This window comes from Streptomyces sp. 2114.4 (genome assembly GCF_900187385.1).
GTDB lineage: Bacteria > Actinomycetota > Actinomycetes > Streptomycetales > Streptomycetaceae > Streptomyces > Streptomyces mooreae.
In genome coordinates this window covers 5962929-6078271 of record NZ_FYEY01000001.1, presented here as the reverse complement: position 1 = coordinate 6078271, position 115343 = coordinate 5962929, and the positions used below count along the sequence as shown (strand labels likewise).

Here is a 115343-nt window from a genome sequence, read left to right as displayed (position 1 = left end):
TCCACGGGCGCCCCGGAGCCCTGGCCGCCGACCTCGCCATGGGCGGCGAGGAGCTGGCGCATCGCTGATTCGGCCGCCGTGGCGTCGCCCGAGCCGATGGCGTCGACGACCCGCATGTGCTGGCCCACGGAGGTCTCGACCGGCCGCTCGCAGCCACCACCGGGGCCGCCGGAGACGTGCAGGGCGGCGGAGACGATGCCCGAGAGGTGTTCGAGCATGCGGTTGCCGGCGAGCTGCAGCAGCAGCGAGTGGAACTCGGCGTCGGCGCGGGAGAAGGTCATGGTGTCGCCCTGGGCCGCGGAGTGCCCCATGATCTCGACCATGTCGGCCAGCCGCTGCTGGATGTCCTCACGGCCGTGGCCGGCGGCGAGCCGGGCGGCGAGGGGCTCAATCGTCCAGCGCAGCTCGCAGAGCTCACGCCGCTGGTCGTCACGCTGAGGTCCGTAGGCCCGCCATTCGATGATGTCGGGGTCGAGGAGGTTCCAGTCGCTGACCGGGCGCACCCGGGTGCCCACGTTCGGGCGGGCGCTGACGAGGCCCTTGGCCTCGAGGACTCGCAGCGACTCACGGACGACGGTGCGGGAGACCTCGAAGCGCTGGCCGATCTCCTCGGGGACGAGCGGGCGGTCCGCGCCGAGATCCCCGGAGACGATCATCTGGCCGAGCTGCTGGACGAGTTGGCCGTGCAGGCCGCGGCCGCGGCTGCCGGCGGCGCGACGGCCGACCCGGCCGATGTCGGCCTCGGAGCCGTCCCAGACCTGCGAAACGCGCTCGGCACGGTCGTGGCCGGCTGCGTTGTTGGCGTTCGCGGCGTTGGCGGCGTTCGCGTAGGGGTAGCGGTCAAGCTCGCCCGGGCCTGCGAGGCCGGTGTCGCCGGGGCGAGCCGCGGTCATCATGGTGTGCGCAAGGGTACTCACGCATCTTTTGTCGGCGACACCCTGAACACCCTTGAGGTCTTTGGTGAAAAGCACACGAAAGGGTGATCGCCCCCCACCCCCGAATTGACGCTTTATCGGAAAGAAATGCGCGCTGCATGGCGAGTTGTGGACAGCGGTCGCAACAACAGGGCGTCAAAATATATGCCTTACTCGATCAGCGACAGAAGCCGCACAGCAGCGCGAGCGCATACCCGCAGGCCAGACCCGTTGCCGACAACATCGGTGTGCCGCCTGCGGGTTGGGGCGTGAGTCGCATCACGAACAGGTGCGTCTTGGTCAATTGCGAAGGGGTGCTTGACGCGGCCGCCGACCGCCGGCCAAACCCTCTGTTGAGGGCCGGACCAGCCCCTGCCGGCAATCCCCGTTGCGACGGAACGGAATACATCGAAGGTCAATAATCCAGCCTGGATCCAGCCGTTCGGTGACCCCGTTCAACTGGCAGCAGGAACAGGGCATTCGACACGATGCCCTCCATAAACGCAATCGCGGAACCCTCGGACGACGCATCGAAGTCGAGAGGGGGCGGAGGGGGCACCGGGTTGCGCGGCGAGCGGACCGTCACGGACCGGCCCGGACAGCCGCCGCCCCCGTCGGCGAGACGCTAGCGGGAGGGCTCCGCGCGCGGACGGCATCGCGCGGGCAGATGCGCCGACCGTGGCCGGATGTGGGTCACGAAGTCCGCCGGACGACCCGGTGGCGCGAGGCGCCACACCACTGACGGGGCGTGAGGCCGGCAGGGGACTTCTGGGGGCGCGAAGGGACTCACCCGGCCACAGTACCGCCATATGTCCTATTTTCCCGCAATTGAGCAATTGTGACGGACCATCGTGTCACTGCGGGTGAACTTCAGCCCCGCGGTGCCGTGAAGGCTGTCCGGGCTCAGACCTCGGGGCGCAGCATCGGCGGATTGAGCAGCGTCGCCCCACCGGCTCGGAACAACTGTGCGGGACGGCCGCCCTGACGCGTCGTCGTGCCGCCTGTGGGTACCAGGAATCCGGGGGTGCCGGTCACTTTGCGGTGGAAATTACGGGGATCCAGGGCGACGGCCCAGACCGCCTCGTACACCCGGCGCAGCTCACCCACGGTGAACTCCGGCGGGCAGAAGGCGGTGGCGAGCGAGGAGTATTCGATCTTCGATCGGGCGCGCTCCACGCCGTCGGCGAGGATCCGGGCGTGATCGAAGGCCAGCGGAGCCGCAAGCTCGCCCTCGCGGGTGAGGGCGTCGTCCTGTTCCAGCAGAGTCTCCACGGGCGCCCATCGCGCGCTGTGGGCGTCGCCACCGGCGGTGGGCGCGGGCAGGTCGGGGGCGAGTACCAGGTGCGCGACACTGACGACCCGCATCCGGGGGTCCCGCTTGGGGTCGCCGTAGGTGGCGAGCTGTTCGAGGTGTGCGCCGTAGACGGGGGACGGGCCGGCCGGGGACTGGGCGTGCAGACCGGTCTCCTCGGCCAGCTCCCGGGCGGCCGCGGCCTCGAGGTCCTCGTCGCCCCGGACGAATCCGCCGGGCAGGGCCCAGCGGCCCTGGAACGGCGGCTCACCGCGGCGCACGGCCAGCGCGCACAGAGCATGGCGGCGCACGGTGAGCACGACCAGATCGACGGTGACGGCGAAGGGCGGGAAGGCCGACGGGTCGTAGGGAGGCATGGGCGTGATCATAGTCGTCCGCTTGACGATAAACAGGCCCCGGAGCACGTCACGACACCAGTTGCAGGCCTTCCGCCGCCGTCTCCACCATGCCCATGCCGAGTCTGCTGATCCGCATGCCGAACGGCTGCTCGGCGACGCACAGACCCGTGAGCTGCATCGCGCCGAGCGGGGCGGTCCCGAGCGGCCGTACGGACACCGTTTGGGCAGGGATATCCGGGCGCAGGCCGGCGAGCGTGACGAGTATATGGACCGCGCCGCCTGCCGCCACGGCAGCGGGACGACAGGCCGCCGGATGCGGTACGGGGACGCCGCCCGCGGTGCGCTGCTCGCCCGCGTACATCTCGGGGAGGCGGTACCCGAAGCTCTCCGCGGCATCGAGCACTCCTTTGATCAGGCTGCCGGCTGCCTGCTCGTGTCCGGCTGCGGCCAGGCCGGCGGCGGCGACCGCCGTCTCGTGCACACGGACCGCGCCGGTGCGGTGGCCGAAGGGGTTGTAGCCGCTCTCCTTGGTGCTCAGCCCGCGCAGGCCCCACCCCGAGTCCATGGCCGGGCCGGCCAGCAGTCCGGCCAGCTGGTCGGTCTGTGACGCGTCCAGCAGGCCATGGGCCGAAGTCCCGCCATCGAGCAGTCCGGTGTCGAGGAGATGGGCGGTGGTGGAGCCGAAGTGCGGGACGGGTCGGCCGTCTGCGGTGAGCAGGGCGGCGGGTCGGCCGCCGGCCGGGTCCTCCAGCCAGAAGTCCCTGCGGAAGCGGGTGCGCAGGCCGGCTGCCCAGTCTCGCAGGGCCACCGCGTCGGAGGGCCGGGAGGCATCGAGGAGATCGGCGCCCAGGAGAGCCGCGCGATGGGCATGGGCCTGGGTTTCGCAGCGGTACGGCCCGCCGGGCCCGGGATCGGGGACGTAGCCGCTGCGGCCCCCGCCCGGTGGGTCGGTGATCCTCCTCAGCCATGTCAGGCAGTGCTCCGCGGCGGGCAGCAGCCGCTCCATCTCGTGCGGCGGCAGGCCCCAGCGGCAGGCCTCCGCGAGAACGGCGGGGAACAGAAGGGTCGCCTCGATGCCGGTGCAGCTCGGTGGGGAGTGCGGCCCGGTGTCCCGCAGAGCGCCGGGAATTCGGCCGAAATCCGCTCCTGGCGCGACTTGTTGGCTACGGGCGAGCGCCCGCAGCGTTCCCGCGGCGAGCCGTGTGCCCAGGGGCAGCAGCATCCGGGCGGTCCACAGTGCCTCGGCCGGTGCAAGGCCACAACGCCACGGGAATCCGCCGGCGACATACCTGTCCGCGGCGGCGACCGAGTCCCGCATCACCAGGCCGTGGAGATCGTCGAGGCTGCTCGCCATGAGCGCGTCGGCCCGGCGGTCGTCGCACTCCAGCCTGGCTGCCGTCCAGGGGCGCGGTGGCCTGTCGTTGCGCGTTCGCCGCGCGACCGTTCCCGTGCGTGGTGCGGGGATGCGGGCGTCGGCCGCACGCCCGTGGTGGTCCAAGGGTCCGCCCGGCTCGTACTCCAGTGAGGTGCGCAGTTCGATACTGCGGTGGCCGCCGGGCGGCAGCTCGAGTGCCCAGCGCAGCAGGCCCGCCGAGGCGAGCGCGTCCTCGGGCGAGGGCGTCGCGGACGCCACCGCGTGCACACCGGTCGCGGACCAGCAGAGTCCGGCACCGTGAACGGTGGCCTGCAGTTCGGGGCCCGGGAGGCCGACGGCGATGGCTCCGAGCTCCGCGAGGTCCGTGCCCAGCCGGATCTCGACCGCCAGCCGGACGGGCCGGGTGGCACTGCTGCGGAACGTGATCTGCTCGGTGCCGTCGGCGGATCGCAGCCGCTCCACGCGGATCTCGGGGTCCGGCCCCCGCTCTCCGGCGCCGCGGATCGTCCCGATGAAGCGGGCCCGGCCCGCGCTGGTCAACCGCCCTTGGACGACGAGCGGTTCGTCGCCCGCGACCCGCAGTTCGCAGCGGGACAGAACCCGTCGGCCGTCGCGGTAGAAGCCGTCCATGCCGCGGCCGGTCAGCTGCCCCGACGCCGGGGACACGGCGAGAGTTGGGAGGGCCACACAGACGAGGGAGGAGTGGACGGGCTGGGGTTGCGGGGCCCGGGGCGACGGCGGGCGCCGCGCTCCGGGGAGCCGGTGGGCCGGCCGGGTAGCGGGGACGATGCCTGGCACGTGGTGCTCCCTGATGAGGTCGGGGCTTTGTATGGGTTGCTCCACTCGGGTGAACGGCCCGGCCGGCGCGCAGGTCACGCCGGCCGGGCCACGACGGCACGGTCACCGCCGGCTCCGGTCGCCGTCCCGGCCGGCCCGGCGCCTGCCGCGCCCGTCGGTCGTACGGGCGCCGGGGCCCGTACCGCCGCGCGGGCCGCGGGGGCGGCCGCCCGGTCCGGGCCGACTCGGCCCGGGGCGCTTCGTGGACCGCGGCGTCTTCTTGGCGGCGGGCGCCGGGGCGGCGGGGGCGGCTGCGCTCACCGCCTCTCGGTGCTGCTCGCGCAGGCAGCGGCGCAGTGGCTCCGGATCGAGGCCTTCGTTGATGGCACGGTGCAGCAGCTGGGCGAAGGTGTAGTCGGGGTCGAGGGCCAAGGCGCAGCTGAGGGCGACGCGCGCCGAGGGCCCGTCCTCGGTGGACCAGCAGACCCAGCCGGCGAGGGTCAGGGGTGCCACCGCGTGTTCGACATAGCCGCCGGCGCAGCGGCGGGCGAGGGCACGCCAGAGCCGAAGGGCCGGCGCGGCGGCGGAGCCGTCCATCCACTCCGCTGCCCGGTCGCGGGTGACCCGGTCCTGGAGACCGAGGATGAGATCGGCTGCCTCGGCATCGGTGATCAGCGCGTCGTCACAGGCGTCCCTGGCCCGGTTGCTGCCCGAAGGGGTGTCCTGACGGAAGCGGTGGATCATGGCGCCGGCCAGGTCGAGGGTGTCCCGGCGGACGGCCGCTGCACCGTCCCGCAGGAGCATGCGCGGAACCAGCGCGCCGGCGGCCGCGTCCAGCGCCTTCTCCTGTTCCACGGCCCGCGGCCCGGTGCGGGGCGTGAGCCTGGCCTCCATCTCCTTGAGAGAGCCGCGCACCTGCATTCCCGCGTAGGCGGCGGCCGCGGCCATCACGGACGTGCCCGGCATGACCATGGGTGTGCCGTCCGCGGGACAGCACCGGAAGTCCGGGCAGCAGTACGACCAGAATCGGCCGCTGGAGAGGCACAGGGCTTCGAGAACCGGTACGTCGAGCGTGCCGCAGGCAGTGCGCAGCCGCTGGGCGAGCGGGCGGAGGCGGTCTTTGACGTCCTTGCCGCTCTCCCCCGCCACCGGCTCCTGGCAGAGGTAGACGATGATCGCCGCGGGACGGGTGTCCCGCTCCTGGCCTGCGGAGATCAGGCATTCGGCGAGCTGGTCGGCGACGTCCGGCCACTGCGCGGTGTCGGTCGGGATGCCGATCCTGACCCGGCCGCCGAAGCGTCCCCGTTCGCCGTTCAGCGCGACCATCACGATGCTGTCGTCCGGGTAAAACCCCATCAAATACGACAGAGCGTCGGCGAGCTCGGCCGGGCCGCGCAGGGTGACCTGGGCATCGGCGGACGGAGCCTTGGGTGCGTCGGAAGGGGCGGAGGCGTGGGAGGGGCTGGACGGGATGGGCGGGATGGACGGGGCCGTGGAGTCGGTGAGGTGGGACGGGGGCGAAAAGACGACGGGGACGGAGGGGTCGGAGGGGGTGGAAGGGCTGGTGGATTCCGCGGGGGCCGACGGGACGGCGGATTCGGTGGGGGCGACCGGGTCGGTGGGCGTCGTGGGGCCGGATGCTGCGGATGCGCTGGGCGGGTCGGCGGGAGGCTGTGGCTCCGGCGTGCGGGGAGGACGAGGAGAGTTCGAGGGGCTGGGGGCGGCGGGGTCGGCGGCCGCGGGGGTCGAGTGGCTGTCGCCGAGGCGCTTGCTCGGTTCGCTGTGCGGATTCATGGCTCGAAGATCCCGCGGCCGGCCGCTGCGCCGCGACCCCTGTGGATAACTCTCGGGCGGCGAGGTTATCCACAGCTTCGGGCGGGCGTTCGCGCGTTGTCAGTGGCATCGGGTTGCATGGGGGCATGAGCAACGAAGATCTGCGTGCCGCAGCCGACGCCGTCCTGACCCGCCTCGTCGGGGATCCCGGCGGGGAGGCCAGGCTGCGCGAGGATCAGTGGCGAGCCATCGAGGCGCTGGTCGCCGACCATCGCCGCGCGCTGGTCGTCCAGCGCACGGGCTGGGGCAAGTCCGCGGTCTACTTCGTCGCGACGGCGCTGCTGCGCGAGCGCGGCAGCGGACCGACCGTGATCGTCTCCCCGCTGCTCGCGCTGATGCGCAATCAGGTCGAGGCAGCCGCGCGGGCAGGAATCCGTGCCCGCACGATCAACTCCGCCAACACCGAGGAGTGGGACACCGTCCAGGCCGAGGTGGCGGCGGGCGACGTGGACGTCCTGCTGGTCAGCCCGGAGCGGCTCAACAACCCCGACTTCCGCGATCAGGTGCTGCCCAAGCTCGCGGCTGCCACCGGTTTGCTGGTGGTCGACGAGGCGCACTGCATCTCCGATTGGGGCCATGATTTCCGGCCGGACTACCGGCGGCTGCGCACCATGCTCGCCGATCTCCCGCCCGGCGTGCCCGTGCTCGCCACCACCGCGACGGCCAACGCGCGGGTGACCGCCGATGTCGCCGAACAGCTCGGCACGGGCGAGGGCTCCACCGAGGCACTGGTGCTGCGCGGGCCGCTGGACCGGGAGAGCCTGAGCCTGGGTGTCCTCCCGCTGCCGGACGCCGCGCACCGGCTCGCCTGGCTTGCCGATCATCTGCACGAGCTGCCGGGCTCGGGGATCATCTATACGCTCACCGTTGCCGCCGCCGAGGAAGTCACGGCCTTCCTGCGCCAGCGGGGGCACACGGTCTCCTCGTACACCGGCAAGACGGAGAACGCCGACCGCCAGCAGGCCGAGGACGATCTGCTCGCCAACCGTGTCAAGGCGCTGGTGGCGACCTCGGCACTGGGCATGGGCTTCGACAAGCCCGACCTGGGTTTCGTGGTGCACATGGGCTCGCCGTCGTCCCCCATCGCCTACTACCAGCAGGTGGGCCGGGCAGGCCGCGGGGTCAAGCACGCCGAGGTGCTGCTGCTGCCCGGGCGGGAGGACGAGGCCATCTGGAAGTACTTCGCCTCGCTGGCCTTTCCGCCCGAGGAGCAGGTGCGGCGGACCCTGGACGTCCTGGCGGCCGCCGGCCGTCCGGTGTCGCTGCCGGCTCTGGAACCACAGGTCGAACTGCGCCGCTCGCGCCTGGAGATCATGCTCAAGGTGCTCGATGTGGACGGCGCCGTGCAGCGCGTCAAGGGCGGCTGGACCTCCACCGGCAGGCCGTGGTCGTACGACGCCGAGCGCTATGCGTGGGTGTCCCGCCAGCGCGAGGCCGAACAACAGGCCATGCGGGAGTACGCCACCACGACGGGCTGCCGGATGGAGTTCCTGCGGCGGCAGTTGGACGACGAGGCGGCCGTGGCGTGCGGCCGCTGCGACAACTGCGCGGGGGCACGGTTCACCGCCGAGGTGTCCGCCGCTGCGCTGGACGCGGCGCGCGGTGAGCTGGGGCGGCCCGGGGTGGAGGTGGAGCCGCGGCGGATGTGGCCGACGGGACTGCCGGCCGTCGGCGTCGATCTCAAGGGGCGTATCCCGGCAGGTGAGCTGGCGGCGACCGGCCGGGCCCTGGGCCGGCTCTCCGACATCGGGTGGGGCAACCGCCTCCGGCCGATGCTCGCGGCGCAGGCGCCGGACGGCCCGGTCCCCGACGACGTGGCGGCCGCGGTGGTCACCGTGCTCGCCGACTGGGCCAAGGGGCCCGGTGGTTGGGCCTCGGGGGCGGCGGATGCCCCGGCCCGCCCGGTGGGTGTCGTCGCGCTCTCCTCGCGCAGCCGCCCGCAGCTGATCCGGTCCCTGGCCGAGCGGATCGCCACGGTCGGCCGCATGCCGTTCCTGGGCACCGTGACCTCGGTGGACGACGGTGCGGACGGCAGGATTTTGCGCAGCAACAGCGCCCAGCGACTGCGGGCACTGCACGGTTCACTGGGCGTTCCGCCGGAGCTGGCGCAGGCGCTGGCTTCGGCGGCCGGCCCCGTGCTGTTGGTGGACGACTACGCCGATACCGGCTGGACGCTGGCCGTTGCCGCCCGGCTGCTGCGCCGGGCGGGGGCGGCAGAGGTGTTTCCGCTGGTCCTGGCCGTGCAGGGGTAGCAGCGCACGGCCTGCACGATCCCGACGCGGCGACGGGCAGGGACATTTGCCCTTCCCCGGTCGATTTTGGCCGGGGGCGGGAATTGCTCGTTGCCGCATGCCGGTGCGGCCGCGAGAATTGGAGTTGCTTCCCCGTACCGGCCGTCCGTGGTCAGGCAGGGCCATGCCGTGGTGCGTAGCCGCGCGCGGCCACCGCCCGAGACGCGGACGCGTAGACGATGGGAGGAACGTGTCCTTCGGCTTCGCCCCGCACCCGCAGGTGTCCCCGCCTCCGTCCGCCGACTCCGCCGCCCGACTGAGCCGGATGCTGGAACCCGCCGAATGGGCCTCGGCCGGTATCCCGTTGCTGCGCAACCCGCGTGAGGTCGTCACCGGCCTGCACGACCGTCATCGGCCGGTGCCGTCGACGGCCATCGTCGCGGTGCTCGACGGCCGTGAGCGCGTGACGGCCAGCGCCTCCTTCACGGAGCTCACGACCGCTCCCGACGGCTGGGAGTTCCGCAATGTTCTGCTGACGCATCTGCGCCGGGTCATCCCGCACGACCTGCGGCTGCGCGCCCCGGTCCGGACCGCCGTGCTGCTCTACTGCCGTGAGGGCGAGCCTCTGTGGACGGAGACGGACGGGGCCTGGATGTGGGGGCTGCGTGACGCCTGCACCCTGCACGGGCTCCGCTGCGGGGCGTACATCACGCTGACCCCGGACCGCTGGCAGGTCCTGGGGGAGGGCCGGGGCGGGCGCCGCCCCAGGGTCTCGTCCTCGAACGAGCCGGTCACGGAATCACGCCGTACAGCAGCCGGGGCCCGGGAGAACCGCCGCACGACGGCGCCTGCGGAGGTGCCGCACCCGGCTGCGGATCTTCCCGTCGCCCGCGGCCGGCCGGTGGCGCGGCGCACGACAGGCGGCGCCCCGGAAGCCCATCGGCACGCGGCAGCACGCTGAGCGGACCAGCGGACACACGTCCGGCGTCCGGCTTCCGTCAGGTGGCGCAGGCAGGGCATCCGCCACCTGGCGCTCCGGCACCTGTCGGGAGCCGGAGACCTCACCGGGCACCTCGGCACACACGTCAGGGCGCACCCGCTCAGCGTGCCGGTCCCCAGCAGACAGACGGACCGCCTCGCCCCGTACCGCCGCGCTCCTCCCCCGCCGAAGCGCCGGCCATCCGGACCTGGTCCAGACCTCGTCCGGCAGGGACGCAAGCGAGCCCGACGGCCTTGAGGGCCGACGGGCTGTTGCGAACCGGCAGCGGTCAGGCAGGGGTGCCGAGAACGGTGTTGATCCGCTGCGGGTCCCCGCAGACGATCAGCAGTGTCCCGGCACGGGCCATCGCCGCGGGCAGTGCCTGCGCGGTGACCTCGTCCGTACCGCCGTTGATGGCGACGACCACGACGGGCCGTCCGGTGGCACGCCCGGCCCCGGCATCCGCGTAGAACACATCGTCCGCGGCGTCGTGTTGAGCCCAGTAGGACGCTTCGCCGAAGGACAGTTCATGCGCGGCCCACGGGTGCGTTTCGCCGGTGGTCAGCACCAGGATCTCGCCCGGCGCACGCCCGGAGTCCAGCAGCAGGTCGACGGCCTCGTCGGCGGCGTCGACAGCGCCGGCGGGAGGTGCCGGGATCAGCTGGAGCTGTGCTCCCGCGGCGGTGCCGGTCTTGCCGGCGGACGGCTGCGGGGAGCTGGTGCGCTGCGCCGGCGGTGCGGCGACAGGCCCACGCGGCGGGGCAGCAGGTCCGGGCTTGCCCGGACGGACACTGGCCGCGGGAGCGCCACGCGGCGGCGCGGGGCGGGGACCGGGGCCAGGAACAGGACGGGGGGTCGGCGCGGTGCGGCCGGCGGCCGCAGTTGCGCGGGGACCCGGGACACTCTCGTGAATCTGAGGCTCCTCGGGGATGAGAGGCATAAAGGGATGTCTATCAAACGTAAGTGCGGAACACGTCATCGGGTACCGAATTGATGTCCGTACCGCTCAGAAATCGAAGCCGAGTTGGCCACCGGCTTCCAGAGCGGCTGCTTCGGGGGTGATGCGCACCTTCTTCAGATGCCGCCAGCGGGGCAGGGCATCCATGTAGGACCACGACACTCGGTGGTGCGGCGTAGGACCGTACTCCTCCAGGGCAATGCGATGGGTCGGCGAGGGGTAGCCTGCGTTGGCCGCGAAGTCGAAGTCCGCGTACACCAGGCCCAGTTCGGCCATCATCGCGTCGCGTCGCACCTTGGCGATCACGGACGCGGCGGCGACCGCGATACAGGACTGGTCGCCCTTGATGACCGTGCGGACCCGCCATGGCGCGCCCAGGTAGTCGTGCTTGCCGTCGAGAATGATCGCGTCCGGCCGGACCGGCAGCGCCTCCAGGGCGCGTACGGCCGCGAGCCTCAGGGCTGCGGTCATGCCCAGTTCGTCGATCTCCTCCGGCGAGGAGTGCCCCAGGGCGTACGACGTGACCCACGAGCCGAGCACATCACACAGTTCGGTGCGGCGCTTGGGGGTCAGAAGCTTGGAATCGGTGAGTCCGTCGGGCGGCCGGCGCAGGCCGGTGATGGCTGCGCAGACGCTGACCGGACCGGCCCACGCTCCGCGCCCGACCTCGTCGATACCTGCAACGATCTTGGCGCCCGTCGTGGCGCGCAATGATCGCTCGACGGAATGGGTGGGGGGCTCGTACGGCATGGCGCCAGCAAGGTTACGCCTATTCGGCCGAGCCGTCCGCACCGGATCCCCACCTGGCGGCAAACGGTGCGGCAACGCCGTGAGCAGCACAAGAACGGGACCCTTCGGTTCCGTTACCGAGGGGTATACGCAAGCAGACAGAGGCGCGGCGCGGCCGCCGCGGGACGCCGCCGCCCTCTCGGCCCGAGCCCGGCCGCGTGGGGCGAAGTGGCCGCCCGTCACCGCCTGTTGGAGAACATCGACAAGAGGGGGGCAGCGGACGGACGCGGACTGGGTCACAGCCGACCGGGGAGAGGAGCGGGCGAGACACAGTGAGGCGAGGAGGGCAGCGGACGAGTCGCAGCGGGCCGGGGCGGCCGGCGGCGGGACGGAGCGATGCGATCAGCCGGCGAGGGCGGGCGTCCAGGACGGGAGTGGTTCGGTGCCGTCCAGCCACGCCTTTGGCGGGTTGCCGTCGCGGCCGGCGGCGACGATGCCGCCGACGATGGCGCAGGTGGTGTCCACATCGCCGCCCGCCTGAGCGGTGGTCCAGAACGCCCGCTCGTAGTTGCCCAGATGCCGGGCCGCGGCCCAGAGGGTGAACGGCACGGTGTCGTGGGCACTGGTGCGCCGCCCGCAGCCCAGAACGGCGGCGACGGTGCCGGGGTCGGCGTAGTCGAGCATGTCCCGGGCGCGGCGCAGCCCGGCTTGTACGGCGCTGCGCGGGATCAGCTCCAGCACACCGTCCAGCAGCTGTTCGGGACCGGTGTCACGGCTCGGGTCGGCCACCAGGGCGGCAGCGGCGGCGACGGCCATGGCGCCGACGACGGCCTCACGGTGCTGGTGGGTGGTGTAGGCGGAGATCTCCGCCTGGTGGGTGGCCTGCTCGGGGTCGTCGGCGTACCAGGCGCCGAGGGGAGCGATGCGCATGGCCGCTCCGTTGCCCCACGAGCCCTGGCCGTTGAAGAGCTCCGACGCCAGCTCGCGCCAGTCGCCGCCCTCGCGGATCAGCCGCAGCATGCGGTTGACGGCCGGACCGTAGCCACGGTCGAAGTCATGGTGGTCGGCGAAGGAGCGCGCGAGTGCGTCCTGGTCGACCCGGCCATGGGCGGTGAGCACGGCCAGGACGGAACAGGCCATCTCGGTGTCGTCGGTCCACTGCCAGGGAGAAGGGGGCAGCGCGCGGCGCTTGAGCGAGGGGTAATGGGCGGGGACGAAGAACTGGGATCCGAGCGCATCACCCACGGAAAGGCCGCGCAGGCTCGCCAGAGCTCGCGCACAGCGGTCTGCGTCACGGTGGTCGGGGTTCATCGCTGTGCACTCTAACCGGTGACGCCATAAGGCTCGGGTACACACCAGCGCGCGAACGGCCGGTCGAGGGTGTAGCGGCCGTCCGGGCCGAGCAACAGGGTGCGCCATTCCGCGTTGTCCGGATTGGACAGCGACTCGAAGTCGGCCACGGTCCAGTGGAACCAGCGCATACAGAACAGCCGCATGGTGAGACCGTGCGTGACGATGAGGACGTTCGGCGGATGGTCCGGGGCCTCGAAACTGCGCCAGAGGCTCTCCAGGAACGCCCCGACCCGGTCGTAGACATCCGCACCGGACTCGCCCTGGGCGAAGCGGTAGAAGAAGTGGCCGTAGGCGTCGCGGTAGGCCTTCTGCCGTCGTACGTCGTCGCGGTCCTGCCAGTTTCCCCAGTCCTGCTCGCGCAGCCGGGGCTCCTCGCGCACCCGGACCCTGGCCGGGTCGAGGCCGAGCGCCCGGAAGGTCTGGTGAGTGCGGCGGTAGGGCGAGACATAGCCGGAGATCCGTTCCTCACCGAACATCTCGCGCAGCGGGCCACCGGCCTCCTTCGCCTGCCGCAGCCCGCTCTCGGTGAGGGCGAGCGCATGATCGGGCTCCCTCTCGTACACGGTGTCGTCGACGTTCCCCGCCGACTCTCCGTGGCGGATGAGAACGATGCGTCGGGGCCGAGCCATGCCGCCAGCCTAAATCTCCTGCTTTGCACCTGCCGCACACGGCAGGACGGCGACAGCAGGGCGGTCAGCTCCAGCACCACCCCGGCAAGGCCGCGGCGGCACGCAGCGAGCAAGCGCCGCCCACAGGACCTGGCGGTGTCGCGCAACGAAATCCGAGCGGACATACTCCCCCCAAGCAAACGCAACCTTCGTCGCATTACGATGAGAGTGGCACACCGATCCAGCTAACGCAAGAGGAGTTGCAATTGCCTGACGAGACGGAGCACGGAAACCGGCGCGAGTCCGGCGATCCCCCGCCCACCCCCGGCACTCGCCGCCCCGGCGGCCGCACGGCCCGCACCCGCGCCGCCGTCCGCGACGCCGTGCTGGCCGGGCTCACCGAGCACGGCTATCCCGGCTTGACCGTCGAATACGTCGCGGAGCACTCCGGCGTGCACAAAACGACGCTCTACCGGCGCTGGAAGGACGTCGAGGGCCTGGTGGCGGACGCCCTCGACCTTGCGGGCGAGGACAGCTGGGTCCCGCCCGACACCGGCTCCCTGGAAGGCGATCTGCGTGCTCTGGCACGCGAGGTCGTCACTTCCTTCACCGATCCGGCGGTGGCCGCATCGGGCAGCGCGATGATCGCCGCCGCCTTCCAGTCGGAGCGGGCGGCCGTGGCGCTGCGTGACTACTACGCCGAGCGGTTCACGCGCTGCGAGGTCCTCATCGAACGCGCCGTCCGACGCGGCGAATTGCCGGCGGCCCCGGGCGCCGTGCCGGCCCCGCCGGACGCCACACCGTCGGCCACCGCGCCGGCCACCCCCGACACCGCCCCGTCGGACACCGCCCCGCCCGATCCCGCCTCGCCCGCCGCCCCGGAGAGCGCCATCGACGCCGGCGCGCTCGTCCGTTCCGTCTCCGCTCCGCTCTTCTTCCGCCTGTTCATCACCCGGGAGCCGGTGGACGACTCCCTCGCCGACCAGGCCGTGGCAGCCACACTGGCCGCCGCCCGCGCCGGGGCGTTCACCACCGGCACCACGCTCGGCACGCCCCCCGGCGCGACCCCCTGACCGCGCCGTCCCTCACACCGTCCAGGACGGTTCGAGCTGCACCACATCGCCCGCGATCGCCCGGACATCCGCGGCTATCTGGGCCCGCAGTGCCAGCCGCTCCACCCGTTCAGGCCGGTACTTCCCCCGCTCGGCCGCCGACTGCCACAGCGACAGCACCAAGAACTCCTCCCCCGGAGCCCGCCCCAGCATCCCCCGCAGCATTCCCGGCGAACCCGCCATCGCGGGGTTCCAGACCTTCTCCTGCATCAGCATGAAGTGCTCCACCCGGTCCTGGCGCACCTGGCAGTGCGCCAGCCGCAGCACATCCACATCGCCGAACGACGGGCGGAATCCCACCTTGACGTCAAACTCGTGCTCGAACAGTCGCACTTGGGCGTCCTTGTACGTGCCGGCCTGGGCGGCCGCCAACCGGTCGTGCGAGCGCGCCATGAAGGAGTCGTAAAAGGCCCGGCTCTCCCAGAAGGCCACCAGATGCGCGACGCCCTGCCGCCCCCGGCTCCACCCACCGCCCTGCCCTCGAAATCCCGGCTCACCCAGCAGCCCCGCCCATTTCCGCTGCCCCCGTTCGAACCCTCGACGGTCCACAACGGTGAGGCGAATCCACTTGACCAGCACCGCGCCATCGTACGGCCCAAGAGGGGGGCCAGATCACTGCGCGTCACGTTCCGACCGGCCCGAACTTCCTTACGGGCGCGGGCCGATCGCCGTCAGCACGGCACCGCCACCGCTCCACCGCCTCGTCCGCCCCGGCCGCCTGGGACGCCTGCCTTCCCGGTGGGAGCGCACGGAGCAGGGCGCTTTCCGGCCACCCGAACCCAACGCAAAGCACGGGTGACCAGGGTCAGTTCACTCCGCGCGGGGCCCTCCGGGCGTGGCACGATGGTCAGTCGACGGGAAGTCCCGGGAAGGGGGCCGCGGGCCCGCGTGGGCCTGCGCCGCGTCCCCGGGAGATGACGGGAGGGAAGTCCGGTGAACACGTTCAACAAAGGGATTGAGAAGGTCGAGGTAACACTCCAGTGGGACCCCAGCCCCCTCGGAACGCCGGACAATGACCTCGACATCGTCGCGGCGACCTATACGGCGGACGCGCCGCACGGCGAGCCGGCCTATCTGGTGCACTTCGACAGCCGGTCGCCCGACGGGACCATCACCCTCAACCGGGACAGCAGGACCGGCCAGGGCTTCGGCTCCGACGAGATCATGACCCTGGAGCTGGACCGGCTGTCCGAGACCTACACCCGGGTGATCGTGGGGGTCGCCATCCAGCAGGGCGAGGGCCGCAAGGTCTTCGGCGACATTCCGAACACGGTCGTACGGATCCGCGAGGGCTACACCGATCTGGCCGAGAACGACTTCGCCGAGGTCGCGGGTGCCACCGCGGCGACGGTGGCCGAATTCACCCGGGACGGGACGGGACAGTGGCGCCTTCGCCCGGCGCTCCGGGGATTCGACACCGACCCGGCCGGGTTTGCCTCACTGATGGGCCGCTAACGGGAGCGGGCGCAGAGGCCGGAGCCAGGACGCGGGCAAGAACCGCGGCAACGCACGGGAGCACGCACCGCAGCACGAAGGGGAGGGACCGGCGCCGGCCGGTCCCTCCCCTTCCCCCACGGCCTGTCTCAGTCCGAGTTCCGCCTCGGCCCGTCTTCTCAGCCCGAGGCGCGGGCCCGCGCGGAGGGGAAAACCTCCCGCGCGGGCCCGTCACGCTCAGCTGCAGCCGCTGGTCGACCCGCAGCCCTCGCACAGGTAGCAGCTGCCGGCCCGCTGCATCTTCGTCCCGCAGGAGAAGCACAGCGGCGCGTCCGCATTGATGCCCAGCTGCATCTCGACGAGTTCGGCGTTGGTGTGCGCCTGCTTGGGCGCGGGAACTGCGGCCTCCTCGACGACCTGCACCGCCGGGGTGGACTCGGTCACCGGCTCCGTCCGGCGGGGCGCGGACTGGGCCAGGCCCTCGACGTCCACCTCGTCCTCGGAGGGCTCGTACGAACCGGTCTCCAAGTGGCGCTGGCGCTCCTCGACGGAGTGGATGCCGAGCGCCGAACGGGTCTCGAAGGGCAGGAAGTCCAGCGCCAGGCGGCGGAAGATGTAGTCGACGATCGACTGCGCCATCCGCACGTCCGGGTCGTCCGTCATGCCGGCCGGCTCGAAGCGCATGTTGGTGAACTTCGAGACGTAGGTCTCCAGCGGCACGCCGTACTGGAGGCCCACGGACACCGCGATGGAGAAGGCGTCCATCATGCCCGCGAGGGTCGAGCCCTGCTTGGACATCTTCAGGAAGACCTCACCGAGACCGTCGTCCGGGTAGGAGTTGGCGGTCATGTAGCCCTCGGCACCGCCGACCGTGAAGGAGGTGGTGATGCCGGGACGGCCCTTGGGGAGGCGCTTGCGCACCGGGCGGTACTCGACGACCTTCTTCTCGGCGACCGGCTCGGCCTTCTTCTCCTCCTCCTTCTTCTTGGCGGAGAGCGGCTGGCCGACCTTGCAGTTGTCGCGGTAGATCGCGAGCGCCTTCAGGCCGAGCTTCCAGCCCTGGAAGTAGACCTCCTCGATCTCCTCGACGGTGGCCGTCTCCGGGACGTTGACCGTCTTGGAGATCGCACCGGAGAGGAAGGGCTGCGCGGCCGCCATCATGCGCACATGGCCCATGGCGGAGATCGAACGCACGCCCATGGCGCAGTCGAAGACCTCGTAGTGCTCGTGCTTGAGGGCGGGAGCGTCGACGACATTGCCGTGCTCGGCGATGTGGGCGACGATCGCCTCGACCTGCTCGGGCAGGTAGCCGAGCCGCTTGAGCGCCTTGGGGACCGTGTTGTTCACGATCTGCATGGAGCCGCCGCCGACCAGCTTCTTGAACTTGACCAGGGCCAGGTCCGGCTCGACGCCCGTGGTGTCGCAGTCCATCATCAGGCCGATGGTGCCGGTCGGGGCCAGCACGGAGGCCTGCGCGTTGCGGAAGCCGTTCTTCTCGCCGAGGCGCAGCACGTCCTGCCAGGCCTCGGTGGCCGCCGCCCACACCGGGGTGTCCAGGTCGTCCATCCGCACCGCGGTGCCGTTGGCGTCGGAGTGCTGCTTCATGACGCGCTTGTGGGCGTCCGCGTTACGGGCGTAGCCGTCGTACGGGCCGACGACCGCGGCCAGCTCGGCGGAGCGCTTGTACGAGGTGCCCGTCATCAGCGAGGTGATGGCACCGGCCAGCGCGCGGCCGCCGTCGGAGTCGTAGGCGTGGCCGGTGGCCATCAGCAGGGCGCCGAGGTTGGCGTAGCCGATGCCCAGCTGGCGGTAGGCGCGGGTGGTCTCGCCGATCTTCTGGGTGGGGAAGTCGGCGAAGCAGATGGAGATGTCCATCGCGGTGATGACCAGCTCGACGACCTTGGCGAAGCGCTCGGCGTCGAAGGACTGGTTGCCCAGGTCGTCGTCGCGCAGGAACTTCAGGAGGTTGAGCGAGGCGAGGTTGCACGAGGAGTTGTCCAGGTGCATGTACTCGCTGCAGGGGTTGGACGCGGTGATCCGGCCCGACTCCGGCGAGGTGTGCCAGTGGTTGATGGTGTCGTCGTACTGGATGCCGGGGTCGGCGCAGGCCCAGGCGGCCTCCGCCATCTTGCGGAAGAGCCCCTTGGCGTCGACCTCCTCGATGACCTCACCGGTCATCCGGCCGCGCAGCCCGAACTTCGAGCCGGACTCGACGGCCTTCATGAACTCGTCGTTGACCCGGACCGAGTTGTTGGCGTTCTGGTACTGGACGGACGTGATGTCGTCGCCGCCCAGGTCCATGTCGAAGCCCGCGTCGCGCAGCGCGCGGACCTTCTCCTCCTCCTTCACCTTGGTCTCGATGAAGGCCTCGACGTCCGGGTGGTCCACGTCCAGGACGACCATCTTGGCCGCGCGGCGGGTGGCGCCGCCCGACTTGATCGTTCCGGCGGACGCGTCGGCGCCGCGCATGAAGGAGACCGGGCCGGAGGCGTTGCCGCCGGAGGAGAGCAGCTCCTTGGAGGAGCGGATGCGGGAGAGGTTCAGGCCGGCGCCGGAGCCGCCCTTGAAGATCATCCCCTCTTCCTTGTACCAGTCGAGGATCGACTCCATGGAGTCGTCGACGGAGAGGATGAAGCAGGCGCTGACCTGCTGCGGCTGCTGGGTGCCGACGTTGAACCACACCGGCGAGTTGAAGCTGAAGACCTGGTGGAGCAGGGCGTACGCCAGCTCGTGCTCAAAGATCTCGGCGTCCGCCGGGGAGGCGAAGTAACCGTTCTCCTCGCCGCTCTTGCGGTACGTCTTGACCACGCGGTCGATCAGCTGCTTGAGGCTCGCCTCACGGGTCGGGGACCCCACCGCACCACGGAAGTACTTGCTCGTGACGATATTGACCGCGTTCACCGACCAGAATTCGGGGAACTCGACGCCACGCTGCTCGAAGTTGACCGAGCCGTCGCGCCAGTTGGTCATGACGACGTCACGAGACGCCCACTCCACCTCGTCGTACGGATGCACGCCGGGTGTGGTGTGAATGCGCTCGATACGCAGACCCTTGCTCGCCTTGCTGCCCTTGGCGCGGGAGCCTCGTGCCGGGCCGCTCGTCGTCTCTGTCATGCCGCCTCCCTGTATACGGGCAAACGCCCATATGTGCGCACTCATTCCGTGGCACGGTGTATGTCTTTCCGTACCGGGACGCCCTGCTCTCGCCCCGGTAGAGGTCCTGGATGCGCGCCGAGCTCAGTCGGCGGCGGTGGCGGGCACGGGAACGGCCGGGCCGCCGGCCTCCCCGTCGGTCCCGCATTCCTGCCCGGGCGGCCCCTGCTCGCGCTGCTCACGCAGCTCGGCGATGGCCGCCTCGAAATCCTCGAGTGAATCGAAGGCCCGGTAAACGGACGCGAAGCGCAGGTACGCGACGAGGTCGAGTTCCTGCAGCGGGCCCAGTATGGCGAGCCCGACGTCATGGGTGGAGAGCTCGGCGCTGCCGGTGGCGCGCACCGCCTCCTCGACCCGCTGGCCCAGCTTGGCGAGGGCGTCCTCGGTGACCGGGCGCCCCTGGCACGCCTTGCGCACGCCCGCGATGACCTTGTTGCGGCTGAAGGGCTCGGTGACCCCGCTCCGCTTGATCACCATCAGCGACGCCGTCTCGATGGTCGTGAAACGGCGGGAGCAGTCGGGGCACTGACGGCGCCGGCGGATCGCTGTTCCGTCATCGGTGGTGCGGCTGTCGACGACCCGGCTGTCCGGGTGCCTGCAGAAGGGGCAGTGCATGGCTCCACCCTCCTCACCCTCGATATACGGACGTACGTACGCCAACGATCCCGGCGTACGCCAACAACCTCCGACGGTCCGCACGGGCCCTTCGGAGCAGCCTCCAGCATAGGCGATTCCCGACCCCCGGAGGGACCAGGGCACCACAACTTCTGGGTGACCGATCGCATGCAACCACTAGATGTGGTGTCGGGGCGCTTACATCTGCCTACCGCGTGTCGTGGCGGCGACGGGCCGGACGGTCGCCCATGAGAGTACGGGAAGCCACCCGGCCGGCGGCGCGGCGGGGCGGAGATGACAGAATCGGCCGGGTCGCGACGACCGGCTGCCGACCCCCTTCGCGCAACCCCTTCACGCCCCCCGCGACCCCTTCGCGCGTAGACGGCCCCACGCCCCGGACGGCCGGGATATCCGGGCGCCGGCGCCCTGCCGGGCCGGAATCGCCGCTCGGCCATACACCCAGCCGCTCGATCCGGGCAGCCATTCGCCGAATATTTCACTCGAACGTGTGTTTGGCGCAACCTTTCGAAAGCAACTACCGTTGGCTAACTAGGGAGAACATTTCGAGAGGGGCCGACGTGACCACCACCGCAGACAGCGCGACCATCACCGCACAGAGCCACTCCCAGAGCCGGTTCGATCCGCAACAGGCACAGCGGCCGCCGATGGACGACGCCACGTCGGACTCCGAAGAGCAGAAGCCGGCCCGTTCGCTGCCCGGCCGGCCCCCAGGGATCCGGGCCGACAGTTCCGGACTCACCGACCGGCAGCGCAGGGTGATCGAGGTGATCCGGGATTCGGTGCAGCGGCGTGGCTACCCACCGTCCATGCGCGAGATCGGCCAGGCCGTCGGGCTGTCCAGCACCTCGTCCGTCGCCCACCAGCTCATGGCTCTGGAGCGCAAGGGCTTCCTGCGGCGCGACCCGCACCGCCCCCGGGCGTACGAGGTCCGCGGGTCGGACCAGACCACCGCCGCCGCGACGGAGACCGCCGGAAAGCCCGCCGCTTCCTACGTCCCGCTGGTCGGCCGGATCGCCGCCGGTGGCCCGATCCTCGCGGAGGAATCGGTCGAGGATGTTTTCCCGCTCCCCCGCCAGCTCGTCGGCGACGGCGAACTGTTCGTCCTGAAGGTCGTCGGCGACTCCATGATCGAGGCCGCGATCTGCGACGGCGACTGGGTCACGGTCCGCCGCCAGCCGGTTGCCGAGAACGGCGACATCGTGGCCGCCATGCTGGACGGCGAGGCCACCGTCAAGCGCTTCAAGCGCGAGGACGGCCATGTGTGGCTGCTGCCGCACAACTCCGCGTACCAGCCGATCCCCGGCGACGAGGCAACCATTCTCGGCAAGGTGGTGGCGGTGCTGCGCCGCGTCTGACCCGCCCCTCACGACCGGGCCCCGGAACCACTGCGCCGGTTCCGGGGCTTGGTTTTGCCGTCTCCGGTCAGGGAGTGTCCGCTGCCGGCTGTGCCGCTTCGGGTGCGGGCGCCGCCTTTGCCGCCGCGTCGATGGCGGCGAGGGAGCGGCGGACCTGGTTGCGGTCGGTGGTGTACCAGAAGTCGGGCATCGACTTGCGGAGGAAGGAGCCGTACCGGGCCCGCTCCACCCGGGGGTCGAGGACGGCGACCACACCACGGTCGCCGGTGGCGCGGACCAGACGGCCGGCGCCCTGCGCCATCAGCAGCGCGGCATGGGTGGCGGCGACCGCCATGAAGCCATTGCCGCCGGCCTCCTCCACGGCCTTCTGGCGAGCGCTCATCAACGGGTCGTCCGGGCGCGGGAACGGCACCCGGTCCATCACCACCAGCTGGCAGTTCGCACCGGGCACATCGACGCCCTGCCACAGGGACAGCGTGCCGAACAGGCAGGTACGGGCGTCGGAGGCGAAGGCCCGGATCAGCTCGCCCAGCGTCTCCTCGCCCTGGAGCAGGATCGGCACGTCCAGCCGGCCGCGCAGCTCCTCGGCCGCGGCCTGGGCTGCGCGCATGGAGGAGAAGAGGCCGAGGGTGCGGCCGCCGGCGGCCTCGATCAGCTCGGTGAGTTCGTCGAGCATGTCGGTGCGGCTGCCCTCGCGGCCCGGCTGGGCGAGGTGCTTGGCGACGTAGAGGATGCCCTGCTTCGAATAGTCGAATGGGGAGCCGACGTCCAGGCCCTTCCACGGCGGGACGTCCTCGCCTGCCGTGCCCTCGGGGGCCAGGCCCAGGGAGGCCGCGACCCCGTTGAAGTCGCCGCCCAGCTTGAGGGTGGCGGAGGTGAGGGTCACCGAGCGGTCGTCGAAAAGCTTCTCGCGCAGCAGGCCCGAGACGGACAGCGGGGCCACTCGGAGGGACGCGCCGAAGCGGTCGTGGCGTTCGTACCAGACCACGTCGTACTCGGAGCCGTTGGCGATGCGCTCGGCGACGGCGTGGACGTTCTCCAGCGAGGCGAGGGCCTGCTTGCGGACGGCGTCCTCGTCCTGGACCGACTTGTCACGCGTCGAGCCGAGGGCCGAGATGACCGTACGGGCCGCGTCCCGCAGTGCCATCAGGCAGTAGCCGAGATCTTCGGGGATCTCTTCGAGGCGGCCGGGCAGAGCCAGCTCCATCAGGCGCTCGAAGGTCTCCGACGCGGTCTGGAGCTGGTCGGCGGCCTTTTCGTTGACGAGCTTGGCGGCCCGGCGGACGGCACGGTTGACCTGGCCGGGGGTGAGCTCGCCGGTGGCGACGCCGGTGACCCGGGAGACCAGCTCATGGGCCTCGTCGATGATCAGGACCTCGTGCTGCGGGAGGACCGGGGCGCCCTCGATCGCGTCGATGGCAAGCAGCGCGTGGTTGGTGACGACGACATCGGCGAGCTTGGCGCGTTCCCGGGCGGCCTCGGCGAAGCACTCCGCGCCGTAGGCGCACTTCGAGGCGCCCAGGCACTCCCGGGAGGAGACCGAGACCTGGCCCCAGGCCCGGTCGGAGACGCCGGGGGTCAGCGCGTCACGGTCGCCGGTCTCGGTCTCGTCCGCCCAGTCACGCAGCCGCAGCAGGTCCTTGCCGAGCTTGCTGGTCGGCGTCGCCTGCTCGAAGACGTCGAAGAGCCCGTCCTCCTCTTCCTGGGGGACGCCCTCGTGGAGACGGTGCAGGCACAGGTAATTGGAGCGGCCCTTGAGCATGGCGAACTCGGGACGACGGCGCAGCAGCGGATGCAGCGCCTCGACCGTGCGCGGCAGATCACGCTCGACGAGCTGGCGCTGCAGCGCCAGGGTGGCCGTGGCGACCACCACTCTCTCGCCGTGTGCGAGCGCCGGCACCAGATAGCCGAGCGACTTTCCGGTGCCGGTGCCGGCCTGCACCAGCAGATGGGCCTGTTCGTCCACGGCCTCGGCGACGGCCTCGGCCATCGCCACCTGGCCGGGGCGCTCGGTGCCGCCGACGGCGGTGACGGCGGCGTGGAGCAGATCGGGGAGAGAGGGCTTCGTCATAGCGTGGCAAGCCTACGCGGGACCACTGACAACCGGTCCGGTCACGGGTGGTGGAGCGGATTGGGGACGGTGCCGTGCACGGCCGCGTGCGGGCGGTCACGGCGGTCCCGGTAGCCGTCCACATGCAGACGGTTGCGGTTCAGGCACAGCCGCTCGATGCGCGGGGTGAGCAGGTCGAAGGTCTCGTACCGCTCCTTGAGGGCCGGGAAGCGCTCGTGGTGGCGCAGGATCTCTGCCCGTACGAGTGACCAGAACGCGGCCTCGGGGACGTCCAGTTGGTCCGCGCACAGCGGTGCGAGGTAACGGAAGACGCCGACGAACAGGCCGGAGTGGATGAACTGGGTGAGGAAGGAGGGCGGTTCGGTCAGCAGCACCGCCCGTACGTCGTCCGGCATGGAGTCGTGTTCGGGGAGCGGCCGGGAGCTGGTGTTGACGTCGTCGACGAAGTCCTTGACCGCGAGGCGGGTGGGGACGTCGTGCTCGTCGAAGACGACGATGGCGTTCTCGCCGTGCGGGGAGAAGACGGTGCCGTACCGGTAGAGGAAGTGCAGCAGGGGCGGCAGCAGGGCGGCGAACAGCCGGGCCAGCCAGTCGCTCGGGGCCAGCCCCGAGCGGTGCACCAGCTCGGCGGTCAGGGCGCGCCCCTGGGGATCGGTCTGCAGCAGCGCGGCCAGGGTGCGGGCGCGTTCACCGGGGTCCAGATGGCAGCTGACCGGCTCGCGCCAGATGCAGCCCAGCAGCTCCTTGAACTGGTACGGGACGCCGGGGAGCCGGTCGTAGAGGGGGTGCTCGACGGTGACCGAGGCGTTCTCGCCGAGCAGGATGACCCGGGTCTCGTCGCGGAGATAGGGGTCGGCGTCGCGCAGGCCGTGGACCCAGCGGGTGACGGCGGGGGCGGCGAGCGTGCGCTCGGTGGGCAGCCCGCGCCAGACGAGGGTGTTGAGGATGGACAGCGGCAGTTTGACCGTACGGGCCCGGGGGCGGCTGAGGTTGAGGAAGGTACGGATCGACTGCTGCGGCAGGCGGAGGTCGTTGTCAGTGGGCAGCGCGATGATGGATCTGTCGGCGAGCTGCGGGGCGAAGAGCGGGGCGATGGTCTCGTCCCACTGCCAGGGGTGGACGGGGAGGTAGAGGTAGTCGGCGGGGTCGTGGCCCTCGTCGGCGATGGTGCGGGCGAAGGCGTGCCGGGTGGCGGGGGCCAGCTCCTCGCCGTAGAGACGGTCGGGGGTGGCCAGGGTGGGGATACCGCGGTAGTGGGCGATGCTGTGGTGCGCGGCGAGCCAGGGCAGGCGCTGGGGTGTGCGGGCTTCGGGGGCCCAGGTCGCCGCGTCGTGCGCGGAGAAGCCGAGCCGGCCCTTGTTCGCGACGAGCCAGGGGTGGCCGGTCTGGTGGCCTTCGAGGGTGGCGTAGTCCAGATCGGCGAGGTCGGCGGCGCTGACGGCGGTGGCGTCGAGCCGGGTGTCGGCGGCGAGGGTGGCGGTCAGCTCGCGGACGAGGTGGCCGGTGGTGTCGCCGGACAGGCCCAGCACGGTGTCGTGCGCGTGGGTGAGGAAGCGGAAGAGGTCGGCGTCGGGGGTGATCGAATCGGGGTCGACGCGCCAGTGGCCGTAGGCGCCGCGGCGGGCTCTGAAGCGGTAGACCAGGCCGTCGGTGACCGGCAGGCGGTATTGCGGGGTCCCGTCGGGTGCGGTGCCGTCGGCCTCGGGGGTCAGGACTTCCTCGTACGCGAACTCCGCCAGGGTCTTGGCGAACAGTCGGCGCGCGGCGTGCTGCCAGGCGCTGTGCGAAGGCTGGGGCTCGGGCGACAAGGCGGGCTCCTCGAAGCGGGACCGCCCCGGCACGTACGGGGGACAACCGGGGCAGCGGGGGTGGACGGCGGACCGGAACGGGGCCGTCGGCGGACGGCGCCGGGGTCACAGCAGGTGGCGGTGGGCGCGGTCGCGGACCATCAAGGCGGCGCGTTTTCCGGGCAGTTCGATCTCGTCGCCGTAGCGGAATCCGGCGCTCAGAAAGGCAGCGACGGAGGCGGTGTTGCGCAGGTCGGGCTCGGCGAGGACCCGTGCGCACCGCGGCCGGTGGTCGAGTACGAGGTCGGCGACGGCGCGCAGCAGCGTGCCGCCCAGCCCGCGTCCCCGGTCGCCGGCGCCGCCGATGAGCAGATGGATTCCGGTGTCCTCGGGCCGCGCCGGATAGCAGCGGGCGAGGGGGTCCAGATCCGCGCGGTAGATCTCCCAGTAGCTCATCGGGACGCCGGCCAGCACCCCCAGGCAGGGCACGCTGCGGCCGTCGCCGGCGAGCTGGGCGCGCAGATGGGCCGCGGTGGTCTCCGGCGGACCCGCCAGTTCCCAGAAGGCCGCCACCGCCGGATCGTTCATCCAGCCGGTGATCCGGTCGAGATCGCGGGCGAGCCGGACGGGGACGAGTGCGAACGGCCCCGCGGGGGTGTCGGCCGCCCCCCAGCCCGCCAGGTTGTCGAGCAGCGGCCCGGCGGCCGGAGCGTCCGGCGGCGCCTGCGGCCCGCGTCCCCCGGCGAACAGCGCACCGAACTCGAGCGGGAGCTGCAGGTCGAGGGTGTCATCGGAGCTGGAGCCGAGGCCGGAATCGGTGGGTGGCACGGCGACTCTCCTCTCGTGGCCGCGTGCCGCGTGGCCTGGTGGGTCGCGAGGCGCCGGGGACGGGGGCTGAAGGCTGCTGTCGGAGGGTGCGGTGGGCGGCTAGGGGGCGAGGGGGTTGGGCAGGGTGACGTAGACGGACTGGGTTTCGACCGGGCCGACGAGTTCGTCCAGGCCGTGCAGGCGGGTCGCCAGGTTGGCCTTGCAGCGCAGCGTGCGGGCGGCGAGCAGCTGTTCCGGGAGCGGCGAGCGGTGCGCGCGGGGGGCCGCGGCGGCATCGGCGAGGAACCGCCGGAAGGCGGCGAGCAGGATCTCCTCGCGGACCAGGCGCTGGGAGCCGAAGGCGCCGATCAGGCCGAGGACGTTGTTGATGCCGAGGTAGTAGGCGAAGCGTTCGTCGGTGACGTCGTCGGCGACGAAGCTGTCGCCGGCCACGCCGATACCGGGCAGCCGCCGCTCCAGCTCGGCGCGGCGCGAGGTGCGGAAGTAGTAGCCCTGGTTGTCGCGGTAGCGGCCGCCGACCGGCCAGCCGTCGGGGTCCAGCAGCACCACGGTGTTCTGCTGGTGGGCTTCGAGCACGATGCCGGCCGTGCCGTCGAGCCACAGCACGGGCCGTACGACTGCTTCCAGGTAGCGCAGGAACCACTCGGTGGCCACGGCTCCCAGGGGGCGGCCGGTGCGCGCGCTGAGCGTGCCGACGAGGTCTTCGAGCCGGGAGCGCACGCCCGAGCGGCCGGGCCAGGGCCGCGGGGAGGTGAGGCCGGCGATGCACACGGCGTCGTCGGTGGTGCTGAAGGGGTTGTGCCGGATGACGGCGTCGAGGCCCTGGACGGGTGCGCCCTCGAAGCCGTCGACGGCGAGGTAGGCCGGGTCGCGGACGATGTCGAAGCCGGGGTGGACGGTCTGCCACTGCTCGCCGAGGCCGGTGCGCAGCAGCCGGTGCACCTCGACGCCGCGGGCCAGTTCCTTGCGGAGGTTTTCCCGGCGGGAGTTGGTGATGCGCAGCCCGAGGGAGAGCTTCAGCATGGCGTTCGCCTCGGGGCGGTAGACCGTGCGGACGGAGGAGGTGGGGTGCCAGAGCGGGCCGTGGGCGCCGAGGTCGTACAGCAGGCCGGCCTCGCGGAGGGCGGCGATGTCGGGACGGTCGGCGAGCTCCCTGGCCTGCCAGGGGTGCACCGGCAGGGGCACGGTGTCGTCGGGGAGCCGGAGGCCGTCCCCGGCGAGGCCCCTGGCCAGCTGCTCGGCCGGTACGGGCTTGCCGCGTTCGGTCCAGGCGGAGTCGGTGGCCAGCACGGAGCGGTGCACGGCCGTCCAGTGGAGCGGGAAGGCGCCGCGGAGTTCGGGCGAATAGGCGCGGGTCTCGGCCTCCGAGAGCCCTTCGCGGCTCTTGGGGGTGGGGTGCAGCGGGTGGCCGAGGAGAAGGGACTGTTCGGCTTCGAGGAAGAGGGCGCCGTGGTCGTCGGCGGGCCGGGCACGCCGGTCGGTGAGGAAGAGGGCGACGTTGCGTACGGAGTTGGCGACCCGGCCGATGAGTTCGGCGCCGCCGCCGTCCGGTGCCGGCCGGCGCATACCGTCCGGGTCCGGCCGCTCGTCCGTGTCCGCCACCCGGTGCTCGCCGCCGTCGGAGGCCCGGCGGTCCCTGTATGCGGCCTCCCGGCGCAGCAGCGCGGCGAGGGTGACGGCGTCCAGCGGGGCGGCACCGGCCGGGGCGCCGTCGAGGGTGGGGGCGCCCAGGCGGTGCCAGCCCGTGGGCGACCAGTAGCGGACGGGAATGTGCAGGGCGCCCGCGGCGGCGCGCAGGGGGATCACCACCTCGCTCTCGGCGGGGTGATGAGGGGTGCCGCTCTCCCGGAGCCAGCAGCGCAGCAGGTGCTCGATGCCCGCGGCGTCGGCGGCGACCGCCGGGTCCGGGTGGTCGAGGGGGTCGTGGTCACCGGACACCCGCACGCGGTCGTAGGGGCCGGGGGCGGCCCGGTCCGGTGCCTCGTGGGTCTGCTGGTGGCAGGCGGTGTCGGGGGCGCGCCGTTGCTGGCGGGGTAGCGACTCGATGGTGCCCGCGCCCTGGTGGGCGGGGATGCGCTCGGCGGGCTGGCCGCCGTCGGGGCCGGGGCGTTCGTTCATGGGGAGGTGCCTCGCATTGTCGTGGGGGACGAGCCCGTCGGCCCGGGGGTGGTGCGGACCGCCGCCGTGAGGGCGTCGGCGAGGCGGTCGAGGATGGCGTCCGCCTGTTCGTCGGTGATGGTCAGGGGTGGCAGCAGCCGGACGACGGCGGACTGCCTGCCGCCCAGTTCGACAATCAGGCCGCGGTCCAGGCAGGCGTGCTGGACGGCCGCCGCGAGCTGCGGGTCGGCGGGGCGGGCGCCCGTGGCGTCGGCGTCGGCGGTGCGGTCGACGAGCTCGATGCCGAGCATCAGTCCGCGGCCGCGGACGTCGCCGATGCAGTCATGGGCGGCGGCGAGGGAGGTGAGGCGGTCGAGCATCCGGGCACCGAGCTCCGCGGCGCGCCGGTCGAGGCCGTTCGTGCGGACGTAGGCGAGGGTGGCGGCGCCGGCGGCCATGGCGAGCTGGTTGCCACGGAAGGTGCCGGCGTGCGCGCCGGGCTGCCAGGCGTCGAGTTCCTCGCGGTAGACGATCACGGCGAGCGGCAGGCTGCCGCCGATCGCCTTCGACAGCACGATCACATCGGGCACGATGCCGCTGTGGTCGACCGCCCAGAAGGCGCCGGTGCGGCCGACGCCGGTCTGGACCTCGTCCACGATCAGCGGGATCCGCCGGGCGGCGGTGATCTCCCGCATCCGCCGCAGCCAGCCGTCCGGCGCGGGGATCACGCCGCCCTCACCCTGGACGGGTTCCAGGATCATCCCGGCCGGCCGGGACACCCCGCTCTTGGGGTCGTCGAGCAGGCTCTGGGTCCAGCGCGCGGCGAGCTCGGCGCCGCGCTCGCCGCCGGCCTGGAAGGGACAGCGGTAGTCGTACGGGTAGGGCAGCCGGACCACGCTGGTGTGCTGCGCTCCCCCGGAAGCGGCGAGCGCTTGTGCGGTCATGCCGTGATAGGCACCGGAGAACGCCATCAGGCCGTCCCGGCCGGTCGCGGTGCGGACGAGTTTGAAGGCGGCCTCCACGGCGTCCGTGCCGGCCGGGCCGCAGAACTGGATGCGCCCCTTTTCGGCCAACTCCCCTGGCAGGGTGGCGAAGAGCTCGGTGGTGAAGGCGTCCTTGACGGGGGTGGCCAGGTCGAGGACGTGCAGCGGCGCGCCGGAGTCGAGGACCGTCCGGATCGCTTCGAGCACCACCGGGTGATTGTGGCCGAGCGCCAGTGTGCCGGCGCCGGAGAGGCAGTCGAGATAGCGCCTGCCGTCGGCGCCCTCGATGGTCAGTCCACGGGCGCGCACCGGGACGATGGGCAGCGAGCGCGCGTAGGTACGGGCGGCGGACTCGCGCAGGGACTGCCGCCGCAGGATCCCCTCATGGGCCGGCGGCGCCGCCGCCGGCACGGTTTCGGTCAACACCACGGCAGTTGTGTCCTCCTGCTGGTGAGCTGCGGAATGCCGCGCGGGCTGGGGGCAGCCCGGCCGTCCCCCGTACGTACCAACGACGGCGGCGACCCGGGATCACGGCTGTCGGCAAGATCCTTGATGGCGTGGAACCGGGGACCCGAGTACCGCCGTCCCCATCGTCACCGGCATAGTGGGGTGTTGCGCCGGGATCTTGAGGTTCATGACAAAGACCGGACCGGTGCCCACCGAACGAGCCACACCGGCTCAGTCCGAATTCATCAGGGGGAGCTCACCCATGCGATCCATACGTCGGCCAGTCCTGGCCGCCGCCGCCCTCACCGCTGTCGTGGCGCTCACCGCCACCGGCTGCGGGCCCGAGAGCGACAACGCGGACGCCAAGCCCGACCAGTCCGCGGCGCAGGACTCCACGGGCGGGGGTGACTTCAAGATTCCTCAGGACATCCAGGACAAGCTCAAGGAGCACGGCTTCGACCTGGACAAGTGGAAGAACGGCGAGTGGAAGAACTGGAACCGCGACAAGTGGCTCCGGGAGGCCGGGGAGTTCATCAACCCGATCATCAAGGACTTCTGGGACAAGGACAAGATCGACAAGGTCAAGCCGCCCCAGGACCCCAGCAAGCCCGAGGACATCTCGGAGGACCAGGGCAAGACCGACCCCGAGCCCGCCGCCGTTCCGGCCCAGGCCGTCAAGACCCCGTACACCTCGACCGCTCCCGGTGTGGGCCTGCTGCTGTTCAGCACCCCCGAGGGCGGGTCGCGCTGCTCGGCCACCGTGGTCAAGGACCCGGCGCACCCCGGTAAGTCCAACCTCGTGTGGACCGCGGCGCACTGTGTGCACGCCGGCAAGAACGGCGGCTGGTACCGCAACATGATGTTCGTGCCGAACTTCAACAGGACCGGCGGCAGCGCCGCGCAGTTGAAGGGCAAGCCCTACGAGGACCGCGTCCCGTCGGGCAAGTGGTGGGCGGACGACATGGCGACGTCGCAGCAGTGGATCAAGGCCGGCGGCGCCGTTCCGGGCGTGCCGATGGCTCCGTACGACTTCGCGCTGATGCATGTGAAGCCCGAGGAGAGCACGGGCGGCAAGTCGCTGGAGGAGGTCGCCGGCGGTGCGTACGCGGTGGACTTCAACGCACCCGCGATGGCCAAGATCCCGAGCCTGACCGCGCAGGGCTACCCCGCCGAGCCGCCGTTCGACGGTGCGGCGCAGCAGCAGTGCACCGACAAGCCGTCCCGTCTGTCGATGGACGCCCAGAAGCCGACCATGTACCGGATCGGCTGCACCATGACCGGCGGTTCCTCCGGCGGTCCCTGGTTCGCCAAGGGCAAGGACGGCAAGCCGGAGCTGATCTCCAACATGTCGATGGGGCCGCGACCGGCCCGCTGGTCCGCCGGTCCCCACCTGGGTCCCGAGGCCAAGAGCATCTTCGACGCCATGAGCAAGAAGTGGGCCACCAAGCAGTAGGCGGGTGAGGCGGGTGGTGCCGGGGACGGCGCCGCCCGCACCTCGCGCAGGAGCATGACGAAGGCCTGCCCCCGGTTTCCCCGGGGGCAGGCCTTCGTGCGTGGTGTGGCGCGCGGCCGCTACGCCGCGGGGACGAAGCGCTGGAGTTCGGCGGCCAGCTCCTCGTGGACCCGCGCCTTGAGGACGGTGCCCTCCGCGGTGTGTTCCTCGGAGATGACCTCGCCCTCGGCGTGCGCCCGCGAGACCAGGGCGCCGTGGGTGTACGGCACCAGCACCTCGATCTCGACGCGCGGCCGGGGAAGCTCCTCGTCCAGCAGGGCCAGCAGTTCGTCCAGGCCCTGGCCGGTCCGGGCCGAGACCGCGAGGGCGTGCTTCTCCCGGCGCAGCAGTCGCTGCAGCACCAGCGGGTCGGCCGCGTCGGCCTTGTTGACGACCACGATCTCGGGCACGTCCGTCGCGCCCACGTCGCGGATCACCTCGCGGACCGCGGCCAGCTGCTCCTCGGGCACCGGGTGCGAGCCGTCGACCACGTGCAGGATGAGGTCGGACTCGCCGACCTCCTCCATCGTGGAGCGGAACGCCTCCACGAGGTGGTGCGGCAGATGCCGGACGAAGCCGACGGTGTCGGCGAGGGTGTAGAGCCGCCCGCTGGGCGTCTCGGCCCGCCGGACGGTGGGGTCCAGGGTGGCGAACAGGGCGTTCTCCACCAGGACACCGGCGCCGGTGAGGCGGTTGAGCAGGGAGGACTTGCCGGCGTTGGTGTAGCCGGCGATGGCGACCGAGGGGACCTTGTGGCGCCGGCGTTCCTGGCGCTTGATGTCCCGGCCGGTCTTCATCTCCGCGATCTCCCGGCGCATCTTCGCCATCTTCTCGCGGATCCGCCGCCGGTCCGTCTCGATCTTGGTCTCACCGGGACCACGGGTGGCCATACCGCCGCCCGCCGAACCGGAGCCACCGCCACCCATCTGCCGGGACAGCGACTGGCCCCAGCCGCGGAGCCGGGGAAGCATGTACTGCATCTGCGCCAGCGAGACCTGCGCCTTGCCCTCCCGGGACTTGGCGTGCTGGGCGAAGATGTCGAGGATCAGGGCGGTCCGGTCGACCACCTTGACCTTGACGACGTCCTCGAGGTGGATCAGCTGGCCCGGGGAGAGCTCACCGTCACACACCACGGTGTCCGCCCCGGATTCCAGCACGATGTCGCGCAGCTCCAGCGCCTTGCCCGAGCCGATGTACGTGGCGGGATCGGGCTTGTCGCGGCGCTGGATGACGCCGTCGAGCACCATGGCGCCCGCGGTCTCGGCGAGGGCGGCGAGCTCGGCGAGGGAGTTCTCGGCCTCCTGGACCGTGCCCGAGGTCCAGACGCCGACGAGCACCACGCGCTCCAGGCGGAGCTGCCGGTACTCGACCTCGGTGACGTCCTCGAGCTCGGTGGAGAGACCCGCCACACGGCGTAGCGCGGCACGGGCCGAACGGTCGTACTGGTCGCCGTCACGCTCCCCGTCGATCTTGTGGCTCCAGGCGACGTCCTCTTCCATCAGGGCGTTGGCCCGAAGGCTCTCGGGGAGGCGCTGCCGGTCCTGCGGAAGGGAAGAAGAGGAGGTCATTTGATCCTTTGTGTCGTCGGTGAGCCCTCGCGGGGACCTGGTGTTCCCGCCGGGACTGTCGGTGGTGCGGCGACCGCCGCGGCGCTGCCGCGGCCGTCGCTGGTGACAACGTCCGAGCGGTCCCGGAGATTCCCGGGCCGGCCGGTGCCGTCCCGACGATGGTCCCACGCCACGGGAAGGCCGTCACACGGGTTTCCCGGGGTGTGCGGCGGCTGCCCTGGGCGCGGGGGTCTTGGCGGGCGCCCCGGTGGAGCCGGGGCCGGCGGCGGCCCCCTTGGGCCCGAGGCCGGCGCCCGCCCCCTTGGGATGCCCGACCTTTGCGACGGCCTTGGGGTGCCCGGGCTTGGCCGCGGCCCCCTTGCGCTGCCACTCCGGATGCCCCGGCATCGGCGGGGTCCGGTCGCCGTAGAGCCAGTCCTGGAAGAAGCCGGTGAGGTCCTGCCCGGCGACCTGGGAGGACAGCTGCACGAAGTCGGCGGTGTCCGCCACGCCGTCGCGGTGCCGCGCGACCCAGGTGCGCTCCAGGCGGTCGAAGGCGGCGGTGCCGATCTTCTGCCGCAGGGCGTACAGGACCAGCGCGCTGCCGTCGTAGACGACGGGGCGGAAGATGCCGATCTTCTGTCCCGGGCTCGGGGCCTTGGGCGCGGCGGGCGGCCCGCCCTCGGCGCGCCAGCCGTCGGACTCCTGGTACGCATGGCGCATACGGGCTTCCAGGGTGGCCAGGCCGTTGCTCCTCTCCTGGGCGTACAGGGCCTCGTACCAGGTGGCATGGGCCTCGTTGAGCCAGACGTCGGACCAGCGGCGCGGGCTGACGCTGTCGCCGAACCACTGGTGGGCCAGCTCGTGCAGCATCACCGACTCCACGTACCAGGCGGGCAGCCGGTCGGTGGTGAACATGGCCTTCTCGAAGAGCGAGAGGGTCTGGGTCTCCAGCTCGAAGCCGGTCCTGGCGCTGGCGATCAGCACCCCGTACGCCTCGAAGGGGAACGGGCCGACCTTGCGCTCCATCCAGGCGATCTGGGCCGGGGTCTTCGCCAGCCAGGGTGCCAGGGCCCGGCGGTGTGCGGTGGGCACCACATCGCGGACGGGCAGGCCGTGCGGTCCGTGCCGCAGCACCACGCTGGACTTCCCGATGGAGACCTGCGCCAGTTCGGTGGCCATGGGGTGGGTGGTGCGATAGGTCCAGGTGCGGCGCCCCGCGCGGGCACCGGGGCTCAGAGGCAGTCCGTTGGCGACGGCGGTCAGTTCCTGCGGCGCGGTGATGTGGAAGGTGAAGAGCGCCTTGTCGGAGGGGTGGTCGTTGCAGGGGAAGACGCGGTGCGCGGCGTCCGCCTGGTTGGCCATCGCCAGGCCGTCGGAGGTACGGAGCCAGCCGCCGTCCCCCTTGCCCCGGGGTTCGCTGGTGTGCTCGATGGAGATCTTCACCTCCTGGCCGCTCGAGATGTGGAAGGCGGGGGTGAGCACCAGGTCCTCGTCGTGCTGCTGGTGCGCGGCGGGCAGGCCGCCGATCTGCACGGAGCGTACGGTGCCGCGGGCGAAGTCGAGGTTGACGTGGTCGAGCTCGGTGGTGGCGCGGGCGGTGATCACGGTGGTGGCGTTCAGCGGCCGGTCGTTGTGGCCGGAGTAGTCCAGGGAGACGTCGTAGGAGGTGACGTCGTAGCCGGTGTTGCCGAGCAGGGGGAAGAGCCGGTCGCCGAGGCCCTGGGGCCCCAGGGACGACGGTTCGGCCGTGCCGAGGGTGGCGAGCGCGGCCAGTCCGAGGGCGGCGGCCCGGCGGCCGGTCCAACGGAGCCGCCCGCTCGGGTCGCGGGGCAGGGCGGGGACGGAGCGAACGGGGTCGCGTGAAGGGCGGCGCAGGGGAAGGGGCATGCACTACGGCTACCAACGCCGCCCCCTCCCCCGCGGGTGACGGGGCAAACGGCACCCGAACGGGCGGCGGATCGTGCGTCCGTCTTACGCCGCCGGACGGAGCGGCTTCCGACGGGCCGTCACCCTGTGGTCGTGTCGGCCCCGTTCAGGGACGCAGTGCCGCGGGGCGGGACCGGCCGGCCCGCAACACGTCGAATACTCCCGGCACTTGGCGCATGGCCCGCATCAGGGACGGCAGCCCGGCGGCGTTCGGCAGATGCAGGGTGTAGGTGTGACGGACCCGCTGTTCGCGCGGGGGTTCGACGGCGGCGGACACCACGGCGGCGCCCTGGGAGGCGATGGCTTCGGTGAGGTCGGCCAGGAGCTGCGGCCGGCTGAAGGCCTCGGCCAGGAGGGTGACCCGGCAGCCGTGGCCCCCCTGTCCCGCGCCCCGCCAGCGCACCCCGACCGGCTGCCGGCCGGTGGCCGCCATCCGCGCCACGGCGGGGCACAGGGCGCGGTGGACGGTGACCGTGCCGCCCCGTACGGCAAATCCGGTGACGGTGTCCGGCGGCACCGGGGTGCAGCAGCCCGCCAGGCGGACCGCGGCGCCCGGCAGATCCGCCACCACGAGGACCGACGCCGCGACCGGGGCCGCTCCGGGCCGGTCGTCGTCCGCGGCCCGGCGGTCGGCCGGGGGCGCCGCGACGGGCCCCTCACCGGCACCGGCCGGACGGGCCCCGGGCTCCTGCGGGCCGGCCAGCCAGCGGGCGATGGCGAGCCGGGCGGCGGGCGTACGGGCGTGGTCGAGCCATTCGGGCGAGGGGCCGGCCGCGGAGTCCGGGGCCATCAGCAGCTGCAGGCTGTCGCCGTCGTGCAGGACGGTGGAGAGGGTGGCGAGCCGTCCGTTGACGCGGGCGCCGATACAGCAGTGCGCCACCTCGCCGTGCCGTTCGTAGGCGGCGTCCACACAACTCGCCCCGGCGGGCAGACCGATGGCACCGCCCGGGAGAGCCGGCGAGCCGCCCGACGGGGCGTCGGTGCAGAAAACGGTGATCTCCCGGTCCTGGGCGAGGTCGTCGCGCAGCGAGGTCCAGAACGTGTCCGGGTCGGGGGTGATGCGCTGCCACTCCAGCAGCCGGGAGAGCCATCCGGGGCGGGTCGGGTCGGCCCGCTCGCCCTCGGGGGCGTCCACTCCGTCCGTGGGGGCGTACGGGTTGCCCAGGGCGATCACCCCGGCCTCGGCGACCCGGTGCATCTGGTGCGTACGGATCAGGGTCTCGGCGATCTCCCCGGAGGGGCCGGCGACCGCCGTGTGCAGCGACTGGTAGAGGTTGAACTTGGGGGCCGCGATGAAGTCCTTGAACTCGGAGACGACCGGGGTGAAGCAGGTGTGCAGCTCGCCGAGGACGGCATAGCAGTCGGCGTCCTCCGCCACCAGCACCAGCAGCCGCCCGAGGTCCGCGCCGGTCAGCTCGCGGCGGGCGAGGCGTACGCGGTGCACCGAGACGAAGTGCCGGGGCCTCACGAGGACTTCGGCGTCGATGCCCGCCTCGGCCAGGACGGTGCGCACCCGCTGCGCGAGTGCGGTGAGCGGGTCGGGCCGGGTGGCGTACTCCATGACCAGGGCCCGGGTGGTGGCGTACTCCTCGGGGTGCAGGATCGCGAAGACGAGGTCCTCCAGCTCGGCCTTGAGCGCCTGCACGCCGAGGCGTTCGGCGAGCGGGATCAGCACATCGCGGGTCACCTTGGCGATCCGGGCCTGCTTCTCGGGGCGCATCACGCCGAGGGTGCGCATGTTGTGCAGCCGGTCGGCGAGCTTGATGGACATCACCCGGACGTCGTTGCCGGTCGCCACCAGCATCTTGCGGAAGGTCTCCGGCTCGGCGGCCGCGCCGTAGTCGACCTTCTCCAGCTTGGTGACGCCGTCGACCAGGTAGCAGACCTCCGCGCCGAACCGCTCCCGCACCTGATCCAGCGTCACCTCCGTGTCCTCGACGGTGTCGTGGAGCAGGGAGGCGGTCAACGTCGTGGTTTCCGCGCCGAGTTCGGCGAGGATGAGGGTCACCGCGAGCGGATGGGTGATGTACGGCTCGCCGCTCTTGCGCAGTTGGCCGCGGTGCGAGGACTCGGCGAGCAGATAGGCCCGGGTGAGGGTGTCCAGGTCGGCGTCCGGGTGGTGCCCGCGGTGCACCTTGGCGACGTGCTCCAGGGCGTGCGGGAGGCCGTCGCGCGGGGCGGGTCCGAGCAGGGCGGCCCGGCCGATCCGGCGCAGATCTCTGAGCTCCAGCCGGCGGCGGCCGCGCTTGCGGCCCGCTGCTCCAGGGTTACCAGGGTTCGTGGCCTCTGCGCTCATGGGCACCTCCGGCAGCGTCGACCGGCGGTGGGACGCGTCAGTTGGGGCGTCCGGGCCGGTGCTTGATGCTATCGACCCCATCACGCAGCGCTGTCCGCCTCTCGCTCAGAGTGATACGGATCACCCGTTCGAGCGAACCTTTCGGTCGTAGCCGTTCCTCGTGAAAGGCCCGGGCCCGGGACGTCGCAGGGGTCGCGTCAGGCGAGCGCGGCGGTCAGCCAGGCGGGGTCGAAGGTGCCCTCGGCGACGATCTCGGCCGGCCCGGTCATCTCGACCGTGCCGTCGGGCAGCTCGGTGATGGACAGGCTGCCGCCGAGCACGTCCACCGTGTAGGTGGCGGGTGTGCCGGTCTCCGCGGGGGCCGGGCCGTCCCTGCGGGCGGTGGCGACGGCGACCGCACAGGCGCCGGTGCCGCAGGAGCGGGTCTCGCCCGAGCCGCGCTCGTGGACCCGCATCGCCACATGGTGCGGCCCGCGGTCGGCGACGAACTCGATGTTCACGCCGTCGGGATAAACCGACGCCGGGCTGAACGGCGGTACGGCCAGCAGGTCGCCGGCGTGGGCCAGGTCCTCGACGAAGACGACGGCGTGCGGATTGCCCATGCTCACGTTCCGGGCCGGCCAGCTCCGGCCGCCGACGGTGACGACGACGCTCTCCTCGAAGAGCTCGGCGCGGCCCATCGAGACCGTGACGTCGCCGGTCTTGGCGACGTGGACGCGGCGTACGCCGGCGCGGGTGGCGATGGCGAGGTCACCGGCCTCGACCAGGCCGGCGTGCAGCAGATAGCGCGCGAAGACGCGGACGCCGTTGCCGCACATCTCGGCGATCGAGCCGTCGCCGTTGCGGTAGTCCATGAACCACTCGGCCTCGTCGGCCTGGCCTTGCGCCTCCGGGTGCGCGGCGGACCGGACGACGCGCAGCACGCCGTCGCCGCCGAGTCCGGCCCGTCGGTCGCAGATCCTGGCGACGGCGGTCGCGGGCAGGTCGAGGCGGCCGTCCGGGTCCGGGACGATCACGAAGTCGTTCTCGGTACCGTGGCCCTTGAGGTAGGCGAGGCGCTGCGTACTGGTCACCCCTGCATCGTACGGGGCCACCGGGGGGTCGGCCTTACGGGGCCGGGTGCGCGCCCCTGCACGGCGCGCGGGCCGTCCCTGGAGACCCCGCCCCGGTTCAGCGCAGCCGGGCCACGCGCCAGATGGCCAGTGAGGCCGGGACCGCCACCACGAGGGCGTAGAGCAGCACCACGCGCCAGTCGGCGCGGCGGCCGGAACCGGGTACCGGGAGGCCGGGCCAGGTGTGGCCGACGCGGCGGGCGGCCATCATGCCCCAGCCGGCCGCGCAGCAGCACAGCAGCAGGCCGAGCATCGCGATCATCGCACCGCCGTCGCCGCCGAGCTCGAAGGCGAGGGGGAAGGCGAACATCAGCGAGCCGAGGACCGCGAGCGCGACGATCGGCGCCAGCTGCCACAGCCGCAGCCGGCGTGGCGGGCGCAGCTCCCGGAAGGACTCGCCGCCCTCGCCGGGGCCGTCGGCGCCGGAGTCCGGGGCGTCGGAGTCGTCCAGGGTGCCCGGGTCGGGTGCGGCACCGGGCAGGCCGTCCTCGGCGTCCGGACCGTCGTCGGTCAGGGGTGCCGGGTCGGTGCCGCCGTCCGGTTGCTGCGCTCGGTTGCGAGGGCCGGCCTCCATTGCCACGCGCCCTCCCCACTGCAGACTGCACGCCTCGATCGAAGGTCGATGATGACACGCCCTCAGGGGCCCGGATGACGGCCGGAGCGTCCCGATGCCATGACGTGATCAGGCTGTGACCGGTCGTTCGAGCAACGCCAGGGCCTGCCCGGGAAGTTCCGCGCGGTGCTCGGCGGCGCCGCTGAGCCAGTGGACCCGCGGGTCCCGGCGGAACCACGAGTCCTGGCGGCGCGCGAAGCGCTTGGTGGCGCGCACCGTCTCGTCGCGCGCCTCCTGCTCGGTGCACTCCCCCGCGAGCTGGGCCAGCACCTGCTGATAGCCGAGCGCCCGCGAGGCCGTACGGCCCTCCCGCAGCCCCTGGCCCTCCAGCCGGCGCACCTCGTCGACCAGGCCCGCCTCCCACATGCGGTCGACCCGGCGGGCGATCCGTTCGTCGAGCTCGGGGCGCGCGACGTCGACACCGATCTGCAGGGTGTCGTAGACCGCTTCGTGGCCGGGAAGGTTCGCGGTGAAGGGGCGGCCGGTGATCTCGATGACCTCCAGGGCACGCACGATGCGACGGCCGTTGCTCGCCAGGATCGCGCGGCCCGCCTCGGGGTCGGCGGCGGCGAGCCGGGCGTGGAGGGGGCCGCTGCCCCGTGCGGCCAGTTCGGCCTCCAGGCGGGCGCGCACGTCCGGGTCGGTGCCGGGGAAGTCCAGGGCGTCGATCGCACCGCGCACATACAGGCCGGAGCCGCCGACGAGGACCGGGGTGCGGCCCTCGGCGAGCAGCCGGTCGATCTCGGCGCGGGCCAGCCGCTGGTACTCGGCGACGCTGGCGGCGCAGGTCACGTCCCAGATGTCCAGGAGGCGGTGCGGGACACCCTGCTGCTCCTCGGGCGTGAGTTTGGCGGTGCCGATGTCCATGCCGCGGTAGAGCTGCATGGAGTCGGCATTGATGACCTCGCCCCCCACGTGCTGTGCGAGCGCGACGCCCAGATCGGACTTTCCGGCCGCGGTGGGACCGACGACGGCGATGACCCGCGGAGCGGGAACGACGGTGTTCACCCCGCCAGTCTCGCAAACATCGCACCCCCGTCCCGAACGAGCGACGTGACGGGCAACCGATGGGGTCGTTGCCTGTTGCGAGGTCCCGAGTGGCCGGTGCGCCTCACCGGCGCCCGCGGGCGGCGCAAGGGACCGTTCCCCAGCGGCACGCGATGTCGCCATCTGAAGAGCGTAGGAGCAGTTATGGGCGTGTTTTCGCGGTTTCGCCGCCGTAAGTCCGAAGCGTCGACGGAGGAGCCCGCCGCCGCGGCGGTGACGGCCGGGGCGGAGGTGGAGGAGCCGGCGGAGAAGCCGGCGGAGCCGGTCGTTCCGGCGGCCGCGGAGGCTGCCGGTGCCGCCGGGGAGGCCGCAGCCTCCCGCGCGGAGGACTCCCGCGCGGACGAGGGCGCCGCCGGCGACGCCGCGGCACCCGGATCGACGGCCACGGAAGCGTCCGGAGGGGCTGCGGCCGGAACGGCAGCCGACGAGGGGCCGCAGGCGGAGAAGGCCGGGGAGAAGGCCGGGGAGAGCGCCGGAATCCCCCGGCAGCAGTCGGCCGAGGCCGCCGCGGACAGCGAGAGCGCACGGCAGTAGTAGCCCGCCGTGCGCACCGTGCTCTCCGTACGGGGCTCGACGGCCGCGGGGCGAAGCGCCTCGCGGCCGTCGCCGTACCCGCCGTCGGTGCCGCGCTACGACCAGGACGCCACGAAGTAGCCCACGCCATACGGGGCCTGGTCGCCCAGCAGCCGGCCGCTCAGACCGGCGTCCTCGGCCGCGCCCGCCAGCACCTGCCAGCAGGCCCGTCCGGACGCCTGGAGGGCGGCGGCCGACTCCTCGTCCAGGGCGGCCAGCGCCTCGGTGTCGGCGGTGCCCAGGGCGCGGGCCGCGGCGGCGTCGAAGGCCTCGGCCCGCTCGTCGAAGTAGCCGGGCGCCTTCACCGTCCGGCAGGCGCTGCCGTCACCCATCACCAGCAGTGCCACCCGGGGCGCGGAGGCCGCGATCTCCCGGCCCGCCGACAGCGCACGGTCGCGGGGCAGCGACGTGGCCACCCCCAGCCCCTCCACGGCAGCTTCGGCCCGGTCCGTACGCGACAGCAGCCAGGCGCCGACCGCCAGCGACGGCGGGAGTTCGCGCTCCGGCACGGTCTCCGCGGCGCCCAGCCGCACCTCCAGATCCACCCCGAAGCCGCGGAAGGAGCCGGAGGCGCCCTGCGGATACGGGCCCCGGCCGGCCTCGTCGGACGGGCCGAGGACGACCAGTCGGTCGGGGCGGGCCGCGGCGAGCACGCCGATTGCGTCCAGGCAGGCGGCGCGCAGCGCATCGAGTTCGGGCGCCGCCCCGGCGGCCACCTCCGGGACGAGGAGCGGCGGGCAGGGGCAGACAGCGGCGGCTACGAGCATGCCACGCAGCGTAACGCCCCTGCTGCGGGCCGGTCATGGCGCCCTGCAGGGCGCCGTGCACGACGGCCGGTACGAGGCCGGGCGGTCGCGGCCGGTCAGTCGCAGCCGCAGCCGGCGGCCGGCGCCGGGCTCGGCGCCGGGGCACCGATGGTGGGCAGGCCCAGCAGCACGCCCTGGGGCTTCTGCGCCGGGGCGGCGTTGCGCTTCTCCCAGGCGTCACCGGCGCGGGTACGGCGGACCGCCTTGGCCGGGCCCTCCGCCAGGAGGTGGTGCGGGGCGGCGTAGGTGACCTCGACGGTCACCGTGTCGCCGGGGCGGACCGGCTCGTCGGGGCGGGTGAAGTGCACCAGACGGTTGTCGGGGGCGCGGCCGGACAGCCGGTGGGTCGCCTCGTCCTTGCGGCCCTCGCCCTCGGCGACCAGGACCTCCAGGGTCCGGCCGACCTGCTTCTTGTTCTCCTCCCAGGAGATCTCCTCCTGCAGGGCGACCAGGCGCTCGTAGCGCTCCTGGACCACGGCCTTGGGGATCTGCCCCTCCATGTCGGCCGCCGGGGTACCGGGGCGCTTGGAGTACTGGAAGGTGAAGGCCTGGGCGAAACGGGACTCGCGGACCGTGTGCAGGGTCTGCTCGAAGTCCTCCTCGGTCTCGCCGGGGAAGCCGACGATGATGTCCGTGGAAATGGCGGCGTCCGGCATGGCGGCGCGCACCTTCTCGATGATGCCGAGGTAGCGCTCCTGGCGGTACGAGCGGCGCATCGCCTTGAGCACGGTGTCCGAGCCGGACTGCAGCGGCATGTGGAGCTGCGGCATGACATTGGGCGTCTCGGCCATGGCGGCGATGACGTCGTCGGTGAAGTCGCGGGGGTGCGGGGAGGTGAAGCGCACCCGCTCCAGGCCCTCGATCCGCCCGCAGGCGCGCAGCAGCTTGCTGAAGGCCTCGCGGTCGCCGATGTCGGAGCCGTAGGCGTTGACGTTCTGGCCGAGCAGGGTGATCTCGCTGACGCCCTCGGCGACCAGTGCTTCGATCTCGGCGAGGATGTCGCCGGGCCGGCGGTCCTTCTCCTTGCCGCGCAGCGCCGGGACGATACAGAACGTGCAGGTGTTGTTGCAGCCCACCGAGATCGAGACCCAGGCCGCGTACGCGCTCTCGCGCCGGGTGGGCAGGGTCGAGGGGAACGCCTCCAGCGATTCGGCGATCTCGACCTGCGCCTCTTCCTGGATGCGGGCGCGCTCCAGCAGCACCGGCAGCTTTCCGATGTTGTGCGTCCCGAAGACCACATCGACCCAGGGGGCCTTCTTGACGATGGTGTCGCGGTCCTTCTGGGCCAGGCAGCCGCCCACGGCGATCTGCATACCGGGGCGCGCGGCCTTCTTCGGGGCGAGTTGGCCGAGGTTGCCGTAGAGCCGGTTGTCGGCGTTCTCCCGCACGGCGCAGGTGTTGAAGACCACCACGTCGGCGCCGTCGCCGTCCTTGGGCGCGGGGACGTATCCGGCCTCTTCCAGCAGGCCCGACAACCGCTCGGAGTCGTGGACGTTCATCTGGCACCCGTAGGTGCGGATCTCGTAACTCTTGTTCACGCCCACTGCCTGGCTCCGGTCGCTGCTGGTCATGCAACAAGGGTAGGCGGTACGGGAAGTACCTCCCGCCGCGGAGTCTTCGGGCCGGATCCGGCCGCCCCGGGTGTGCCGCGCCGCGCGCGGCCCGCTTCACAGGGCCAGCACGATGGCGGCGCCGACACCGCCCGCCACCAGCGCGAAGGCCGCACTGCCCAGGCCGCCGTGTCCCCAGCGGAAGGGGCGGTCGAGCGCGAAGCGGCCGGGTCCGGTGGCCGCGACGGCCAGCGCGACGACGGCGATGGTCAGGGGATATTCGATACCGCCGGTCGTCGACCAGAGGCCGTGGGGCGCCGAGACGGCCATGGCGTTGATCATCACGCCGATGAGTGCGGCGGCCGCGAGGGGCGTGAGCAGCCCCACGGCGAGGCCGAGGCCGCCGAGGAATTCCGAGACTCCGGCGAGGCAGGCGAAGAATTCGCCGGGGCGGTAGCCGAGGGCGGCGAACCCCTTGCCGGTGGCGGCGAGGCCGTGGCCGCCGAAGATCCCGAAGAGTTTCTGGGCGCCGTGTCCGGCCAGGATCAGGCCCACGGTCAGGCGCAGGAGGAGCAGGCCGAGGTCGGCGGCGAGCGGCGGTGAGCGGAGCGTGCCGGGCCGGACGTGGTCATCCGTCCGCGGCTCGGTATGCGGTTTCAGCGGTTTCACGGTGACTCGCTTCCCGCACCGGCGCGTCATGGCCGCGGTGTCGGACACCGGCGCCGGTGCGCTCAGGGTGGAGGGGATCGAGTGGGTGCGCGCCGGTCGGCGCGCGGTGGGGGACGTGCCGGGTCCCCGCTACGTCGAGAGGTCGGGAGGATGAAACCTCCACCATCGATCGTGCTACGCGAAGCGCTGTCTGCAAAGGGCGGTCGCGCACCGGGGCGCCTCCGGCTCCCGTGCCTCCCGTCAGGAGGTCCTGCCCCTCCCTTTCCGGCCGCGGTACTGGCAGGATCCCGCCCATGGTCACAGCTTTCTCCCGCACCGGCCGCCGGGCCTTCCAGGCGGCGGTCGCGGCACTGGTCGCCCTCGGACTGGCGCTGTGGTGGCTGCTGGCGATGGGCGGTGAGCCCACTCCCCGTGGGTCGCTGACGCTGGCGACGGGCGTGCCGACCGGCGTGTACGCACGGTACGGGGAGCTGCTGAAGCAGGATCTGGCCCACGACCTGCCGGACGTCGATCTGCGGCTGGCCCGTACCGAGGGCTCCATCGACAATCTGCGGCAGCTGGTCTCCGGGCGCGCGGACTTCGCCATCGCGACGGCCGACGCGGTCGCCACCTACGAGGTCAGGGGCGAGCCGGGTGCGGGCCGGCTGCGGGCCTGCGCCCGGCTGTACGACGACTACATGCAGTTGGTGGTGCCGAAGAAGTCCGCGGTGCGCTCGACGAAGGATCTGCGGGGGCTGCGGGTGGGGGTGGGGACCGACGACTCCGGGGTCCAGCTGGTGACCCGGCGGCTGGTGGAGGCGGCCGGGCTGGACTTCCACGAGGACATCGAGCCGGTGCGGGTCGGCATCGACCAGATGCCCAAGCTGCTGGAGCAGCACAAGCTGGATGCCTTCTTCTGGTCCGGCGGACTGCCGACGACGGCCGTGCAGCGCCTGGCACAGCGCTTCCCGGTGCGGCTGGTCCAGCTCGGTGATCTCAGCCCGGCGCTGCACCGGCAGGGTGAGCGGACCCGCTACTACCGGGCGGCGGTGCTGCCCGCCGATGCCTATCCCCTGGCCCAGGACGGGCAGGCGGTGAAGACGATCGCGGTGGCGAATCTGCTGGTCACGACCGACCGGGAGGATCCGGTGATGGCCCAGGGCATCACCCGTACGGTCATCGGCAGCCGGGACTCGATCGGGCGCCAGGTCCATGCCGCGCAGAAGGTGGATCTGCGGACGGCGGTGTTCACCGATCCGCTGGAGCTCCACGAGGGCGCCCGGCGCTATTACCTGTCCCAGAAGCCGTGAGCCGGAAGCGCCGAGCGGAAGCACGGGGCCGGGGGCACTGGGCCGGGGCCACTGGGCCGGAAGCACGGGGCCGGACGCGCCGGGCTCACCGCGTCCGCGAACGGGCCGGGGCCCGCACCGGGCGGACCGGTGCGGGCCCCGGCCACGGGACGCGGGAGCGTCAGGCGGCGGCGATGTTCTCCGCCTGCGGGCCCTTCGGGCCCTGGGTCACGTCGAAGGTGACCTTCTGGCCCTCGAGGAGCTCACGGAAGCCCTGCGCGTTGATGTTCGAGTAGTGGGCGAAGACGTCGGGGCCGCCGCCGTCCTGCTCGATGAAGCCGAAGCCCTTTTCCGAGTTGAACCACTTGACGGTGCCGGAAGCCATGTTTTTCTCCTTCATGGGGCAAGCCGGAGACCACACTGCGCGGCCTCCTTGTCGCCGAGATGATTGCCCCACACCGGCACAGGTCCGGAAACAAGGAACGCCCGGGGCATCCAGCCTCCGGGCGCGCACAAAGTTCATCATGGGTACCACAACTGCAACGCCGTTCACGGTAGCACAGGTGCCGGACAGGCCCGGGGACCGCGCCCGCCGCCCGCAGGCCGTGCCCGCCGCCCGGTAGGTCGTGCCCGCCGCCCCGCAGGCCGTGCCCGCCGGCGCGCGTCCCGTACGCGCCGGCCCGTCACGGGCCCCCTCACGGAGCGGTGCGCGGCACGGTGACCGTGACCTTCAGCCCGTGCGGCGGGTGCGGGGCGTAGGCGATGGTGGCGCCGCCCGCGGTGAGCAGGGCGCGGGTGATCGAGAGGCCGAGCCCGGAGCCGGAGACGTTCTGGTGGCGGCCGCTGCGCCAGAAGCGGTCACCGATCCGGGCCAGCTCGTCATCGGTCAGGCCGGGGCCGCGGTCGGCGACGGTGACATGGACGCGCTCGCCCGCCGCCGCGACGCCGACGGTGACCGGCCGGCCTTCCGGGGTGAACTTCAGGGCGTTGTCGACGACGGCGTCCAGTGCGCTGGACAGCGCGACCGGGTCGGCCCAGCCGGTGACGGCGCGCTGGCCTTCGTAGGTGAGGAGGACGCCCTTGTCGTCGGCCAGCGGGCGCCAGGAGTCGACGCGTTCGGCGGCCAGCGCCGCGACATCGGTGAGCTGGAGGTCGGCGGCGGTGTGTTCGGCCAGCGCGAGGTCGAGCAGATCGTCCAGGACGCGGGCCAGCCGCTTGCCCTCGGTGCGGACCGAGGCGATCTCCGCATTGCCGTCGGGGAGTTCGAGGGCCAGCAGCTCGATGCGCAGCAGCAGCGCGGACAGCGGGTTGCGCAGTTGGTGGGAGGCGTCGGCGACGAAGGCGCGCTGCTGCTCCAGGACGTCCTCGACGTGGTCGGCCATCTCGTTGAACGAGCGGGCCAGCCGGCGCAGTTCGGGCGGTCCTGCGGTGGCCGCCACGCGGGCGTTCATCCGGCCGGTGGCGATGTCGTGGCTGGCGGTGTCCAGGACGCGTACCGGCCGCAGCACCCAGCCGGTGAGGCGGAAGGCCGCGGCGACGGCGACGAGCATGGCCGCGCACTCCCCGGCCGCGATCAGCAGCCAGCTGCGCAGGACGCCGGCGCGCAGGTGGCCGGTGGGCGAGTCGGTCATCACGACGGCGACCACATCGCCGTCGCGGATCACCGGTGAGGCGACCGGGATGCGTCCGGTGTCGTCCCAGGGCCAGATCTGGTGCGGATCATGGCTGCGACGGCCGGCCAGCGCCTCGCGGAAGGCCTGGGCGCCCTCGCCGTCGCGGGGCACCGGCATACCGGCCGGAGCGGCGGCCATCGGAGTGTGATCGCGGTAGAAGACGCCGGCCCGGATCCCGTAGAGGCCGTAGTAGCGCGCGAGCTCGGTACGGAGGGTGGCCAGCCGCTCGTCCTCCTCCGGAGTCTTGCTGTCGGTGTCCGTGGCGGGGCGGGCGGTGACGAACTGGGCGAGGGAGGCGAAGCGCGCGGCGTCGTCGATCCGGTCGACGACCACCCGCTGCTGCTCCACACCGGCCGTGATGACGCCCAGCGGGATGCCCAGCGCGAGCAGCACACCGGCCATGAGGACGATGAGGAGAGGCAGGAGTCGGGTGCGCACCTGGCAGCGGCGGCCTTCAGGAGGCCGGGGAGGCGGGCAGCCGCCGCCCCGCACCGGCGGCCGGGACGACCAGGCGGTAGCCGACGCCGCGCACCGTCTCGATCAGGGCGGGCATCCGCAACTTGGCGCGGAGTGAGGCGATATGGACCTCCAGGGTCCGGCCGGTGCCCTCCCAGCTCGTGCGCCACACCTCGCTGATGATCTGTTCCCGGCGGAAGACCACACCGGGCCGCTGGGCGAGCAGCGCCAGCAGGTCGAACTCCTTGCGGGTGAGCGGGACCGCGGCGCCGTCCACGGACACCTGGCGGGTGGGGAGTTCGACGGTGACCGCGCCCAGATACAGCGCCTCGCCGGGGACGCCCTCGTCGGCGGGCTGCTCGGGGCCGCCGGGTGCGTTGCGCCGGCTCACCGCATGGATACGGGCCAGCAGCTCACCGGTGTCGTACGGCTTGACGACATAGTCGTCGGCGCCGAGGTTGAGGCCGTGGATGCGGGAGCGCACATCGGAGCGCGCGGTGACCATGATGACGGGGGTGGCGCAGATCTTGCGGATCCGGCCGCACACCTCGAAGCCGTCCTGGTCGGGCAGCCCGAGGTCGAGCAGCACCACCGCGAACGGCTCCGCATGGGCGGGCAGCAGGGCCTTGAGCGCCTCCTCGCCGTTGCGTGCGTGGACGACGGACAGGCCGTGCTTGGCCAGCACCGCGGACAGGGCCGCGGCGACATGATCGTCGTCCTCGACGAGCAGCAGTCTCATGTGGGCCTCCTCCCGGGGTGCGTGTGTACGGGCCACAGGGCATCTACGGCGATACGAGGCAGGCGCGTCAAGAGCAGGCCACCTCCTGGCCGCCATCCGTTACCCAGCCGGTACGCTCGCGGGCCCGGGCCGGCGTCACCCCGTGGGTACCCCCCTTGACGCAGAGTGTCCGTTTGCGGCCGGATCGTTATCCTCAAGTTCCCCTCAGAAGTAATGACGCTGGTCGCGGGGCGTCATTACTGTCCTCCCAACCGAGGAGGACGGAGCTACACGCCGATGAGCGAAGTATCGGTGACCAAGAACGCCGAGGGTCCCGCGCCGGCAGCGGACCGGCTGGTCGTGCTGGACAACGTGAACAAGCACTTCGGCGCGCTGCACGTGCTCCAGGACATCGACCTGACGATCCACCGCGGCGAGGTCGTCGTCGTGATCGGGCCTTCGGGCTCGGGCAAGTCGACGCTCTGCCGCACGATCAACCGCCTGGAGACCATAGACAGCGGCAGCATCACGATCGACGGGAAGCCGTTGCCGCAGGAGGGACGGGAGCTGGCCCGGCTGCGCGCCGACGTGGGCATGGTCTTCCAGTCCTTCAATCTCTTCGCGCACAAGACGGTGCTCGAGAACGTGATGCTGGGGCAGACCAAGGTCCGCAAGACGGACAAGGCCGACGCCATGGCGAAGGCCCGTACCCTGCTCGACCGGGTCGGCGTCGGCACCCAGGCGGACAAGTACCCCGCGCAGCTCTCCGGCGGTCAGCAGCAACGGGTGGCGATCGCCCGTGCGCTGGCGATGGACCCGAAGGTGATGCTGTTCGACGAGCCCACGTCCGCGCTCGACCCGGAAATGATCAACGAGGTGCTGGACGTGATGCAGCAGCTCGCCCGGGACGGCATGACGATGATCGTGGTCACCCATGAGATGGGGTTCGCGCGCTCCGCAGCGAACCGGGTCGTCTTCATGGCGGACGGCCGCATCGTCGAAGAGGCCGAGCCGAACCAGTTCTTCAACAATCCGCGCAGCGACCGCGCCAAGGACTTCCTGTCGAAGATCCTCCACCACTGAGGCCGCAGTCGGGCCACCGTCATTGCCAACACTTGCTGAACCAAAGGATGTTCACCATGAGGATTCGTCAGACGGCTGCGGCCGGTGCGGTGGTGCTCGCGCTGGCGGCCACGGCTACTGCGTGCGGCGGGGAGACGGGCACGGCAGGCGACAAGCCGGCCGGCGGAGAGGTCTACAGCGGCACCTACAAGGTCGCCTCCGCCCCGAAGATCGACTCCCCGGTGCTGAAGAAGGCCCAGAAGGCCAAGAAGATCGTCATCGGTGTGAAGGCCGACCAGCCGTTCCTGGGCTTCAAGGACACCGCCGGCAAATACTCCGGCTTCGACATCGAGATCGCCAAGATGGTCGCCGCCGACCTGGGCTTCTCCGCGAAGCAGATCGAGTACAAGACGATCGACTCCAACGTCCGTGAGACGACCATCTCCCACGGCCAGGTCGACTACTACGTCGGTACCTACACGATCAACGACGAGCGCAAGAAGCAGGTCGGCTTCGCGGGCCCGTACTACACCGCCGGCGCGGACCTCCTGGTGCGCAAGGACGACAAGGGCATCACCGGTCCGGAATCCCTCAAGGGCAAGAAGGTCTGCTCGATCGTCGGCTCGACTCCGCTGCAGGAGATCAAGAAGCCGAAGTACGGCGCGAACACCAGCGAGCAGTCGAAGTACTCGGACTGCGTCAAGAACCTCGTCGACGGCCAGGTGGACGCGGTCACCACCGACGACGCGATCCTCAAGGGCTACGCGGCACAGCGTCCCAGCCAGCTCCGGGTCGTCGGCAAGCCGTTCACCAAGGAGCCCTACGGCGTCGGTATGCGCAAGGACGACAAGGCCCTGCGCACCGCCATCACCGCAGCGCTGGAGAACCACATCAAGAACGGCGACTACGAGAAGGCCTACAAGGCCACGCTCGGCAAGTCGGGTTCGCCCTTCAAGGCCCCCCAGACCCCGCTTCCGCGCGACTGAGGCACCCCGCCCACCGGACCGCGCCGCCCCGTACGCCCGCCGCGGCGGGTGTACGGGGCGCGGTGTCTTCCGCGCCGCCCCTTTTGATCCTCATCCCGCCGTCGACCCGACCGCTACCGCGGAGACCCCATGAACGTACTCCTCGATTACCTGCCCGAGTTCCGGGACGGGTTCCTCGGAACCCTGGCGATCACCGCGTCCAGCGCGCTGCTCGCCCTGGTCCTCGGCGTTGCCATAGCCGGCTTCCGGGTGTCTCCGGTCCCGCCGCTGCGCGCCTTCGGCACGGCCTGGGTCACGGTGCTGCGCAACACCCCGCTGACGCTGCTCTTCCTGGTCGCGTTCTTCGTCGTCCCTCAGGTGCTCTTCCGCGGCGCCAGCCCGTACATCCTGGCCACCCTGGCCCTCGGCTTCTACACCTCCTCCTTCGTCTGCGAGGCGGTGCGGTCCGGCATCAACACCGTGCCGCTGGGCCAGGCGGAGGCCGCGCGCAGCATCGGCATGACGTTCTCCCAGACGCTGCGCGAGATAGTGCTCCCCCAGGCCACGCGCACCGTGCTGGCACCGCTCAGCAGCATCTTCATCGCGCTGACGAAGAACTCCGCCATCGCCGGAGCGTTCGGCTACGGCGAGTTGTTCAACGTCTCCAAGCTGCTGAACGACAAGGGGTATCCGATCGCCTGGATCTTCCTGTGGACGGCGCTCGCCTACCTCGTCATCACCTTCGCCATCAGCGGCGCCTTCCGGATGCTGGAGCGCCGGATGGGGGTCGTGCGGTGAACGGGCTCGGGAGGCCGGACGGGACGACGTGGGTGCCGCGCGCAGGCGGGGCGGAAACTAGTGAGGTAAGGGCATGAGCGGCGCCAGCGTTCTCTACGACGTACCCGGGCCGAAGGCAAAGACACGCAACCGCATCTACGGCGTCTGCGGTGCGCTCGCGATGCTGGGACTGCTCGTGTTCGCCGTGGTCCGGCTCAACACCAAGGGCCAGCTCGAACCCGAGGTGTGGAACATCTTCAACAACGCCGGAGTGCGGACCAACATCCGCGACGGCGTCCTGACGACACTGCAGGTCTTCGCGGTCGCGGCGGTGCTGTCGCTGGTCCTGGGCGTGCTGCTCGCGGTGGCGCGGCTGTCGGACCACAAGCCGGTCCGCTGGCTGGCGACCGGCTTCATCGAGCTCTTCCGTGCCGTCCCGCTGCTGATCACGATCTATGCGCTGTGGGTGGCGCTGCTGACCAACCGCGAAGCCCTCGGCCTCGGCGAGGACGGGCCGCAGTTCTGGGCACTGGTCATCGGGCTGACGGTCTACAACGGCTCGGTCCAGGCCGAGGTGCTCCGGGCCGGCGTCAACGCCGTCCCCGCGGGACAGCGTGAGGCCGCCTACGCACTCGGTATGACCAAGACCCAGGTCATGACGACGGTGCTGCTCCCGCAGGCCATCCGTGCGATGCTCCCGACGATCATCAGCCAGCTCGTGGTGACCCTGAAGGACACCTCGCTGGGCTACATCATCACCTTCGAGGAACTGCTCTTCACCGCCCGCCAGATGAGCACCAACATCCTCGTCAACGGCAATGACACCTATGTGCCGTTCATCATCGTGACCGGCGCCATCTACGTCGCGATGTGCCTGGCGCTGTCCTCCCTCGCCAACTGGATCGAGCGGCGCGGCAGCCGGGCCAGGACCGGCATCAAGGTGGCCGCGGCCGGCGAGCCGGTGGCGGCCGGCGACGCGATGGAGATGGCCGACGCGGTACCGGACAAGCCGGCGGCCCCGCAGGACTGAGCTGCGGCCGCCGCGCCCCCGCGCCGCCCTGACGGGGCGCCGGCCGCCGCGCGGCTGAGAGGAGACCGTCCGGAGGCGGTGGCACCGCTGCCACCGCCTCCGTCACTTGACGCGAGCGGCCGCAGTGGGTTGCATACTCTGTGTGATCACGCACCGGGCTCCAACTGCCAGTTTCCGCCTGTCCCGTACGTACCAGCGGCCCCGGGGAGCTGCGCCGTGGACCCGGTGATCGTGGTCGGCGCCGGCCCGGTCGGCCTCTCCCTCTCCCTCGCCCTCGCCCGCCTCGGCGTGCCCAGTGTCGTCCTCGACGAGACCACCGGCCAGGAGGACACCCGGCCCGCCCGCACCGCCGTGCTCCACCAGGACACCGCCGCCTTCGTCGGCCGGCTCGGCTGTGCCGACACCCTGGAGAGCGACGGCACCCGCTGGACGGCCTGGCGCACGATGCGCCGCCGGCGCCTGCTGGAACGCATCGCCTTCGCCCCGCAGGCCCCGGACGGCGCCGCCCCCGCCACCGCCGTGTCCCCGGTCCATCTGCCGCAGCATGCCCTCACCCGCGCGCTGCGCGCCGCACTCGCCCACGAAAAGCTCGCCGAGATCGTCACCGGCAGCCGGCTCGCCGGCCTCGAACAGGACGAGCAGGGCATCAGCGCCCACACCCGCGGCACCAACGGGACGTGGTGGCGCGGGAGTTACCTGATCGGCTGCGACGGCCCCCGCTCGACGGTCCGCAAGCTGCTGGACATCCGCTTCCCGGGCCGTACGGCGGTGGAGCGGCACGCGGTCGCCGCGCTGCGCTGCGAGCTCCCCTGGCCCGGCGAGGCGCTGCTGCACCGCTCGCCGCCCCGGCACGGCGGCGGACCGGGCAGCGAGGTGTCCGCCCGCCCGCTGCCCGACGGCATCTGGCGGCTGGACTGGCTGCTGCCACCGGGGCGCGAACTGGTCACACCGGACGCCCTGGTCGCCCGGATCCGCGACTCGCTGGCCGGCTGGACCACCGAATCCCCGGCGGACGCGGACGGCGCGGACGGCGGCGTGGCGCCCGCACGGGGGCGCGGCCACGGGCGGCTGGTCCCGCCGTACGAACTCCTCGACACCGGGGTGCACACCGTCCACCACCGGCTGGCCCGGCGTTGGCGCCGGGGCCGCGCCTTCCTCGCCGGGGACGCCGCCCATCTGCTGGGCGCCCTCGGCACCCAGGGCCTGGACGAGGGGCTGCGGGACGCCGAAAACCTCGCTTGGAAGCTGGGCCTGGCCTGGCATCACGGCGCCGGTGAGGTACTGCTCGACAGCTACCAGGCCGAGCGCCGGGGCGCGGTGGCGGCCCGGCTGCGCGCCGCGGACCAGGCCTTGCCGCTGCTGCGCGACGGCCGCTCGGCCCGCTGGCGGACCGTGCTCCCGGGTGCGGTGCGCGGCCGCAGCACCCTGCTCACCGACGGTCATCTGAGCCGCGGCCCGCTGGGCGCGCCGCCGGTGTACGCGCGCTCCCCGCTCGCGCCGCCCGTGACCGGCCCCGTCGTCGAGACGCTTCCCGGCGCGGCCGTCACGGATGTGCCGGTGACCGCGTCCGACGGCTCGGTGGTCCGGCTGCGCGACCGGCTCGGGCAGGGCCTTCTGGTGGTGCTGGTGGCGCCCGGTACCGGTGTCTGGGACCGGCGGCACTGGCAGTCGGCGGGTCTGATGCCCCGGTTGGCCGACGCGGTCGACGCGCTGCCGATGGCCGCCGAGATCCTGGTCACCGAGGCCTATCCGGGTGCGGCCGCGCACACCGTGCTGCTCGTACGGCCGGACGGCCATCTGGTCACCGCGCTGTCGGGGGTCCGCCCGGCCGAGATGGCCGCCTGTGCGGACGCGGTACGGGGCACGGCGTACGGGCAGGACGCGGAGCCAGGGCGGGCCCGGCAGCCCGAGCGGACCGGCGACTTGGGGGTGTCCCGGGACGGCGGAGCCGGGGAGGGGGGAGCCGGGGCGGGAGAGCCCGGGGAGGGTGCAGCCGGGGCGAGTGGCGCCGAGGAGGGTGAGCACGGGGCGGGCGGAGCCGCGGCGGGGCGGACTTCCGCGGTTGACCCTGCGCGAACGTCCATGCTTCACTCCGAGGATGACTGATCACAGCTCGCGATTCTGGCGGAGGGTCCATCTCGACCTGCTCCGCTATGCGGGCTGCATGTGTCGTCCGTCCTGTTGATCCGCAGCTCCTTCCCCGCGCGGCCGCCTGCCCCCTCCCGGCAGCCGTGTCTCTTCGCGATCACCCAGGACGGTTTCCGTGCCCGACGTACGTACCCCTGCGCGCCCGCGTGCCACCGGCCATGACGGTGGGCCCAGCGCCCGTGAACTTCTCGACTTCGCCCACCGCACCGCCGCGGACCCGGAGCTCATCGCTTCGCTCCCGCTCGACCCCGAAGGCCGTACCTGGATCCGGCTGGACGGGCCGGGCGGCAGTGAGGCCTGGCTGATCGGCTGGCCGCCCGGCACCGGTACCGGCTGGCACGACCACGGCGGCTCGCACGGCGCCTTCGCGACGGCCGCCGGCGAGCTGACGGAACAGTCGCTCACCGCTCAGCTCCCCACCGAGGGCTGGAAGACGCTGGAGCTCGCCGACGACGTGGACCGGGAGCGCAAGCTCAGCGGCGGCCGCGGCCGGGCGTTCGGCCCACACCATGTCCACCAGGTGCTCAACCTGTCCCCGCAGGCCCATGCGGTGTCGGTACACGCCTACTACCCGCCGCTGCCGTTGATGCGCCGCTACAGCCGCACCGGGCCACTGCTGCGGCTCGAAGCGGTCGAGCAGCCCGAGGAGTGGACATGAGCGCGGTCGATGAGCTGCTGGCCCGTGCCCGGCGCGAGCTGGGGCACCGGGTGGGTCCGCGGGAGGCCGCCGCCGTCCAGGAAGCCGGCGGGCTGCTGGTGGACATCCGCTACGCGGAGCTGAGGGAGCGCGACGGCCTCATCCCGGGCGCACTGATCGTGGAGCGTAACGAGCTGGAGTGGCGGCTCGACCCGACGGGCGAGCACCACGCCCCGGAAGCGACCCACCACGCTCTGCCGGTCGTGGTGGTCTGCAACGAGGGCTACGCATCGAGCCTCGCGGCACTCTCCCTGCGCGAGCTGGGCCTGCACCGCGCAACCGACCTGGAGGGCGGGTTCCAGGCTTGGCGGGGGGCCGGGTTGCCGGTGGGGTGAGACGGGGGGTGAGACGGGGGGTGGGGCGGGGGGTGGGGCGGGGGGTGAGGGGGCTGTGGCTCCTTCGCCGTCTTTCCCCCGCCCCTCCCCCTCCCTCCCCCACCCCAGGGCCTCGGCTTGTTCTGCTCACGTGTCCGGCAGACAGTGCTCCTCCAGGAGTGCCGGGTCCTCGCCTTCCTCCTCCAGGGCCTGCCTGACCACCCGGAGGGCGAGGCCTTCCGGGTACCCCTTGCGGGCCAGCATTCCGGCCAGACGGCGCAGGCGCTTTTCGCGGTCCAGGCCTCGGGTGGAGCGCAGTTTGCGGTCGACCAGCTCGCGGGCGGTGGCCTCCTCCTGTTCGGAGTCGAGGCGGCCGACGGCCACATCGATGAGGGCGGAGTCCACACCCTTGGTGCGTAGTTCACGGGCCAGGGCGCGGCGGGCCAGGCCGCGCCCGTGATGGCGGGACTCCACCCAGGCGTCGGCGAAGGCCGCGTCGTCGATCAGTCCGACGTCCTCGAAGCGGGAGAGCACTTCCTCCGCCGTCTCCTCGGGGATGCCCCGCTGGTGCAGGGCGTCCCCGAGCTGCTTGCGCGTACGAGGGCTCCCGGTGAGCAGGCGCAGGCAGATCGCCCGTGCCTGCTCCTCAGGTGTACGCGGTGGTCCCGACCCGGCCCTCGACGCGTCGGGACCACCGCTGCTCTCCCGGCCATGACGGCCCCTGCGGCCCTGACGGGTCTCGGCGTCGCCGGCAGCGCTGCTGGTGTCGTTCTCGCTGCCCGGCCATTCCGTTCGCCGCGTCACGGCGGGCTAGCTCTTGGCCGCGGCGGCCTTGGAACCCTTGGCACCCTTGGCCGCCGGTGCCGGAGCTGCGACCGCCGGTTCGCCCGCCGCCACCGCGGCGTCCGCGCCGGGCTCCGCCGCCGGGTCCTGCGGCTGCACGCCGATGCCGAGCTTTTCCTTGATCTTCTTCTCGATCTCGTTGGCGAGATCCGGGTTGTCCTTGAGGAAGTTACGGGCGTTTTCCTTGCCCTGGCCGAGCTGGTCGCCCTCGTAGGTGTACCAAGCACCGGACTTGCGGATGAAGCCGTGCTCCACGCCCATGTCGATCAGGCCGCCCTCACGGCTGATGCCCTGGCCGTAGAGGATGTCGAACTCGGCCTGCTTGAAGGGCGGGGAGACCTTGTTCTTGACGACCTTGACGCGGGTGCGGTTGCCGACCGCGTCCGTGCCGTCCTTGAGGGTTTCGATGCGGCGGATGTCGAGACGCACCGAGGCGTAGAACTTCAGCGCACGTCCACCGGTGGTGGTCTCCGGCGAGCCGAACATCACGCCGATCTTCTCGCGGAGCTGGTTGATGAAGATCGCGGTGGTCTTGGACTGGTTGAGCGCGCTGGTGATCTTGCGCAGCGCCTGGCTCATCAGCCGGGCCTGCAGGCCGACGTGGGAGTCACCCATCTCACCCTCGATCTCGGCCCGCGGCACCAGGGCGGCGACGGAGTCGATCACGATGAGGTCGAGTGCGCCGGAGCGGACCAGCATGTCCGTGATCTCCAGGGCCTGCTCGCCGTTGTCCGGCTGGGACAGGATGAGGGAGTCGGTGTCCACGCCGAGCTTCTTGGCGTACTCGGGGTCGAGGGCGTGCTCGGCGTCGATGAACGCGACGGAGCCGCCGGCCTTCTGGGCGTTCGCGACGGCGTGCAGGGTCAGGGTCGTCTTACCGGAGGACTCCGGGCCGTAGACCTCGATGACGCGGCCGCGGGGGAGGCCGCCGACGCCGAGCGCGACGTCGAGCGCGGTGGATCCGGTGGGGATGACCTCGATGGGCTCCTTCGACCGCTCCCCCATGCGCATCACGGCGCCCTTGCCGAATTGCCGTTCAATCTGTGCGAGCGCGGCGTCCAGCGCCTTCTCGCGGTCGGTGCCTGCCATGGGTTCCACCCGATTTGCTTGAGTCGATCGCTTCACGTCCATGACGCTAACGCCTGCCACTGACAATGCGCCCGGACCCGGCTCCGACCTGTGGATAACTCCCCGGAAAAGCCCGAGGACACAGGCCGGATCTCCCATGAGAATGGATGTTCGATTTTGGTGTCAAGCGGTACCGGCGCGCGTCGTCGACGGGTTGCCGGGCCGGCACCAGCGCTCCACTCCCGGCTGCGCACCGCAGCCCCCGAGGCCTCCCGGCCGTGGGCGGCAGCCCGACCGCCCATGGCCTCCCGGCCGCGTGCAGTGCGCAGTGCGCCCCGGGGCCCTGCGCCGCACGGGTCAGCGGACGCCTTCGCCGTCCTCCCGGACACCGCCGGCCGCCTTCCGGTCCTCCAGCGGGGCCGAGGGCTGCTCGTCGTGCAGGGTCCGCCGGAAGCGGGCCAGCACGCCGGCCCCGCGCCGGCGCCTGCCGTGGACCCGCAGGTCGTCGGTGACCTCGTACCGCTTGACATACGCCCCGAGGAACGCCTGCAGCGTCGCCGTGGCCGGGATCGCGATCAGTGCGCCCACCGCGCCCATCAGGGCCGTGCCGGCGACAACCGAGCCGAAGGCGACGGCGGGGTGGATGTCCACGGTCTTGGCGGTGATCCGCGGCTGCAGGAGGTAGTTCTCGAACTGCTGGTAGGTCACGACGAACCCGAAGACCCACAGGGCGTACCAGGGGTCGACAGTGAACGCGATCAGGATGGGCAGGGCGCCCGCGAGGTAGGTGCCTATGGTCGGGATGAACTGGGAGACCAGTCCCACCCAGATGGCCAGTGCCGGGGCGTAGGGCACCTCCAGGACCTGCAGCAGGACATAGTGCGCGACACCGGAGATCAGCGCCATCAGGCCGCGGGAGTAGAGGTAACCGCCGGTCTTGGCGACGGCGATCTCCCACGCGCGCAGCACCTCCGTCTGGCGGTGCGGCGGGAGCACGGAGCACAGGGCGCGCCGCAGCCGGGGGCCGTCGGCGGCGAAGTAGAACGAGAACAGGGCCACCGTCAGCAGGTTGAACAGGCTGCCCAGCACCGTCGCGGAGACGGCCAGGACGTTGTTGGCGCTGTCCTGGACGTACTTCTGCAGCCAGTCGGACTTCAGCAGGTTGTTCTGCACCTCGACCCGCGAGAGGTGGGTGTGCAGGGTGCTGTTGATCCAGCTGATGACGGAGTCCAGATACTGCGGGAACTCCTCCACCATGTTGGCTATCTGGCCGGCCAGCATGGAGCCCAGGAGCGCGAAGAACCCGGCCGCGGCGACGAGGATGCTCACGAACACCAGGCCCGTGGCCAGTCCGCGCCGCATGCCCCGGGCCGCCATCCAGTCGACGGCCGGTTCGACGGCCAGCGCGAGGAAGAACGCGATCAGCACATTCAGCAGCAGGGTGATCAGCTGGTGGAATCCCCAGGTGGCGAGCTGGAAACAGGCCACCAGAGCGAGCGCCAGCACCATGGCACGCGGCAGCCAGCGCGGCATCCGTACATCGGACCGGTCCTCGGACCGGCCCTCGGGGCGTGGGATGTCGTTGCTGATGATCTCATCTGACTCGGGCACGGAGCCAAGTGTCGCGCACAGCTGCGACACCCCGGGTCCCAGCCCGTGCCTCAACCCCGCGGCGCCCGGCCGCCGGGCTCGCTCGTTCCCAGGTCAGAGCCTCGCGCCCGGCCCCTCTCAGCGCTTTTCGGGCGGCACGTCCATCACCGAGCAGACCACCCGCCACACCTCTTTGGCGCTCCATCCCGCGTCCAGCGCCTCATGAACGGTCCGGCCGCCGAGGTCCGCCATCACGTGATCGCGCGCGAAGGAGTCGGCATACGCCGCACCGAAGTGATCCGCCATCCGCTGCCAGAAGATCGTCAACCGCATGAGTTCCGCTCCGTACCCGCTGTGACCCGTTGGCCGCTGTGTGTTCCGCCCGCACGCCTTCGCATGTCCCGCACGCCCGCGCGGGGATATACGCAGAGTAAGGCCCAGCGCGGGATGACCGGGCCGGCAACCGGCCCCGAACCCAACCGGCCCCGGCTCCGGAGCGGCCACCGGCCCCGGGCCGGCAAGCCCCGGCGAGCCGGGGAAATCCGCGGTGCGAGAAAAGTCACCGCATTCTCGAATTCCGGCCCCGGGGAGAAGGCCGCATTCGCGCCTCCCTGATAATTCGGAAGGATCCTTCGAGTCTTTCCCGGCCTCCGGGAAGAGGTGCCCTCGCACACGGGTGGGGGCCGGACTTCGGTGTCCGGCCCCCACCCGCAGGACGAGCATGTCGTGCCATGAATTCACCAGCGATACCACCGGCCACGCTTACCCCCGGCACCCGCGGAACGCAGCACGAATCCCAGCAGCCACACGGCGAGCACGATGACCGCCACGATCCACAGGGCCTTCAAGGCGAATCCGGCACCGAAGAGAAGAAGCGCGAGAAGAAGTACGAGAAGCAGGGGGACCATGGTTATCAACCTCCGAGGCATCGTGTGAGGCATCGTGTGCCCCGCGGCATTTCCCCCAACCTCCCGAACTTATGTGTTTCTCAGCCGGTTCCCGGGGCATCAGGAATTGTTCCTCCGAGAAGATCCATTTCATCGGCAGCCCGGAGCCCGGAGGCCCTAAAGGTGCCAGCTGAGGGTCCCGCTCCGGGAGGACAGCACCACGAGCAGCACGAGGTCGAGGACGCCGAACGCCAGGCCCAGGTAGGCGCGGAGAAGGCGGACGGTTCCCCGGTAGAGGGCCGCGGCACCGAAGAACAGCGCGCACGGGCCGAGCACGATGTTGAACGCCAGGGCGCCCAGCAGACCGCAGACGAACGCGGCGACGGCCATCCGGTCGGCCTGGGGATGCGGTCCGGTCCTGACGGGGATCCGGGCGGAGGTCATCGGCCGCCCCCCTTCGCCGCCTTACGGCGTTCCTTGGTGAAGAAGACCACCAGCCAGGCCACGATGGCGAGGGCGGCGACGACGGTGACGGGCACGGGGACGTGCCCCGCGGTCCCCATCAGCACACCGAAGAGGAACAGCGCTACGACCAGGAAGAGCATGATGCACCTTTCCCATGGGTGGGACGGCAAGGAAGCGGCGAGCCCTCACGGGCTTCAACTGCGCCTTTGCGGTGCCGCTTTGGCCCGCGTACCCGGACCGGCCGCATCTCACCGGGTCGGTTCCGGACGATCCGCGGCGGCACCCCTCCCGGACCCGATCGCACCGGGCACAGGATGCCGGGTCCGGCAGCCCGGCCGCTTCCTGACGTGAGTGCCGAAAGGGAAGGAGGCCGAGGCGGAGCTGTGGATCCCGTTGGAGCGGTCCGCCGCCTGAGCGGTGCCACCGCACCACAGCAGCACGACAGCACAGCACCACGGCACGGCGGCCCGGGACCGGCCCCGGGCCGCCGTGCCGCGCCGGACACCCGCGCACCCGGGAGCCCCACCGCCCTACGGTTTACCGAACCAGTCGACGCACAGCACCAAGGAGTCGTCCAGGGGTTCCGCGGCGCGGAACTCGGACAGGTGACGGAGCACGGCGCGGGGCACGGTGGCGGCGGGCAGCAGCATGCTGGCGTGCAGGGCGCGGGCCAGGGCGCGCTGGGCGTACGCCTCCCCCTGGGGCGAGAGCGCCGCGTACACCCCGTCGCTGACGATGAGGAGCCGGTCTCCGGGCAGGACCTCGAACTCCTTCGCCACGTACTGGGTCTCCTCGAACATGCCGAGCGGCATCTGCGGGTCGAGGTCGATGAGTTCGACCGTCTTCCCCCGCATCCGCCACAGCTGCGGCGATCCCGCGTCCACCGCCTGCACCCGGCCGGTGGTGAGATCGAACCGCAGCAGCAGGCTGGAGACGTACGCGCTGCCGCGGTACTGGGCGTAGAGGGCCTGATCGGCCAGGGCCGCCTGGTCCGCGATGCCGATGCCGGCCCGGCGCGCGTTGCGCAGCGCGTTGACGGCGAGGTGGGTGAGCAGCGACGCGTTGACGCCGGTGCCCATGCCGTCGGTGACGGAGAGGGTCAGCTCGTGGGCGTCCGAGGCCCAGTCGTAGTTGTCGCCGTGGATGGCATAGGCCGGCTCCAACTGGGCCCCGATGGCGTACTCGGCGGCGGAACAGGCCCGGGCCGGCAGCAGTTGCCACTGCATCTCGGCGGCCAGCGTGAGCCGGCTGATGCGCCGGGCCCGCTGGTAGACATCGGTGTCGCGCTCGGCCACCAGGAGCTCGTGGCCGAGCAGTTCCGCCGCGTACACCAGGTCGTCGACGGTGCGCGGGACGGACCGCTCGACGGGCAGCCGCACGGTGAGGATGCCGGTGCGCTCCCCGCGGACCGATACCGGCAGGTGGTGTTCGACCACCTCGCCCTGCCGGACCTGCCGGCGGGGCTCCTGGCTCCCGAACACCCTGCCCTCGACGCTGTTCGCCACCGGGATCGACGCGCCCGGGATGGCCGGCGCACCGAAGGGGGTGAGTGCGGTTGCCCCGTAGTCGGCGAGCAACAACTGCACACAGAGCGCTCCGTACGATTCGGTGAGCACCGCACGGAGCGTGTCCACCAGAGCGTGCGGGGCCGACGCCCGCAGTGCTCGTTCCACATCACAGCGTTGAGTCACGGTCTCTCAGGCATTCTTCGTCCACGGACGACGCAAAGGCGGGGGGCTGGCTGGGGACCGCGCCGGATGACAGAGTGATCGGGTGTCCCGTTTCACTGGTTCGCCGCCTGCCCGCGAGCGCGCGGGCGCGGCCGCCCTCACCGCCTCCGGGCCGGCGGGCAAGGGCCCGGCCCGGCGAGATGCGGCAGCGCACGCACGGGTGTCCGCCGCGGTTCTCGGGCACAGGGAAGCGGCGGCCGTCGCCCACCGTGCGGCGGGACGCAGAGCGTTCCACGCGGCGGCCTCCCCCTTCGCAGATGAGGGTGACGGCCCACGCGTCGTCGGCGGCCACGCTCGTGTGTCTGACAGCACGTAGCGGGTCTCAGGCCGCTTCTCGTCCCCAAGCCGCGCCGGGCGCGGCCGTCTTGCCAGGTATCGGGGAACAGATTGTTGCCTTATGGCGAATGTTGTCAAACGACAACTATGACTTCTATCCTTGGCGGTGCCGCACCCCGAGGACCTGTCCACTCACGAAGCGTCAGCCCCCTACAGCGAGGTTCATCGTGCTGTCCCAGCCCCATGGCGGCCGGTCCCTGCGTATCGACACACGACAGGAGCAGGGGGCGGTGATCCTCACCCTCGCCGGACCGCTCGACCTGGACACCATCGCGCCGCTCGACGCCACCTTGCAGCAACTGGCGCAGGACGGCGCCGGCCCGGTCGTCATCGATCTGTCGGACGTCTCGTTCGCGGATTCGACGACGGTCAACGTCCTGATCCAGGCGCACGACGCGCTGGGCCCGGCGCTGCGCCTCGCGGCCCCCTCCGCCGTTCTGGAACGGCTCTTCACGCTCACCGGACTCGACACGGTGTTGCCGCTGTACGGGTCCGTCCGCGTGGCGCTCGACGCCTGAACCTCAGCTCCCTTCGGAACCGACGGCGGCGACGGCGACGGCCAGCTCGCCCAACGCCGCGACCAGCGCGCCCCGTTCGTCCGTCGGCATCCGGCGCAGCACCGCCGCCATACGGTCCACCCGGGTCGCCCGGAAGCGCTCCAGGAACGCCTCGCCCTCAGGGCTCAGCCGCAGTCCGATCTCTCGCCGGTCGCCCGCCGTCGGGCGGCGGAGCAGCAGACCGGCGGACTCCAGTGCGGCACAGACCCGGCTGGCGCGCGGCAGCCCCAGCCCCACGGCGGCGGCCACCGTGGTCAGGTTCCGCCCGGGACGCACCGAGACGACGGACAGCACTCTCAGGCCGCCCGGGGAGAGCCGCGGTTCCACCGGGGCGGCCGCGTCCCGCATCAGGGCAGTGATCGCCTCCCCGGCGGCGGCCAGTTGTTCCGCGGCCTCGCGCAGGGTCTTTGGCGGCCCTTCGGCGCTGTGGCGTTGCATGGACGCATCCCGTTCCCACGGTCCGACGACAGATGCGGTGCGCCCTGCGGGCAGGGCTCGGCGGCCGCCCGAGGAGCGCCCGCAGGCGCACGGTCCTGTGCCCTGTCCGCTTCTCCCGGGATCACACGGCCCGGACACGTCAGCGGCCCGGCGCCGGGGCCGTCTTCAGCGTGCGAGAGCGGCCTGCACGATCTTGCCGCCGCCGGGCCGGGGTCTGATGGTGACCTCGCGGGCCAGGGCGCACACCACGGGCCACCCGAAGCCGCCGTCGCGGCCGGTCAGGTCGGGACTGCGCTCCGTCGGGCGAGCGGGGCTGGCGTCCTCGACGCATATCCGGATGGTGTCCTGATCCGCGGTGAGCCGCAGCGCCGTGACGGCACCCGCGTGGCGCAGCGCGTTGGTGACGAGTTCGGACACCAGCAGGAGCAGGTTCTGGGTGGTCCGGGCAGTGGGCGGCGGATGGAGCAGGTCGGCGAAGCTTCCGGCGAAGTCGCGGGCATCCGCCGCCGTTTGGGGACAGCAGAAGTCCCGGGCGGGCGGAGTTGAGGGGCCGTCCGTCACAAGAGGATGGTGCACAAGCTTTCACCCCGGTCAGTGGAACGCCTCGTTCGGCTGGTGTGCAGCAAGCGTCATCAGGTGTTCGTGAGGCGTGTACCCAGCAGAACCCTTGCGGAACGGGGAACTTGGCGTGCCGGGGGGCGGTGCGGCCGGGGGCCCGGGGGACGCGGGTGGGCGGCTGCTCCCGGCCCCCTGGCGGTCGGTGGGAGCAGCAGTGCCGGGCCGGTCATGTCTGTGCCTGTGCCCCCGCCAGCGAGGTGTCCCGCCGGGCCCGGCGGACGGCAAGGGCGAGGGTGTCGTCGGGGTGCAGGATGACGGTGTGCATGTCCTCCGCGACGGCGCCGGGGATCTCGTCCACCGGTCGGCGGGCGTGGGCCCGGGCGCTCTTGACCAATCGCGCCTCGCCCTCGATGGGGTCGCGCCGGCTCTCGGTCAGGCCGTCGGTGTAGAGCACCAGGAGGTCGCCCTCGTGCAGGGTTTCGCGCCGTACGGCCTCGCTCCCCGGCAGCGGGAACCCGATGCCCCGGCCGCGGACCTCCAGATAGTCGGAGGTTCCGTCGGCCCGCAACAGCAGGGCCGGCGGATGACTGCCGTTGGCCAGGCGGAGTTCACCGGTGTCGGGGTGGATACGGGCGAGCAGCACCGTCGCCATGATCTCGGGGTCGAACGGGGCCAGGATGTCGTGGGTACGGGCGACGATGGATTCGAGCGGGTGGCCTTCGAGAGCCAGGGTGCGCACGGCGTGGGTGACGTTGAGCGCGCTGCGGGTACTGCGCACACCGTGTCCCAGCGCATCGACGACGGTGATGTGCACGGTGCCGTCGGGGAGGCTGAGCCAGTCGTAGAAGTCGCCCCCCGTGGGGGCATCGGTGCCGGCCGGCTCGTAGTGGACGGCGAACTCCAGGCCCTCCACACCGATCGGCGAGGGACGCAGCGCGTCCTCCAGCTCCCGCAGGGTCTGGCCGTGGGCCCGCCGCAGCTGTTCGTCCCGCTCCTCCAGCTGGACATAGAGGGCGAGCACCCCGCTGTTGGTCTCGGCGAGTTCGTCCTTGAGGCGGTGCAGCTCGGTGGAGAGGGTGTCCGTCCGGGAGAGGGCCGCGGCGAGCTCACCTTCGAGCGCCGCGATCCGTGCCTCGTACGCCTCGGCGGTCTCCACCCCGCGCGTCCCGGCCTGGCCGGGCACTGTGCCGGGCGCGGCGGCAAGGGGAACGGGCCCTTCCTGCCCCTCGCCGAGGGGCAGGTGCCAGGCGACCATGCCGTCGGGCGTGGCCTGGCCCGGCAACGGCAGGTCGGCCCAGTTCGGCGGGGACGGTGTCGGTGCGGCGTGCAGCGTGACGGCCAGCAGGGCGGTACCGCCCGGAGCGGTCCGCTCGGCGGCTTCGAGGCGGACGGGGCCGCCGGCGCGCAGGGCGGCGCCGGCCACCTGGGCGACGGAGCGCACCAGGCGCCCGCCGGTCCGGGAGGGAAGCCGGTGCGCTTCGCAGATCCGCCGTACGGCGCTGCGGAGGGCCGGCAGGTCGTGGAAGGTATGGGGGGTCACGGAAGTCTCTGGCGGGGACGGGCGGCGAGCACGGTCGCATCGTCGCGGGGGAGGCGGTGGCTGTGGACGAGGGACGCGGCGAGCAGGGACGGGGGCAGGCGGAGCACGAAGGCCGAGGGTGCCTGCGCCCAGCGGTGGTCGACGCCGTCGGAGTGGAGCAGTACGGTGCCGCCGGGCGGTATGGGGAAGGCCCGCACGTGCGGTGGCGTCATGTTCAGTCCGGCGATGCCCGGCTGACCGCTGAGCCGGTGGCCCGGACCGAGCGAGGTCAGCGTCACGACGCGTACGTTGCCGACGCCGCAGTACTCCGCCCGTTCGGGGTGCAGGCGCAGCAGGCCGACGGCCGCCCCGCGGGTGCGGCGCAGCGCCCGGTGCAGGCCGGTGAGGATTTCGGGCAGGGGCGCGTCCGGTCCGCGGTGGAAGGACCGCAGCGCCACCTGGGCGGCCTCGGCGGCGTGCGGTCCGTGGCCGAGGCCGTCCACGACGAGTGCGGTGCGCGCGGAGCCGTGATCGGCGAGGGAGCACCCGTCGCCGCTGGTCTGTTCACGCTCTGCCGGTACGCAGATGGCACCTGCTTCCTGGTCGGCCGACGCGGTCTCCTCAGGAGCGGTGAGGCGGGCGCTGACGAGGGTTCCGTCGCCCGGCGTCGTACGGATGGTGAGGGTGGTGGCTATCCGTTTCACGGCTCCCAGGCCGGCGCCGAGGGTGGTGCCGGTGGTGTAGCCGTCGGTGAGGCACTGGCGCAGTTCGCCGATGCCGGGCCCGTGGTCCGCGGCAACGATCTCCATGCCGCCGCCGAGGGGCAGGGACTGGATGAACAGCGCACCGTTGGTCGCGTGATTGGCCAGATTGCTGGCCAGTTCCGAGGCGATGACCGCGGCCCCGTCGGGCAGCGCTCCCGGCAGCCCGCACTGCCCGGCGACCGCCCGGGCGGTTTCGGCGGCCAGATGCACGGCGCTGTAGTGGTCCACGGCGATGTGTGCCGTCGGCCGGGGGCAGGGGAGCGTCAACGACTCGCCCATCGCGTGGCGATCACGGTCGTGCCCTGTCCCGGAGCCGAGTGGAGTTCGAAGTCGTTCATCAGCCGCCGGGCGCCGCCCAGACCGTGGCCGAGCCCGGCGCCGGTGGTGAAGCCGTCGGTCAGTGCGGCGCCGACGTCCGCGATGCCGGGACCGTCATCGGTGATCGTCAGCCGGAGTCCGGCGGTGTCGGGCGACATCAGGCAGTCGATGGTCACGGTGCCTCCTCCGCCATGGATGTAGGCATTGCGTGCCAGCTCACTGGCGGCGGTGACCACACGCGTCTGGTCGACGATGCTGAAACCGGCCTGCACGGTGGCCGCCCGTACGGCGTGGCGGACGGTCAGCAGGTCTTCTTCGGTCCGCACCTGGTGCACCGATGTGCTGCCCTCCGCGCCGGGGACGTGTCGGGCGGCCGTGGCGAGGCCCACCGCGTGATCACTATTCCGTGCCGAACTCACGCAGCACCCCTTCGGAAGGCTGCAGGCTCTGATGCCAGCCCAGCGCGGCCATGCCGTGCTCGGCGTTGAGTGCCGTTTCCACCCCGGTCAGCTGCAGCCCCAGCTCGACCAGGGTGATGGCGACCGGCGGCCGCATCCCGGCGACGATCACCCGGGCACCCAGCAGGCGTGCCATGGTGGTCAGCTCCATCAAAGTACGGGCCACGAAGGAATCGACGATTTCCAGCCGGGAAATGTCGATGAGGACCCCGCGCGCCCGGTCACCGGTGATGCGTGCGGTGAGCTCTTCGGTGAACGCCACGGCCGTCTTGTCGTCGAGCTCGTTGAGGAGCCCGGTGACCAGGACGTCGCCCAGCCGCAGAATCGGCACACCGGCCGAGGCGGGGGCATTCACCGCTGCGCCAGGGGGACGGACTTCGACGGGGCGGCCTCGGTGAGTTTCACGGCTTCTCCCAGGGCGTCGGCCAGGGTGGCCCGGGTCATGATCGTCGACAGGTCGATGCCGAGCTGGGCGATGGTCTGGGCGATCGGCGGCCGGATGCCGCTGATGATGCAGTCCGCGCCCATGAGCCGTACCGCATTGACCGTGTGCATCAGATGCTGGGCGACGGCGGTGTCGACGGTGGGGACGCCGGTGATGTCGATGATGGCGACCAGCGCCTCGTGCTCCTGGATGGCCTGGAGCACGTTCTCCATCACCACCTGGGTGCGTGCGGTGTCGAGCGTGCCGATCAGCGGGACGGCCAGCACCTGGCGCCACAGCCTGACGACCGGGGTGGACACCTCCAGCAGCTGCTGGCTCTGCCGGCGGATGATCTCTTCCCGGCCCTCCACGAAGATCTCGAAGGAGAGTGCCCCGGCTCTGTCCAGGAGGCGGTTGATCAGCACCGCACTGTGGAAAAGGTCCTCACCGTCACGGGTGTGCCGCTGGACGGCCTTCAGCAGGGCCTCCTTCAGCGACATCACGGCCAGTGACGTCGCGGTGGGCGAGACCCCCCGGCGGGCACGTCGCAGGGAGATCTCGGATACGGCCTGGTGGATCTCCTCGTGGGACGTGACCACATGTTCCACCGGCAGACCGCGGTCCAGGCCGGAGAGCAGGGCGCTGAGCAGGGCATCGGCCTCCTCGCCGAGCTCCGCCTCGCTCACCTCCCCGTCCAGCGACGGCTGCGCCAGCTGCAACTCCACCCAACGGTCCGAGATCTCATCGGCCTCTTCGCGCAGCACGCTCACGACGCGCTCGCGTGCGGCAACCTCAGCGGATCCCAACTCATCGTCCTTTCGGTCGGCCGGCCCGGGTGGCTCGGGCCGGTTCGCCCTGCGGTTGCGGCGGGCCGGTCCGCACACCGTTAACAGTTGTCGCCCGGCAAATGTTAGCGAGCACGATCAAGAGCCGGAACCCGCGGGCGCGCTCTTCACCCACCGGCGGCCGCGAGCGGCCGGGCAGCCGAATCCTTGCGGTCGGCCCTCCCGGGGCGCCGGCGACCTCCTGCCCAGGCACAATGCCGGTCACCGCAGTGCCTCACGGCCTGCCGCGCTCCCGCACGGGGACAGCAATGATCTCCATTCAGCAGTGACCGTCGCCGACCCAGTCAAGACACAGCACCAAGGCGTCATCCAAGGACTCCGCCTCACGGTAATCGGCCACATCACGCAGGACCTCACGGGGCACCATGGCGGCCGGCAGCAGACTCGTGGCGTGAATGGCGCGCGAGAGCGCCTGCTCGGCGTACTTCTCCCCCCGCGGCGAAAGCGTCTCGTACACCCCGTCACTGACGAAGATCAGGCGGTCTCCCGGGGCGAGGGTGAACTCCTGCGGGGTGTAGTGGGACTCCTCGAACATGCCCAGGGGCAGCTGGGCCTCGAGATCGATGCGCTCGACCGACTTCCCCCGCATCCGCCACATCTGCGGCGAGCCCGCGTCGATGGCTTCCACCCGGCCCGTCGCGAGTTCGATGCGCAGCAGCAGCGTCGAGACGTAGGCCGCGCCCCGGTAGTGGTCGTGGACCGCCTGGTCGGCCAGAGCCGCCTGGTCCGCGAGGCCGATGCCGGCCCGGCGGGCGTTGCGCAGGGCGTTGACGGCGAGGTGGGTGAGGAGCGAGGCCTCGATGCCCTCGCCCATCCCGTTGGTGACGGTGAAGGTCAGCTCGTCGGCGTCCACGGACCAGTCGAAGTTGTCACCGTGCACGGCATACGCGGGCTCCAGCTGCGCCCCGAGGGCGAACCGCGCGTCGCGGTACGCGCGGGCGGGCAGCAGCTGCCACTGCATCTCGGCGGCCAGGGTGAGGCGGCTGACCCTGCGGGCCCGCTGGTAGACGTCCGTGTCGCGCTCGGCGACCAGGATCTCGCGCCCGAGCAGGTCCGCCACGTACCGGAGCTCGTCGACGACCTCCGGTGTGGAGCCCTCGTGCGGGAGCCGCACCGTCAGGATGCCGATACGGTCGCCGCGCACCGTCACCGGCAGATGGTGCTCGACGGCGTCCTCGTGCGCCACCTGCTGCTCCCGGGGTTCCTGACTGCCCAGCGCCCGCCCCTCCGGGCTGCCGAAGACGGACAGCGAGCCGGCGCCTTGCCCCGAGCCGTCGCACGATCTGAGCACCGTCCCGCCGTAGTCCGTCAGCAACAGCCGCACCGCGGTGGCCCGGTAGGCGGTGGTGAGGGCGTCGCGCACGGCGTCGACCAGGGCATGCGGCGCCGCGGCGCGCAGTGCCGTCTCCACTTCGAGGCGTTGGGTCATGGTTTCGCGGACACCCTTCGTCCAGGTCCTAGGGCAGGGTCGGTCTGACAAGGGCACGCACAGGGTGACAGAGTGTTCGTGTGTCCCGTTTCACCGGTCGGCCCCATTCCCACGAGCGCGCGAGCGCGGCGGCGCTTGCCGCGGCCGAGTTGCTCGAGGTGCTGTGGGGCCGCGGGCAGGAAGCGGCACGCTCTGCGGAGGTCTCGCTGTCCCAGCTGCGCGCGCTGCTGGTGATCGAGCGCCACGAGGGCACCAATCTGCGCACCCTCGCCGAAGCGCTCGGCTCGCGTCCGCCGGCGGTCAGCAGGCTCTGCGACCGCCTGGAGGCCATGGGCCTCGCGGAGCGGGGGCCCAGCGCGACCAGCCGGCGGGAGGTCGAGCTGCGGCTGAGCCTGCGCGGCCGGGTGCTGCTGGAGCAGTACCGCGTGGCCCGCAGCCGGGAGGTCACGGCCACCCTCGACCGTATGGAACCGGCCGATGTCGCCCGGCTCGCGGCGGGCCTGGAGGCCTTCCACGCGGCCTCCGCCCGGCTCGCGGCGGACCGGGACGACGCGGAGCCCCGAGGCGGCGACGTCGCGGACAGCGCCTAGCGCCACCTGGGCACCGCTCCTCCCGTGGCATCGCACCGCCGGGGAACGGCCTGCACGCCCGGCACGCCGCGGACCGCCTGCGCGGTGCCTCCCGCGGCCCGCGGCCGGCCCGGGGCCGGCGGGCACCGCCGCAAGATCCGTCAACCGCATGCCTTCAGTATCCCGCCTGGGAGGGCAGCGGTGCGCGAGCCGGTGTGGCCGGGGGATTTCCGCCCTACGGTCAGGCCATGGCCGACAACGCAACTCCTCCTTCGACCCCTCTCGCGCGCGGCGAGCGCTTCGTCTGGCTGACCGCGCGGGTGCTCGAACAGCGGCTTTTCGCGTACCACTTCCTCGGCGGCGGGGCCGACCCGGTCGAGACCGCGCTCGCCGCGTACCGCAATGACGACGACGGCTTCGGCCACGCGCTGGAGCCCGACCTCCGCGGCCCGGTCAGCCAGCCGCTGCACACCGCCCACGCCCTGCACGTCCTCGATCTGATCGGGCGCTGTGACGGCCGCCAGGTGGAGCGCATCTGCCGCTATCTGACGAAGATCTCCACGCCGGAGGGCGCGCTGCCCGCGGTGCACCCCTCGCAGCGCGGCTATCCGGCCGCGCCCTGGGTCCCGGTGGTCGACGACCCGCCGAGCGCGCTGCTGGCCACCGGCCCCGTGGTGGGGGTGCTGCACCGCAACGAGGTCTGGCACGCCTGGCTCTTCCGGGCCACGGACTACTGCTGGGCGACCGTGGAGTCCCTGACCCGGACCCATCCGTACGAGGTCGAGGCGGCGGTGGCCTTCCTGGACGGCGCCCCGGACCGGCCGCGGGCCGCCGCGGCGGCGCAGCGCCTCGGCCGGCTCGTACGGGAACAGCAGCTGGTGCTGCTGGACCCGGAGCGGGCCGCGGACGTCCCGGTGGCGCCGGGGTACGCCCCCGGGGAGCATCACCTGGCGTACGACTTCGCGCCCACGCCCGGCTCGCTGGCGCGCGACTGGTTCACCGACGAGGAGATGGACCGGGCGCTGGACCACCTCGGCGCGCTCCAGCAGGAGGACGGCGGCTGGCCGGTCAACTGGCGGGCGTGGGCGCCCGGGACGGCCCTGGAGAGCCGCCCGATGGTGACGCTCAAGGCGCTGCTGACCCTGCGGGCCTACGGGCGCCGCCTCCGGTGAGCGCTCCCCTCCCCGGGCCCGTCCGCCGGCGGTGACGGCCGCGGCGACGCCGGCGGGACGGCCCGGGAGACCCCGCTCCGCGGCGGGCGGCGCGGCGCGCGACGACCGCGTTGTCAGTGGTCCGGTGCACGATGGAGGACATGGCCAAGGCAGCGCTCGACTCCTTCTCCCCCGCGACCCGCGGCTGGTTCGCCGGGGCGTTCAGCGCGCCCACCGCCGCGCAGGAAGGGGCCTGGCGGGCGATCGGCGCGGGCTGTGACGTCCTGGTGGTGGCGCCCACGGGCTCCGGCAAGACCCTCGCCGCCTTCCTGGCGTCCCTGGACGCCCTGGCGAGCACTCCCCCGCCCGCCGAGCCGAAGAAGCGCTGCCGGGTGCTGTACGTCTCCCCGATGAAGGCGCTGGCCGTCGATGTCGAGCGCAATCTGCGCAGTCCGCTGACGGGCATCCGGCAGGAGTCGGTCCGCCTCGGGCTGCCGGAGCCCGACCTCAGGGTCGCCATCCGTTCCGGCGACACCCCGCCCGCCGAGCGCCGCTCGATCGCCCACCGCCCGCCGGACATCCTCATCACCACCCCCGAATCGCTGTTCCTGATGCTGACGTCCTCGGCCCGGGAGGCGCTGGCAGGCGTCGAGACGGTCATCGTGGACGAGGTCCATGCGGTGGCCGGCACCAAGCGCGGTGCGCATCTGGCGCTGTCCCTGGAGCGGCTGGACGAGCTCCTGGACCGCCCGGCCCGCCGGATCGGGCTGTCGGCGACGGTGCGGCCGGTGGAGGAGGTGGCGCGCTATCTGTCGCCGCGGCGCCGGGTGGAGATCGTCCAGCCGCCGTCCGGGAAGCGTTTCGACCTGTCGGTGGTCGTCCCGGTGGAGGACATGGGCGAGCTGGGCGGCTCACCGGTCCAGGAGGGCGGCACCGGCGAGAAGCCGTCCATCTGGCCGCAGGTCGAGGAGAAGATCGCCGATCTCGTCCAGGCCCACCGCTCCACGATCGTCTTCGCCAACTCCCGCCGGCTGGCGGAGCGGCTGTGCAACCGCCTCAACGAGATCGCCTACGAGCGGCAGACCGGCGAGGCGCTGCCCGAGCACCACTCCCCCGCCGAGCTGATGGCCGAGGCCGGGGCGGCCAGGGGCGCCCCGGCGCTGCTGGCCCGCGCCCACCACGGCTCGGTGTCCAAGGAGCAACGCGCCCAGGTGGAGGAGGACCTGAAGGCCGGCCGGCTGCCCGCCGTGGTCGCCACCTCCAGTCTGGAGCTGGGCATCGACATGGGCGCGGTCGATCTGGTCGTCCAGGTGGAGTCGCCGCCGTCGGTCGCCTCCGGGCTGCAGCGGGTCGGCCGGGCCGGGCACCAGGTCGGCGCGGTCTCGACGGGCGTCGTCTTCCCCAAGTACCGCGGCGATCTGGTGCAGGCCGCCGTGGTCACCGAGCGGATGCGCTCGGGCGCCATCGAGGCGCTGCGGGTGCCGGCCAATCCGCTGGACGTCCTCGCCCAGCAGCTCGTCGCCATGGCCGCGATGGACACCTGGGACGTCGAGGAGCTGCTGGCCGTGGTCCGGCGGGCGGCCCCGTTCGCCGGCCTTCCCGAGTCGGCGTTCACCGCTGTGCTGGACATGCTCGCCGGCCGCTATCCCTCCGACGCCTTCGCCGAGCTGCGGCCGCGCCTGGTGTGGGACCGCGTCGCGCAGACCGTCACGGGCCGCCCCGGCGCCCAGCGGCTGGCCGTCACCTCCGGCGGCACGATCCCCGACCGCGGCCTGTTCGGGGTGTTCCTGGCGGGCGGCGACTCCGGCAAGGGAGGCGGCCGCCGGGTGGGAGAGCTGGACGAGGAGATGGTCTACGAGTCCCGCGTCGGCGATGTCTTCACACTCGGCACGACGTCCTGGCGCATCGAGGACATCACCCGCGACCGGGTACTGGTCACCCCCGCCCCCGGCGTACCGGGACGGCTGCCCTTCTGGAAGGGCGACCAGCTGGGCCGCCCGCTCGAACTCGGCCGTGCGCTCGGCGCGTTCCTCCGCGAACTCGGCGCGCTCGGGCCGGAAGACGCCCGGACCCGGCTGTCCGCCGCCGGGCTGGACGACTGGGCGGCGTCCAATGTGCTGAGCTATCTCGCCGAACAGAAGCAGGCCTGCGGCCATGTCCCCGACGACCGCACGATCGTCGTGGAGCGGTTCCGTGACGAGCTCGGCGACTGGCGGGTGGTCGTCCACTCGCCCTTCGGCGCCCAGGTCCACGCCCCGTGGGCGCTGGCCCTCGGCGCCCGCCTCGCCGAGCGCTACGGCATGGACGCCCAGGTGATGCATGCCGACGACGGCATCGTGCTGCGGCTGCCCGACGCCGATCTGCTGGGCCTCGACCTCCTGGACGGCGACGGCGCCTTCGATCCGGCCGCCGGTCCGGGCCCGGCCGCGCGCGGCACGGAGTACGACCCCGAGCAGTCCCCCGTGGGGGCGGCCGATGTCGCCTTCGCGCACGACGAGGTCGACCAGATCGTCACCGACCAGGTGGGCGGCTCCGCGCTGTTCGCCTCCCGGTTCAGGGAGTGCGCCGCCCGCGCGCTGCTGCTGCCCCGGCGCAGCCCGGGCAAGCGCACCCCGCTGTGGCAGCAGCGCCAGCGCGCCGCGCAGCTCCTCCAGGTGGCGAGCGAGTTCGGGTCCTTCCCGATCGTGCTGGAGGCCGTCCGCGAATGTCTGCAGGACGTCTTCGACGTACCGGGCCTGGCGGAGCTGATGGGGGACATCGAGGCGCGCCGGGTCCGGCTGGTGGAGGTCACCACCCCCGAGCCGTCCCCGTTCGCCCGCTCGCTGCTGTTCGGCTATGTCGCCCAGTTCCTGTACGAGGGCGACTCCCCGCTCGCCGAGCGCCGCGCCGCCGCCCTCTCCCTGGACTCCCGGCTGCTGGCCGAGCTGCTGGGCCAGGCCGAGCTGCGCGAGCTGCTGGATGCCGAGGTGCTGGCCGGGCTGGAGCGCGAGCTGCAGTGGCTCACGGACGACCGGCGGATCAAGGACGTCGAGGGCGTCGCCGACGTCCTGCGGCTGCTGGGGCCGCTGACCGACGCCGAGCTGGCCGAGCGCGGCGCCGATCCGGCCTGGACCAGGGAGCTGGCCGCCGCCCGCCGGGCCATTGCGGTACGGATCGCCGGGACCGAGCACTGGGCCGCCGTCGAGGACGCCGGCCGGCTCCGCGACGCCCTGGGCACCGCCCTGCCGGTCGGCGTCCCCGAGTCGTTCACGGAACCGGTCAAGGACCCGCTGGGCGATCTGCTCTCCCGCTACGCCCGCACCCACGGCCCGTTCACCTCCGAGCAGGCCGCCGCCCGCTTCGGCCTCGGCACCGCCGTCACCGACGGCGCGCTGCATCTCCTCGCCGCGGCCGGCCGGGTCGTCCAGGGGGAGTTCCACCCCGCAGGCATCGGCCAGGAATGGTGCGACGCCCAGGTGCTGCGCAGGCTGCGCCGCCGCTCGCTCGCCGCGCTGCGCGAGGAGCTGGAACCGGTGCCGCCCGCCGCGCTCGCCGCCTTCCTCCCCCAGTGGCAGCACCTCGGCCCGCCCCGGCCGGCGCCGGTGAGCGGGGTGCCGGCGCCGCTCGCCGGCGCGTCGCACGGCCTGCGCGGGATCGACGGTCTGGTGCGCGCCGTCGAGCAGCTGCAGGGCGCCCCCGTCCCCGCCTCCGCCCTGGAGAAGCTGGTGCTGCCCTCCCGCGTCGGCGGTTACACCCCCGCCCTGCTGGACGAACTCACCACCACCGGCGAGGTGGTGTGGTCCGGCGCCGGAGCGCTGCCCGGCAAGGACGGCTGGATCTGTCTCCATCTCGCCGACTCCGCCCCGCTCCTGCTCCCACAGCCCCTCCCGCTGGAACTGACCGCACTGCACGAGTCGGTGCTGACCGCCCTCGCCCCCGGATACGGGCTGTTCTTCCGCCAGCTCGCCGACCAGGTCCGCGCCGCCACCCACCCCGAGGCCACCGACTCCCAACTGGCCGACGCCCTGTGGGACCTGGCCTGGTCGGGCCGGCTGACCAATGACACCCTGGCCCCGCTGCGCGCCCTCCTCGGCTCGGGCCGTACGGCAGGATCGACCGCCCACCGCGCCCGCCGGGCCGTCCCCCGGGGCAGGTGGGGGCACCCCCGGACGGAGTTCGGGGGAGGCTCGCTGACCGCGGCCGCGGGCCGCGGCGGCCGCCCCACCGCCTCCCGCTCCGGCCCGCCGACGGTGGGCGGCCGCTGGTCGCTGCTGCCCGCCCCCGAACCGGACCCCACCCACCGCGCCCACGCCCTGGCCCGTACGCTCCTGGACCGGCACGGCATCGTCACCCGCGGCGCGGTCGCCGCCGAGGGGGTCGAGGGCGGGTTCTCCGCCGCGTATCGCGTACTGGCCGCCTTCGAGGAGTCCGGACAGGCCCGCCGCGGCTATGTCGTGGAGGGGCTGGGCGCCGCCCAGTTCGCGATGGACGGCGCGGTGGACCGGCTGCGCGCGGTCAGCACCCAGCGCGAGCGCACCGCCGATGACGCCCTGCCGGACGGCGGCCCGGCGCAGTCCCGGCGCGGCGGACCGCAGCGCGCGCTCGTGCTGGCCGCCGCCGACCCGGCGAATGCCTACGGCGCCGCCCTGTCCTGGCCCGAGCCGCCCGAGGGCTCGACCCACAAGCCCGGCCGCAAGGCGGGCGCCCTCGTCGTCCTCGTCGACGGGGAGCTGACGCTCTACCTGGAGCGCGGCGGCAAGACCCTGCTCGTCTGGCCGCTCGGCCACGACCCGGCCCCGGCCGCCACGGACCCCCGCCTGCGGCTCGCCGTCGAGGCGCTTACGGATGCCGCCCGCGCCGGCGCCCTGGGCACCCTCACCACCGAACGCATCAACGGCACCTCGGCGCTCACCTCTCCCTACGCCCCCGCCCTGGAGTCCGCCGGCTTCCACCCGACCCCGAGGGGGCTGCGGCTGCGGGGGTGACGGGAAGCGGCAGCCACTCCCGCGCCGGGAGCCCCGCCCGCGCACACCCGCGCGGCATGATGGTGACATGCCCGAAGGCGACACCGTCTGGCGCCTGGCCCGGCGGCTCGGCGACGCGCTGGTCGGCCACCGGCTGACCCGCTGCGACCTGCGGGTCCCCCGGCTCGCGACGGTGGATCTGACCGGCCGCGAGGTGCTGGACGTGCGCTCCCGCGGCAAGCACCTCCTCACCCGCTTCGAGGGCGGCCTCACCCTGCACTCCCATCTGCGGATGGACGGCGCATGGAAGATCTACGCCCCGGCCGAGCGCTGGCGCGGCGGCCCCGCCCATCAGATCAGGGCGGTCCTCGGCACCGCGGAACACACCGCCGTCGGCTACCGCCTCCCCGTCCTCGATCTGCTGCGCACCGCCGACGAGTCCCGGGTCGTCGGCCACCTGGGACCCGATCTCCTCGGCCCCGACTGGGACCCGGAACGCGCCCTCGGCCGGCTGCTCTCGGCCCCCGGGCGCCCGCTCGGCGAGGCCCTGCTCGACCAGCGCAATCTCGCCGGTATCGGCAATGTCTACAAGTCCGAGCTGTGTTTCCTGCTGCGCGCCTCCCCCTGGCTCCCCGTCGGCCAACTCCCCCGGCCCGAGCGCCTCCCCGCCCTCGCCAAAAGACTCCTGGAGGCCAACAAAGACCGCCCCGCCCGCACCACCACCCCCTGGGGCCACCGCCCGCACCCCTTCGGGAACAGCGGGCGCGGCCGCCCCGACCGCCGGCTGTGGGTCTACGGCCGGTCCGGCCGCCCCTGCCTGCGCTGCGGTACCGGGATCCGCACCGCCGACCAGGACCCCGCCGACCAGACCCCCGCCACCGAGGAGCGCGTCACCTACTGGTGCCCCGCCTGCCAGCCCGACCGGCCGGCCGCCCGGCCCACGGACTGAGCCGAACCGGATCACGCGCCAAGGCCGCCGTCGTCCAGCTCACCAGGACCCTGGCCACGGAGGTGGGCCGGCGCGGCATCCGCGTCAATGCCGTCGCCCCGGGGTGGGCCCGTACGGCGATAACCGAGCGGCACACCGACCGGGCCCAGCAGCAGGCGGAGGGGCCGATGATCCGGATATCGCCCCTGGGAGGGTGGGAGAGCCGGAGGACATCGCCCACACCGTGCCGCACCTGGCGTCGGATGCCTCGTCGTTCATGACCGGCCAGATCCTTCGCCCGAACGGCGGCGTCGCCATGCCTTGGTGACCACCGTCCCCCACGCCCCCCGCACCCCGCGAAACCCCCTGACCACCCGGCCCAGGGCGCGCCGCGGGCCGCCGCCCGGCCGGTCCGCCCGCGGAACGCAGTGCACCGGCAGCAGACTGAGCCCCCAGCCGCCCAGCGCCACGACCCCCTCGACCACCCCCGCCGACTGCGGCCACACCACCAGCCGGACCGCCGCCCACCACCACAGGACCCCGACCACGGCCCCGGATATCCAGCGCCCGGCCACGGCCCGCGGGCGTCGGCCGGCCGACGCATGGGCCGCGACATCACGCCACCCCATGGCTGCCTCCTCCGGCCGACGCTAGACGGGTCCCGCCGCCCGGCGGGAGGGCGCACCGGGGCATTTCCGGCGCGCGGCCCGCCCCACAAGCCCCGCAACGGACCTCGACGCGGCACGGCCCGGAACGGTCACCGCAGGCCCACACGGCACGCCACGGCAAGTCGGCCCCGAGCCGCAGCCCCACGGCGGACGCCGCGACACCTCAGCGGGACTGCCGCGGCCCGTCAGTGCGCCTCGGCCTGGAACATCCAGTGGTGCTTCTCCAGGTCGGCGGTCAGCCCGATCAGGATGTCCTGGCTGACCGGGTCCGGGTCCGCGGTGGCGACGATCCGCTCGCGCATCCGGCCGATGACCGCGCCGAGCCCGTTCACCATCGCCCGCACCACATCGCCGTCCTTGATCCAGCCATCCGTGATCTCACTGATGCCGCTGGTCTTGGCGACGGTGACGGCCCGCCCGTCGGGGGGCACCCCGATCGCGGATGCCCGCTCGGCCACCGTGTCGGCATGCTGCCGTGCGCTGGTGACCACGTCGTCGAGCTGCAGGTGTACGGAGCGGAAGCGGGGCCCGACGACGTTCCAGTGCACCTGCTTCGCCACGAGGGACAGGTCCACCAGGTCGACGAGCGCTCCCTGCAGGGCGGTCCCGACCACCTTGCGGTTCTTATCGGACAGCGTGCTCTTGACGACAGACATCCAGACACTCCTGATTCAGGCGATATATCCGATATGGCCATCGTATAAATGAATCGCCCGTTCCGAGCTGCCCGGACAGCCCGTACGGGCTCCTCCCCGTGGCGCCGTTCCACCCGCACGCCCGCCCGCACCCGGGCAGCACCGAGCCCCGGCGGGCTGCTGCCCACCGGGGCTCGGGTACGTACGAACAGGGGTGTCAGGCCGCGACGACATCCACGACGTCGGCCGGGGACTTGATGGTCACGCGCTCCTCCGGCACACCGGCCAGGGACGTGACGGACACCGAATTGAGCTTCGGCCGCACCGGTGCGGGCACCGGGTCGCTCGCGGCCGCGGACGCTGCCAGCTCGGCGAGTGCCAGCTCATCGCTGACCTCCCGCATGAGCTCGGACATGCGCACGTCCAGCGCGTCACAGATCGATGAGAGCAGTTCGGAGGAAGCCTCCTTCTGCCCCCTCTCCACCTCGGACAAATAGCCGAGCGATACCCGGGCGGAGGAAGAGACCTCGCGCAGGGTTCGGCCCTGGCGCTGACGCTGTCGGCGCAGCACGTCACCCAGCAGGCGACGAAGCAGAATCATCGCTGGCTCCCTCCTCGGACCTCGGATCCGGATCCTTCTCGCCCCACCGTACCGCCTCGGGCTGGAGGCGTGCGGGGTGCAAGTACGTGTTCACTCAGGGCTGCAAACATCCATTCCCCCCGTGTTGTTCCGTATCCTGTGCCCGCGTATTTTCTGTCAGTTCGCTCAACAGCATTGCGAGCACGGCATGAATGGTGTCCTGGCGGATCCGGTCCCGATCGCCCTCCAGCGCCAGCCGCCGCACCCGCCCGGCGCCGTCCGGCCCCTGTACGGCCACGAAAACGGTGCCCACCGGGTACCCGTCCTGTGGATCCGGGCCGGCCACCCCCGTCGTGGCGATGCCCCAGTCGGCACCCAGCACCCGCCGCACACCGCGCGCCATCTGCCGCGCGACCTCCCCGTCCACCGCACCGCAGGCGGCCAGCAGGGCGGCGTCCACCCCCAGCAGCTCCCGCTTGAGGTCGGTGGCGTACGCCGTGACCGAGCCGCGGACCACCCGCGAGGCACCGGGGACGGCGGTCAGTGCGCCCGCCACCAGGCCACCGGTCAGCGATTCGGCCACCGCCAGGCTCTGACCGCGCCCGGCGAGCACTTCCAGCACCCCGGCCGCGGCAGAACCCGGCCCGCTCACCGTGCCGTGTCCCGCTCGGCCCGCTCGGCCCGTTCCCGGACCAGTCCGGCCCGGCGCAGCACCACGGCCTGCCGGATGTAGTCGAACCCGGTGACCACGGTCAGCGCGACGGCCACCGCCATCACCCACCAGCGGAAGGTCGCCAGCGGGCCGGTCAGCACCAGGACGTACATGCCCACCGCGGTGCCCTGCGCCAATGTCTTGATTTTGCCGCCGCGACTGGCCGGAATCACTCCATGCTTGATCACCCAGAACCGCATCAGGGTGATGCCGAGCTCCCGGAAGAGGATCACGCCGGTCACCCACCACGACAGATCACCCAGCACCGACAGGCAGATCAGCGCCGCACCCATGATCGCCTTGTCCGCGATCGGGTCCGCGATCTTGCCGAAGTCGGTGACCAGGTTGTACGTACGCGCCAGATGCCCGTCGAAGACGTCGGTGATCATGGCGACGGCGAAGGCGGCCCAGGCGAAGACCCGCCAGACGGGATCGGTGCCGTTGTCGTGCATCAGCAGCACCACGAAGGCCGGGACCAGCACCAGCCGCAGCATCGTCAGAAGGTTGGCGATGTTCCACAGCCCGGCCTGCCGGACGACCGGCGCCGTGCACGGGCCACCAGCTGCGGAAGCCGGGACTCCGCTCATCTGGCCGCCTCCTCGGTACACCCCGTGCCCTCCACCGACAGCACCTCCGCGACGAGGTCCACGCCCTCGCTCGCCACCACCTTTGCTTCGACCATACGGCCGGGCGCCAGCTCCTGGTCGGTCGAGAGCAGGGTGACGCCGTCGGTCTCCGGTGCCTGGTGCGCGGCCCGCCCGACGATGCCGTCCTCGTCGTCGGTCCGGTCGACCAGCACCCGCAGCGTCTCGCCGATCCGCTCCTCGGCGCGCTGCGCGGTCAGCTCCTCGGCCAGCCGCGAGACCCGCGCCAGCCGCTCGGCGACCACGTCCGGATCGACTTTGTCCTCGTACGAGGCGGCCTCGGTGCCGTCCTCGTCGGAGTAGCCGAAGACGCCGATGGCGTCGAGCCTGGCCTCGGTGAGGAAGCGCTCCAGCTCCGCGAGGTCGCTCTCACTCTCCCCGGGGAAGCCGACGATGAAGTTGGAGCGGGCACCGGCCTGCGGCGCCTTCGTACGGATCGTCTCCAGCAGCTCCAGGAAGCTGTCGGTGCTGCCGAAGCGCCGCATGGAACGCAGCACCCCGGGCGCCGAGTGCTGGAAGGACAGATCGAAGTACGGCGCCACCTTGTCGGTACCGGTCAGCACATCAATCAGCCCCGGCCGCATCTCGGCGGGCTGCAGGTAGCTGACCCGGATCCGCTCGATGCCGTCGACCGCCGCCAGCTCCGGCAGCAGCGTCTCCAGCAGCCGGATGTCGCCGAGGTCCTTGCCGTAGGAGGTGTTGTTCTCGGAGACCAGCATGATCTCCTTGACGCCCTCCCCGGCCAGCCAGCGCGTCTCACCGAGCACATCGGAGGGCCGGCGCGAGATGAAGGAGCCGCGGAAGGACGGAATGGCGCAGAACGAGCAGCGCCGGTCGCAGCCGGAGGCCAGTTTCACCGAGGCCACGGGGCTGCTGCCGAGCCGGCGGCGCAGCGGCGCACGCGGCCCGGAGGCGGGCGCGATGCCCTCCGGCAGATCCTCGGGCGGGGCCGCCGGCGGCGCGTCCTGGGCATGGCCGGGCAGCGCGACACCGGCGGAGCCCTGCCGCTCGGCCGGGCTGATCGGCAGCAGCTTGCGGCGGTCGCGCGGGGTGTGGGCGGCGTGGATGCCACCGTTCAGGATGGTCTGCAGGCGGTCGGAGATGCTGCTGTAGTCGTCGAAGCCGAGCACACCGTCGGCCTCGGGCAGCGCCTCGGCGAGCTCCTTGCCGTAGCGCTCGGCCATGCAGCCGACGGCCACCACGGCCTGGGTTCTGCCGTGATCCTTCAGATCGTTGGCTTCCAGCAGGGCGTCGACGGAGTCCTTCTTCGCGGCCTCGACGAAACCACAGGTGTTGACGACGGCGACATCGGCATCGGCGGCTTCCTCGACGAGGTCCCAGCCGTCCGCTGCCAGGCGGCCTGCGAGCTCCTCCGAGTCCACCTCGTTACGGGCGCAGCCAAGAGTGACAAGGGCGACGGTACGGCGTTCGGGCATAGGCCTCAGCCTACTTTGTCCCCGCCACCCCCTTGGCGCGCAGGTCTCCGCCGCCCGTTCCGAGAGCCCGGCGCGGGCGGCGGGCACTCACCGGGAGGGCGCTCAGCCCGCCTGGGGGTCCCCCGGCGTATAGCTCAGCCGCTCCACCGTGCCCTTGTCGCCGACCTTCTTGACCTCCTTGCCGTTGACGTACAGCTGTACGGCTCCGGCGTTGCCGAGGACCAGGTCGATGCGTTCCTTGTCGGTGATGGTCTTGGACTCGCCCTTCTTGAGCAGGCCGTCCTCCAGGAGCTTGCCGTTGGCGTCCTTGGCGGAGACCCAGCTCTGGCCGTCACGGGCGGTCACCTTGATCGTGACCTTGTCCTTCGGCAGTCCGGCGACGGCGCTGTCGGAGGGATCGGGCGTGACGGGCGGCTTGATGGTCGAGGGATGGCGGGTGGGCGCCGGCGCCGGCTTGGCATTGGCGTCGCCGCCCGCGATCGGGCCGCTGTCGCTCTTGCCGCCGTCCGTGAAGAGCGTGAAGCCCATGAACCCGACCACCGCGACGATCGCCGCGACCATCGCCGCGGTCCAGTTGGGGCGGCGCGGCTCGGAGCGGATCCGCTCGGCTTCGTAGAGGGGCGCGGCGGGGGTCGGCGCGGGCCGTCCGCCGTGCTCGGCGTCGAACTGGTCGATCAGCGGTCCGGGATCGAGGGTGACCGCGCGGGCGAGCGCCCGGATGTGCCCCCGGGCGTAGACATCGCCGCCACAGCGGGAGAAGTCGTCCTGCTCGATCGCCTGCACAAGGGGGACGCGCACCCGTGTCGTCGTACTGACCTCTTCGACGGTCAGTCCCGCTCCGATACGGGCCTTCTGGAGGGCAGCGCCGACGGAAGGCCGGTCTGCTTCGGGGGAGTTGCCGATGGACACGGGGGCGCCTTTCGAGCGTGTAGCCACCTGCTGGAAGTTCAGTCTAGGGGTGGAGCGAAAGGGTCGGGCAAGCGGGAGAGCGGGGTTTTACGCCATCGGAACGCCGTCGGCGGTGCCCTGGGGCTTGATGGTGAAGCATCGTTCCCTCGTCTCCCTCAACTTGACGTATCGGCAGGCGAAACGGTTGCCTTCTTCTCTCGTATGCGGGACCCGGATGTCTGTGCTACTCGGTAGCCTCCCCCCGGATCACCGCCAGCACTCCATCCAATTCATCGGGCTTCACCAGAACGTCGCGGGCCTTGGACCCCTCGCTCGGCCCGACGATGGTGCGCGACTCCATGAGGTCCATCAGCCGGCCGGCCTTGGCAAAGCCCACCCGCAGCTTGCGCTGAAGCATCGACGTCGACCCGAACTGCGTGGAAACCACCAGCTCAGCGGCCTGGCACAGCAGATCGAGGTCATCGCCGATGTCCTCGTCGATCTCCTTCTTCTTCGCCGTGCCTACGGTGACGTCGTCGCGGAAGACCGGCGCCATCTGATCCTTGCAGTGCTGGACCACGGCCGCGACCTCGGCCTCGGTCACGAACGCGCCCTGCATACGGACCGGCTTGTTGGCGCCCATCGGCAGGAACAGCCCGTCGCCCTTGCCGATCAGCTTCTCGGCGCCCGGCTGGTCGAGGATGACCCGGCTGTCGGCGAGCGAGGAGGTGGCGAACGCGAGCCGGGAGGGCACATTGGCCTTGATCAGGCCGGTGACCACATCGACGGACGGGCGCTGGGTGGCGAGCACCAGATGGATGCCCGCCGCGCGGGCGAGCTGGGTGATGCGGACGATGGAGTCCTCCACATCACGCGGCGCGACCATCATCAGGTCCGCCAGCTCGTCGACGATCACCAGCAGGTACGGGTAGGGCGCCAGCTCGCGCTCGCTGCCCTCGGGGGAGCTGACCTTGCCGCTGCGCACCGCCTCGTTGAAGTCGTCGATGTGCCGGAAGCCGTACGCTGCGAGATCGTCGTAGCGCAGGTCCATCTCGCGCACCACCCACTGCAGCGCCTCGGCGGCGCGCTTGGGGTTGGTGATGATCGGCGTGATCAGGTGCGGAATGCCCTCGTACGCGGTCAGCTCGACGCGCTTGGGGTCGACCAGCACCATCCGGACGTCCTCCGGCGTGGCCCGCACCATGACCGAGGTGATCAGGCAATTGATGCAGGAGGACTTGCCGGAGCCGGTGGCGCCGGCCACCAGGACGTGCGGCATCTTGGTCATGTTGGCCATGACATAGCCGCCCTCGACGTCCTTGCCGAGCGCCACCAGCATCGGATGTTCGTCGCCCGCGGCATCGGCCAGCCGCAGCACATCGCCGAGGTTGACCATCTCGCGGTCGGTATTGGGGATCTCGATGCCGACCGCGGACTTGCCGGGGATCGGGCTGATGATCCGGACGTCGGGGCTGGCCACGGCGTAGGCGATGTTCTTGGCCAGCGCGGTGATCTTCTCGACCTTGACGGCCGGGCCGAGCTCGACCTCATAGCGGGTGACCGTCGGGCCGCGGGTGAACCCGGTGACCGCCGCGTCGACCTTGAACTCCTGGAAGACCGTGGTCAGTGCGGTCACTATGGCGTCGTTGGCGGCGCTGCGGGTCTTGCCGGGCCCGCCGCGCGCGAGCAGGTCCAGCGAGGGCAGCGAGTAGGTGATGTCACCGGAGAGCTGAAGCTGCTCGGCCCGCGCCGGCAGCTCGCCGGACGGCTCCGGCGGCGCCTTGGTGAAGTCCGGTACGGCCGGGGTGTCCTCGGCCGCGGACGGCTTCGGCTCCGCGCCGCGGGCCGGCGGCACCGTGCCGCTCTCCCCCGTGGTGTCCTCGCCGTCCTGCCCCCGGCGCTCCCCGGAGATGCTGCTGCTCAGCCCGGCGACGAGCGGGGAGGGCTGGACACCGTGCAGCACCGCACCGTCCAGCGCGGCGGCGGCCGCCGCGGCCACATCCACGGCGTCCATCGGCCGGTCCGCCGCCGGCTGTACGGAGGCCCGGCGCGGGCGGCGGCGCTGGGCCAGGGCCGCTTCCTCTATCGCCTCCGGGTCGCTCGCGGCCGGTGCGGCGGCCCCGCGGCGCGGTGTGCGGGCGGGCTGCTCGCGCCACTCCTCCGCGTAGTCCTCGGCCTCGTCGAAGTACTCCTCGGGCTCGTCCGGTTGCACCACGCCCAGCCGGACGCCGAGCGCCCGCAGCCGCTGCGGGATGGCGTTCACCGGCGTCGCGGTGACCACCAGCAGCCCGAAGACGGTCAGCAGCGCCAGCAGCGCCACGGCCAGGGTCTGTCCGACGGTGAAGATCAGCGGCTTGGACGCGGTCCACCCCAGATAGCCGCCGGCGTCCTGTATGGCGGCCAGACCGTCGTCCCGGCCCGGCGAGCCACAGGCCATGGCGACCTGTCCCAGGACACCGACGACCAGCGCGGACAGCCCGATGACGATCCGGCCGTTGGCCTCCGGCCGCTCGGGGTGCCGGATGAGGCGGATCGCGATACCGCCGAGCAGTATCGGCACGACCAGATCGAGCCGGCCGAACGCCCCGGTCACCAGCAGCTCGACGAGGTCACCGACCGGGCCGCTGAGGTTCGACCACGTACCGGCCGCGATGACCAGCGCCAGGCCGAGCAGCAGCAGCGCCAGCCCGTCCTTGCGGTGCGCCGGATCGAGGTTCTTCGCGCCGCGGCCCATACCGCGGAACACCGCCCCGATGGCGTGCGCCAGCCCCAGCCAGCAGGCACGGACGAGGCGGTAGACGCCGCCGGTGGGTGAGGGCGCCGGCTTGGGAGCCGCCTTCTTGGCCGGAGCCCGCTTGGCCGGAGCCTTTTTGGCCGGTGCCTTCTTCGCGGCCGCGGTCTTCTTGGCCGGCGGCTTGACGGGCGCCTTCTTCGCGGCGGTCTTCTTCGCGGCGGTCTTCTTGGCGGCGCCCGCGGTCCGTCCGGCGCGCTGCTTGGAGGGTCCCGCCGTGCTCTGGGTTCCCTTGCCGGACGTACGTGAGGCCATGGCGACGAGATTACAGGCGAACGCGGGCATCACACGAGCGCACAGCGCTTCACCCGAACGTGTCGCGCGCCCGCCTCATGAAAGGGCGTCAGTCACCCCGCGACGCTGCCCGCTCCCGGTTCCAGGGCATCCAGAGCCCGGCGCAGCCCCGTCAGTTTGCGTTCCAGATGGGCGGCCGTGGCGACCGCCGCCGCATCTGCCGTCTCGTCCAGCTGTTTGGACAGCGCCTCGGCCTGTTCCTCGACCGCGGCCAGCCGCGCGGAGAGCTCGGCGAGCAGCCCCGCGGACTCGCGCGCCTCGTCGGTGCTCGGCCGCCCGCCCTCCAGCTGCAGCCTCAGCAGGGAGGCCTGCTCGCGCAGTTGGCAGTTCTTCATATAGAGCTCGACGAACACCGAGACCTTGGCGCGCAGCACCCAGGGGTCGAACGGCTTGGAGATGTAGTCCACCGCGCCGGCCGCATAGCCGCGGAAGGTGTGGTGCGGGCCGTGGTTGATGGCCGTGAGGAAGATGATCGGGATGTCGCGGGTCCGCTCGCGCCGCTTGATGTGCGCGGCGGTCTCGAAGCCGTCCATCCCCGGCATCTGCACATCGAGCAGAATCACCGCGAAATCGTCCGTGAGCAGTGCTTTGAGCGCTTCCTCCCCGGACGATGCCCGCACCAGTGTCTGATCGAGCGCAGAGAGGATCGCCTCCAGCGCCAGCAGATTCTCCGGCCGGTCATCGACCAGGAGGATCTTGGCCTTCTGCACCATGGCCCGTCCTCCTCGCCCCGGCATGGAACCGGACGCCGCCCCAGGGGACGACTCCGTCACGCCGCCCGTCCTTGTGCCGGTCATGGTAGCTGCACCCCGCCTGTCGCCACACCCTGTCACCGCGATGTCACTGTGCACGTAGCAGAAACGCAGACAGAGACCAGAAGGTTCCCCGAATCCTGCGCTTCCACACGTCCACGGCGACACTGAGTCAACACGCGATGATCCTCTTACGCCTCCATACTGGACGCTCCCTCACTCCGCGCGCATCCATTGCTCCATGACCGACAACAGATGATCGGTATCCACCGGCTTGGTCACGTAGTCGGAGGCTCCGGAGTCGATGCTCTTCTCCCGGTCGCCCTTCATCGCCTTCGCGGTCAGCGCGATGATGGGCAGTCCGGCGAACTGCGGCATCCGGCGGATCGCCGCCGTGGTCGCATAGCCGTCCATCTCCGGCATCATGATGTCCATCAGGACCAGCACGATGTCGTCGTGCTGCTCCAGCACCTCGATGCCCTCGCGCCCGTTCTCCGCGTACAGCACCGAAAGCCCGTGCTGCTCCAGCACGCTGGTGAGCGCGAAGACATTGCGGATGTCGTCATCGACGATCAGCACCTTCTCGCCGTGGAATCCGCCCTCGAAAGCGGGATCCACCAGATCCTGGCCGTTGCCGATCCAGGGCTCCTCGACGGGCTGCTGCGCGACCGGCTGCGGCGGCGCCTCGGGAGCCTGGGGGGCCTGGGGGCCCTGTGGGGCCTGCGGCGGCGCCGTGGACGGCTGCTGTCGTCCCGGCAGCTCGAAGCGGCGCGCAGACCCCGAAACCGCCCGGCGGCGGCGCCGGTTGAGGCTGCCCCCGGAGTCCAGCTCGCGACCCTGCTGCTCTTCGGCCTCCAGGCGCCCGACCTCCGTCTCCCGCGCCTCCGCGTCCATCGCGATCCCGCCGGCCACCAGCTGCGGATAGCCCTGCGGCGGCAGCCCGCCCGGGTTGTGCGGGAGGTAGAGCGTGAACGTGGAGCCGCGGTTGGGCTCGCTCGCGGCATGGATCTCGCCGCCCAGCAGCCGGGCGATCTCCCGGCTGATGGACAGGCCCAGGCCCGTGCCGCCGTACTTGCGGCTGGTCGTGCCGTCCGCCTGCTTGAACGCCTCGAAAATGACCCGCATCTTGCTCGACGCGATGCCGATACCGGTGTCGGTCACCGAGAAGGCGATCATGTCCGCATCCGGGTCGCGCAGCGAACCGTGCTCCAGCAGCTGCTCGCGGATGGCCACCGGGACATCCGCCCCGGCCGGCCGGATCACCAGCTCGACGGCGCCGCTGTCGGTGAACTTCACCGCGTTGGACAGCAGATTGCGCAGCACCTGCAGCAGCCGCTGTTCGTCGGTGTGCAAAGTGGCCGGCAGCTCCGGGGAGACCCGTACGGAGAAGTCGAGTCCCTTCTCCGCGGTCAGCGGCCGGAACGTGGCCTCCACGTAGTCGACGAGCTGGACCAGCGCGATCCGGGTCGGGCTGACGTCCATCTTTCCGGCCTCGACCTTGGAGAGGTCCAGGATGTCGTTGATCAGCTGGAGCAGGTCGCTGCCGGCGCCATGGATGGTTTCGGCGAATTCGACCTGCTTCGGGGAGAGGTTCCCCTCGGCGTTGTCGGCCAGCAACTTGGCCAGAATCAGCAGCGAGTTCAGCGGCGTCCGCAGCTCGTGCGACATGTTCGCCAGGAACTCCGACTTGTAGCGCATCGAGACCGCAAGCTGCTCGGCACGCTCCTCCAGGACCTGCCGCGCCTCCTCGATCTCGGTGTTCTTCACCTCGATGTCGCGGTTCTGCGCGCGCAGCTGCTCGGCCTTCTCCTCCAGCTCGGAGTTGGACAGCTCCAGCGCCTTCTGCCGGCTCTCCAGCTCGCCCGAGCGCTCCTTGAGCTGTTCGGTCAGCTCCTGCGACTGCTTGAGCAGCACCTCGGTCTTGGTGTTCACCGAGATGGTGTTGACGCTGGTCGCGATCATCTCGGCGATCTGGCTGAGGAAGTCCTTCTGGATCTGGGTGAACGGCTGGAAGGACGCCAGCTCGATCACGCCGAGCACCTTGTCCTCGAAGAGCACCGGCAGCACGATCACATTCGCCGGCGGCGCCTCGCCCAGCCCGGAGGCGATCTTGAGGTACCCGGACGGGACGTTCTCCACCAGGATGGTGCGCCCCTCCTCCGCGGCCGTGCCGATCAGCGTCTCGCCCGGCCGGAAGGTCGTCGGCATCCCGCCCATGGCATAGCCGTACGAGCCCATCAGCCGCAGCTCGTACGCGCCCGCTTCGCCGCCGTCCGCGCCGATCTCCTGGCTGTCGGGCTGCGCGGCGAGGAAGAACGCGCCGTGCTGGGCGGAGACCGCGGGCGACAGCTCGCTCATGATCAGCGTCGCGACGTCCTTGAGGTCGCGCCGGCCCTGCATCAGACCGGAGATCCGGGCGAGGTTGCCCTTGAGCCAGTCCTGTTCCTCGTTGGCGAGGGTGGTCTCGCGGAGCGTGGAGATCATCGTGTTGACGTTGTCCTGGAGCTCCAGGATCTCGCCGGCCGCGTCCACGTCGATCCGGACGTTGTGATCGCCGAGGGTGACCGCCGCGGCGACCGCGGCGATGGCCCGCACCTGACGGGTCAGGTTCCCGGCCATCTCGTTCACCGACTCGGTCAGGTCCCGCCAGGTGCCGGCCACGCCCCGCACCTGCGCCTGACCGCCCAGCTGGCCTTCCGTACCCACCTCACGGGCCACTCTGGTGACCTGCTCGGCGAAGGACGACAACTGGTCGACCATGGTGTTGATGGTGGTCTTCAGCGCCAGGATCTCGCCGCGCGCATCGATGTCGATCTTCTTGGTCAGATCACCCTTGGCGATGGCGGTGGTGACCATGGCGATGTTGCGGACCTGGCCGGTCAGGTTGTTGGCCATCGAGTTCACGGACTCGGTGAGGTCCTTCCACGTACCGGCGACGCCGGGGACGCGGGCCTGACCGCCCAGGATGCCGTCGGTGCCCACCTCACGGGCCACCCGGGTGACCTCGTCGGCGAACGACGACAGCGTCGTGACCATCGTGTTGACCGTGTCGGCGAGCTGCGCGACCTCGCCGCGCGCCTCGACCGTGACCTTCTTGGTGAGGTCTCCGTTGGCGACCGCCGCCGAGACCTGGGAGATGTTGCGCACCTGGATGGTCAGGTTGTTGGCCATCAGGTTCACGTTGTCGCTGAGGTCCAGCCAGATGCCGGTCGCGCCCGGCACCCGCGCCTGGCCGCCCAACTGGCCCTCGGTGCCCACCTCACGGGCCACCCGGGTCACCTGCTCGGCGAACGACGACAGCTGGTCGACCATCGTGTTGACGGTCGTGACCAGTTCGAGGATCTCGCCCTTGGCATCGACGGTGATCTTCTTGGAGAGGTCACCGCGGGCCACCGCGGTCGTCACCTCGGCGATGTTGCGCACCTGCGAGGTCAGGTTGTTCGCCATGAAGTTGACGGACTGGGTGAGGTCCTTCCAGGTACCGCTGACGCCCTGCACCTCGGCCTGGCCGCCCAGGATGCCCTCGGTGCCCACCTCGCGGGCGACCCGGGTGACCTGCTCCGCGAACGAGGAGAGCTGGTCGACCATGGTGTTCAGGGTGTTCTTCAGCTCCAGGATCTCGCCCCGGGCGTCCACGTCGATCTTCTGCGACAGGTCACCGCGGGCGACCGCCGTGGCGACCTGGGCGATATTGCGGACCTGGGCCGTCAGGTTGCCGGCCATGCCGTTCACCGAGTCGGTCAGATCGCGCCAGACACCCGCGACGCCCGGCACCTGCGCCTGGCCGCCCAGCCTGCCGTCCGTACCGACCTCCCGGGCGACCCGGGTGACCTGCTCGGCGAAGGCGGAGAGCTGGTCGACCATCGTGTTGATGGTGTTCTTCAGCTCCAGGATCTCGCCCCGCGCGTCCACGTCGATCTTCTGCGACAGGTCGCCACGCGCGACCGCCGTCGTCACCTGCGCGATCTGCCGCACCTGAGACGTCAGGTTCCCCGCCATGAAGTTGACGGAGTCGGTCAGTTCCTTCCAGGTGCCGCTGACGCCGTCCACCCGGGCCTGCCCGCCCAGCCGGCCCTCCGTGCCCACGTCCCTGGCCATCCGGGTGACCTGGTCGGCGAACGACGACAGCTGGTCGACCATCGTGTTCACGGTGTTCTTCAGCTGCAGCATCTCGCCGGAGACGTCGACGGTGACCTTCTGCGACAGATCACCGTTGGCCACCGCGGTCGTCACCTGGGCGATGTTGCGCACCTGCCCGGTCAGGTTGCGGAAGGCGGTGTTCACGGAGTCCGTGAGGTCCTTCCACGTACCGGCCGCCCCGGGCACCGCGGCCTGGCCGCCCAGCTCGCCCTCGACACCGATCTCCCGCGCCACGCGCGTCACTTCGGCGCCGAACGACGACAGCTGACCCACCATCGTGTTGACGGTGTTCTTCAACTCCAGCATTTCACCGGCCACATCGACGGTGACCGTCTGCGACAGATCACCGTTGGCGACCGCCGTCGTCACCTGCGCGATGTCCCGCACCTGCGCCGTCAGGTTGCGGAAAGCGGTGTTCACCGAGTCGGTGAGGTCCTTCCACGTACCGGCCGCGCCCGGCACCTGCGCCTGACCGCCCAGCTGCCCCTCGGCACCGACCTCGTTCGCCACCCGCGTCACTTCGTCCGCGAAGGTCCGCAGTGTCTCGGTCATGGTGTTGATCGTGTCGGCCAGCTGCGCGACCTCGCCGCGTGCACTGACCGTGACCTTCTGCGACAGATCGCCATTGGCGACGGCAGTGGTGACCTGCGCGATCCCGCGCACCTGAGCGGTGAGGTTGCCGGCCATGAGATTGACCGAGTCCGTCAGGTCCTTCCACACCCCGGCCACGCCGGGGACCTGCGCCTGACCACCGAGCTCGCCCTCGGTGCCGACCTCACGGGCGACCCGCGTCACCTCGGAGGCGAACGAGGAGAGCTGGTCGACCATCGTGTTGACGGTGTTCTTCAGCTCCAGCATCTCGCCGGAGACATGGACGGTCACCTTGCGCGACAGATCACCCTTGGCCACCGCCGTGGTGACGAGAGCAATGTCACGGACCTGCGCCGTCAGCCGGGACGCCATGGTGTTGACGGATTCCGTCAGGTCCTTCCACGAACCCGACATTCCGCGCACCCGCGCCTGGCCGCCGAGCTTGCCCTCCGTACCGACCTCACTGGCCACTCTGGTGACCTCGTCGGTGAACGCGGAGAGCTGGTCCACCAGCCCGTTGACGGTCCGGCCGACCTTCAGGAATTCACCCCGCAGAGGGTGCTCCGAAGAGCTGTCCGAACTGCGCGACCGCAGATCCATCCGCTGTTCCAGGTCGCCCTCGGACACCGCCGACAGCACCCGTCCCACCTCGGAGACGGGCCGTACGAGGTCGTCGACCAGGGCATTCGAGGCGTCGATCGCCGCGGCCCAGGATCCCTCGGCGGCGCCGACCTCCAGCCGTTCCGTGAGTTTTCCCTCACGGCCGACGACCCGGCGCACCCGCGTCAGCTCGCCCGTCAGATGCAAATTGCGGTCCGCAACCTCGTTGAAGACCGCCGCGATCTCCGACATGACGCCCTCGCCGGAAACCGTGAGCCGCTTGCGGAAGTTCCCGTCCCGCATCGCGACCAACGCGACCAACAGCCGATTCAGCGCAGCCGTATCCACCTCGGTCGTCCCGTTGTTCCGGGATCGTCCGCCTTTCGCGCGCGTGCTTGCGCCCCGCGCCGCTGCGCCAGACTCCACCGTGTCCCTCCCGCAAGGGTCGACCGTTCTACCCGGGCTTTCTCTTGATACGTGCCCAGTGTTTCACCATGGCCCAACCAGGCCATAACAGTTCGGCAGCATCGCACACCGTCCCGGGGCACGATTGGGGCGGAAACACACGTGACCGGCATCCTCGGGTGCGGCGAAGGTAAGTAACCTGGCATACGGCTGTCCACCGTCCGGCCATCGAGCACGGGCAGTGGTGGACGCACCACAGGTTTATTCGGAGGGCGCCGCAAGTATGGGGGAGCAGATCACCGACACACGCATGAGGAGACCAGTGATCACCGCGCGGGCCGCCGCAACCTTCGAGCCGGTCGGGCGCTCGGTCGCCACTGCCCGTGCATTCGTCCGCGACACCCTCCAGGGCTGGGGCTGCGCCGACATCGTCGACGACGCCGTGGTGCTGACCAGCGAGCTGGTCACCAACGCCGTGGTGCATGCCGGCACCGCCGCCGATGTGCTGTGCCTGCGCAACGACGACGGCGTACGGATTTCCGTCGCCGACCGTTACCCCGAACGCGAAATCCCGCTCCAGAACGCCGGCCAGGTCGTCGTCCACCCGGACCGCGAGGGCGGTCGCGGCCTGCTGCTGTGCGGCGCGCTCGCCACCCGTTGGGGCGTCGAGTACACCGCCGCACAAAAGCACGTATGGTTCCAGCTCGACCTCCCCGAGCGCCCGGCCGGCACCCGTTCCGCCGGCCCCGCCCTGCCGGTGGCCGCCCTCCCGGTCGCCGAGACCCGCGTCCGGGTCGCGGTGATCCAGATCGACCGCGGCGGCTGCATCAGCTTCTGGAACGAGGACGCCCAGGACCTCTTCGCCTACGACCCCGAGCAGGTCATCGGCAAACCGCTCACCGACTTCGCCGCCTGGCCGCACACCCCGGGAACCGGCACGGGCATCGTCGAGGCCCTGCAGCTCTCCCGCTGGGAGGGCTCCTACGGCATCCGGGGCTCGGACGGCCGGGTCGTCCCCGTCTACGCCTCCCACCTGCGCGTCCGCGACGCCGACGGCGAGGCCTCCACGGTCTGCCTCCTGGTACGCGACCACGAGCGCGCCATCCTGCAGAGCCCCCAGCGCACCCCCGCCCCGGACGCCGCCTCCCAGGCCGGCCCGTCGGAGGGACGCCTCGCCGACCCGTTCGAGGTCTTCATCGGCTCACCGGCCCCCGACGACCTCGACGGCCTGCTCCAGCGCACCGTCGAACGGGCCCGCGACATGCTCGACGGCGACGCCGCCTACCTCCTCCTGGCCACCGACGACGAGACCGAACTCGAGGTCCGCGCCTCCACGGGCCTGCCCTCCGCCCGCCAGCGGTTCGCCCGCGTCCCCGTCGAGGCCGGATCCGGACGCTACGGCTCCGCCCGGATGCCCGCCGTCCACGAAGACCTCACCGCGGTCCCCGGCGCCGTCCCCCTCCTCAGCGGTACGGGCATGCGCTCGGTCGTCACCGTCCCGCTCAAGGTCGAGGGCCGGCTGACCGGCTCGCTCGGCGTCGCCGCGGAGGGCGCCGGCCGCTACACGAACGAGGAGGCGCTGCGCCTCCAGTTCGCCGCCGACCGCATCGCCCTCGCCGTCGAACGCGCCCGCCTCACCGAGCTCGAAAAACTCCGCCGCGGCTCCCTCTCCTTCCTCGTCGAGGCCTCCGACCTGCTGGCCGGCACCCTCGACCGGGACCAGACCCTGGCCCTGATGGCGCAGATGACGGTCCCCACCCTCGCCACGTGGTGCGCCGTCTACACCGTCGCCGACCAGACGTCCGAGCCCGAGCTCTCCTATGTGCTGCACGAGGACGAGGACCGGATCGACGGCCTCAAGACGCTGCTGATGAAGGTCGACCCGCCCGAGCCGGTCCCCACCCCCGGTGCCCGTGTCTGGACCGCCCCCGGCGACGCCGCGCACGACGCCGCCCTGCGCACCTCCATGCGCAGCCTGGGCCTGGGCAACGCCGCCCGGCCCTCCACCGGCCCCGGTGCCACCCTCGCCACCGCCTCCGCCGTGGGCGGTGAGACGGTCGTCCTCCCCCTCGTCGCGCGCAACCGCGTCATCGGCATGCTGACCCTGGGCAAGCCCACCGAGGAGCACTTCCGCCAGGAAATCCTCGAACTCGCCGAAGACCTCTCCCGGCGGGCCGCACTCGCCCTGGACAACGCGCGCCTGTACTCCGAGCGCACGGCCATCAGCCAGTCCCTGCAGCGCAGCCTGCTGCCTCCTGAGCAGCCCGCGATCCCCGGCGTGGAGGTCGAGGTCATCTACCGCGCGGCCGGCGAGGGCAACGAGGTCGGCGGCGACTTCTACGACATCTTCCCGATCCGCGACGGCGCCTACGGCTTCGCCATCGGTGACGTCTGCGGTACGGGCCCGGAAGCGGCAGCCGTCACGGGCCTTGCCCGGCACGCGCTGCGCCTGCTCGCCCGCGAGGGCTTCGGCGGCCCCGCCGTCCTGGAACGCCTCAACGCCGCCATCCTCGACGAGGGCGCCCGCAGCCGCTTCCTGACGCTCCTTTACGGCGAACTCTGGCCCCAGGCCGACGGCAGCGCCGTCCTCAAGGTCGTCTGCGCCGGCCACCCCCTGCCGCTGCGTCTCCGCCAGGACGGCACCGTCGAGCCGGCCGCCGAACCCCAGCCGCTCCTCGGCGTCATGGACGATCTGGAGCTCTACGAACAGAACGTCAGCCTCGACCCCGGCGATGTCCTGCTGTGCGTCACCGACGGCGTCACCGAGCGCCGCGAGGGCACCCGCATGCTCGGCGACGACGGCCTCACCGACCTCCTCACCACCTGTACGGGACTGACGGCCGGCGCCGTCGCCGCCCGCGTGCTGCGCGCCGTGGAACGCTTCGCCGTCGAACCCGCCTCCGACGACATGGCCATCCTCGCCATGCGCATCCCCGAGGCCCCGGCGGGCTGACCCCCGGGGAGCGGCCGAGACCCACCACTCACAGCCCCGGCCGCTCCCCGCCCCCAACCGCCGCCCCCGACACGGCTCATGGCTCCCCTGCGCGGAGCTGATACGACATCACCGAACCGTCAATGGTCCGGCATACGACAAAGGCCCCCGCCGAATGGCGGGGCCTTTGTCCTCTGGAGCCCCAATACGGAATCGAACCGTAGACCTTCTCCTTACCATGGAGACGCTCTGCCGACTGAGCTATTGGGGCGCGGCAACGGAATAGATATTACCCCAACTCCGCGTCGTCTTCTAATCGTCGACCGCCTGGTCCACCGATATCCGACTAAAAGGCCGGCTGCAGCAGCCCGCCGAGCGCATTGCACGCACCGACCATCTTGTGGAGCTCCCGCCGCGACATCCCCGCGTGCACGGGCAACGCCAGGGTCTCGTCCACCGCCCGCTCGGTTTCCGGCAGAAAGACATCCCGCCGCAGCCCCGGCATCCGGTACACCGGCGCCAGCACGGGCACCTTGCACGCCACGCCCTTGGCCCGCAGCGCCCGCGCGAACGCATCCCGGTCCGGCCGCCCGTTGCCGGGCACCCGCACCACATACTGCTCGTAGGTGTGCCCCGCCGCCGGCGTGGGCGTCCGGACCCCACTGAGCCTGCCGTCCAGGTACGACGCGTGGGCCCGCCGCAGCTCGGCGCCCTCCGGGTCCGCCCCGGGTTCGTCCTCCACGAGCACCAACAGACCGCGTCGCTGGCCCACTTCACGGATCCACCCGGTGTCCGCCTGCCGACCGAACCGGTGAATCGCCACCACCGCGGCCGTCTGGCTGGTCACCACATCCGACACCGCGGCCGGGTCCAGGCAGTAACTGTCGCCGTCCACATCGGCGAACACCGGCACCGCGCCCAACTCCAGCACGGCCCGGGCCACCTCGGCGTTGCCGTACGCCGGCACCACGACCTCATCACCAGCACTGACACCGGCCGACTTGAGCGCTCCTACTGTCCGCATGAAACGGATCCTGCTCAGGTCAGATGAACGTCGAGTTACGCCCACCACCCGAAAATCAGAACAAAAAAGCTCCGGTCCCTGAACCACGAAGGTTCAGAGACCGGAGCTGAAAAATTGTTCGGCGGCGTCCTACTCTCCCACAGGGTCCCCCCTGCAGTACCATCGGCGCTGAAAGGCTTAGCTTCCGGGTTCGGAATGTAACCGGGCGTTTCCCTAACGCAATGACCACCGAAACACTATGAAGATATCAACCCGGACATGACACAGGTCGTTACTTCAGAACCTACACAGTGGACGCGAGCAACTGAGGACAAGCCCTCGGCCTATTAGTACCAGTCAACTCCACCCGTTACCGGGCTTCCATATCTGGCCTATCAACCCAGTCGTCTACTGGGAGCCTTAACCCCTCAAAGGGGGTGGGAGTCCTCATCTCGAAGCAGGCTTCCCGCTTAGATGCTTTCAGCGGTTATCCTTTCCGAACGTAGCCAACCAGCCATGCCCTTGGCAGGACAACTGGCACACCAGAGGTTCGTCCGTCCCGGTCCTCTCGTACTAGGGACAGCCCTTCTCAAGACTCCTACGCGCACAGCGGATAGGGACCGAACTGTCTCACGACGTTCTAAACCCAGCTCGCGTACCGCTTTAATGGGCGAACAGCCCAACCCTTGGGACCGACTCCAGCCCCAGGATGCGACGAGCCGACATCGAGGTGCCAAACCATCCCGTCGATATGGACTCTTGGGGAAGATCAGCCTGTTATCCCCGGGGTACCTTTTATCCGTTGAGCGACGGCGCTTCCACAAGCCACCGCCGGATCACTAGTCCCTACTTTCGTACCTGCTCGACCCGTCAGTCTCACAGTCAAGCTCCCTTGTGCACTTACACTCAACACCTGATTGCCAACCAGGCTGAGGGAACCTTTGGGCGCCTCCGTTACCCTTTAGGAGGCAACCGCCCCAGTTAAACTACCCACCAGACACTGTCCCTGATCCGGATCACGGACCCAGGTTAGACATCCAGCACGACCAGAGTGGTATTTCAACAATGACTCCACAACCACTGGCGTGGCTGCTTCACAGTCTCCCACCTATCCTACACAAGCCGAACCGAACACCAATATCAAGCTATAGTAAAGGTCCCGGGGTCTTTCCGTCCTGCTGCGCGAAACGAGCATCTTTACTCGTAATGCAATTTCACCGGGCCTATGGTTGAGACAGTCGAGAAGTCGTTACGCCATTCGTGCAGGTCGGAACTTACCCGACAAGGAATTTCGCTACCTTAGGATGGTTATAGTTACCACCGCCGTTTACTGGCGCTTAAGTTCTCAGCTTCGCCGACCCGAAGGTCGACTAACCGGTCCCCTTAACGTTCCAGCACCGGGCAGGCGTCAGTCCGTATACATCGCCTTACGGCTTCGCACGGACCTGTGTTTTTAGTAAACAGTCGCTTCTCGCTGGTCTCTGCGGCCACCACCAGCTCACCGAGTAAATCGGATCACCAGCAATGGCCCCCTTCTCCCGAAGTTACGGGGGCATTTTGCCGAGTTCCTTAACCATAGTTCACCCGAACGCCTCGGTATTCTCTACCTGACCACCTGAGTCGGTTTAGGGTACGGGCCGCCATGAAACTCGCTAGAGGCTTTTCTCGACAGCATAGGATCATCCACTTCACCACAATCGGCTCGGCATCAGGTCTCAGGCTTCATGCTGTCCGGATTTACCTGGACAACGCCCTACACCCTTACCCCGGGACAACCACCGCCCGGGCTGGACTACCTTCCTGCGTCACCCCATCACTTACCTACTACCACCTTGGGTCAGCGGCTCCACCACTCCCCTTCACCCGAAGGATCCAGGGCGGCTTCACGGCCTTAGCATTAATGGATTCGATATTGGGCGCTTCAAAGCGGGTACCGGAATATCAACCGGTTGTCCATCGACTACGCCTGTCGGCCTCGCCTTAGGTCCCGACTTACCCTGGGCAGATCAGCTTGACCCAGGAACCCTTAGTCAATCGGCGCACACGTTTCCCACGTGTGTATCGCTACTCATGCCTGCATTCTCACTCGTGAACCGTCCACAACTCGTTTCCACGGCTGCTTCACCCGGCACACGACGCTCCCCTACCCATCACAGCCTCCGTTAGGAGTATTGCTGCAATGACACGACTTCGGCGGTGTGCTTGAGCCCCGCTACATTGTCGGCGCGGAATCACTTGACCAGTGAGCTATTACGCACTCTTTCAAGGATGGCTGCTTCTAAGCCAACCTCCTGGTTGTCTCTGCGACTCCACATCCTTTCCCACTTAGCACACGCTTAGGGGCCTTAGTCGATGCTCTGGGCTGTTTCCCTCTCGACCATGGAGCTTATCCCCCACAGTCTCACTGCCGCGCTCTCACTTACCGGCATTCGGAGTTTGGCTAAGGTCAGTAACCCGGTAGGGCCCATCGCCTATCCAGTGCTCTACCTCCGGCAAGAAACACACGACGCTGCACCTAAATGCATTTCGGGGAGAACCAGCTATCACGGAGTTTGATTGGCCTTTCACCCCTAACCACAGGTCATCCCCCAGGTTTTCAACCCTGGTGGGTTCGGTCCTCCACGAAGTCTTACCTCCGCTTCAACCTGCCCATGGCTAGATCACTCCGCTTCGGGTCTTGGGCACGCTACTCAACGCCCTCTTCGGACTCGCTTTCGCTACGGCTTCCCCACACGGGTTAACCTCGCAACATACCGCAAACTCGCAGGCTCATTCTTCAAAAGGCACGCAGTCACGACATGCGTGCAAGCACGCATGCGACGCTCCCACGGCTTGTAGGCACACGGTTTCAGGTACTATTTCACTCCGCTCCCGCGGTACTTTTCACCATTCCCTCACGGTACTATCCGCTATCGGTCACCAGGGAATATTTAGGCTTAACGGGTGGTCCCGCCAGATTCACACGGGATTTCTCGGGCCCCGTGCTACTTGGGTGTCTCTCAAACGAGCCGCTAATGTTTCAGCTACGGGGGTCTTACCCTCTACGCCGGACCTTTCGCATGTCCTTCGCCTACATCAACGGTTTCTGACTCGTCTCACAGCCGGCAGACTGTGAAAGAGAGATCCCACAACCCCAACCACGCAACCCCTGCCGGGTATCACACGTGACTGGTTTGGCCTCATCCGGTTTCGCTCGCCACTACTCCCGGAATCACGGTTGTTTTCTCTTCCTGCGGGTACTGAGATGTTTCACTTCCCCGCGTTCCCTCCACACTGCCTATGTGTTCAGCAGCGGGTGACAGCCCATGACGACTGCCGGGTTTCCCCATTCGGACACCCCCGGATCAAAGCTCGGTTGACAGCTCCCCGGGGCCTATCGCGGCCTCCCACGTCCTTCATCGGTTCCTGGTGCCAAGGCATCCACCGTGCGCCCTTAAAAACTTGGCCACAGATGCTCGCGTCCACTGTGCAGTTCTCAAGCAACGACCAGCCACCCACCACCCCAACCCGAAGGCTGAGTTCACTGGGGCCGGCATCGCGAAGGTCCAGACCACAGTCCGTACCCTCAGATACCCAACAACGTGCCCGGCCCACCCCGTCAATCCCCACGTTCCACGCCGAAGCAGTACTAGTGACAACCAACCGAGTGTGCCGAATAGTCAACGTTCCACCCATGAGCAACCAGCATCAGACACTCGCTGATGTACTGGCCTCTGACCCGGACAAGTCCGAGTAAGAAGTGCTCCTTAGAAAGGAGGTGATCCAGCCGCACCTTCCGGTACGGCTACCTTGTTACGACTTCGTCCCAATCGCCAGTCCCACCTTCGACGATTCCCTCCCACAAGGGGTTGGGCCACCGGCTTCGGGTGTTACCGACTTTCGTGACGTGACGGGCGGTGTGTACAAGGCCCGGGAACGTATTCACCGCAGCAATGCTGATCTGCGATTACTAGCAACTCCGACTTCATGGGGTCGAGTTGCAGACCCCAATCCGAACTGAGACCGGCTTTTTGAGATTCGCTCCACCTCGCGGTATCGCAGCTCATTGTACCGGCCATTGTAGCACGTGTGCAGCCCAAGACATAAGGGGCATGATGACTTGACGTCGTCCCCACCTTCCTCCGAGTTGACCCCGGCAGTCTCCTGTGAGTCCCCATCACCCCGAAGGGCATGCTGGCAACACAGAACAAGGGTTGCGCTCGTTGCGGGACTTAACCCAACATCTCACGACACGAGCTGACGACAGCCATGCACCACCTGTACACCGACCACAAGGGGGACCCTGTCTCCAGGGTTTTCCGGTGTATGTCAAGCCTTGGTAAGGTTCTTCGCGTTGCGTCGAATTAAGCCACATGCTCCGCTGCTTGTGCGGGCCCCCGTCAATTCCTTTGAGTTTTAGCCTTGCGGCCGTACTCCCCAGGCGGGGAACTTAATGCGTTAGCTGCGGCACGGACGACGTGGAATGTCGCCCACACCTAGTTCCCAACGTTTACGGCGTGGACTACCAGGGTATCTAATCCTGTTCGCTCCCCACGCTTTCGCTCCTCAGCGTCAGTATCGGCCCAGAGATCCGCCTTCGCCACCGGTGTTCCTCCTGATATCTGCGCATTTCACCGCTACACCAGGAATTCCGATCTCCCCTACCGAACTCTAGCCTGCCCGTATCGAATGCAGACCCGGGGTTAAGCCCCGGGCTTTCACATCCGACGTGACAAGCCGCCTACGAGCTCTTTACGCCCAATAATTCCGGACAACGCTTGCGCCCTACGTATTACCGCGGCTGCTGGCACGTAGTTAGCCGGCGCTTCTTCTGCAGGTACCGTCACTCTCGCTTCTTCCCTGCTGAAAGAGGTTTACAACCCGAAGGCCGTCATCCCTCACGCGGCGTCGCTGCATCAGGCTTTCGCCCATTGTGCAATATTCCCCACTGCTGCCTCCCGTAGGAGTCTGGGCCGTGTCTCAGTCCCAGTGTGGCCGGTCGCCCTCTCAGGCCGGCTACCCGTCGTCGCCTTGGTAGGCCATCACCCCACCAACAAGCTGATAGGCCGCGGGCTCATCCTTCACCGCCGGAGCTTTCCACCACCAGACCATGCGGTCGGAGGTCGTATCCGGTATTAGACCCCGTTTCCAGGGCTTGTCCCAGAGTGAAGGGCAGATTGCCCACGTGTTACTCACCCGTTCGCCACTAATCCCCTCCCGAAGGAGGTTCATCGTTCGACTTGCATGTGTTAAGCACGCCGCCAGCGTTCGTCCTGAGCCAGGATCAAACTCTCCGTGAATGTTTACCGGTAATCCGGTGAACACACACGAGAGCGGAACGAGCGGACGGAATAGGTCCGGTCGTTCACAGCGTCCTCGCTGTGTGTGCCACCCCGACCGCTCGGGCCGTGGTGGACTTTCAAAGGAACCTCATCTCCATGATGGAGACGGGGTATCAACATATCTGGCGTTGACTTTTGGCACGCTGTTGAGTTCTCAAGGAACGGACGCTTCCTTTGTTCCTGTTTCACCAGGATCTCCGGGCGCTTCCCTTCGGTCTTGCGTTTCCGACTCTATCAGATCCTTGCGGGCCCGATTTTCGCCGGTGCGTTTCCGCCTTTCGGCTTCTTCGCGTTTCCAACCGTACCAGATCCGTTTCCGTGTCTGGCCCCTGTTGGAGCGGGTCGGCCGTTCGGCTTTCGCTTTCCGGCCTTTCCGACTCTAGCAGACCCGATTTCGTTCCGTTGCCGGTCCGAATTCGATTCCGATTCCCCGTCGGAGGGGGTTTGCCTTTCGGCTGATCCGACTTTATCAGATTGCTCTGGGTCGGAATTCCGCCTGATTTCGTGGGGTGCTCCGTGCGCAGAGGCGTGCGGTGCTTCCCGTTCAGGAGGAGACGTAAACGTACTGGAGCGGGGCGCCCGGATGCAAATCCGGGCGCCCCGCTCCTACTTGCGTACCTGCGTACGGCCCGGGGCGTCAGACCTCGACGACCACGGGGAGGATCATCGGGCGGCGGCGGTAGTTGTCCGACACCCACTTGCCGACCGAGCGGCGGATCAGCTGCTGGAGCTGGTGCGCGTCCGCGACACCGTCCTGGGCCGCCTTGGCCAGGGCCTCATCGATCTTGGGGACCACGCCCGACAGGGCGGAGTCCTCGATGCCGGAGCCGCGCGCATGCAGGTCCGGGCCTCCGACGATCTTGCCGGTGCTGCTGTCCACGACCACGAAGACCGAGATGATGCCTTCGTCGCCCAGGATGCGGCGGTCCTTGAGATGGGTTTCGGTGACATCGCCGACCGAGAGGCCGTCGACGTAGACGTAGCCCGCCTGGACCTTGCCGACGATCTTGGCGACGCCGCCGACCAGGTCGACGACGACACCGTCCTCGGCGATGACGATCCGTTCCTTGGGGACACCGGTCAGCGCCCCCAGTTCGGCGTTGGCGCGCAGATGGCGCCATTCGCCGTGGACCGGCATCAGGTTCTTCGGCTTGCAGATGTTGTAGAAGTACAGCAGCTCGCCGGCCGAGGCGTGGCCCGAGACATGGACCTTGGCGTTGCCCTTGTGGACGACGTCCGCGCCCCATCGGGTGAGGCCGTTGATCACGCGGTAGACCGCGTTCTCGTTGCCCGGGATGAGGGAGGACGCCAGGATCACGGTGTCGCCCTGGACGATCCGGATCTGGTGATCGCGGTTGGCCATCCGGGAGAGAGCGGCCATCGGCTCGCCCTGGGAGCCCGTGCAGACCAGCACGACCTCGTCGTCGGGGAGATCGTCGAGCGTCTTGACGTCGACGACCAGGCCGGCGGGGACCTTCAGGTAGCCCAGCTCGCGGGCGATGCCCATGTTGCGGACCATCGAACGTCCCACGAAGGCGACCCGGCGGCCATACTCGTGCGCGGCGTCGAGGATCTGCTGGATGCGGTGCACATGGCTGGCGAAGCTGGCGACGATGATGCGCTTCTGGGCGTTCGCGAAGACCGTGCGCAGGACGTTGGAGATGTCCCGCTCGGGCGGTACGAAGCCCGGGACCTCGGCGTTCGTGGAGTCGGAGAGGAGAAGGTCGATGCCTTCCTCGCCGAGCCGCGCGAACGCGGGGAGGTCGGTGAGCCGGCGGTCCAGCGGGAGCTGGTCCATCTTGAAGTCGCCGGTGTGGACGACCATGCCCGCGGGGGTGCGGATGGCGACGGCCAGCGCGTCCGGGATGGAGTGGTTGACGGCGACGAACTCGCAGTCGAAGGAGCCGATCCGCTCCGTGTGCCCCTCCTGCACCTCAAGGGTGTAGGGACGGATGCGGTGCTCCTGAAGCTTGGCCTCGATGAGCGCGAGGGTCAGCTTCGAGCCGATGAGAGGGATGTCCGGCTTCTCCCGCAGGAGGTAGGGGACACCACCGATGTGGTCTTCGTGGCCGTGGGTCAGCACGATGCCGTCGATGTCGTCGAGGCGATCCCTGATGGACGTGAAGTCCGGCAGGATCAGGTCGATTCCGGGCTGCTCCTCCTCGGGGAAGAGCACTCCGCAGTCGACGATCAGCAGCCGGCCGCCGTACTCGAAGACCGTCATGTTGCGGCCGATTTCACCCAGGCCGCCGAGGGGGGTGACGCGCAGGCCGCCCTTGGGAAGCTTCGGCGGGGCGCCGAGCTCAGGATGCGGATGACTCAAAAGACTCTCCTCACCACACACGCCACGCTGCCGTCGAGGGCACGTGGCGCGCATGACATTCGTGCACTTGCTATGAGGCGGTTGTTGGTCCGTATTCAGTTATGAAGTCTGTGATCAGAGCTGTACCCCGCCGGCGGCGAGATCGCGCGTGAGCTGTTCGGTCTCCTCGGGGGAGAGCTCCACGAGCGGCAGCCGCAGCGGACCGGCGGGCAGCCCCTGGAGGCCGAGGGCGGCCTTGGTCGTGATCACGCCCTGGGTGCGGAACATACCGGTGAAGACGGGCAGCAGCTTCTGGTGGATCTCGGTGGCCTTGGTGACATCGCCGTTGAGGTGGGCGTCCAGGAGGGCGCGCAGCTCGGGGGTGACGACATGGCCGACCACGGAGACGAAGCCGACGGCGCCGACCGAGAGCAGCGGGAGGTTGAGCATGTCGTCGCCGCTGTACCAGGCGAGGCTGGAGCGGGCGATGGCCCAGCTGGCGCGGCCGAGGTCTCCCTTGGCGTCCTTGTTGGCGACGATCCGGGGGTGCTCGGCGAGCCGGACGATGGTCTCGGTGTTGATCGGGACGCCGCTGCGGCCGGGGATGTCGTAGAGCATGACCGGCAGGTCGGTGGCGTCGGCGATGGCCGTGAAGTGCCGGAGCAGGCCCTCCTGCGGGGGCTTGCTGTAGTACGGCGTCACCGCGAGCAGGCCGTGGGCGCCGGCGTCCTGGGCGGCGCGGGCCAGCTCCAGGCTGTGGCGGGTGTCGTTGGTACCGGCTCCGGCCACCACAAAGGCGCGATCGCCGACCGCATCGACCACCGCGCGCACCAGCTGGGCTTTCTCCGCATCGCTGGTGGTCGGGGACTCTCCGGTGGTGCCGTTGACGACGAGGCCGTCATTGCCGGCGTCCACCAGGTGGGCAGCCAGCCGCTGTGCGCCGTCGAGATCGAGGGCGCCATCCGGCGTGAACGGCGTGACCATGGCGGTCAGCACCCGCCCGAAGGGGGTCTGCGGTGTGGAAGTCGGAGCCATGGGTCCCACGCTACTCGTAGCTCACCGCGGGATGCGCCTCTGGGGAGCAGGGATGTGGACTCCGGCACTGCCTGCTCGGGGGTTCAAGCAGTGCCGGGTCCGTCTGTTCAGCGTAGATGAACTTCTCAAAATGCCGCAATCCGGACACTTCGCACGTCTGTCCTGCGCGCTCCGGTATCCGGCCGCAACCTGGGCCTTACGGAGCGATCCGGCCGTTCGCATTGAATGCGCCGTACGTGAGCGGCATGAGCTTGGCCCAGTGCGCCTCCATCAGCTCGCCGACCATTTCGATCTCGCGCTGCGGGAAGGACGGCACCTTCGCCTGCTCGTGCTGGGTGCGCAGGCCGAGGAAGTGCATCAGGGAGCGGGCGTTACAGGTGGCGTACATGGAGGAGAACAGGCCGACCGGGAGCACCGCGCGGGCGACCTCGCGGGCGACGCCGGCGGCGAGCATCTCCTGGTACGCCTCGTAGGCCCGGCGGTAGGAGTCCTCCATGACGCGGCCGGTGAGCTCGTGCTGCGCCTGGGTGCCCTCGACGAATTCGTACTTCCCGGGGCGGCCCTGCTGGACGAGCTTGCGGGACTCACCGGGGACATAGAAGACCGGCTCCAGCTGGCGGTAGCGGCCGGACTCCTCGTTGTACGACCAGCCGACGCGGTGCCGCATGAACTCGCGGAAGACGAAGATCGGCGCGCTGATGAAGAACGTCATGGAGTTGTGCTCGAAGGGGCTGCCGTGCCGGTCCCGCATGAGGTAGTTGATCAGGCCCTTGGAGCGCTCCGGGTCCTTCTGCAGCTCCTCCAGGGACTGCTCACCGGCCGTGGAGACCCGGGCCGCCCACAGCACGTCGCTGTCCGCGGCGCTGTGCTTGACCAGCTCGACCGTCACCTCGCTCCGGAAGCTGACGGCTGCACTGTCGGGGCTCTCAGTGCTCTCGGCGGGGGTCTGGGACACCGGCGGTTCCTTCCAATCGATCCTCGTGCCCGACCACCCTACGGCCCGCCACTGACAGTCCGGGAAACACCGCGTGATGCCGCGTTAGCCGCAAAACGGGCGCGCCATGGCGGCGCGCGGAGCGGCCGTTGATATTTTTCACAGAAGTCCCTGAAAACGGGCACCAACCGCACGCCACAAACGTCTAACCCTGTGACAGTGCCCACTTCGAGGTTCCTAGGAGAGCCCGCTCATGTTCCGCCGGCGAGAGCCCGTCCCGTTCGCCTTCGTTGCCGAGGCAGACCGGTTCCGCAGCAATGTCACTCCCCCGCCGCGGCAGCGCGCCTCGCGCGCGCAGCTCCTCGGCCAGTCTCTCATCACGCTGACAGTCGTGGGCGGCCTGGCCGGCGCCCTGCTGTTCGGCGTTCCCGCACTGCAGCAGGACAGCTCCGGTTCGAGCCGGGTGCATCAGTCCGAGGCATCACATCGCTGAACGGGCGGGCGGGGCGTGCCGCGAAGTGGTTCCGCTCCGCCGGTCCCGATAGCCTCACCGGTCACAGCTTCCGTGCGTGCCCATGAGTGAGGATCAGCCGTGCCCCTGCCCTTCCTGACGGCCGACCGCGACCTCGATCCCGACACCCGAACCGCGGATTCGGCCGCGCTTGCGCATGACGAGCCCGACCACTGGCGCCGTCCCTACCGCCCCGGACCGTGGCGGGTAGGGGCGGCGGCGGTGTTTTTGCTGCTCGCCTCGTTCGTGCTGATCTCCGCATTGATCATCGCGATGACCGGCTCGCTGCCCGGCGCCGCGGCCTGTGCGGTGGTGGGGGCAGCGATGATCACCCTGGCCCTGCGCCTGTTGCGGGTCGGGGTGTGGGTGAGCGCGCTCGGCCTGCGGCAGGTGAATCTGCTGCGTACGACGACCGAGCCCTGGAGCGCCGTCGCCTCCGTGCAAACGCGCCAGCAGCCGGTGCGCTGGCTGGGGCTGCCGCGGACGGTGCAGGGACAGGCGCTGATCATCGAGCGGACGCAGGGCGAACCACTGCGGTCCCTGCTCACGGACCACAACGGCGACTTCCTCTCCCGCCCGGAGGCGTTCGAGCGGGCCGCGGATGTGCTGGAGGCCTGGGCGGCGGAGTACCGCGCCTGAAGCCCGGTGCCGTGGGACCGCCCACCGCGCCGGCCCCCGCCGCGCCTGCCCCGTAGAACCGCCGGATCCGGCCCCGTGAGGACCGGACCGGCCGTCCCTGAGCGCCCGTACCCCGCCCTACGCGGCCGGTACGGGCTTGTCGTCGTGCAGGGCGATGGCGCGCTGCATTGCCTTCCGGGCGCGCGGGGTGTCCCGGGCGTCGTGGTAGGCGACCGCGAGCCGGAACCACGTACGCCAGTCGCCGGGAGCGTCCTCCGTCTCGGCCTGCCGCCGGGCGAAGACCTCATCGGCGGCGTCCCGGTCGATCCGGCCGCCGGGGGTCCGGGCCGGCTCGTCGGCCGGCAGACCGCCCTCGGCCTCCAGGGCGTGCGCCAGCCGGTGGGCGTCACGCGCGAAGCGGGTGTTGTGCCAGAGGAACCAGGCGCCGATGCACGGCAGCACGAAGGCCACCACGCCCATGCCCATGGCGGCCGGCTCGCCGGTCATCAGGAGGAGTACCCCCTCCAGCGCCACCACCCCGAAGACGAGGACCAGCACGGTGGCGAGGAAGAAGTACGTGATCTTTCCGCCCATACCCGTCAGCCCAGGTCGAGGAAGTTTTCCAGGCCCACGGTCAGGCCCGGAGTGGTGACCACGCGACGCACACCGAGCAGGATGCCCGGCATGAAGCTGCTGTGGTGGAGGGAGTCGTGGCGGATGGTGAGGGTTTCGCCCTCCCCGCCGAGCAGCACCTCCTGGTGCGCCAGCAGACCGCGCAGCCGAACGGAGTGCACGGGGATGCCGTCCACGTCCGCGCCACGGGCGCCGTCCAGCGCGGTGGTGGTGGCGTCCGGCTGCGGGGCGCAGCCGGCCTCCTCCCGTGCCTCGGCGATCAGCTGGGCGGTGCGGGCGGCGGTGCCGGACGGGGCGTCCGCCTTCTTCGGGTGGTGCAGCTCGACGATCTCGGCCGACTCGAAGAAGCGGGCCGCCTGCTGCGCGAACCGCATGGTCAGCACCGCGCCGATGGAGAAGTTCGGGGCGATGAGCACGCCCGCCCCGGGCGAGGCGGCGAGCGAGGTGCGCAGCTGCGCCAGGCGCTCATCGGTCCAGCCGGTCGTCCCGACCACCGCATGGATGCCGTGCCGCACACAGAAGTCGAGGTTCCCCATCACGGCACCGGGGTTGGTCAGCTCGACCACGACCTGGGCGCCGGCCTCGACCAGCGTCTCCAGCTTGTCGCCCCGGCCGAGCCCGGCCACCAGCTCCATGTCGTCGGCGGCCTCGACGGCCCGTACGGCCTCGGAGCCGATGCGTCCCTGGGCTCCCAGTACGGCCACGCGCAGCTTGCTCATCGTTTCCCGTCCTTCTCTTGGTGGTGTCGCGGGGGCCTAGGCGACGATGTCGTCCAGCCGGGCCGCCTGCCGGTCCTTCAGGGGGCCGATGACGGACAGCGAGGGCCGGGTACCCAGCACCTCGCGGGCCACCTCGCGCACCTCGTCCGGGGTGACGGCCGCGATCCGCGTCAGCATCTCGTCGACCGACATCTGTTCGCCCCAGCACAGCTCGCTCTTGCCGAGGCGGTGCATCAGCGCTCCGCTGTCCTCCAGGCCGAGGACGGTGGACCCGCGCAGCTGTCCGACCGCGCGGCGGATCTCGTCGTCGGTGAGGCCGTGGGACGCCACCTGGTCGAGTTCGTCGCGGCAGATCTTGAGGACGTCCTGCACTTGGTTCGGACGGCAGCCGGCGTAGACGCCGAAGAGCCCGCAGTCGGCGAAGCCGGAGGTGTAGGAGTACACGCTATAGGCCAGGCCGCGCTTCTCGCGGACCTCCTGGAAGAGGCGCGAGCTCATCCCGCCGCCCAGGGCGGTGTTCAGTACGCCCATCGCCCAGCGGCGGTCGTCGGTGCGCGCCAGCCCCGGCATCCCGAGGATCACATGGGCCTGCTCGGTCTTGCGGTTGAGCAGTTCGACGCGGCCGGCGGCCTTGATGGCGCGGGTACCGGAGCGCGGCGCGATCGGGGCGGCGTCCGTACGGTCCAGGGCCCCGGCCTGCTCGAAGGCGCGGCGGACCAGGCGGACGACCTTGGCGTGGTCGAGGTTGCCGGCGGCCGTGACGACGAGGTGCGTGGGGTCGTAGTGCTTCTTGTAGAAGCGGCGGATGCGCTCGGGGGTGAGGGCATTGACGGTGTCGACGGTGCCCAGGACCGGGCGGCCGAGCGGGGTGTCGCCGAGCATGGTGTGCGCGAACAGGTCGTGCACGCAGTCGCCGGGGTCGTCCTCGGTCATCGCGATCTCTTCGAGGATGACGCCGCGCTCGGCGTCCACGTCCTCGGCCTCGACCAGCGAGCCGGTCAGCATGTCGCACACCACGTCGATGGCGAGCGGCAGATCGCTGTCCAGCACCCGCGCGTAGTAGCAGGTGTACTCCTTCGCGGTGAAGGCGTTCATCTCGCCGCCGACCTCGTCGATCGCGGCGGAGATGTCCAGGGCGCTGCGCCGCTCGGTGCCCTTGAAGAGCAGGTGCTCGAGGTAGTGCGTGGCGCCGTTGAGCGACGGGGTCTCGTCGCGGGAGCCGACGTGCGCCCAGATGCCGAAGGTGACGGAGCGGACCGTGGGCAGCGTCTCGGTGACGACCCGCAGCCCGCCGGGGAGGGTGGTCCGGCGGACCGTGCCGGCCCCCGCGGTGCCCTTGAGAAGCGTTTGGGTACGGGCGACGGCCCGCCCCTCCGAAGAGGTGCGGGCCGTCGTCGCGTGCGTACGGGACGTCACTTGGCGGCGTCGTCCTTCTCGTCCGCGGCCTTGTCCTCGTCCTCGATCACGGGGATCAGGGAGAGCTTGCCGCGCTGGTCGATCTCGGCGATCTCGACCTGGACCTTGGCGCCCACGGCGAGCACGTCCTCGACGTTCTCCACGCGCTTGCCACCGGCGAGCTTGCGGATCTGCGAGATGTGCAGCAGGCCGTCCTTGCCCGGGAGCAGGGAGACGAACGCACCGAAGGTGGTGGTCTTGACGACCGTGCCCAGGTAGCGCTCGCCGACCTCCGGCATGGTCGGGTTGGCGATGCCGTTGATCGTGGCGCGGGCGGCCTCGGCGGCCGGGCCGTCGGCGGCACCGATGTAGATCGTGCCGTCGTCCTCGATCGTGATGTCGGCGCCGGTGTCCTCCTGGATCTGGTTGATCATCTTGCCCTTGGGGCCGATGACCTCACCGATCTTGTCCACCGGGATCTTGACGGTGATGATCCGCGGGGCGTTCGGGGACATCTCGTCCGGAACGTCGATGGCCTCGTTCATGACGTCGAGGATGTGCAGACGCGCGTCACGGGCCTGCTTCAGCGCGGCGGCCAGGACCGAGGCGGGGATGCCGTCGAGCTTGGTGTCGAGCTGCAGCGCGGTCACGAACTGCTTGGTGCCGGCGACCTTGAAGTCCATGTCACCGAAGGCGTCCTCCGCACCGAGGATGTCGGTGAGGGCGACGTAGTGGGTCTGGCCGTCGATCTCCTGGGAGATCAGGCCCATGGCGATACCGGCGACCGGGGCCTTGAGGGGCACACCGGCGTTCAGCAGCGACATGGTCGAGGCGCAGACCGAGCCCATGGACGTCGAGCCGTTGGAGCCCAGCGCCTCGGAGACCTGGCGGATCGCGTAGGGGAACTCCTCGCGGGTCGGCAGGACCGGCACGATGGCGCGCTCGGCGAGCGCGCCGTGGCCGATCTCGCGGCGCTTGGGGGCGCCCACACGGCCGGTCTCACCGACGGAGTACGGCGGGAAGTTGTAGTTGTGCATGTAGCGCTTGCGGGTCACCGGGGAGAGGGTGTCCAGCTGCTGCTCCATGCGGAGCATGTTGAGGGTGGTGACGCCCAGGATCTGGGTCTCGCCACGCTCGAACAGCGCGGAGCCGTGCACCCGCGGGATGGCCTCGACCTCGGCGGCGAGCGTACGGATGTCCGTGACGCCGCGGCCGTCGATGCGCTTCTTCTCCTTGATGACGCGCTCGCGGACCAGGCTCTTGGTCAGCGAACGGTACGCGGCGGAGATCTCCTTCTCGCGGCCCTCGAACTGCGGGAGCAGCTTCTCGGCGGCGACGCCCTTGACGCGGTCCAGCTCGGCCTCGCGGTCCTGCTTGCCGGCGATGGTCAGCGCCTGGGAGAGCTCGTCCTTGACCGCGGCGGTGAGCGCCTCGAGGACGTCGTCCTGGTAGTCGAGGAAGACCGGGAACTCACCGACGGGCTTGGCGGCCTTGGCGGCGAGGTCCGACTGGGCCTTGCACAGGACCTTGATGAAGGGCTTGGCGGCTTCCAGACCGGCGGCGACGACCTCTTCGGTCGGGGCCTCGGCGCCGTCCTTGACCAGCTGGATGGTCTTCTCGGTGGCCTCGGCCTCGACCATCATGATCGCGACGTCGCCGTCCGGGAGGACGCGGCCGGCCACGACCATGTCGAAGACGGCGTCCTCGAGCTCGGTGTGGGTCGGGAACGCCACCCACTGGCCGTTGATCAGCGCGACACGGGTGCCGCCGACCGGGCCGGAGAAGGGCAGGCCGGCCAGCTGCGTGGAGCAGGAGGCGGCGTTGATCGCGACCACGTCGTAGAGGTGGTCGGGGTTGAGCGCCATGACCGTCTCGACGATCTGGATCTCGTTGCGCAGGCCCTTCTTGAAGGAGGGGCGCAGCGGCCGGTCGATCAGCCGGCAGGTGAGGATGGCGTCCTCGGAGGGCCGGCCCTCACGGCGGAAGAAGGAACCGGGGATCTTCCCGGCTGCGTACATCCGCTCCTCGACGTCGACGGTCAGCGGGAAGAAGTCCAGCTGGTCCTTCGGCGTCTTGGACGCGGAGGTGGCCGACAGCACCATGGTGTCGTCGTCCAGGTAGGCCACGGCGGAGCCGGCGGCCTGCTTGGCCAGGCGGCCCGTCTCGAAGCGGATGGTGCGGGTGCCGAAGGGGCCGTTGTCGATCACGGCTTCGGCGTAGTGGGTCTCGTTCTCCACCAGGGATATCTCCTCGTCTGCGTCTGCTGCCCGTATGGCTGCAGACCGTCTTCGGTGGAGCGCCGGTGCGGGCCGGTCTTCGATCGAAGCACCCGGAGTGATGACACATGGCGTCCATGGATCGTCCGGGGGCCACTACCGAGGACCGGCGGCCAGGAGGCGCTCCTACCGCGTTCAGTTTTGCGATATGGCACCAGACTACAAAGCTTCCGTCCACCATGAGGCGGCGTGAGTGTCCGGTGCGTACGGCAAAGGGAGCGGCCCCTGACGGGAACCGCTCCCTCTACGGCGTCCTTACTTGGCGCCCGCCGCGCCGCGGCGGATGCCCAGGCGCTCGACCAGCGCACGGAAGCGCGTGATGTCCTTCTTCGCCAGGTACTGCAGCAGGCGGCGGCGCTGGCCGACGAGCAGCAGCAGACCACGGCGGGAGTGGTGGTCGTGCTTGTGGGTCTTGAGGTGCTCGGTCAGGTCCGAGATGCGGCGGGAGAGCATCGCGACCTGGACCTCGGGGGAGCCGGTGTCACCCTCCTTGGTGGCGAACTCGGCCATGATCTGCTTCTTCGTAGCGGCGTCGAGCGACACGCGGTACTCCTCAGGGTTCCGGCCGGTGAGCGCCCCTGGTTTACCTCACAGGGAATCTTGGATGACTCATCCGGACCGTCACACAGCGTACCAGCTCAAAACGGCCCCCCGACCGGGTGGTCGGGGGGCCGCTGAGCAGGCCGGTGAGCGGGGGCCTCAGCTGGTGGTGAGACCGCGCACCTTGCCGTACACGTCCAGGACCGCCAGGCACAGCGGTACCAGGGAGAGCAGGACCAGGCCGTCGAAGATGTCGAAGATCCGGCCCCAGAAGGGGGTGACACCCTTCTGGGGGACGATCAGGCCGACGGCGACCAGGAGGGCGGCGCCCGCCGCGATGCTGCCGGAGAACCAGACGGTGTGGATGTTCAGCGGACCGGAGTCCTGGTAGCGGGCCAGATCGATGAACATTTCCGTCGGCGGGTTCAGCGCGATGCCCAGGATGAGCAGGACGATCGTGAGGATGCCGGCGATGGTCAGGCAGGCGACCTGCGCGGTGTAGTCGAAGAGCCGGGCACGGAGCATGATCGTGATACCGGCGGCCAGCGCCAGCAGCTGGGCCCACACGTTGTCCGAGAAGCCGAGGACCACGCCGGCCGAGCCGACGGTCAGGGCGGAGCAGCCGGCGACGAGGCCGAGCAGCAGCTCGTGCCCGCGCTTGGCCTGGTTGCCGATCTTGACGAAGTCGACGGACTCGGTCTCGCCGCCGTTGTCGTAGGAGCCCTTGGCGATCTGGTCGGGCGACTTGTAGCCGATGGGCAGCCGGGCGAAGCGTGCGGAGAGGCCGGGCAGCCAGGCGACCAGGGCGATGGAGACGACGGCGGTGACGGCGGCGACCTCGCTGGGCGCGGCGTCGGTGAGGATCGCGGCGAAGACCGCGAGGGTCCCCGTGGCGGCCAGGAACGCGGCGGCGACGAAGGGGGCGTCACCGCGCGGCAGCATGACGACCAGCAGCACGGAGGCGATCAGTACGGTCACACAGCCGACGAGGAGGTGCAGCCGGCCGGGGTCGGCTCCGGCGTCGACGGGGAAGATGCCGGAGCCGGCGAGCAGGAGGTGCGGGAGCGCGGCCAGGCCCAGCGCGATGGAGGAGCCGTGGTCGTCGTAGACACGGGCGCGGACGCCGGAGAGCGCGACCAGCACGATGCCGACGACACCGGCGATGATGCCGGGCAGGCGGTGCATGTCGCGGTGCTCGGGGTTGGACACCCACAGGGCGAACGCCATCATGACGAGCAGCAGCACACCCGCGGTGAGGCCGACGACGCGCATGAGGTCGTCGCTCCAGCGGTTGCGGTTGCGCTTGACCGCGGAGGCGACGGCGTCGGAGACATCGTCGAAGACCGGGAGCGGCAGCGATTCGGCGAACGGCTTCAGAAGAAGAAGGTCGCCGTCGAGGATCTGCTGCTGCGCCAGAGACTGTCCGGCGTCAAGAACCGTGCCGTCGCGGCGTACTAGGTGATATCCGGTCGGAGCGCCCTCCGCCTGCGACTGACCGGAGAGCCTCAGGATCTCCGGATAAATGTCGACGAGTGCGACGTCCTCCGGCAGAGCCACGTCAATCCGTGCATCGGGCGCGGCGACTGTGACCCGGCAAAAGCCGGTGCCAGTGCTCGTGCTCACCTGGCGGTTCCCCCTATCCGTTGGGCGTTTTGTCGCGTCGCGCGCCTTCTATAGAGAGCCGTCACTTCGGGGCTGTGGGCACGCTCGCGAGGCGTCAGCGTACCGTCCAATTCAGCGCTCGCCCCACCCACCCCGAGACTTGACGGTTAACAGTAGGATCAACGCCTGGTTCGGGCCAAGCACTTGGTCCGGGGGGACCGTCGAATCCAACGGGGGCGGTCCGAGACTGCGAGATGCATGAAGGACTGATGCCTCGGTGAGCGTTGTCATCGTCAAGCGCCCGCCCCGCGCGCTGCCACCCGAAGTTCCCTCCGAGGAGGTGACACTCGAGGCGCCCCCGGAGCTTCCGCGTGAGGGCGAATCAGAAAACATGCTGATGACCCTTATGCCCATGATGGGTATGGCGTCTTCGGCGGGATTCTTGTTCATGGGCAACCAGCCGTTCATGAAAATCATGGGCGGCTTTATGGTGGCGTCCACCCTGGCAATGGCGATCGTGCAGATCGTCAAAGCCCGCCAAGGGCCTTCCGGGCAAATGCTTCAGGAGCGCCAGGATTACCTCAAGTACCTTACGCAGAAGCGGAAAGAGGTGCGGCGCACCGCGCGCAAGCAGCGGGACGCGCAGCTGTTCACCCACCCCGACCCGAGCCAGTTGTGGTCGATCGTGGCCGAGGGCAAACGGGTGTGGGAGCGCCGGGCGGGCGATCCGGACTTCGGGCAGGTGCGACTGGGGCTGGGGCCGCAGCAGCTGGCCACTCCCCTGCGGGCTCCGGAGACCGCTCCGGTCGACGAGCTGGAGCCGCTCACCGCGCATGCGATGAAGGAATTCCTCGACAAGCACGGGCAGCTGGACGATCTGCCCCTCGCGGTCTCGCTGCGCGCCTTCTACCACCTGACCGTCTCCGGCGACCCGGACACGGTCTACGGCGCCTCGCGCGCCATCGTCGCCCAGCTGTGCACCCTGCACTCGCCCGAGGACCTGGTGGTGGCCGTCGTCGCCGCGCCCGGTGCGCAGGCGGAGTGGGAGTGGACCAAGTGGCTGCCGCAGGTGCAGCACAAGACGACGGACGGCGCGGGCACCCGCCGGCTGGTCGTCGGTGACCTCGGTGAGATCGAGGAGCTGCTGGCGGACGAGCTGGAGGGCCGCGGCCGGTTCAACCCGCAGGGCACCCCGGTGACCGACGCCCCGCATGTGCTGGTCGTGCTGGACGGCGGCGAGGTGCCGATGGATTCGGTGATCGCCGGGGCCGAGGGCCTGCAGGGCGTCACCATCCTGGAGGTCGTCCCGGGCGATCTGGACGAGATCCGCGGCGGTCTGGCCGTCCAGGTGTGGCCGGGCAAGCTGGTGCTGGAGTCGGCGGGCGGCGCGGTCTACCACGGCGTCTGCGACACCCTGTCGATCGCCGAGTCGGAGGCGCTGGCGCGCCAGCTGGCCCCGCTGCGAGCGGGCTCCGGCGCGGACGGCGAGGAGCCGCTGCTGTCGAACCTGGACTTCACCGACCTGCTGAACCTCGGTGACGCCGGTTCCGTCGATGTGTCGCGTACCTGGCGGCCGCGCACGCTCCACGAGCGGCTGCGGGTGCCGATCGGCGTCGACAAGGACGGCCAGCCCGTCATGCTCGACATCAAGGAGGCCTCGCAGGAGGGCATGGGCCCGCACGGCCTGTGTGTCGGTGCGACCGGTTCCGGTAAGTCCGAGGTGCTGCGCACCCTGGTGCTGGCGCTCGCGGTCACCCACTCCTCGGAAACCCTCAACTTCATCCTGGCGGACTTCAAGGGTGGCGCCACCTTCACCGGTATGTCGGACATGCCGCACGTCGCGGCGGTCATCACCAACCTCGGTGAGGACGTCACGCTGATCGACCGCATGCGCGACTCGATCACCGGTGAACTCCAGCGCCGTCAGGAGCTGCTGCGCTCGGCGGGCAACTACGCCAACATCACCGACTACGAGAAGGCGCGTGCCGCGGGCGCCCCGCTGGACCCGCTGCCCTCGCTGGTGATGGTGCTCGACGAGTTCTCCGAGCTGCTGACCGCCAAGCCCGACTTCATCGACATGTTCATCCAGATCGGCCGTATCGGCCGGTCGATGGGTGTGCACATGCTGCTCGCCTCGCAGCGCCTGGAAGAGGGCAAGCTGCGCGGCCTGGACACCTTCCTGTCCTACCGGCTGGGTCTGCGGACCTTCTCCGCGGCGGAGTCGCGGACCGCGATCGGGGTGCCGGACGCCTACCACCTGCCGAACGTCCCCGGTTCCGGCATCCTCAAGTACGACACCGAGACGATGGTCCAGTTCAAGGCCGCGTACGTCTCGGGCCCGTACCGCGGTCCCGGTGCCGGCGGCGGTGCCGGCGGCAGCCGGACGAACCGGCTGCCGGTGCCGTTCACGGCGGCCCCGGTCGTCGAGCAGATCATCGAGGACCCCACGCCGGTCGCGCCGGCCGAGCCGGAGCAGGACGACGCGCTGGCCGACACCGTGCTCGACGTCATCGT

89 protein-coding genes, 1 tRNA gene, 3 rRNA genes and 1 pseudogene (2 of these 94 cut by a window edge) are annotated in these 115343 nt (G+C 70.8%); 26 read left to right on the top strand and 68 right to left on the bottom strand.

Translation table 11 applies throughout. The features are described from left to right. The 4 genes from CFW40_RS26795 to CFW40_RS26780 form a co-directional block, all read right to left on the bottom strand. Positions 1 to 971, bottom strand: partial view of a FadR/GntR family transcriptional regulator gene (locus CFW40_RS26795; RefSeq protein ID WP_088800426.1) — the 5' portion only. It extends 31 nt beyond the left edge of the window; 971 of the gene's 1002 nt are visible here — the first part of the coding sequence; it begins with the start codon at positions 969 to 971; the stop codon falls past the left edge of the window. A gap of 846 nt (positions 972 to 1817) precedes the next feature. Next, entirely contained in the window at positions 1818 to 2582 is a 765-nt protein-coding gene (locus CFW40_RS26790) for an NUDIX domain-containing protein (RefSeq protein WP_088802384.1), read from the bottom strand. Between the two features lie 49 nt (positions 2583 to 2631). Continuing rightward, positions 2632 to 4626, bottom strand: coding sequence for a glycogen debranching N-terminal domain-containing protein (locus CFW40_RS26785; RefSeq protein WP_088802383.1), 1995 nt, complete (start codon positions 4624 to 4626; stop codon positions 2632 to 2634). Between the two features lie 213 nt (positions 4627 to 4839). Then, complete coding sequence (locus tag CFW40_RS26780) at positions 4840 to 6189, bottom strand: DUF4192 domain-containing protein (protein ID WP_088802382.1); 1350 nt, start codon at positions 6187 to 6189, stop codon at positions 4840 to 4842. Between the two features lie 446 nt (positions 6190 to 6635). Between CFW40_RS26780 and CFW40_RS26775 the strand changes: the two genes are divergently transcribed. Both CFW40_RS26775 and CFW40_RS26770 read left to right on the top strand, forming a co-directional pair. Beyond that, entirely contained in the window at positions 6636 to 8801 is a 2166-nt protein-coding gene (locus tag CFW40_RS26775; protein ID WP_088800425.1) for a RecQ family ATP-dependent DNA helicase, read from the top strand. A gap of 229 nt (positions 8802 to 9030) precedes the next feature. Further along, positions 9031 to 9741 carry a hypothetical protein gene (locus CFW40_RS26770; protein ID WP_088800424.1) on the top strand — a complete coding sequence of 237 codons (711 nt, stop codon included), beginning with the start codon at positions 9031 to 9033 and terminating at the stop codon, positions 9739 to 9741. 307 nt (positions 9742 to 10048) lie between these two features. Here the strand turns inward: CFW40_RS26770 and CFW40_RS26765 are convergent, their stop codons facing one another. The 4 genes from CFW40_RS26765 to CFW40_RS26750 form a co-directional block, all read right to left on the bottom strand. After that, a complete protein-coding gene (locus tag CFW40_RS26765; protein WP_088800423.1) occupies positions 10049 to 10699 on the bottom strand; it encodes a hypothetical protein in 651 nt (216 codons plus the stop codon). A gap of 66 nt (positions 10700 to 10765) precedes the next feature. Next, positions 10766 to 11467: a ribonuclease HII gene (locus CFW40_RS26760; protein ID WP_088800422.1), complete on the bottom strand. Its 702-nt coding sequence runs from the start codon at positions 11465 to 11467 to the stop codon at positions 10766 to 10768. Positions 11468 to 11848: 381 nt separating this feature from the next. Beyond that, positions 11849 to 12757 (bottom strand): ADP-ribosylglycohydrolase family protein, encoded by a 909-nt coding sequence (locus tag CFW40_RS26755; protein ID WP_088800421.1) that lies wholly within the window; start codon positions 12755 to 12757, stop codon positions 11849 to 11851. Positions 12758 to 12768: 11 nt separating this feature from the next. After that, positions 12769 to 13428, bottom strand: coding sequence for a histidine phosphatase family protein (locus CFW40_RS26750; protein ID WP_088800420.1), 660 nt, complete (start codon positions 13426 to 13428; stop codon positions 12769 to 12771). A 245-nt stretch (positions 13429 to 13673) separates the two neighbouring features. On the opposite strand from CFW40_RS26750, the gene CFW40_RS26745 reads away from it, so the two are divergent. After that, entirely contained in the window at positions 13674 to 14480 is an 807-nt protein-coding gene (locus CFW40_RS26745; protein ID WP_088800419.1) for a TetR/AcrR family transcriptional regulator, read from the top strand. A 12-nt stretch (positions 14481 to 14492) separates the two neighbouring features. Here the strand turns inward: CFW40_RS26745 and CFW40_RS26740 are convergent, their stop codons facing one another. Beyond that, positions 14493 to 15098 (bottom strand): YdbC family protein, encoded by a 606-nt coding sequence (locus CFW40_RS26740; RefSeq protein ID WP_088800418.1) that lies wholly within the window; start codon positions 15096 to 15098, stop codon positions 14493 to 14495. A gap of 354 nt (positions 15099 to 15452) precedes the next feature. Here CFW40_RS26740 and CFW40_RS26735 point away from each other — a divergent pair, with 354 nt between their 5' ends. Continuing rightward, positions 15453 to 15974: a TerD family protein gene (locus CFW40_RS26735; protein ID WP_088800417.1), complete on the top strand. Its 522-nt coding sequence runs from the start codon at positions 15453 to 15455 to the stop codon at positions 15972 to 15974. 216 nt (positions 15975 to 16190) lie between these two features. Here the strand turns inward: CFW40_RS26735 and CFW40_RS26730 are convergent, their stop codons facing one another. Together CFW40_RS26730 and nrdR are read right to left on the bottom strand one after the other, a co-directional pair. Then, positions 16191 to 19067 (bottom strand): vitamin B12-dependent ribonucleotide reductase, encoded by a 2877-nt coding sequence (locus tag CFW40_RS26730; protein WP_088800416.1) that lies wholly within the window; start codon positions 19065 to 19067, stop codon positions 16191 to 16193. A 123-nt stretch (positions 19068 to 19190) separates the two neighbouring features. After that, positions 19191 to 19721, bottom strand: coding sequence for a transcriptional regulator NrdR (gene nrdR, locus CFW40_RS26725; protein WP_018092899.1), 531 nt, complete (start codon positions 19719 to 19721; stop codon positions 19191 to 19193). Between the two features lie 578 nt (positions 19722 to 20299). Between nrdR and lexA the strand changes: the two genes are divergently transcribed. Beyond that, on the top strand, positions 20300 to 21097 hold the full coding sequence (gene lexA / locus CFW40_RS26720) for a transcriptional repressor LexA (RefSeq protein WP_088800415.1): 798 nt from the start codon (positions 20300 to 20302) through the stop codon (positions 21095 to 21097). Between the two features lie 67 nt (positions 21098 to 21164). On the opposite strand, the gene CFW40_RS26715 is transcribed toward lexA, so the two are convergent. From CFW40_RS26715 to CFW40_RS26695, 5 genes are all read right to left on the bottom strand, one after another. Next, positions 21165 to 23168 carry an ATP-dependent DNA helicase gene (locus CFW40_RS26715; protein ID WP_088800414.1) on the bottom strand — a complete coding sequence of 668 codons (2004 nt, stop codon included), beginning with the start codon at positions 23166 to 23168 and terminating at the stop codon, positions 21165 to 21167. Between the two features lie 41 nt (positions 23169 to 23209). After that, positions 23210 to 24976 (bottom strand): IucA/IucC family siderophore biosynthesis protein, encoded by a 1767-nt coding sequence (locus tag CFW40_RS26710; RefSeq protein ID WP_088800413.1) that lies wholly within the window; start codon positions 24974 to 24976, stop codon positions 23210 to 23212. 105 nt (positions 24977 to 25081) lie between these two features. Beyond that, a complete protein-coding gene (locus tag CFW40_RS26705) occupies positions 25082 to 25783 on the bottom strand; it encodes a GNAT family N-acetyltransferase (RefSeq protein WP_088800412.1) in 702 nt (233 codons plus the stop codon). Positions 25784 to 25882: 99 nt separating this feature from the next. Further along, positions 25883 to 27901, bottom strand: coding sequence for an IucA/IucC family siderophore biosynthesis protein (locus CFW40_RS26700; protein ID WP_107440556.1), 2019 nt, complete (start codon positions 27899 to 27901; stop codon positions 25883 to 25885). Then, positions 27898 to 29292: a diaminobutyrate--2-oxoglutarate transaminase family protein gene (locus CFW40_RS26695; RefSeq protein WP_088800411.1), complete on the bottom strand. Its 1395-nt coding sequence runs from the start codon at positions 29290 to 29292 to the stop codon at positions 27898 to 27900. Before CFW40_RS26695 ends, CFW40_RS26700 begins: the two co-directional genes overlap by 4 nt. A gap of 280 nt (positions 29293 to 29572) precedes the next feature. On the opposite strand from CFW40_RS26695, the gene CFW40_RS26690 reads away from it, so the two are divergent. Further along, the gene (locus tag CFW40_RS26690) at positions 29573 to 30763 is read left to right on the top strand and encodes a serine protease (protein WP_088800410.1); all 1191 of its coding nucleotides are present in this window, start codon (positions 29573 to 29575) and stop codon (positions 30761 to 30763) included. A gap of 119 nt (positions 30764 to 30882) precedes the next feature. Here the strand turns inward: CFW40_RS26690 and hflX are convergent, their stop codons facing one another. From hflX to miaA, 6 genes are all read right to left on the bottom strand, one after another. Next, a complete protein-coding gene (gene hflX / locus CFW40_RS26685) occupies positions 30883 to 32370 on the bottom strand; it encodes a GTPase HflX (protein ID WP_088800409.1) in 1488 nt (495 codons plus the stop codon). Between the two features lie 183 nt (positions 32371 to 32553). Further along, positions 32554 to 34239, bottom strand: coding sequence for a M1 family metallopeptidase (locus CFW40_RS26680; protein ID WP_088800408.1), 1686 nt, complete (start codon positions 34237 to 34239; stop codon positions 32554 to 32556). Between the two features lie 145 nt (positions 34240 to 34384). Further along, complete coding sequence (locus CFW40_RS26675) at positions 34385 to 36574, bottom strand: bifunctional (p)ppGpp synthetase/guanosine-3',5'-bis(diphosphate) 3'-pyrophosphohydrolase (protein WP_088800407.1); 2190 nt, start codon at positions 36572 to 36574, stop codon at positions 34385 to 34387. A 197-nt stretch (positions 36575 to 36771) separates the two neighbouring features. Continuing rightward, the gene (dapF, locus tag CFW40_RS26670) at positions 36772 to 37647 is read right to left on the bottom strand and encodes a diaminopimelate epimerase (RefSeq protein WP_088800406.1); all 876 of its coding nucleotides are present in this window, start codon (positions 37645 to 37647) and stop codon (positions 36772 to 36774) included. Between the two features lie 97 nt (positions 37648 to 37744). Beyond that, complete coding sequence (locus CFW40_RS26665; RefSeq protein WP_088800405.1) at positions 37745 to 38260, bottom strand: hypothetical protein; 516 nt, start codon at positions 38258 to 38260, stop codon at positions 37745 to 37747. Between the two features lie 108 nt (positions 38261 to 38368). Further along, a complete protein-coding gene (gene miaA / locus CFW40_RS26660; RefSeq protein ID WP_088800404.1) occupies positions 38369 to 39307 on the bottom strand; it encodes a tRNA (adenosine(37)-N6)-dimethylallyltransferase MiaA in 939 nt (312 codons plus the stop codon). A 183-nt stretch (positions 39308 to 39490) separates the two neighbouring features. On the opposite strand from miaA, the gene CFW40_RS26655 reads away from it, so the two are divergent. Beyond that, entirely contained in the window at positions 39491 to 39880 is a 390-nt protein-coding gene (locus CFW40_RS26655; protein ID WP_088800403.1) for a hypothetical protein, read from the top strand. A gap of 95 nt (positions 39881 to 39975) precedes the next feature. Here CFW40_RS26655 and CFW40_RS26650 read toward each other — a convergent pair whose 3' ends face one another. The 3 genes from CFW40_RS26650 to CFW40_RS26640 all read right to left on the bottom strand — a co-directional run bounded on the left by CFW40_RS26650 (position 39976) and on the right by CFW40_RS26640 (position 42935). Then, positions 39976 to 40686, bottom strand: a complete 711-nt coding sequence (locus CFW40_RS26650; protein ID WP_088800402.1) for a class III extradiol dioxygenase subunit B-like domain-containing protein — start codon at positions 40684 to 40686, stop codon at positions 39976 to 39978. Between the two features lie 95 nt (positions 40687 to 40781). After that, positions 40782 to 42296, bottom strand: coding sequence for a tRNA (N6-isopentenyl adenosine(37)-C2)-methylthiotransferase MiaB (miaB, locus tag CFW40_RS26645; protein WP_088800401.1), 1515 nt, complete (start codon positions 42294 to 42296; stop codon positions 40782 to 40784). Positions 42297 to 42392: 96 nt separating this feature from the next. Next, positions 42393 to 42935, bottom strand: a complete 543-nt coding sequence (locus tag CFW40_RS26640) for a DoxX family protein (protein ID WP_256331728.1) — start codon at positions 42933 to 42935, stop codon at positions 42393 to 42395. A 302-nt stretch (positions 42936 to 43237) separates the two neighbouring features. Between CFW40_RS26640 and CFW40_RS26635 the strand changes: the two genes are divergently transcribed. Then, on the top strand, positions 43238 to 44233 hold the full coding sequence (locus CFW40_RS26635; protein WP_088800400.1) for a TAXI family TRAP transporter solute-binding subunit: 996 nt from the start codon (positions 43238 to 43240) through the stop codon (positions 44231 to 44233). 160 nt (positions 44234 to 44393) lie between these two features. On the opposite strand, the gene CFW40_RS26630 is transcribed toward CFW40_RS26635, so the two are convergent. From CFW40_RS26630 to CFW40_RS26620, 3 genes are all read right to left on the bottom strand, one after another. Further along, on the bottom strand, positions 44394 to 44597 hold the full coding sequence (locus CFW40_RS26630; RefSeq protein ID WP_042160117.1) for a cold-shock protein: 204 nt from the start codon (positions 44595 to 44597) through the stop codon (positions 44394 to 44396). 310 nt (positions 44598 to 44907) lie between these two features. After that, positions 44908 to 46323: a HAMP domain-containing sensor histidine kinase gene (locus CFW40_RS26625; RefSeq protein WP_088800399.1), complete on the bottom strand. Its 1416-nt coding sequence runs from the start codon at positions 46321 to 46323 to the stop codon at positions 44908 to 44910. Positions 46324 to 46339: 16 nt separating this feature from the next. After that, positions 46340 to 47080 carry a response regulator transcription factor gene (locus CFW40_RS26620; RefSeq protein WP_088800398.1) on the bottom strand — a complete coding sequence of 247 codons (741 nt, stop codon included), beginning with the start codon at positions 47078 to 47080 and terminating at the stop codon, positions 46340 to 46342. A gap of 276 nt (positions 47081 to 47356) precedes the next feature. Between CFW40_RS26620 and CFW40_RS26615 the strand changes: the two genes are divergently transcribed. From CFW40_RS26615 to CFW40_RS26585, 8 genes are all read left to right on the top strand, one after another. Continuing rightward, the gene (locus CFW40_RS26615) at positions 47357 to 48142 is read left to right on the top strand and encodes an amino acid ABC transporter ATP-binding protein (RefSeq protein ID WP_088800397.1); all 786 of its coding nucleotides are present in this window, start codon (positions 47357 to 47359) and stop codon (positions 48140 to 48142) included. A gap of 56 nt (positions 48143 to 48198) precedes the next feature. Continuing rightward, on the top strand, positions 48199 to 49107 hold the full coding sequence (locus CFW40_RS26610; RefSeq protein WP_088802380.1) for a glutamate ABC transporter substrate-binding protein: 909 nt from the start codon (positions 48199 to 48201) through the stop codon (positions 49105 to 49107). A 129-nt stretch (positions 49108 to 49236) separates the two neighbouring features. Further along, positions 49237 to 49884: an amino acid ABC transporter permease gene (locus CFW40_RS26605; RefSeq protein WP_088800396.1), complete on the top strand. Its 648-nt coding sequence runs from the start codon at positions 49237 to 49239 to the stop codon at positions 49882 to 49884. 73 nt (positions 49885 to 49957) lie between these two features. Then, positions 49958 to 50893 (top strand): amino acid ABC transporter permease, encoded by a 936-nt coding sequence (locus CFW40_RS26600; protein WP_088800395.1) that lies wholly within the window; start codon positions 49958 to 49960, stop codon positions 50891 to 50893. A 216-nt stretch (positions 50894 to 51109) separates the two neighbouring features. Further along, the gene (locus tag CFW40_RS26595) at positions 51110 to 52999 is read left to right on the top strand and encodes an FAD-dependent monooxygenase (RefSeq protein WP_088800394.1); all 1890 of its coding nucleotides are present in this window, start codon (positions 51110 to 51112) and stop codon (positions 52997 to 52999) included. Then, positions 52992 to 53078 carry a putative leader peptide gene (locus CFW40_RS38990; RefSeq protein ID WP_311624691.1) on the top strand — a complete coding sequence of 29 codons (87 nt, stop codon included), beginning with the start codon at positions 52992 to 52994 and terminating at the stop codon, positions 53076 to 53078. The genes CFW40_RS26595 and CFW40_RS38990 overlap by 8 nt, the downstream gene beginning before the upstream one ends. Positions 53079 to 53156: 78 nt before the next feature. After that, positions 53157 to 53699 (top strand): cysteine dioxygenase, encoded by a 543-nt coding sequence (locus CFW40_RS26590; RefSeq protein ID WP_088800393.1) that lies wholly within the window; start codon positions 53157 to 53159, stop codon positions 53697 to 53699. Next, on the top strand, positions 53696 to 54073 hold the full coding sequence (locus tag CFW40_RS26585) for a rhodanese-like domain-containing protein (RefSeq protein WP_088800392.1): 378 nt from the start codon (positions 53696 to 53698) through the stop codon (positions 54071 to 54073). The genes CFW40_RS26590 and CFW40_RS26585 overlap by 4 nt, the downstream gene beginning before the upstream one ends. A 126-nt stretch (positions 54074 to 54199) precedes the next feature. Here the strand turns inward: CFW40_RS26585 and recX are convergent, their stop codons facing one another. The 8 genes from recX to CFW40_RS26545 all read right to left on the bottom strand — a co-directional run bounded on the left by recX (position 54200) and on the right by CFW40_RS26545 (position 60596). Next, positions 54200 to 54856, bottom strand: coding sequence for a recombination regulator RecX (gene recX, locus CFW40_RS26580; RefSeq protein WP_088800391.1), 657 nt, complete (start codon positions 54854 to 54856; stop codon positions 54200 to 54202). Between the two features lie 6 nt (positions 54857 to 54862). Next, the gene (gene recA / locus CFW40_RS26575) at positions 54863 to 55984 is read right to left on the bottom strand and encodes a recombinase RecA (protein ID WP_088800390.1); all 1122 of its coding nucleotides are present in this window, start codon (positions 55982 to 55984) and stop codon (positions 54863 to 54865) included. Between the two features lie 336 nt (positions 55985 to 56320). Next, positions 56321 to 57496, bottom strand: a complete 1176-nt coding sequence (locus tag CFW40_RS26570; RefSeq protein ID WP_088802379.1) for an AI-2E family transporter — start codon at positions 57494 to 57496, stop codon at positions 56321 to 56323. A gap of 195 nt (positions 57497 to 57691) precedes the next feature. Beyond that, positions 57692 to 57886, bottom strand: coding sequence for a DUF3046 domain-containing protein (locus CFW40_RS26565; RefSeq protein ID WP_088800389.1), 195 nt, complete (start codon positions 57884 to 57886; stop codon positions 57692 to 57694). 404 nt (positions 57887 to 58290) lie between these two features. Then, a complete protein-coding gene (locus tag CFW40_RS26560) occupies positions 58291 to 58461 on the bottom strand; it encodes a hydrophobic protein (protein ID WP_086716166.1) in 171 nt (56 codons plus the stop codon). Positions 58462 to 58617: 156 nt separating this feature from the next. Continuing rightward, positions 58618 to 58884, bottom strand: a complete 267-nt coding sequence (locus CFW40_RS26555; RefSeq protein ID WP_088800388.1) for a DUF4190 domain-containing protein — start codon at positions 58882 to 58884, stop codon at positions 58618 to 58620. Next, on the bottom strand, positions 58881 to 59045 hold the full coding sequence (locus tag CFW40_RS37255; RefSeq protein WP_088800387.1) for a hypothetical protein: 165 nt from the start codon (positions 59043 to 59045) through the stop codon (positions 58881 to 58883). The genes CFW40_RS26555 and CFW40_RS37255 overlap by 4 nt, the downstream gene beginning before the upstream one ends. 390 nt (positions 59046 to 59435) lie before the next feature. Next, positions 59436 to 60596, bottom strand: coding sequence for a PP2C family protein-serine/threonine phosphatase (locus CFW40_RS26545; RefSeq protein WP_088800386.1), 1161 nt, complete (start codon positions 60594 to 60596; stop codon positions 59436 to 59438). A gap of 542 nt (positions 60597 to 61138) precedes the next feature. Between CFW40_RS26545 and CFW40_RS26540 the strand changes: the two genes are divergently transcribed. After that, positions 61139 to 61489, top strand: coding sequence for an STAS domain-containing protein (locus tag CFW40_RS26540; protein ID WP_256331278.1), 351 nt, complete (start codon positions 61139 to 61141; stop codon positions 61487 to 61489). 3 nt (positions 61490 to 61492) lie between these two features. On the opposite strand, the gene CFW40_RS26535 is transcribed toward CFW40_RS26540, so the two are convergent. The 8 genes from CFW40_RS26535 to CFW40_RS26500 form a co-directional block, all read right to left on the bottom strand. Next, positions 61493 to 61966 (bottom strand): MarR family winged helix-turn-helix transcriptional regulator, encoded by a 474-nt coding sequence (locus CFW40_RS26535; protein WP_088800384.1) that lies wholly within the window; start codon positions 61964 to 61966, stop codon positions 61493 to 61495. 165 nt (positions 61967 to 62131) lie between these two features. Beyond that, entirely contained in the window at positions 62132 to 62527 is a 396-nt protein-coding gene (locus CFW40_RS26530; protein WP_088800383.1) for an ATP-binding protein, read from the bottom strand. 223 nt (positions 62528 to 62750) lie between these two features. Beyond that, positions 62751 to 64064: a PP2C family protein-serine/threonine phosphatase gene (locus CFW40_RS26525; RefSeq protein WP_088800382.1), complete on the bottom strand. Its 1314-nt coding sequence runs from the start codon at positions 64062 to 64064 to the stop codon at positions 62751 to 62753. Continuing rightward, on the bottom strand, positions 64061 to 65086 hold the full coding sequence (locus CFW40_RS26520) for a SpoIIE family protein phosphatase (protein WP_088800381.1): 1026 nt from the start codon (positions 65084 to 65086) through the stop codon (positions 64061 to 64063). Before CFW40_RS26520 ends, CFW40_RS26525 begins: the two co-directional genes overlap by 4 nt. Next, entirely contained in the window at positions 65071 to 65514 is a 444-nt protein-coding gene (locus tag CFW40_RS26515; RefSeq protein ID WP_371127177.1) for an anti-sigma regulatory factor, read from the bottom strand. Before CFW40_RS26515 ends, CFW40_RS26520 begins: the two co-directional genes overlap by 16 nt. A 10-nt stretch (positions 65515 to 65524) precedes the next feature. Continuing rightward, positions 65525 to 65938 carry an STAS domain-containing protein gene (locus CFW40_RS26510; RefSeq protein ID WP_088800379.1) on the bottom strand — a complete coding sequence of 138 codons (414 nt, stop codon included), beginning with the start codon at positions 65936 to 65938 and terminating at the stop codon, positions 65525 to 65527. Then, positions 65935 to 66813, bottom strand: coding sequence for an STAS domain-containing protein (locus CFW40_RS26505; protein WP_088800378.1), 879 nt, complete (start codon positions 66811 to 66813; stop codon positions 65935 to 65937). The genes CFW40_RS26510 and CFW40_RS26505 overlap by 4 nt, the downstream gene beginning before the upstream one ends. A 298-nt stretch (positions 66814 to 67111) precedes the next feature. Beyond that, the gene (locus CFW40_RS26500; protein ID WP_088800377.1) at positions 67112 to 68281 is read right to left on the bottom strand and encodes a PP2C family protein-serine/threonine phosphatase; all 1170 of its coding nucleotides are present in this window, start codon (positions 68279 to 68281) and stop codon (positions 67112 to 67114) included. An 80-nt stretch (positions 68282 to 68361) separates the two neighbouring features. Between CFW40_RS26500 and CFW40_RS26495 the strand changes: the two genes are divergently transcribed. The 5 genes and pseudogenes from CFW40_RS26495 to CFW40_RS26475 form a co-directional block, all read left to right on the top strand. Further along, positions 68362 to 68871 carry a MarR family winged helix-turn-helix transcriptional regulator gene (locus CFW40_RS26495; RefSeq protein WP_088800376.1) on the top strand — a complete coding sequence of 170 codons (510 nt, stop codon included), beginning with the start codon at positions 68362 to 68364 and terminating at the stop codon, positions 68869 to 68871. A gap of 227 nt (positions 68872 to 69098) precedes the next feature. Further along, on the top strand, positions 69099 to 70022 hold the full coding sequence (locus tag CFW40_RS26490) for a hypothetical protein (protein WP_088800375.1): 924 nt from the start codon (positions 69099 to 69101) through the stop codon (positions 70020 to 70022). A gap of 140 nt (positions 70023 to 70162) precedes the next feature. After that, positions 70163 to 74965 (top strand): DEAD/DEAH box helicase, encoded by a 4803-nt coding sequence (locus tag CFW40_RS26485; RefSeq protein WP_088800374.1) that lies wholly within the window; start codon positions 70163 to 70165, stop codon positions 74963 to 74965. Between the two features lie 67 nt (positions 74966 to 75032). Continuing rightward, complete coding sequence (locus CFW40_RS26480) at positions 75033 to 75893, top strand: Fpg/Nei family DNA glycosylase (RefSeq protein WP_088800373.1); 861 nt, start codon at positions 75033 to 75035, stop codon at positions 75891 to 75893. A gap of 11 nt (positions 75894 to 75904) precedes the next feature. Then, positions 75905 to 76200 (top strand): annotated as a pseudogene (locus tag CFW40_RS26475) (SDR family NAD(P)-dependent oxidoreductase); the annotation flags it as partial. Here CFW40_RS26475 and CFW40_RS26470 read toward each other — a convergent pair. The 10 genes from CFW40_RS26470 to CFW40_RS26425 form a co-directional block, all read right to left on the bottom strand. Further along, positions 76148 to 76501: a hypothetical protein gene (locus CFW40_RS26470; protein ID WP_256331279.1), complete on the bottom strand. Its 354-nt coding sequence runs from the start codon at positions 76499 to 76501 to the stop codon at positions 76148 to 76150. The pseudogene CFW40_RS26475 and the gene CFW40_RS26470 overlap by 53 nt on opposite strands. A gap of 224 nt (positions 76502 to 76725) precedes the next feature. After that, on the bottom strand, positions 76726 to 77196 hold the full coding sequence (locus CFW40_RS26465; protein WP_088800372.1) for a Dps family protein: 471 nt from the start codon (positions 77194 to 77196) through the stop codon (positions 76726 to 76728). A gap of 196 nt (positions 77197 to 77392) precedes the next feature. Continuing rightward, the gene (locus CFW40_RS26460; protein WP_086720541.1) at positions 77393 to 77776 is read right to left on the bottom strand and encodes a helix-turn-helix domain-containing protein; all 384 of its coding nucleotides are present in this window, start codon (positions 77774 to 77776) and stop codon (positions 77393 to 77395) included. A gap of 94 nt (positions 77777 to 77870) precedes the next feature. After that, positions 77871 to 78407: a CinA family protein gene (locus CFW40_RS26455; protein ID WP_088800371.1), complete on the bottom strand. Its 537-nt coding sequence runs from the start codon at positions 78405 to 78407 to the stop codon at positions 77871 to 77873. Next, positions 78404 to 79054 (bottom strand): CDP-diacylglycerol--glycerol-3-phosphate 3-phosphatidyltransferase, encoded by a 651-nt coding sequence (pgsA, locus tag CFW40_RS26450; RefSeq protein WP_088800370.1) that lies wholly within the window; start codon positions 79052 to 79054, stop codon positions 78404 to 78406. Before pgsA ends, CFW40_RS26455 begins: the two co-directional genes overlap by 4 nt. Then, complete coding sequence (gene rimO / locus CFW40_RS26445) at positions 79051 to 80547, bottom strand: 30S ribosomal protein S12 methylthiotransferase RimO (protein WP_088800369.1); 1497 nt, start codon at positions 80545 to 80547, stop codon at positions 79051 to 79053. The genes pgsA and rimO overlap by 4 nt, the downstream gene beginning before the upstream one ends. A gap of 102 nt (positions 80548 to 80649) precedes the next feature. Beyond that, positions 80650 to 81456, bottom strand: coding sequence for a helix-turn-helix domain-containing protein (locus CFW40_RS26440; RefSeq protein ID WP_088800368.1), 807 nt, complete (start codon positions 81454 to 81456; stop codon positions 80650 to 80652). A 223-nt stretch (positions 81457 to 81679) separates the two neighbouring features. Continuing rightward, on the bottom strand, positions 81680 to 84481 hold the full coding sequence (locus CFW40_RS26435; RefSeq protein ID WP_256331280.1) for a DNA translocase FtsK: 2802 nt from the start codon (positions 84479 to 84481) through the stop codon (positions 81680 to 81682). A 92-nt stretch (positions 84482 to 84573) separates the two neighbouring features. After that, a complete protein-coding gene (locus CFW40_RS26430) occupies positions 84574 to 85233 on the bottom strand; it encodes a two-component system response regulator (RefSeq protein WP_088800366.1) in 660 nt (219 codons plus the stop codon). A 255-nt stretch (positions 85234 to 85488) separates the two neighbouring features. Further along, positions 85489 to 91029, bottom strand: coding sequence for a HAMP domain-containing protein (locus CFW40_RS26425; RefSeq protein WP_088800365.1), 5541 nt, complete (start codon positions 91027 to 91029; stop codon positions 85489 to 85491). A gap of 289 nt (positions 91030 to 91318) precedes the next feature. On the opposite strand from CFW40_RS26425, the gene CFW40_RS26420 reads away from it, so the two are divergent. Beyond that, positions 91319 to 93961 (top strand): SpoIIE family protein phosphatase, encoded by a 2643-nt coding sequence (locus CFW40_RS26420; RefSeq protein ID WP_256331281.1) that lies wholly within the window; start codon positions 91319 to 91321, stop codon positions 93959 to 93961. Positions 93962 to 94135: 174 nt separating this feature from the next. On the opposite strand, the gene CFW40_RS26415 is transcribed toward CFW40_RS26420, so the two are convergent. From CFW40_RS26415 to thyX, 8 genes are all read right to left on the bottom strand, one after another. Next, a tRNA-Thr gene (locus CFW40_RS26415) sits at positions 94136 to 94211 on the bottom strand. 75 nt (positions 94212 to 94286) lie between these two features. Next, a complete protein-coding gene (locus CFW40_RS26410) occupies positions 94287 to 94964 on the bottom strand; it encodes a DegT/DnrJ/EryC1/StrS family aminotransferase (RefSeq protein WP_088800363.1) in 678 nt (225 codons plus the stop codon). Positions 94965 to 95080: 116 nt separating this feature from the next. After that, positions 95081 to 95197, bottom strand: a 5S ribosomal RNA gene (gene rrf / locus CFW40_RS26405). Positions 95198 to 95270: 73 nt separating this feature from the next. Continuing rightward, positions 95271 to 98390: ribosomal RNA gene (locus CFW40_RS26400) — 23S ribosomal RNA — on the bottom strand. Between the two features lie 303 nt (positions 98391 to 98693). Then, positions 98694 to 100222, bottom strand: a 16S ribosomal RNA gene (locus CFW40_RS26395). Together the 16S, 23S and 5S rRNA genes form the textbook arrangement of a ribosomal RNA operon. Positions 100223 to 100901: 679 nt before the next feature. Further along, positions 100902 to 102587 (bottom strand): ribonuclease J, encoded by a 1686-nt coding sequence (locus CFW40_RS26385; protein WP_088800362.1) that lies wholly within the window; start codon positions 102585 to 102587, stop codon positions 100902 to 100904. A 114-nt stretch (positions 102588 to 102701) separates the two neighbouring features. Next, entirely contained in the window at positions 102702 to 103601 is a 900-nt protein-coding gene (gene dapA / locus CFW40_RS26380; protein WP_088800361.1) for a 4-hydroxy-tetrahydrodipicolinate synthase, read from the bottom strand. A 196-nt stretch (positions 103602 to 103797) separates the two neighbouring features. Further along, the gene (gene thyX, locus CFW40_RS26375) at positions 103798 to 104556 is read right to left on the bottom strand and encodes an FAD-dependent thymidylate synthase (protein ID WP_088800360.1); all 759 of its coding nucleotides are present in this window, start codon (positions 104554 to 104556) and stop codon (positions 103798 to 103800) included. Positions 104557 to 104788: 232 nt separating this feature from the next. Here thyX and CFW40_RS26370 point away from each other — a divergent pair, with 232 nt between their 5' ends. Then, the gene (locus CFW40_RS26370; protein WP_088800359.1) at positions 104789 to 105028 is read left to right on the top strand and encodes a hypothetical protein; all 240 of its coding nucleotides are present in this window, start codon (positions 104789 to 104791) and stop codon (positions 105026 to 105028) included. Positions 105029 to 105127: 99 nt separating this feature from the next. Further along, positions 105128 to 105685: a hypothetical protein gene (locus CFW40_RS26365; protein WP_088800358.1), complete on the top strand. Its 558-nt coding sequence runs from the start codon at positions 105128 to 105130 to the stop codon at positions 105683 to 105685. Positions 105686 to 105802: 117 nt separating this feature from the next. On the opposite strand, the gene CFW40_RS26360 is transcribed toward CFW40_RS26365, so the two are convergent. From CFW40_RS26360 to eccD, 6 genes are all read right to left on the bottom strand, one after another. After that, complete coding sequence (locus CFW40_RS26360) at positions 105803 to 106258, bottom strand: hypothetical protein (protein WP_088800357.1); 456 nt, start codon at positions 106256 to 106258, stop codon at positions 105803 to 105805. A gap of 5 nt (positions 106259 to 106263) precedes the next feature. After that, positions 106264 to 107016, bottom strand: a complete 753-nt coding sequence (gene dapB, locus CFW40_RS26355; protein ID WP_088800356.1) for a 4-hydroxy-tetrahydrodipicolinate reductase — start codon at positions 107014 to 107016, stop codon at positions 106264 to 106266. Between the two features lie 36 nt (positions 107017 to 107052). Next, positions 107053 to 108432, bottom strand: a complete 1380-nt coding sequence (locus CFW40_RS26350) for a pitrilysin family protein (RefSeq protein WP_088800355.1) — start codon at positions 108430 to 108432, stop codon at positions 107053 to 107055. Further along, positions 108429 to 110648: a polyribonucleotide nucleotidyltransferase gene (locus tag CFW40_RS26345; protein WP_088800354.1), complete on the bottom strand. Its 2220-nt coding sequence runs from the start codon at positions 110646 to 110648 to the stop codon at positions 108429 to 108431. The genes CFW40_RS26350 and CFW40_RS26345 overlap by 4 nt, the downstream gene beginning before the upstream one ends. A 294-nt stretch (positions 110649 to 110942) precedes the next feature. Further along, on the bottom strand, positions 110943 to 111230 hold the full coding sequence (rpsO, locus tag CFW40_RS26340; RefSeq protein WP_006602744.1) for a 30S ribosomal protein S15: 288 nt from the start codon (positions 111228 to 111230) through the stop codon (positions 110943 to 110945). 156 nt (positions 111231 to 111386) lie between these two features. Continuing rightward, positions 111387 to 112850 (bottom strand): type VII secretion integral membrane protein EccD, encoded by a 1464-nt coding sequence (eccD, locus tag CFW40_RS26335; protein ID WP_088800353.1) that lies wholly within the window; start codon positions 112848 to 112850, stop codon positions 111387 to 111389. Between the two features lie 256 nt (positions 112851 to 113106). On the opposite strand from eccD, the gene eccCa reads away from it, so the two are divergent. Further along, a protein-coding gene (gene eccCa / locus CFW40_RS26330) for a type VII secretion protein EccCa (protein ID WP_088800352.1) crosses the window boundary here: on the top strand, positions 113107 to 115343 show its 5' portion. Its footprint extends 1720 nt past the window's final position; 2237 of the gene's 3957 nt are visible here — the first part of the coding sequence; it begins with the start codon at positions 113107 to 113109; its stop codon lies beyond the right edge, outside the window.

Excerpts from the sequence above, each read along its gene's own strand:
- miaB (WP_088800401.1), bottom strand. The coding sequence starts at position 42,296 with ATGACCAGCAGCGACCGGAGCCAGGCAGTGGGCGTGAACAAGAGTTAC.
- CFW40_RS26500 (WP_088800377.1), bottom strand. The coding sequence starts at position 68,281 with ATGACCCAACGCCTCGAAGTGGAGACGGCACTGCGCGCCGCGGCGCCG.
- CFW40_RS26520 (WP_088800381.1), bottom strand. The coding sequence starts at position 65,086 with ATGGGCGAGTCGTTGACGCTCCCCTGCCCCCGGCCGACGGCACACATC.
- CFW40_RS26490 (WP_088800375.1), top strand. The coding sequence starts at position 69,099 with ATGGCCGACAACGCAACTCCTCCTTCGACCCCTCTCGCGCGCGGCGAG.
- CFW40_RS26470 (WP_256331279.1), bottom strand. The coding sequence starts at position 76,501 with ATGGGGTGGCGTGATGTCGCGGCCCATGCGTCGGCCGGCCGACGCCCG.
- CFW40_RS26655 (WP_088800403.1), top strand. The coding sequence starts at position 39,491 with ATGGGCGTGTTTTCGCGGTTTCGCCGCCGTAAGTCCGAAGCGTCGACG.
- recA (WP_088800390.1), bottom strand. The coding sequence starts at position 55,984 with ATGGCAGGCACCGACCGCGAGAAGGCGCTGGACGCCGCGCTCGCACAG.
- CFW40_RS26630 (WP_042160117.1), bottom strand. The coding sequence starts at position 44,597 with ATGGCTTCCGGCACCGTCAAGTGGTTCAACTCGGAAAAGGGCTTCGGC.
- CFW40_RS26485 (WP_088800374.1), top strand. The coding sequence starts at position 70,163 with ATGGCCAAGGCAGCGCTCGACTCCTTCTCCCCCGCGACCCGCGGCTGG.
- CFW40_RS26480 (WP_088800373.1), top strand. The coding sequence starts at position 75,033 with ATGCCCGAAGGCGACACCGTCTGGCGCCTGGCCCGGCGGCTCGGCGAC.
- CFW40_RS26775 (WP_088800425.1), top strand. The coding sequence starts at position 6,636 with ATGAGCAACGAAGATCTGCGTGCCGCAGCCGACGCCGTCCTGACCCGC.
- CFW40_RS26570 (WP_088802379.1), bottom strand. The coding sequence starts at position 57,496 with ATGCCGCGCTGGCTGCCGCGTGCCATGGTGCTGGCGCTCGCTCTGGTG.
- CFW40_RS26690 (WP_088800410.1), top strand. The coding sequence starts at position 29,573 with ATGCGATCCATACGTCGGCCAGTCCTGGCCGCCGCCGCCCTCACCGCT.
- pgsA (WP_088800370.1), bottom strand. The coding sequence starts at position 79,054 with ATGAGCGGAGTCCCGGCTTCCGCAGCTGGTGGCCCGTGCACGGCGCCG.
- CFW40_RS26555 (WP_088800388.1), bottom strand. The coding sequence starts at position 58,884 with ATGACCTCCGCCCGGATCCCCGTCAGGACCGGACCGCATCCCCAGGCC.
- CFW40_RS38990 (WP_311624691.1), top strand. The coding sequence starts at position 52,992 with ATGACTGATCACAGCTCGCGATTCTGGCGGAGGGTCCATCTCGACCTG.
- CFW40_RS26465 (WP_088800372.1), bottom strand. The coding sequence starts at position 77,196 with ATGTCTGTCGTCAAGAGCACGCTGTCCGATAAGAACCGCAAGGTGGTC.
- CFW40_RS26680 (WP_088800408.1), bottom strand. The coding sequence starts at position 34,239 with ATGCCCCTTCCCCTGCGCCGCCCTTCACGCGACCCCGTTCGCTCCGTC.
- CFW40_RS26675 (WP_088800407.1), bottom strand. The coding sequence starts at position 36,574 with ATGAGCGCAGAGGCCACGAACCCTGGTAACCCTGGAGCAGCGGGCCGC.
- CFW40_RS26565 (WP_088800389.1), bottom strand. The coding sequence starts at position 57,886 with ATGCGGTTGACGATCTTCTGGCAGCGGATGGCGGATCACTTCGGTGCG.
- CFW40_RS26765 (WP_088800423.1), bottom strand. The coding sequence starts at position 10,699 with ATGCCTCTCATCCCCGAGGAGCCTCAGATTCACGAGAGTGTCCCGGGT.
- CFW40_RS26715 (WP_088800414.1), bottom strand. The coding sequence starts at position 23,168 with ATGACGAAGCCCTCTCTCCCCGATCTGCTCCACGCCGCCGTCACCGCC.
- CFW40_RS26535 (WP_088800384.1), bottom strand. The coding sequence starts at position 61,966 with ATGCAACGCCACAGCGCCGAAGGGCCGCCAAAGACCCTGCGCGAGGCC.
- CFW40_RS26750 (WP_088800420.1), bottom strand. The coding sequence starts at position 13,428 with ATGGCTCGGCCCCGACGCATCGTTCTCATCCGCCACGGAGAGTCGGCG.
- CFW40_RS26610 (WP_088802380.1), top strand. The coding sequence starts at position 48,199 with ATGAGGATTCGTCAGACGGCTGCGGCCGGTGCGGTGGTGCTCGCGCTG.
- rimO (WP_088800369.1), bottom strand. The coding sequence starts at position 80,547 with ATGCCCGAACGCCGTACCGTCGCCCTTGTCACTCTTGGCTGCGCCCGT.
- CFW40_RS26600 (WP_088800395.1), top strand. The coding sequence starts at position 49,958 with ATGAGCGGCGCCAGCGTTCTCTACGACGTACCCGGGCCGAAGGCAAAG.
- dapA (WP_088800361.1), bottom strand. The coding sequence starts at position 103,601 with ATGGCTCCGACTTCCACACCGCAGACCCCCTTCGGGCGGGTGCTGACC.
- nrdR (WP_018092899.1), bottom strand. The coding sequence starts at position 19,721 with ATGCACTGCCCCTTCTGCAGGCACCCGGACAGCCGGGTCGTCGACAGC.
- CFW40_RS26560 (WP_086716166.1), bottom strand. The coding sequence starts at position 58,461 with ATGGTCCCCCTGCTTCTCGTACTTCTTCTCGCGCTTCTTCTCTTCGGT.
- CFW40_RS26410 (WP_088800363.1), bottom strand. The coding sequence starts at position 94,964 with ATGCGGACAGTAGGAGCGCTCAAGTCGGCCGGTGTCAGTGCTGGTGAT.
- CFW40_RS26615 (WP_088800397.1), top strand. The coding sequence starts at position 47,357 with ATGAGCGAAGTATCGGTGACCAAGAACGCCGAGGGTCCCGCGCCGGCA.
- CFW40_RS26730 (WP_088800416.1), bottom strand. The coding sequence starts at position 19,067 with ATGACAGAGACGACGAGCGGCCCGGCACGAGGCTCCCGCGCCAAGGGC.
- CFW40_RS37255 (WP_088800387.1), bottom strand. The coding sequence starts at position 59,045 with ATGCTCTTCCTGGTCGTAGCGCTGTTCCTCTTCGGTGTGCTGATGGGG.
- CFW40_RS26430 (WP_088800366.1), bottom strand. The coding sequence starts at position 85,233 with ATGGTGCAGAAGGCCAAGATCCTCCTGGTCGATGACCGGCCGGAGAAT.
- CFW40_RS26760 (WP_088800422.1), bottom strand. The coding sequence starts at position 11,467 with ATGCCGTACGAGCCCCCCACCCATTCCGTCGAGCGATCATTGCGCGCC.
- CFW40_RS26700 (WP_107440556.1), bottom strand. The coding sequence starts at position 27,901 with ATGAACGAACGCCCCGGCCCCGACGGCGGCCAGCCCGCCGAGCGCATC.
- CFW40_RS26360 (WP_088800357.1), bottom strand. The coding sequence starts at position 106,258 with ATGGGCGGAAAGATCACGTACTTCTTCCTCGCCACCGTGCTGGTCCTC.
- hflX (WP_088800409.1), bottom strand. The coding sequence starts at position 32,370 with ATGACCTCCTCTTCTTCCCTTCCGCAGGACCGGCAGCGCCTCCCCGAG.
- CFW40_RS26420 (WP_256331281.1), top strand. The coding sequence starts at position 91,319 with ATGAGGAGACCAGTGATCACCGCGCGGGCCGCCGCAACCTTCGAGCCG.
- CFW40_RS26635 (WP_088800400.1), top strand. The coding sequence starts at position 43,238 with ATGGTCACAGCTTTCTCCCGCACCGGCCGCCGGGCCTTCCAGGCGGCG.
- CFW40_RS26435 (WP_256331280.1), bottom strand. The coding sequence starts at position 84,481 with ATGGCCTCACGTACGTCCGGCAAGGGAACCCAGAGCACGGCGGGACCC.
- CFW40_RS26650 (WP_088800402.1), bottom strand. The coding sequence starts at position 40,686 with ATGCTCGTAGCCGCCGCTGTCTGCCCCTGCCCGCCGCTCCTCGTCCCG.
- CFW40_RS26585 (WP_088800392.1), top strand. The coding sequence starts at position 53,696 with ATGAGCGCGGTCGATGAGCTGCTGGCCCGTGCCCGGCGCGAGCTGGGG.
- CFW40_RS26605 (WP_088800396.1), top strand. The coding sequence starts at position 49,237 with ATGAACGTACTCCTCGATTACCTGCCCGAGTTCCGGGACGGGTTCCTC.
- CFW40_RS26460 (WP_086720541.1), bottom strand. The coding sequence starts at position 77,776 with ATGATTCTGCTTCGTCGCCTGCTGGGTGACGTGCTGCGCCGACAGCGT.
- CFW40_RS26790 (WP_088802384.1), bottom strand. The coding sequence starts at position 2,582 with ATGCCTCCCTACGACCCGTCGGCCTTCCCGCCCTTCGCCGTCACCGTC.
- CFW40_RS26665 (WP_088800405.1), bottom strand. The coding sequence starts at position 38,260 with ATGGAGGCCGGCCCTCGCAACCGAGCGCAGCAACCGGACGGCGGCACC.
- CFW40_RS26370 (WP_088800359.1), top strand. The coding sequence starts at position 104,789 with ATGTTCCGCCGGCGAGAGCCCGTCCCGTTCGCCTTCGTTGCCGAGGCA.
- CFW40_RS26755 (WP_088800421.1), bottom strand. The coding sequence starts at position 12,757 with ATGAACCCCGACCACCGTGACGCAGACCGCTGTGCGCGAGCTCTGGCG.
- CFW40_RS26620 (WP_088800398.1), bottom strand. The coding sequence starts at position 47,080 with ATGAGACTGCTGCTCGTCGAGGACGACGATCATGTCGCCGCGGCCCTG.
- dapB (WP_088800356.1), bottom strand. The coding sequence starts at position 107,016 with ATGAGCAAGCTGCGCGTGGCCGTACTGGGAGCCCAGGGACGCATCGGC.